Here is a 115,343-nt window from a genome sequence, read left to right as displayed (position 1 = left end):
TCGATACCCATACTCGCGAACACGGTTATACGGAAATCAACGTGCCCCAGGTGGTCAATGCCGATTCACTCAAGGGGACTGGTCAGCTGCCGAAATTCGAGGAAGATCTGTTCAAGCTGGTCTGGGGCGATGCGACCACACAGGCCGAGGCCGGCGCGGAAGGCAGCGATTATTATCTGATCCCCACATCCGAGGTCCCGGTGACCAATACCGTTCGGGATACGATTCTGGAGGCGTCCGATCTGCCGATTCGCTACACCTGCCATAGTGCCTGCTTCCGTTCCGAGGCCGGTTCCTACGGCCGGGATACACGAGGTCTGATTCGCCAGCACCAGTTCGAAAAGGTGGAAATGGTGCAGATTGTTCACCCGGACGAATCGTTTGCTGCTCTGGACCAGATGACCGGTCATGCCGAGACCATCCTGCAGAAGCTGGGTCTGCCGTATCGGGTTGTCACGCTGTGTGGTGGCGACATCGGATTTGCCGCGGCCAAGACGCATGACATCGAAGTCTGGTTGCCGGCTCAGTCAACCTATCGGGAGATTTCCTCCATCAGCAACTGCACGGATTTCCAGGCACGCCGCATGCAGGCGCGCTTCCGTGATCCGGCAACTCGCAAGACCGAATTGCTGCATACGCTGAATGGCTCGGGACTGGCTGTAGGCAGAACGCTCATCGCGGTACTGGAGAACTATCAGCAGGCTGACGGTAGTGTCGAGGTGCCGGAAGCACTGCAGGCTTACACTGGCGGTGTCACTAGGGTACTCTTGCCATGACGCTTGCCACTGACTGACCTCATGCAATCATTGCCCAGCCTGCCACACTATCTGCTTCGCAACGCTGAGCAATATGCTGATCATGTGGCCATGCGTCACAAGGATCTGGGCATCTGGCATGAGTGGAGCTGGGCTGATGTCTGCACTCAAGTGCAGACCTATGCGCTTGGCCTGCAAGAGCTGGGATTGCAGAAGGGCGACAAGGTTGCAATAATCGGCAGCAATCGACCGAAACTGTATTGGTCGTTTGCTGCCATTCAGTCCATTGGCGGAATTCCGGTGCCGATGTACGCCGATGCAGTAGCCGAGGAAATGGTCTATGTGCTCGAGCATGCCGGTGTGTGTTTTGCCGTCTGTCAGGATCAGGAGCAGGTCGACAAGGTTGTCTCTGTACAGGATCAGCTGCCACAACTCTCACAGATTCTGTATGACGAGCCGCGAGGAATGCGTGGCTACGACCAGGACAGGATCCACTCGATCGATGCGGTACAACAACTGGGCTTGAAAAGGCTGGAGCGTGACCGTCATCAGGCCGTGCAATGGCGCACGGGCATCGACGAATTGCAGGCGGATCAACTGTGCGTGATGCTCTACACCTCGGGTACCACCGGGCGGCCGAAGGGCGTGATGCTCTCGCATCGCAATCTGGTTGTCACGTCCATCAATGCAAACACCTTCGACAAGCTGGACGTCAACGAGGAAATCATTGCCTATCTGCCCCTGGCCTGGGTTGGCGATCACGTTTTCAGTTACGGGCAGTCACTCACGGCAGGCTACTGCGTGTGTTGTCCGGAAAGCCTTGACACCATCGCTGCCGATCGGCGCGAAATAGCACCCAGTTATTTCTTTGCACCACCCAGAGTGTTCGAATCCCTGCTGACCTCCATCACCGTCGCCATGGAAGATGCCAGTCGCCCCAAGCGATGGATGTTCGATCATTTCATCGCCGTGGCGCGTCGCCACGGGGAAGCGGTGCTCAATGGCGAGACCGTGCCCGTCGTGGCTCGCCTGCACTATGCCCTGGGAGACTTCCTGGTCTACGGACCCTTGAAGAATCGCCTGGGCATGTCGAAGGTACGGGTGGCCTATACGGCGGGCGAGGCGATCGGACCAGACATATTCCGCTTCTACCGGTCGCTGGGTATCAATCTCAAACAGCTGTACGGTCAGACCGAGGCCAGTGTCTACATCACGGCCCAGCCCGATGGTCAGATCGATGCCGACACCGTCGGCACACCGTCTCTGGACGTTGAAATACGCATTGCCGAGAATGGCGAAGTGCAGTACCGCTCCCCCGGCGTGTTCATGGGCTATTACCAGAACGAGGAAGCGACGGCATCGACCAAGACACCCGATGGCTGGGTATTGACCGGTGATGCCGGATTCATCGATGACAATGGGCATCTGCGCATCATCGATCGCGCCAAGGATGTCGGCAAGCTCAATGATGGCAGTCTGTTTCCACCCAAGTACATCGAAAACAAGCTCAAGTTCTTTCCAGCCGTCAAGGAGGTCGTGGCCTTTGGTGATCAACGTGACTACGTGGCAGCCTTCGTCAATATCGACCTGACTTCGGTAGCCAACTGGGCGGAAAGAAACAATATCGTCTATGCCTCCTATCAGGAGCTGGCCGGACATCCGCTTGTCTACGACATGATCGAATCGCATATCGAGGAGGTCAATCGCGATCTGCTGGCCGAGCCACGGGTTGCCGGTGCCTGCATCCGCCGTTTTCTGGTGTTGCACAAGGAGCTGGACGCTGATGATGGCGAATTGACGCGCACCCAGAAAGTCCGGCGCAAGTTCATCAACGAGCGCTACCAGCCGCTGATCGATGCACTGTATTCGGACAAGGACAGCCAGTTCGTATCGACCACCGTGGTCTTCGAGGACGGGCGCAAGGGGACTATCGAGGCAGACGTACGCCTGCATACCGTGGCTGAATCCTCGTCACTGGCCAAGGCGTCCTGAATGCCGTCCGGCAAGCAAGCAGCGATCGATGAGAGCAAGGCTCATGATCGACCCACCCAGGACTTGACAGCGAGCGAACCCGTGGACGAAACATCCGGCCGGTATACCAACGAACTGTTGAGTGTCGAGAACGTTTCACTGTCGTTTGGCGGCGTACAGGCGGTTACCGACATTTCCTTCAACATCATGCAGGGGGAGGTGCGAGCCATCATTGGTCCCAATGGTGCGGGCAAGACCTCGTTGCTGAACGTCATCAATGGCTTCTATCACCCGCAGGAAGGGCTCATCACCTTTCGGGGCAAGCCGCGTCGGCGCATGAAGCCCTATCAGGCAGCGGCCTCCGGTATTGCCAGAACGTTTCAGAACGTGGCACTGTTCAAGGGCATGAGCACTCTGGACAACATCATGTCGGGGCGATCGCTGAAAATGCATCGTGGTTTCCTGTGGCAGCTTGTCCACCTGGGCCCGGCACGCAACGAGGAAATCCGGCATCGTCGGCGTGTCGAGGAGATCATCGACTTTCTGGAAATCGCGCACATCAGGAAACAGCCGGTCGGACGCTTGCCCTATGGCCTGCAGAAGCGGGTCGAGCTGGGACGGGCCATGGCCATGGAGCCCGAACTGCTGTTGCTGGATGAACCCATGGCGGGCATGAACCTGGAAGAGAAGGAAGACATGAGCCGCTTCATCATCGATCTGAATTCGGAGTTCGGTACCACCATTGCCTTGATCGAGCACGATATGGGTGTGGTCATGGATCTGGCCGATCGTGTGGTGGTGCTCGACTACGGCAAGAAGATCGCGGATGGTACGCCGGCTGAAGTGCAGGCCAGTCAGGAAGTGATCGATGCCTACCTGGGAGTGGCCCACTGACATGGAAATCCTGCACAGCATCGTAGTGGCACCGTTTCTGGAAATGGGCGCCTATCCCGATTTTTTCCTGCAGGTCGTCTGGGAAGGCTTCGTCGCCGGCGTTCTGTATTCGCTGATCGCGCTCGGTTTCGTACTGATCTACAAGGCATCAGGGGTCTTCAATTTTGCCCAGGGCATCATGGTGGTTTTTGCAGCTCTGGCCCTGGTGAGCCTGCATGGCATGGGGGTGCCGGCATGGCTGGCCGTAATACTGGCCCTGGGGATCATGGGGGTGCTGGCCGTTGGTGTCGAGCGTCTGGTGTTGCGCAAGCTGGTCAATCAGCACGATGCCATTCTGCTGATGGCGACCATCGGACTGACCCTGGTCCTCAAGGGGGTCGGTCAGCTGCTGTTCGGTGGTGAGCCCAAACCGATGATTACCGAGGAGTTGGGGCTGCCCACCGGTTCCACCGACCTGGAAGTGTTTGGTGGCATTGTCATCTTTCAGCATATCGATATCGCGGCCACCGTGGTTGCCTTGCTGATGGTGCTGGCACTGGCGCTGTTCTTCTCGAAAACGCGGATCGGCCGAGCCCTGCGCGCTGTTGCCGATGATCATCAGGCGGCACTGTCGGTCGGCATCTCGCTGCATCAGATCTGGGCAATCGTCTGGTTCGCTGCCGGTATCGTGGCACTGGTGACCGGCATCATGTGGGGGGCACGCTCCGAGGTCTCCTTCGCGCTGGAAATCATTGCCCTGAAGGCACTGGCGGTGTTGATCCTCGGTGGTTTCACGTCCATACCCGGTGCCATCGTGGGCGGTCTGATCATCGGCATCGGCGAGAAGCTCTTCGAGGTCTACTGGGGGGCGTTGTTCGGTAGTGGGGTCGAGGCCTGGTTTGCCTATGTGCTGGCGCTGATCTTCCTGCTGTTTCGCCCGCAGGGGCTGTTTGGCGAGAGGATCATCGAACGTGTGTGACAGATTCTTGCAGGATCGTGGCGCCATGACGCCGGAACGCGGACAAGTGCAATCGATCGGAGGCAGGCATGTTCTATCGTGAGGCAGGCCAGTTCAAGACCAGCTATGCGGCAGATCAGGCCTTGTTGCCGATTCGGCAGGACCGGATCGGCCTCGGCCTGATTCTGCTCGTGGCCTTTGTCATCGTGCCCGTACTGGCGAGCGATTTCCTCATCGGCTCGATCATGATCCCGTTTCTGGTGTTTGCGCTGGCCGCTGTGGGACTGAACATCCTGACCGGCTATGCCGGCCAGTTGTCGCTGGGTACCGGCGCATTCATGGGGGTCGGGGCGTATGCCTGTTACAAGCTCACCACGTATTTCCCGGACATCAACATTCTGTTCATGGTGCTGCTCTCCGGCGTTTTCTCGGCCGGGGTCGGTGTCGTTTTCGGATTGCCGAGTCTGCGAATCAAGGGACTGTATCTGGCCATCACCACGCTGGCAGCCCAGTTCTTTCTCGAATGGTGTTTCATCCGGATCGGCTGGTTGTACAACTACAACGACTCCGGAGCCATCGAGGTGCCACAGCGCAAACTGTTCGATATCGCCATCACCGGCGCATCGGCTTCACCGACAGTGCGTTATCTGGTGATCGTGACACTGGTGTCGATCATGACTCTGGCGGCTGCCAACATCCTGCGTGGCCGCATCGGACGCAGCTGGATGATGATCCGGGACATGGACATTGCCGCCGAGCTGATGGGGGTACGGCCGCTGTACGCAAAACTGTCGGCATTTGCCTTTTCCAGCTATTACTGCGGGGTGGCTGGCGCCCTCATGGTGTTTTTCTGGATCGGTTCGGCGGAGGCCGAGGCATTCGATATCAACCATTCGCTACTGGTGTTGTTCATGGTGATCATCGGCGGCATGGGCTCTCTGCTGGGCTGCTTCCTGGGCGCTGCCTTCATCTGGGTTCTGCCCATCGTCATTCGAGCCATACCGCCGATGCTGGGGCTGGATGTGATTGCTGCCACGACCGAGCATGTCGCCAATATCATCATCGGTGTCCTGATCATCTTCTTTCTGATCGTCGAACCCCATGGGCTGGCAAGGCTGTGGCAGATCGGCAAGGAAAAGCTCAGAACATGGCCGTTTCCGTATTCCAGCAACTGAATTCGCTGCACCCTGCATCGCGGCAGTTCATGAACCCTCAGCGATTACACCAACAATCCTGATTCATCATTTACCCACAAGTTGCAAAGGTACTGCATCACCACATTGGCAGTATCAGTATCACCACCAGAGGAGAACCACATGACTACAAGAACTCTCATGACGCTGGCCGCCGGCATGCTGGCCGTCAGCAGTTGGGTGCCTGTTGCACAGGCGCAGGATTCCCTGTACATGCCATCCATGACTTACCGTACCGGACCGTTTGCCGGTGGCGGGACACCGTTTGCCGACGGTTATGCCGATTATTTCACCATGCTCAACGAGCGCGATGGGGGCATCAATGGCGTGCGTATCGAGGTCGAGGAGTGCGAGACCGCCTACAACGCACAGAAGGGCGTGGAGTGCTATGAGGCGACCAAGGACAAGGGAGCTCTGGCTTACAGCCCCCTGTCGACCGGCATCACGCTGGCGCTGGTTCCCAAGGCACCGATCGATCAGATACCGATCTTCTCCATGGGGTATGGGTTGTCCGCGGCAGCTGCCGGTGACAAGTTTCCCTGGACATTCGTCTATCCGGCTTCGTATTGGAGTCAACTGTCCTCGATCATCAAGTACATCGATGACAACGGTGGTGTCAAGGGTCAGAAAATCGGCTTCATCTACCTGGATGCCGCGTATGGCAAGGAGCCCATTCCGCTGCTGGATCAGCTGGCCGAATCGATGGGCTTCGAGGTTGCCAAGTTTCCCGTGGGTGTGAAGGAAATGCAGAACCAGTCCTCGCAATGGCTGAACGTGCGCAAGGAACGGCCTGACTGGATGATCATGTGGGGCTGGGGAGCCATGAATCCGACGGCCATCAAGGAAGCTGCCAAGATCCGTTTCCCGCTGGATCGGTTCATTGGCAACTGGTGGGCGGGTTCGAACAATGACCTGAATGCCGTCGGTGAGGCAGGCAAGGGATACCTGGCTGCCAACTTCTCGGGCATCGGGCAGGACTTTCCGGCTCTGCAGGATGTCCTGACGCATGTCGTGCAGAAGGGCATGAGCAAGGTGGCGTCGGAAAACGATGTCGGCAATGTGCTCTACAATCGCGGCCTGTTCAACGCTGTCATTCTGGCCGAAGGTATCCGCGTGGCGCAGGAGACGACCGGCAAGAAGATCATCACGGGGGCCGATATGCGCGATGGTCTCGAGAATATCGACCTGAGCGAGCAGAGACTGACCGAACTGGGTCTGCCCGGGTTTACCGGCGCGGTCCAGGGCTCCTGCGCCGATCATGAGGGCAGTGGCTCCATCTTCATCCAGCAGTGGAATGGATCGAACTGGGAAAAGATCTCGGACCTGATTCCGCCGATGAGCGATGTGGTTCGCCCCATGCTGGAAGAGGCGGCCGAGGCCTATGTCTCCGACAAGCCTGACTGGCAATCACAGGCTTGCAGTTGAGGTCGACGCCAGTGGGCTCCGGGGAATCCCGGCACATGCAGGATTCCGTATCGGAAGACAGCGAAACCATCCTGAGCGTGAACAATATCGAGGTCATCTATGACCACGTCATACTCGTGCTCAAGGGGGTTTCGCTGCATGTGCCCAAAGGTGGAATCGTGGCCTTGCTGGGTGCCAATGGTGCCGGCAAGACCACGACGCTGAAAGCCATCTCCAACCTGCTGCAGGCAGAGCGGGGCCTGGTGAGCAAGGGCAATATCGAGTTTCGCGGGGAGCAGGTGCAGAGCCTGTCTCCCAACGAACTCGTGCGACGTGGCTGCATACAGGTCATGGAGGGGCGACACTGTTTCGGTCATCTGAGCATTCACGAGAATCTGCTGACCGGTGCATTCACGCGGCGAGATGGCGCGGCGGCGATCCGTCGGGATATGGACATGGTGTATGACTATTTCCCCCGGCTGCGCGAGCGCAGGCAATCCCAGGCTGGCTATACCTCTGGTGGTGAGCAACAGATGTGTGCCATTGGTCGCGCCCTGATGTCGCGGCCTGCCATGATTCTGCTGGATGAGCCATCGATGGGGCTCGCGCCCCAGCTGGTCGAGGAGATCTTCGATATCGTGCGTCAGCTCAATCAGGATACCGGCGTATCCTTTCTGCTGGCCGAGCAGAACACCAATATTGCTCTCAAGTACGCCACCTACGGATATATCCTGGAATCCGGGCGAGTGGTGCTCGACGGTGACGGCGCGGCCTTGCGCGAGAATGCCGATGTCAAGGAGTTCTACCTCGGTACCGGCGGTGAAGGACGGCGCAGTTTCCGGGATGTCAAACACTACAAACGGCGCAAGCGATGGCTGGCTTGATTCAACAATACAACGACGGCACCATGAGCGATGTTTGATGAACTCGATACACTTTCCGCCAATGAGCGCGAGCAAAGGCTGTTCAGCGGTTTCGGTGCACGGCTCGAGGCCGCCGCAAACGCATGCCCTGGCCTGGCGCGCCATCTCGAGGGGCATTCACTGCTGGATGTGAACGACCGGGCAGCGCTGCAACAGTTGCCGGTGCTGCGCAAGCAGGCTCTGATGCAGGCGCAGCAACAGAGCCCGCCGTTCGGTGATTTCGTCGACATGAAAGCCCTGGAGGGGCAGCGGGTGTTCATGTCTCCGGGTCCGGTCTGGGAACCGCAGCTGCCGGGCGGCGACCCCTGGCAGTCCGCACGTGCATTGCATGCTGCAGGCATCCGGCGAGGCCATCGCTTGCACAATGCATTCTCCTATCATCTGACGCCCGGCGGATTCATTCTCGACGAAGGTGCCAGAGCGCTGGGTTGCATCGTGTTCCCCGCCGGTGTGGGTGGCACCGATTCACAGGTGCAGGCCATGCGTCAATTCGCGGCCCAGGCATATATCGGCACGCCCGATTATCTGCAGACATTACTGGACCATGCCGCCAGCGAGCAGCTGGAGCTGCCTTCACTCAAGCACGCCCTGGTATCGGGAGGTGCATTGTTCCCGGCAATGCGAGATCGCTATGCCGAGCAGGGTATTCAGGTACAGCAATGTTATGCCACGGCGGACCTGGGCGTCATCGCCTATGAAACAGGCAATGATGGCGTTGTGCACCCGGGCATGGTGATCAACGAAAACCTGATTGTCGACATCGTCGTCCCCGGTACCTCCACCCCGGTGGAGGATGGTGAAGTCGGCGAAGTGGTCGTTACCCGATTGTCTCCGATCTACCCCTTGCTCAGGTTTGCCACCGGTGACCTCTCAGCTCTCCTGCCCGGGGCCAGTCCCTGTGGTCGTACTGCGATGCGATTGCGAGGCTGGATGGGACGTGCAGACCAGCGCGTCAAGATTCGCGGGATGTTTGTTGATCCGCAACAGCTGCAGACATTGCCCGAGCTGCACCCGGAAGTCGCGCGCTGGCGCCTGAGCGTGATCCGTGAGCAGGATCGTGATGTCATGACTCTGGCCGTGACGCTGAAGGATCCCCTGCCGCAGACCGAAAACAGGGATAAACCGGACACGCAGTCTCTGGCTGACACACTCAAGCGCCTGACCAATCTGAGTGGAAGCGTTACCATTGTGGAATCCTTGCCCGATGATGGCCTGGTGGTGGAAGACAAGCGAGACTACGAACAGTAACAATGAGCCATTCCACAATACGAGCGGGCGTTCTGGATATCGACCGGGACAGAACACCGGCGTCATTACGTACCATTGCCATGCCGGCAGATACCAACCCGAACGGTGACATCTTCGGTGGCTGGATCCTGTCGCAGATGGATCTTGCCGGAGGGACCTACGCTCTGTATGTGGCCCAGGGCCGTGTGGCGACGGTGGCGGTGACCGGCATGAAGTTCTACAAACCGGTCAATGTGGGCGATGAGGTCAGTTGCTACTGTGCCACCCATGCCATCGGACGAACATCGGTAACGGTGAACGTCGAAACCTGGGTGCGACGGCGCCAGCTGGCCGTGGAAGAGCAGGTGACGGAAGGTCTGTTCACGTTCGTGGCCATTGATGCCAACGGGCAGCCACGGCCCATCAGAGAACCGGCGTCCGATGTCGATGCCGAACAGTAGCATTGTCGATAACCCGGCCGCGTGTTCGAGCGGGGCTCGCAGGCAGGATGGCAGGCATGAGTGAATCGGGAATGTCCTATCTGACGGCCATCGTCGACGCCTTGTCGACTCGGTCCTTGCCGCCGGTGAACAGCTGGCAGCCTGATATCACGCGTGATATCGACATGCGCATTGCACGTAACGGAGACTGGTTCTACGAAGGGTCCCGCATCGATCGTTCGCGTATGGTCAGGTTGTTTTCCAGCGTCTTGCGCATGGACGGTGATGACACCTATCTGGTCACGCCCCAGGAACGCCTTCGTATCGTGGTCGAGGATGCACCGTTCACCGCCGTTCTGGTGGAGCGCAGGCGGGAGGCGACAAGCCCGGAGCTTGTGTTCACGACCAATCTGGGTGAGCAGGTCGTGGCCGATGAGCAGCACCCGATCCAGGTGCGTTACGAGCGGCCCGACGATGAGCCTGCACCCTATGTGCTGGTTCGTGATCGGCTGCAGGCACTGATCAGTCGTGCCGTGTTTCTGGAGCTGGCCACGATGGCAGAGGAGCGCGATGGTCGCCTGGGCGTCTTGTCCTGCGGGTGTTTCATGCCGCTGGATGCCGCGGCCGATGAGTAAGCCGACGGGCGAGCCGTCGATACTGCTCAAGGCCGAGGGCATGAGTATCTGGCGTGCCGAGAATCTGCTGGTGGATGAGGTGGACGTGTGCGTGACAGCCGGAAGCATCGTGCAGATTCAGGGTAGCAACGGCAGCGGCAAGACCACCTTGCTCAGAGCCCTGATAGGCCTGGCCGAGTTCGATGAGGGTGAGATTTTCTGGCGTGGTGAACCGGTTCGTCGAGTGCGCGACGAGATGCACGCCGCTCTGATCTATCTGGGCCACAAGGCCGGCATCACAGCGGGCCTGACACCGCTGGAAAACCTGCTGTCCCTGTGTCCTGAACTTGGAGGCGACGAAGGCGGGGAGCCGGCGGCCAGACAACGGATTCGGCAGGTCCTTAATGAACTCGGCATTGGCGAGCGGATCGACCTGCCCAGTGCGGCCTTGTCTGCCGGTCAGCAACGTCGCGTAGCCCTGGCGCGCCTGCGCTTGCAGAGCGCTGACTTGTGGGTGCTGGATGAACCGCTGACGTCTCTGGATGCCAATGGGCATGAATGGGTCAAGGCGGAAATCCAGCGACATGTGGGTGAGGGGGGTGCCGTGATGTTCACGACGCATCAGTCTCTCTCCTTTGAGCCCCTTCCGGTACAGACACTACAGCTGACCGGTGACCGCCAAGCGATCGGAAACCAGTGACAGTACATCCCAGCCCTCGGACCACAGCCGGCATTGCCACGGTGTTTCTGCGCGTGTTCAAACGCGACATGAAGCTGGCCGTGCGCTCGGCAGGGCAATGGCTCAATCCGCTGTTGTTCTTCGTCATCGTGGTGACCCTGTTTCCGCTGGGGATCGGACCGGGTCCCAACATGCTGGCGACCATTGCCCCCGGTGTGCTGTGGGTCAGTGCTCTGCTGGCCATGATGTTGTCGCTGGATGCGCTGTTTGCCAATGATTTTCGGGATGGTACGCTGGAACAGATGGTTCTCAGCGGTCATCCTCTGACCATCATGGTCATGGGCAAGGTGCTGGCACATTGGGTGATCAGTGGCTTGCCACTGGTAATACTGTCTCCCTTGCTCGGTTTGATGATGCAGTTGCCGGAAGGGGCCTACCTTGTGCTGATCGGCAGTCTTCTGCTGGGCACCCTGAGTCTGAGTTTCATCGGGGCCATCGGCGCCGCGCTCATCGTCAGTCTGAACCAGGGCGGCGTCCTGTTGTCTCTTCTGGTGTTGCCGTTGACAGTGCCGGTGCTGATATTCGGCAGTGGAGCAGTGTCCGCAGCCGGCATGGGTCTTGAAGCATCAGCGCACCTGTCCCTGCTGTTGGCCATTGTCTGCCTGTCGGCGTCATTGGCGCCACTGGCCATCGCCGGTGCATTGAGAGTGGGTGTGGCGGCGGGGCGTTGAAAATCTGACGCTTCGGCACTGTCGACGAGGCTGGAGCGATCGATCTGTCATCGCGTTGACAAGGGTCAAGCCATCGTTGCCACAGCGTCGTTTGCACGGCCCGGATTGCCGCCCCGAAGCGTAATTACCGCTAAACTAGTACAGTCGGACTACAGGAAAAGAACAGATTGTTTCAGTGGATTCACCGATTTGGCTCAGCGCCATTCATGTATCGTCTTGCCGGGCGATTGAGCCCCTGGTTCGGAGGCCTCTGCCTGCTGAGTCTGGCGTTGGGTCTGTACCTGGGCCTGGTTGTTGCACCGGCTGATTACGAACAGGGCGACAGCTATCGAATCATCTACATTCATGTGCCAGCCGCCTGGATGTCGATGTTCGTGTATGTGGTCATGGCCACCTCCAGTGCCATATTCCTGATCTGGCGTCTGAAGATTGCCGATGTCGTGGCCGAGGCCTCAGCCCCCATAGGTGCTGCATTCACGGCGGTGGCCCTGTTGACCGGTTCCTTCTGGGGCAAACCCATGTGGGGTACCTGGTGGATCTGGGATGCACGGCTGACCAGCGAACTGTTGCTGCTGTTCCTGTATCTGGGTTACATGGCACTGCGTGGTGCGCTGGATACACCGCAGGGTTCTGCGCGGGCTGCAGCCATTCTGGCGGTTGTCGGGGTCGTCAACATCCCCATCATCCACTTCAGTGTGGAGTGGTGGAACACACTGCATCAACCGGCCACCATCACCAAACTGGGCAAGCCGTCCATGCACATCAGCATGTTGCGTCCGCTGTTGCTGATGGTGCTGGCCTTTCAGATGCTGTATTTCCACAATCTGATGGTGCGGCTGAGAACGCTGGTACTGTCGCGGGAGAATCGTGCCAGCTGGGTGGCGCAACTGAATCCGGAAACGGGGAACTGACATGGCCGAATTCCTGAACATGGGCGGCTATGCATTCTATGTATGGACTTCCTACTTTCTTGCCTTGATCCTGCTGGGCGGTGTGGTGCTGTGGTCAGCCCGACAATCGCGCAAGGTACGGCTCGACGCCATTCGCAAGGCTCAACAACGAAGACGTAAATCATGACTCCCAAACGCAAGCAACGCCTGATACTGGTAAGCGTGATGCTGTGTGGTGTGGCCGCGGCAGTGGCATTCGGTGTCAACGCATTCCGGGACAACATCATGCTGTTCCATTCACCATCGGATGTCGTCGCCGGTGCCGTCAATCCCGGCAAGCCGTTTCGAGTCGGTGGCATGGTGGTGGACGGTAGCGTGCAGCGCAACCAGGACAGCCTCGAGGTGCATTTCGAATTGACCGATTACGACAAGACCATCCCGGTGACCTTCTCGGGCATTCTGCCGGACCTGTTTCGCGAGGGGCAGGGCATTGTGGCCATGGGGGCCATTGATGAAAGGGGCACTTTCGAAGCGAGCGAAGTGCTCGCCAAGCACGATGAAAACTACATGCCGCCGGAAGTGGCCGAAGCGCTGGAACGCGCTGGCAAGATGCCCGGTTCAGCGGCCGTTTATGACAGCAAGACGGTGGTTCAGCCATGATTCCCGAGCTTGGGCAATTTGCCCTGATACTGGCACTGTGCACGGCCGTGGTATTGGCCGTGATTCCGCTTGTCGGCAGTTTTACCGGTCACGCCGGCTGGATGGACATGGCCAGACCGGCTGCCGCCGCACAGACGTTCTTTGCGTTTCTGGCCTATGCCTGTCTCACCTGGAGTTTCATCTCGCACGATTTCAGTGTGCTCTATGTGGCCAATACCAGCAATCTGTCGCTGCCACTGATCTATCGCATATCCGGTGTGTGGGGTGGTCACGAGGGCTCCATTCTGTTCTGGTGTTTCATCCTGGCGCTCTGGACCGGAGCGGTCGCGGTCTTCAGTCGCTCCCTGCCGCAGGTTCTGCTGGCGCGGGTTCTGTCGGTGCTCGGCATGATCAGCATCGGCTTTCTGTTGTTCGTGCTGCTGACCTCCAACCCCTTTGAACGCATCCTTCCCGTGCCGCTGGACGGGGCCTCACTGAATCCGCTGCTGCAGGATCCGGGCATGGCGATTCATCCGCCGATGCTGTACATGGGATATGTGGGCTTTGCGGTGGCTTTCGCCTTTGCCGTTGCCGCCCTGATCGACGGGCAGCTGGACGCCGCAACGCTACGCTGGATGCGGCCCTGGACCAATGTGGCCTGGCTGTTTCTGACTATCGGTATTTCGCTGGGCAGTTACTGGGCCTATTACGAACTCGGTTGGGGCGGCTGGTGGTTCTGGGATCCGGTCGAGAACGCCTCCTTCATGCCATGGCTGGTGGGTACTGCGCTGATTCATTCCCTGGCCGCATCGGAGAAGCGCGGCGTGTTCAAGGCCTGGACGGTCCTGTTGGCGGTGCTGGCGTTTTCCCTGAGCCTGCTGGGTACTTTCCTCGTTCGCTCCGGCGTACTGACCTCCGTGCACTCGTTTGCCGCCGATCCGACGCGCGGACTGTTCATCCTGCTGTTTCTCGCCATTGTGGTGGGTGGCTCATTGCTGCTGTATGCCATCCGTGCCAACAAACTGGTGTCAACCGCCAGCTACGAACTGGTGTCCCGGGAAACCGGATTGCTCATCAACAACATCCTGCTGGTCGTGGCCAGCGCCGCGGTGTTGCTCGGAACGCTCTATCCCCTGTTCATCGATGCATTGGGCCTTGGCAAGATGTCGGTAGGTGAGCAGTACTTCAACGCCGTCTTCGTACCATTGATGCTGCCCATTCTGTTATTGGTCGGGGTCGGCGCCATGCTCAACTGGAAGCGTGATCGGCTGGCCGGTCGTTCAACCATGCTGGTGGTGCTGGCCGTGGCCAGTGTCATTGTGGCAGCGCTGCTGACCACGCAGCTGCTGGACTACCGGCTCAGTGCGGTGGCCATTCTGGCGCTGGCGATCTGGGTGGCTGCGACCACTTTGTATGGCGTGTTCTACCGCGTCAGAAACAAGCGTAAACGCCTGTCCGCCGTCATGCATACTCCCGCCGCGTTCTGGGGCATGACCGTGGCACACCTTGGCCTGGCCGTGTTTACGGTCGGTGTGGCGCTGACTTCCATCTACACCGACGAACAGACGGTGCGCATGGAGATCAACGATACTCATGAGATGGGAGGCTACCGATTCACGTTCGTCTCCATGGAAGAGGTCCGCGGTCCGAATTACAGTGCTGCCGAGGCCAGCTTTCAGGTGGAGCGTGATGGTCGGGATGTTGGCGTCATCCGTTCGCAGAAGCGGGTCTACGATGTGCGGCGTGACAGCATGACCGAGGCGGGTATCGATGGCAATCTGGCGCGCGATCTGTTCATCGCCATGGGCGAGCCTCTGGACGGCACGAATACCGTCTGGAGCGTGCGGATTCAGACCAAGCCATTCATCCGCTGGATCTGGCTGGGCACGATATTCATGGCCGTTGGTGGTCTGCTTGCCGCCGTTGATCGGCGTTACCGCAGTGTCGGTGCCAGACAACGAGCGCAGGTTCGTGACAAGGCCAGCGTCAGGGCTGGACTGGCTTCCGGGCTTGCGAGTACATCCCATGCAACGTCGGCAACCGGTTCCACCGGCCAGGGAGGGGCAGATACCCGATGAGCCTTGCACTCAAATTGTTGCCTCTGGCAGCGTTCCTGGCACTGGCCGGATTTCTGGCCAAGGGGCTGACCCTGAACCCGACGGAGTTGCCTTCGCCGTTGATTGACAAAACAGCGCCGGCTTTCGTGGTGGACAAGCTTCCCGCCAGTGACGGACAGTTCGACAGCGCTGACATGGATGGCAAGGTCTGGGTGCTGAACGTCTGGGCCAGCTGGTGTGGACCCTGTGTGCAGGAACATCCGGTACTGATCGATCTGGCTGCCGAGCGACCCGTGCCGGTGGTCGGCCTCAATTACAAGGATCAGCCGCAGGATGCATTGCCCTGGCTGGCACGACTGGGCAATCCCTTCGCCGAGGTTCTGGACGATCAGCGTGGTGATGTCGGCCTCGATTTCGGCGTCTACGGCGTTCCGGAAACCTTCGTGATCGATGGCAATGGTGTGGTCCGCTACAAGCACGTCGGCCCATTGGATGGACAGTCGATGCGGGACAAGCTGCTGCCACTGATTGACGATCTGATGGCTGAGGCCGATTCATGAAAGCGTTTCGACTATCCTTGTCGCTGAGCCTGCTGCTGTATCTGGCTGCTCCATTGTCGGTACAGGCTGCCGAGGAGACAGTTACCTTCGACACCCCGGAGCAGTCAGAGCTGTACCACGCGCTGTTGCGCGAATATCGCTGCCTGAAGTGTCAGAACCAGAATCTGGCCGATTCTCACGCCTCCCTGGCATCTGATCTGCGTCGTGAGATCCGCGGGCAGATCCTTGAAGGCAATGGCAAGGCGGAAATCGATGCGTATCTGGTTGCGCGCTACGGTGAATTCGTTTTCTACCGTCCGAGATTCAGCAGCAAGACGGCCATTCTGTGGTTGGGACCGTTTGTCCTGTTGCTTGTCGGCCTGGCCGCTGTCTACGTCATGATTCGTCGACGAGCCACAGGCAGAGCCCGCCAGATTGCCGAGCTCGAGGCGTCGGCGGCTGAAGATCGTGATCAGGCAGCACGTCTGGCGCGTGCTCGTCAGTTACTTGACGATTGAGTTCAAGCTATTGAATCCAGTGATAACGAGACCAGAAATCTCGTTAAAGTTTGCTCTTAAATGTTAAATGTTGTTCAAATCGCTTTTACGACATTGGTTTGACGTGATATTGTACCTGTGTGATAAAGAAGAATGAATTTCTTTCACAAATGGAGGAAACAAGCAGATGATTACACCGGACTTCACACAGCCCGTTACACCAATGCTCGATGAGCTTTCTACCGAGGATTTTCTTCAGGTCGTCGGGCAACGAGTACGACAGCAAAGAGCTCGCAAGAGCATGTCCAGGAAACGACTGGCGGAAGTGTCGACCGTTTCCGAGCGCTACCTGGCCCAGTTGGAGTCCGGGCAGGGGAATATGTCCATTGCCCTGCTGCGCAAGGTCACCTCGGCCATTGGCATTTCGATGGGCGCATTGATGTCCGAGGAAGTCACCGAGACCTGTTTCAGAAAGGCGTCCCCGGTACAGAAGGACGAACGTCCCGAGCCTGCTTCCGCCGCCCACCAGCAGGACTGTGCCAAACAGCACGGAGGCCTGCGAGAGAATATCGACCTGAGCAATAATCGGCGAGCCGATGAGAGCGATTCACGTCACTCGTCGAACACGCTGCACAGTACTTCCTCGGCAGAAACGGCCGATATCTGATCGCAGTCAGGACTCAATGACGCTGCATGAGTGAGGGCAGGCTGAGCAGTTCGTGGCCCTGATCCAGCAGCTCGGTCCTGATCCGCTGCGCAGTGTCTACGGCATGGGCGTTGTCGCCGTGCACGCAGATGCTGTGGAACTCGGTTGACAGCACCGTGCCGTCTTCCGTGACAATACCCTGAGCTTCTATCATCGCTTTCACATGTGAGATGCAGTCTTCGGCACTCTCCAGTACAGCGCCAGGCTTTCGTCTGGATACGAGAGCGCCAGTGCTGGTGTAGGCGCGGTCGGCAAAAATCTCGAGGGCGGTCGTCAGAGAGGATTCAGTGGCAGCTGCAGCCAGTTGCGACATGACCGGTGCGAGCAATATCAAGGTATTGTCGTAATCGCTGACGGCCTGAACCACGATGTCTGCCATGTCGCGATCTTCACAGGCCATGTTGTTCAGCGCACCGTGCGGCTTGACGTGGCTCATCGTCAATCCCATGCTTCGGCTGACACCATCCAGAGCAGCCAGCTGGTATTGAATCAGCGCCCGGAGCTCATCAGCCGGCAAGGTCATCGGTCGGCGGCCAAAGCCCTGCAGATCAGCAAAACCGGGATGTGCACCAATGCTGACACCTGCTGCGAGAGCGGCCCTGATGGTTCGGCTCATGACCAGAGGGTCGCCGGCGTGAAAGCCGCAGGCCACGTTGGCTGAATCGACAAGCTGCAGCAGCCGCTGATCATCACCCATGGGCCATGGGCCGAAGGATTCACCCAGATCGGCATTCAGATTGAGCAACATGGATCGGTATCTCCTGGAATCGAGAGGCTGGCCTGACGCATGGGGTCCATCACAGAGACAGGCCGTCGGTCACCCCATCGATCAGATTGTGGGCGAGCAGAGTCGCCGTGTCGAGGCTGACGTCACGAATGGGGGCAATGCTGTCAATGGCTTTCTGCAGTGTTGCTGCCTGGCTGCGAACGGCGTCGATGGCCGCACTGACCGTGACTGCCTCGAAGTGCAAAGCACTGCCAGGTCTCTGCAATCCCAGCAGTGGCAGATCGATGGAAATCACGGTGGCGATCTTCGGATAGCCTCCAGCGGTGTGAGCGTCATTGAGCAGCACGATGGGTTGGCCGTTGCCGGGTACCTGAATCGACCCGGGAACGATGGCATCGGAAACGATATCGCGGGCAGCGGTACTGGCGTGTTCCAGTGCCGGCCCGGTAAGCCTTGCCCCCATGCGGTCGACCTCGCTGCTCAGCTGGAACTCGCTGTTCAGGAATGTCTTGATGCCGTCGGCTGAAAAGTGATCGTTCTGGGGGCCGGGAACAACCCGCAAACGTGAGCTGCGATAGTCTTCCAGCAAGGGATCCCGGCACTCGGACTCGAGGCGTGGAGTGGCCACCGACACTGTCAGCTGATCTCCGGCGGTCAGGGCATTGCCATGCAAGCCTCCGAGTCCTGCCTTGACATAGGTCGAGGCGCTTCCCAGTTGCTCGCTGGTGATCAGGCCGCTGAAGGCCATGACCACATGCCGAAAACTGCCCGTGCTGTGCAGAATGATGGTGGTTTCCGGTGCCAGTGTGTAGCTGCGACAGGGCTGGATCGTCGATTGGCTGTCACCATGCCGTTGCAGCATCTTCATGTCCGGGGCCGCCATGACGGCCATGCGGACAGCAGAGTCGCCGGTACTCAGGCGCAGGCCGCCTTCGAAACTCTCCAGGATACAATCATCCGGAGAGTTGCCGACCAGTGCATTGGCGAGCTGTTGCCAGGCAGGTACCAGAGATCCCGACCAGGGGACTCCCAGATGTCGCAGACCGAAGCGGCCACGATCCTGCAAGGTGCTGAGCAGCCCGGCTGACTCTATCGTGATGGTTGCCCCTGAGATATCGGACATTTCACTCATCAGGATGTTGACTGTCGCAGGCTGGAGCGCTGGAATTGCTGCTTGTCCATATCGTTTTTCAGGGCCTGCATCTCATCGAGATCGATGGCCTGGAAACTGACGATATCACCGGTCTTGAACAGCGCTGGTGGGTCCTGTTTGCCATCAAACAGGGGGATGGGACAATGACCCAGGATATGCCAGCCCCCGGGACTGTCCCAGGGATAGACTCCGGTGAGCTGATTGGCAATGGCCACGCTGCCGGCCGGCACACGTACGCGTGGTTCACTGCGACGCGGCAGGTGAAGTTCTTCTGGAGTGTCGCCCAGGAAGGCAAATCCGGGAAGAAAGCCCAGCATGTAAACCTTGAAGCGCGTGCTCTGGTGCAGTTCGATGACGCGTTCGGCGCTCAGGCCCGTCAACTCTGCCACGGATTCCAGGTCGGGGCCGGACTGACCACCATAGTGGACGGGGATCTGCCAGTGAGAATGTTCGCCGCCTGAGGTGTCCACTGCCGCTGTGTCCAGCGCGCGCAATTCTTCGATCAATTCATCCGGCAGCACACGCAGCGGATCGAAGACCAGTGCCAGCGAGCGAAAGGTCGGAATGGTCTCGACAATGCCGTGCAGCTTGCCGCCAGACATGGCCGCATGAATGCGAGCATCCAGCGCAACGACCTGATCGACAATCTCGCGATCAATGGATTGGCCGAATTCCAGCACCAGGGTTCGGTCTCCGGCCGACAAGGGAGTCCAGGTGTCATGCATGGCGCTGTCGATTACACTCAGAAAGTGAAATTGAAGTCTGGATCGGTTGTCAGAACCTGTTCCAGAGCACGGAAATGCTGCTCGGCATACACCGCCAGATCACGATTGAACTGACTGGCCGTACGTTCTACCACTGCGGTGGGAATCAGTTTGAGCGCTTGTCCGGTTTGCAGGGCCAGCACATGTTGGCGGCAGGCACGTTCGAGGTAATAGAGGTCATCGAATGCCATGGAGACACTTTGGCCACTGACAACAACGCCATGGTTGGCCAGAAACATGATGTCGATGGCAGGAGCCTGGGCGGCCTTGCGAGCAATGCGCTCGCCTTCCTGATTGTCGTGTGCCAGACCACCGTATTCCGGTTCCCTGGCCAGACGACCGTGAAAGCGGATCGCCGTCTGGTGTGTCATGGGCAGGATACCGGCCTCACCATCGAGCATGGTCAGTGTGGTCGCATAGGGCATGTGCGTATGCAATACCACCTTGTGCCGAGGGTTGGCGCGATGACTGGCCACATGGATGAACAGGGCGGTGTCTTCCACTGCACCTTCACCAGCCAGTACCTGGCCGTCTCCATCGATCAGCAGGAGGGAATCGGGCTGAATCCGCGACCAATGCACCCCGTAAGGGTTGATCAGATAGCGTTCTCTGTCGCCGTCCAGTCGCAGGGAGAAATGATTGCAGATACCTTCGTGGAACCCGAAACGCTCAGCCAGCCTGAACGCCAAGGCGAGATCATTGCGATCCTGTTGTTCACTGCTCGAGGCCATTTAGGCAGGTGTCCCTGTAGGTGGCAACCGGAAGGGGTAGAGGGCTCGCAATGAGCCCTCGGAACAGCGGGCTTACGCAGTCGCGGCTTCCCGTACTTCTTCTGCTTCATCGGCACCCGCTGTTGTGGTCTCGATGTCGGACAGCAGCTTGGCCTCGGCTTTTGGTGCCGGAGCTGCCTCTGCATCCCTAGCTTCGGCTTCGTCGGCCCAGGTGCGCAGTTCGCGATAGGCGGCAAGCAGTGTGGCAGCCTGTTCCTTCAGTTCGGACAGGGTTTCAAGCTCATCCTTCTGTTGCTTGTTTTCCTTCTTCAGCTTGCGATTGGCATCCTCGGCGGTCTTGCGAGCCGTGGCTTCATCGAGCTTCTGCTTCTTCAGCGCCTTGAGCTTCTTGACGATGTTCTCTGGTGTATCGGCCAGAGCGACATTGATCGCCTTGAGTTCCTTCTGCTTGTCTTCCACGGCACGCTTGGCCTTGCGCAAAGCTTCCGCGTTGTCCTTGCGACCCACGGCGAGCGCCTGTTCAGCGGCTTCCTTCTCGGCGATAGCGGCATCACGCTGGTTTTCAGCGTCGGTGCGTGACTTGATGGTTGCCTTGACTTCGGCTTGCATCTTGCCGATCTCTTCCGAGGCGCGGTTACGAGTTTCCGCCATGTCCGAATCGGCGTTCTCGGCGCGCTTGATGGCGACGTCGAGTGCGTTGCGCAGGTCGTCAGCCGTGAAATCGTCTTTCAGTTTCAGGGCTTGCGCGGCTTCGTTCATCAGCACTTGCTTGCTGATGGCCAGGTCTTTCCAAATTCTCAGTTGCTGTTCGCTGTCGGCTTGACTCACGTAATAATCTCTTGGACGAAAAGGGTAAAATTCGGGAACGTTCAGGCTCCCGCAAATCATGTGTGTGTTATGTGCGCTAAGGCTTCACGGGGCGTCTGTCTGAGGCCGCTTTGCAAAATAAAGCCTGAAAACGTATTACCATCAATTGATTGAGGTGGCTATTGGGCTAGCCTCTGTACGGCCTCTGTGGCCTGAATATCCCGAATTCATTGTGGCGAAGTGATTCTCACTCGGCACAACTACCTAGTATACCCAATTTCGACGCCGCAATCAGCACTTTGAGCTCCCACGATGGCAATGCGTGAACCGATCCTGACATTTTCACGGTTTTTGAGTGCGAACGCCCGCTGGTTGGGGGGTGGCATGCTGCTGACTTTCTTCTCGAGTGTCGGCCAGACTTTCTTCATTGCCAGCTTCGCCGGAGACATTCGCGCGGATTTCGATCTGACCCATGGTGGGTTCGGCATGATCTACATGCTGGCGACGCTGGCCAGTGCCGCAACCCTGGTTTTCATCGGCCGGGTTGCCGATGACATGGCCGTGGTGAAGGTTGCTGTTGGCCTGATCCTGTTGCTGGCCGCTTCGGCCATTGTGATGGCAACGGCCCGAAACGTCGCCCTGTTGCTGATTTCCATCTATTTCCTGCGATTGTTCGGCCAGGGAATGATGTCGCACACAGCCATGGTGGCCATGGGCAAGTGGTTCGTGAAGGAACGAGGCCGGGCGGTGTCGATAACCACCACGGGTCACCAGCTGGGTGAGGGGATACTGCCCTTGCTGCTTGTGTCCTTGCTGGCCATGACCAGTTGGCGCAATGCCTGGTTGCTGGCGGCTGCCACGCTGTTGCTGTTGGCTCTGCCCTTGAGCTACCTGTGGCTGCGTGTGCCGCGGACCCCGTCCATCGAGGATCGTGACAATCAGGAAAGCGGGCGTCAGTGGACGCGTGCGGAAGTCTTGCGAGACTCGCCGTTCTGGGTGGTCTGTACAGGTGTGCTGGCGCCGGCCTTCATCGGTACTGCCGTCTTCTTTCACCAGGTGCACCTGGGAGAGCTCAAGGCCTGGGCGCCCGGGGTGATTGCCGGGTCCTTTGCCGTCATGTCGATCACATCGGTCATCGTGGGGCTGGTGACCGGTCAGCTGATCGATCGATTCAGTGCACGCCTGTTGTTGCCGTTCTTCCTGCTGCCCCTGTCCGTTGGCTGTATCGTGCTGTCACTGGCAGTGCATCCCGTCAGCATGTCGTTCTTCATGTTTCTGCTGGGCTGCTCCTATGGCGTGTCGAATGCGGTGTTCGGAGCCATCTGGCCGGAGGTCTATGGAACGCGACATCTGGGGGCAGTACGTTCGGTCGTGTCCGCGGCCATGGTATTCGCCTCGGCATTGGGGCCGGGGCTGACAGGCTGGCTGATCGATGTGGGAATCGGCTTCGAACGGCAGTTGCTGTTCATGAGTGCCTATTGTGTGGTCACGATGCTGATGTTGTTCCCGGTCTCTCGCACGCTGCAACGCCGGCAACTGCCGTTGCAAGCCTGATGATCGCAGGGGCCGGGCACATCGCAGGTCCCGTCGACTAGATCAGGCCGGCCTTGACCAGATACAGATAGGCGGTGACGGTCACGACGGACAACAGAGTGCTGAGCACGACTGCACTCGAGGCGCGCTCCTCCCAGACACTGTATTGCTGGGCAATGACGAATACGTTGGTGGCCGATGGCAGAGCTGCCAGCAACACCGCGGCATGCAGCCAGACCGGGTCCAGACCTGGCAATCTGCTGAGCAGTAGATAGACCAGCAGCGGGTGGAGCAGCAGCTTCACGGGTATGAGATAGCCGAGCTCTACCGGGATACGCTTCAATGGCCTCAAGGCCGCCGTGACACCCATGGCAAACAGCGCGCAGGGGGCCGCAGCACTGGCAGCGTTTGCCAGTAGCTGATCGATGGCTGCCGGTGGCCTGAATTCGAACCAGGCTGCACCGATGCCTGCGATGGTTGCCAGGATGAAGGGGTGACTGATGATCTTCACGATGATGCCGATGATCAGTTTGCCAAAGGCCTGTCGTCGTGAATCTCCCAGCGCCATCAGTGTGGGTGCCAGGGTGAAATGCATGGCGTTGTCCAGACAGAACACCAGAGCCACCGGGACACCGGCCTGCGGGCCGAATGCGGCGATCGCCAGCGGAGGCCCCATGTAACCGATATTGCCATAGGCACCGGCAAAGCCCTGAACGGTGGCCGTGCGTGTATCGCTCTTGCGCAGCACTCTGCCCACCAGAAAACACAGTGCGAAGATCAGGAAGGTGCTCAGGGTTGTATTGAACAGAAAGCGACCGTTGGCAAATTCGGACACCGGAGTGGTTGCCAGTAGTCGGAAGAACAGGGCCGGCAGGGCAATGTACAGAATGAAGAAATTCAGCCAGGCAAGACCTTCCAGCGGAATCTTCTTCAGCCGTCCGGAGAGGTAACCGAGAAAGACGAGGCCGAACAAGGGCAACACCAGGCCAGCTACCTGAAACATGGAAATCGCTCCTGAGTCGGATCCGGGGTATCAGTGCAGGGTCTGAGCTTCAATCGAATATCTTGCCCGGATTGAGAATGCCGGAAGGATCAAGGGTACGCTTCAGGCTCTGCATCAGAGAGATTTCGGCGGCGCTGCGAGACAGGGGCAGATACGGTTTCTTGGACAGACCGATGCCGTGTTCTGCGGAAATCGACCCGCCCAGCGACTGCAGTGGCTGGTAGATCAGCTGGTTGCTGAATTCATGCCACCGGGCCTTTTCCTCGGCCTCCAGCTCCTGTTCCGCCGGAGGCGCGACCAGTATGTGCAGATTGCCATCGGCCAGATGTCCGTAGACGTACAGGATGACATCGGGCCAGCGTTGTTGCAATTGCGTCAGTACACTGTCCACATAGGGCTGCATGTCGGCAATGGGCAGGCTGATGTCGTAGACGAATACCGGGTCGTGCTGTAGTGCGATATCGATGTGCTCGCGAATGTGCCAGATATTCTGTCGCTCGCGTTCGGACTGTACGATGACGGCATCGACAATGAGTTCGTTTTCCAGCGCACTGCCCAGCGCCTGTTCGAACTGGTCGTCGGTTGCATCCGATTCCGAGCCACGTGATTCGACGATGGCGTACAGGGCGTAATCGCGTGGTAACGGCGACTGACTGCTGCCTTCGCGCTCGGTATCGGTATTGAGGGCATAGAAGGGCTGCCAGATCACTTCGAAGGCATCCAGGGTGCCATTGAGTGCATGGCTCAGGTGGCCCAGGGTTGCGCTCACCTGCTCGAAACGGTCGAAGGCCAGCAGCGCTGTTGCCAGCGCGGGAGTGGCGGGTCGGAGTCGCAGCACAGCGCGGGTGATGACGCCCAGGGTGCCTTCACTGCCGATGAACAGCTGCTTCAGGTCGTATCCGGCATTGTTCTTCATCATGCGGTTCAGCGATGACAGGATGGTGCCATCGGGCAGCACCACTTCCAGTCCGAGTACCTGCTCGCGTGTCATGCCGTAGCGCAATACGGCCAGTCCGCCGGCATTGGTCGATATGTTTCCCCCGATGGTGCACGAACCTCGCGCACCCAGGTCCAGTCCCAGTTGCAGCCCGGCATCGTCGGCGGCCTGCTGCACATTCTGCAGGATCGCCCCGGCGCCGACCGTCACCGTACGACCGGTGAAGTCGACCGGCTCGATGTCGTTCATGCGTTCCATCGAGAGCAGCAGATCATTGTCGGTGCTGGCATGGCCCTTGACCAGTCCGGTGGCGCCTCCCTGTGTCACCACTACCTGTCCGGCTTCATGGCACAGTTTCAGCACGGCAGCTGTCTGGGCCGTATCCGCCGGTCGCACGATGGCGGCCGCTGTCAGTGGGGAGGCATCCCAGAAGTGTGTCGCTCGAGCGCTGACGTCCGCGCCGGTCAGTACGTGCTCCGGGCCGACGATCTGTGCCAGTCGTGAATACAGGGTGTCTCTGTCCATTGTTCTTTTGGTTCTGTCGTTGTTGCCGGTCTCCGGCAATCAGGTGAACGCCTGCAGTCCAGTCTGACACCGGCCCAGGATCAGGGCATGTATATCATGTGTGCCCTCGTAGGTATTCACGGCCTCCAGGTTCATGACGTGCCGGATGACGTGGTATTCATCCGAAATACCGTTCCCGCCCAGCATGTCTCTGGCAATGCGTGCAATCTCGAGGGACTTGCCTGCATTGTTTCGTTTCATCAGGGAAATCAGTTCAGCCGATGCCTGGCCCTCATCGAGGAGCCGCCCGAGACGCAAGGAGCCCTGCAGGCCCAGCGTGATCTCGGTCTGCATGTCCGCCAGCTTCTTCTGGATCAGCTGGTTGGCGGCCAGGGGTTTGCCGAATTGCCGGCGATCCATGGTGTAGTCACGCGCCTGATGCCAGCAGGCTTCGGCGGCACCCAGCGCACCCCAACTGATGCCGTAGCGGGCACGATTCAGGCAACCGAAGGGTCCGGCCAGGCCTTCGGCATCCGGCAACAGCTTGTCGTCACCGATTTCGGCATCCTGCAGCTGGATCATGCCGGTGATCGATGCGCGCAGGGAGAACTTGCCTGCGATCCCGGGTGTCGACAGTCCGGGATTGTCCCGGTCGACCAGAAAGCCCTTGATCTTGCCGTCATGAGCATCCGACTTTGCCCAGACAACACAGACATCGGCGATCGGTGAATTGGTGATCCAGTTCTTGGCACCATTGAGCACGTAGCCACCGTCGACCTTCGTGGCGCGTGTGACCATGCTGGAAGGGTCAGAGCCATGATCCGGTTCGGTCAGGCCGAAGCAGCCAACCAGTTCGCCGCTGGCAAGCCTTGGCAGATAGTGTTGGCGCTGATCCTCGGTACCGTAGGCGAAAATGGGGTGCATGACCAGGGACGATTGCACCGACATGGCTGAGCGATATCCGGAATCGACGCGTTCGACCTCGCGAGCCACCAGGCCGTAGCTGACATAGCTGGCAGCTGCGCAGCCGTATTTCTCGGGCAGAGTCACGCCCAGCAGGCCCAGTTCGCCAAACTCGGACAGGATGTCGCGATCGAAGTGTTCATGCCGATTGGCTTCGATGACCCGGCCCAGCAGACGGCTCTGGCAATAGTCCCGAGCCGTGTCTCGAATCAGTCGCTCTTCACTGTTCAGTTGCTGATCAAGCAGCGCGATATCGTCCCAGACCGCTGCCGCCGGTTTGGCACGTGCTGACTGCGGTGTCATGTGATCGTGTGAACCGTCGGCTGATGTCATGAAGATTCTCCTGAGGTATAGCGCACCATTGTAGCGCCGCGAAGCCTGTTTGGTTTCATGGGATGCGCTGAAGGAACAGGACAGTGCAACGGGTGTGAATGCGCGTGAGTATACGGTTTTGTGGCTTGTGTCTGATTATCGGATTTTACTGCCTGCGGAATACGGTTTCCTGCCCGGTAGAAGGCGTTGGTGCCAGTGTTACGCGGCATACCCGTTGCAATGGAACTGCTCGAAGAAATCACCAGCACTGTCAGCTGACAAGCCGGGAGTCCGACCAGGGGTTGGCGCCGATGGCGGGACTGGATTCACTGATCCGGCGGTGGCGGCGGGACCGAGGCTGTTTGTGGGAAAGAGACACGACTCTACGATGAACAAGACTGACGAATATCCGACTGGAATTGGCCGAAGCGGTCATGCGTCGAACCGACGGAGCAATGCGAGCTGGAGACAGAATGTGTTGCTGGGACTGGGGACTGTCCTGAGTGTCGGTGCACTGATGGCCGGGCTGGTACCCAGCTCGCGTGCCTCACTGGAAGTGTTGTCCGATATGGATTGCGTGATCGAACCCAGTGCCACGGTCGATCTGGGATCTGCCGTGCCGGGACTGATTGCCCACAGCTATTTCGATCGCAGTGATTTCGTCAGCAAGGGAACGGTCATGGCGCAGCTGGAAAGCGATGTGGAAAGGGTGGCCCTGGCCATTGCCCGGCAAGTGGCCGGCAGCACCACGGCGCTGGATCTGCGCAAGGTGACGGCAGGCTTCGGTGAGAGAACCCGAGCGCGCAACGAACAGCTGCTGAAGACCTCCGGCGTGTCTCGCCAGGTTGTTGATCAGGTCAGTACCGAGGCTCGCCTGGCCGGTCTGCAGGTGGTGCAGGAGAGAGAGAGTCAACGCCTGGCGGAGCTGGATGTACAACGTGCCGAGGCGACCCTTGCCAGGCGACTCATCCGCAGTCCCATCGACGGAAGCGTGGTGCAGATGTACAAGCGAGCCGGGGAATACGTCGATAGCGACCCCGTCTACCAGATAGCGCAGCTGGATCCGTTGAATGTCGAAGTGATCGTGCCGGTCGAGTACCTGGGCAATCTGTCCACCGGCATGGTGGCAGCCATTACCATCGATGTGCCCGGTTTCGAGAACCAGGTATTGTCGGCGGAGGTACGACGTATCGATGCCGTGGCCGATGCAGCCAGCGCTACCTACGGCGTGCGTCTGATTCTGGAAAACCCGGACATGAAGATACCCAGTGGAGTTCGCTGCCAGATCGATTTTCTGGCCTCCTAGTCTGATTGAGACCAGATCCAGACCGGATCGACTCCGGCTGATCAGGGCGTGTCTGCACCGGGCTGTTCGCTCAACAGCTGGTCAGGCACGATCCAGGGTACAGACTCGCAACCGCTGATGACGCTGACCCCGTAGACATCGGCGAGGTTCTGCGGGCTGAGTACCTTGGCGACACTGCCGGATGCCACGATACGTCCCTGATGCATCAGATACAGTCGGTCGCAATAACGGGCTGCCAGTGACAGGTCGTGCATGACGACGATGGCGGCGCGTTTCTCGCTGGCAAAGTCGCGCAGCAGTTGCATTGTCTGCAGCTGATGTCCCAGATCCAGGTTGGAGATGGGTTCGTCGGCAAACAGCAGCGTCGGCTCTGCGGCCAGTGCTCGTGCCAGCAGGGCACGCGCTCGCTCTCCGCCTGAGAGCGTTGTCACCTGCCGATGACGCAAGGACTGGCAGTCACAGAGAGTCAGGGCATTCTCGACGGCCTGCAGATCCGTGGCAGTGGCGCGGCACCATACGGGCAGGTGCGGAATTCTGCCCAGCATGACCAGTCGTTCAACGGTGACGGGCCAGTGAATGGTGCCGGATTGCTCGACCCAGCCCATTTGCAGGGCGCGCTCCGCAGCACTGATGCCTTGCAGGGGATGCCCATCGATGGTGATGCAACCGCTGGCCTTTCTGTCGATACCGGCAAGGGCTGTCAGCAAGGTGGATTTTCCAGCGCCGTTCGGGCCGATCAGGCCAACCAGTTCCCCGGCGGCGACCTGTAAGGACACAGCGTCCACCAATGCCCGTTCCGCACGATGAACACTGACGGATTCAGCCAACAGGCGCGTCTGCATCATCTCGGATCGACTCAGGAGAGGTAGTTCCTGCGACTGCGCAGGATCAGAATCAGGAAGAAGGGGGCTCCCACCAGTGCGGTCAGGACGCCCACCTTCAGCGGTACCGGCAGTGCACCCTGCAGGGCAATGAGCCGCACACCGATATCGGCCGTGAGCAGCATCAGCGCGCCACCCAGAGCGGCCAGCGGCAGCAATCGGCCCGGTTGGTGGTTGGCCAGAGGGCGCAGCAGATGCGGCACCACCAGTCCGATGAAGCCGATCATGCCGGTCGTGGCAACAGCGGCGCCAACACACAGGGAGACGGCAATGAAAATGCGCCAGGATGTCAGATGGGTGTTGATGCCCATGCTTCGAGCCGTTCGTTCTCCCAGTGTCAGAGCATCCAGCGAGCGACCGACACCGGCGAGCAGCAACCAGCCAGCGAGGGTACAGGGCAGCATGAGCCACAGGTCGTGCAGGCTGCGGTCGGCCAGATCGCCCAGAGTCCAGAGCACGAGCTCACGAACCGCAAACGGGCTGGGTGCCAGATTGAGCAGAAGTGACAGCAGGGCAGCTGCCAGGGCATTGATGGCAACACCTGCCAGAATCAGCGTGCTGACCGAAGAGTCCCGACCTGCCAGAAGATAGACGAGGCCGGTGGCGCTCAGAGCACCCAGCATGCCCGCCAGAGGGACGCTCTGAGGGTGCCAGACACCGCTGAAGAAGTACAAGGCTGTTACCGCTCCGAGCGCTGCACCACTGGCGCTGCCGACCAGCCCGGGACTGGCCAGAGGATTCTGCAACAGCCCTTGCATGGCTGCGCCGGACAGGCCCAGAGACGTCCCGGCAATGACCGCAATCAGGGTACGAGGCAGCCGGATTTCGCGAATGATGACGGCTGTCACCGAGTCCGGCTCGGTGAAAGGCAGGGTGAATGCCTGCCAGGGACTGATCCATTGCTGACCCAGACACAGACTCACCACAGCCAGCAGCAACACTGCCAGTCCCAGCAAAAGACAATGCCAGCCATGGTTTGAGCCTGTGTTCAGGATCGGACTCCGGTCAGCTGTCTGATTGTGGAACGTCGATGAATACGACATTGATGGGAACCAGATCGGTAGCGACGCGTTCCGCTGCCAGTTCACCGGTGCTCAGATCGAGGCGGTAGAATCCCGGGTTGTCGTCATTGATACCGATCCAGAGGTGATTGTCCGGACCTTGCGCCAGTGTCGTGATATCGACACCGTCGAGCCCCGGGATGATATCGGCTGACAGTTCACCACTTGTCGGGTTGAACGTGCGCAGGGTCGTCACGGTGAATTCGGCATAGGTCAGCAGATAGCCCAGTTCTGCATTGATGATTTCCAGGTCGACGAAATAGCCTTCGTTTTCTGCATCACTACCGTCATCGAGTATCAGTGTGGTTTCGTAACTGCCGGGATCGATGGACTGTACACCGCCACTGTGAAAATCCTCGGTGATGGCTTCGTTTTCAAAGTAGTTGCCACGACCTACAACATGGATCAGGCCGGTCTCCTCATTGTACTGAAGCGCCGAGGGATTGGTGACATCCAGTTCGATACCCAGCAGGCCGTCGCTGCCCATGCCTGTGTCGATTTCGGTGTTGGTAATCGTGTTGATGACCGCCACGTAGGCGCTCTTGTCGGGAATCTGCGAGCCGGACTCCAGTCGCTGCAGACGCTCGAGCAGTACGAACAGCTTGTCATCGACGATGATCGCCTCGGTCATGTCTGGCAGATCGGTGTCGTAGGCACTCAGATCGATCTCTTCCAGTTTGAAATCCTCTTCCGTCTCGGCGGCCGGGTCCACGATCCACAGGGAGTTGCTGCTGCGACGCGTCAGATAGGCGCGGTTGGGACCGCTGAAGACCAGGTCGGTAGGGTTGGCCGTGATCGGCTCATCGCCCTTGACCGAATACTGGTAGTCGACGATGGATGTGTCTTCGGCATCGTAGCGGGTGATGGAATCAACCATGAACTTGCCGATCTGGTAGGGACTGACACCATCGGTGTCGACATCGATATTGGATCCGGCTCCCGGATAGCTGCCGACGACAACATTGCCCTGTTCCAGAGACAGGCGATCGATGCGACCGCTACCGTAATCGGCCGCCCGGGTAGCCACATAGGCGTATTGGCCGCTCAGGTCCACGTTGTCACCGCCAACAGCCGAGTCGTCGCTGTCGGAGCTGCAGGCGCTCAGACCGATCATGGCAGTTGCCAGCACCGAGACCCGCATCAGTTGCCTGAAGGGCAGGAGAACTCCGCCAGAGGGTGCCTGTGAGATTCTGATTGTCATTCGATTTTTTCCTTGTGAAGTCAGGGTGTGGGCGATGTCAGGGTGCGAGTCAGGGTCAATGACCAGGTGCGCCCGGGTTTGGGAAATCCATTGAAATCCTCGATGTTGTCATCACCGAGGTTGTGTATGCCAAGGGTGGCCTGCCATTGCGTATTCGTCCAGTCGATGCCGATCGAATGCAGTTCGCTATCGGCAGCGGGCAGAATGTTGGCCTGATCGTAGAAGCGTTTGCGCAGTACGTCCAGTTCGTACCAGAAGCTGAACTGCGAGGGCTGGTATTGCAGTTTTCCGGACCAGGCGAACTGAGCTTCGCCTGGCAGAAAGCGGTCATGGAATCCGGCCGCCGGGTCGCGGTTGCGCGCAGACTGCCAGGTGAGATTGCTGCTCAGATCCAGTTGCGGGGTAATGGCCAGATCCATTGCCAGTTCGAGGCCGATGACTCGCGCGGCTCCGGCATTGACCGGACCGCCAATGCCTCGGGAATTGTAGGTGGTGACAATGAGTTCATCCCGGTCGCTCCCGAATACGGTGGCGCTGAGTGCCGAGCGTTGACTGCGAAAGTGCAGTCCGACATCGACATTGAAGCCCTCTTCGGGTTGCAGATCGGGATTGCCGTTTACCAGTCCGCTGGATCCGAACAGTTCTCCAAAGGACGGTTCCCGGTAGTAGCTGCCGGCATTGGCAGTCAGTGAGACCTGCCCCGGCGGGCGGTAGGCCAGACCGATCTGCAGGCTCGTATCCGATGAGCGGCGACGGGAAGGCAGGTCTGCGGATGATTCGGGGCTCTTTCCGCGTAGCTCGTCCTGTTGCCAGCGGATGGCGGGGGTGAGGGACCAGGTCTCACTGTCATCGAACCAGACATAGTGAATGGAGGCCTGTGTGCGGTCTCGGTCGACATCGAAGGCCGCTGTGTCATCCCTGGCGTCGCTCGAGGCAAAACGTTCACGGCGAACATCCAGCGACAGGCCGAGGGAACCGCTGTCGGCCAGATATTCCCAGTAGGTCTTGGCGCCCAGTGTGTCCGAATCGTTTTCTGCGTCCTGCGCGCCCAGTCCGACCTGGCTGAGCAGGTCTCGATAGTGCGATGAGCTGTCATGCCAGTACAGATCGTGGCGACTGTTCCACTGACCCAGACCGTCGAGAACCTGTGACAACTGCAACTGTGTACCTCGGGTATCGTAACTGGCCACATTGTCGGGGTTGTTGCGAAATTCGGGTACGCCAAGATCGCGTGCCGACAACTGCAGAGTCAGGTCGGTACGGCTATCCCGGTTCTGCCGGTAGCCGGTGCGCAGCAAGGCTGTCGTGCGGCGGGCATCGGCATTGTGACGCTTTTCGCGGCGGTCATCATTCGGGTTCAACGGCGTTCCGTTGTCGCTGAGGAAGCCGAAGTCATTGTCACTCTGCCGATGGCTGATGGCGGCCACCATGTCCCATGCACCTCGAACGGTCTGGTGCGACAGCTGCAGCTCCCGACTGCCCAGACTGCCGACACCCAGTCGCACTCGTGTGGTGGGTTCGGCACGGCTCTGCAGTGTGTTGAGATTGACCGCACCGCCGATCGAACCATGACCCAGTTGCAGCGGTGTGCTGCCGCGGTAGATGTCGATGGATTCGAGGTTGAGTACTTCCAGAGTGGAGAGGTCCACTACCGGTGATCCGCCGCTGTTGAGCAGGATGCCATCCAGATAGACATCGGTCTGCGCGCCGGTAGCCGCCCGGATGCTGATGCTGGAAAAGCTGCCGAATCCGCCTGACTGGCGATGTTGCACCCCACTTTCCCGGGCCAGAACACCGGCCAGGGTGTTATTGCTCCGTTGCAGCGTGGCAGCACCGATCCGACTGTGGCTGGCTGTGCTCTCCTCGCTGATCACCTCACCGGTACGGTAGGGCACCTCGGCGATGGCTCGGATGGTGTCCAGTATGGCGTCAGGTGTCGTGCCCGTTGTCGCAGTGGCGTCGACGGAGTGTGTCGAGTCAGACTCGGATGACTGGGCCTGAGCCGCCGAAGCAAGCAAGGTCACACAGGGCAGAGTGCACAGCAGCCAGTAGCGCAGAGGAAAGCCGGGTGAGGCATTCGTCGGTACGTGGCGACTGGCGCCAGGCAGCACGCTTGCCCGATCAGGGCTATCGATTGAAGGCCAGGAACGCAACCCCGCGCTACCTCATGTTGTGGCCGACGGAGCATGTGGTGGCAGAAGAAGAGGGTTGGACAGCCTCTGCTTGCACACGGCCTGCAGCTGTCGCTTCTCATGTTCCACCGGACACCCCGCCAGGCTGGTTGATGACATATCGCCTGGCAGGTCTCCTGGCTGACAACGGCCTGATTCCGGCCAGGCCGGAAGGGCAGGGGTTCACTCCCTTCCCGGATGCGGAAACCATCCAGTGGGCACACAGTGAATGACGTTGCTTACAGTTGCGGGGGCAGCCGAGGTCTTGCACCTCGTTCCCTTTTCATCTTGGTCAGAACCTTGCGATGCGCAAAGCATACACCACTTGGGGGTTATGCAGAGCGTTACAGCCGAGCCTGAGGGCATGTTTCGTGATTGAAACCGGGGTGGCGACCAACGCCTGTCGAAATATCCGATGGTTGATGAACAAGAACAAGCGAGTCCTGGTTACCGGAGCAGACGGGTTCATCGGTTCGCACCTGACCGAGCTGTTGCTGAGCGAAGGCCATGAGGTCAGGGCGCTCGTGCAATATAACTCTCTGGGTTCCTGGGGATGGCTGGATGCAGCCGCGGAATCCGATGCACTGGAAGTTGTCAGTGGTGATGTACGAGATGCCCATTTCTGCCGCGCGCTGACGCAGGGGATCGACGTCATCTATCACCTGGCAGCCCTCATTGCCATACCCTATTCCTATGTCGCGCCGAGCAGTTATCTCGACACCAATGCCAATGGCACGCTCAATCTGTGCCAGGCCGCACTGGACAATCAGGTTGGTCGTTTCATCCATACATCCACCAGCGAGGTGTACGGGACCGCTCGTCATGTGCCGATCGATGAAGCTCATCCGCTGCAGGCACAATCGCCCTACAGCGCATCGAAAATCGCCGCCGACGCCATGGCCATGAGCTATCACTGTGCCTTCGAGCTGCCCTTGAGCATAGCCAGACCCTTCAATACCTATGGGCCGCGGCAGTCCGCTCGCGCCGTCATTCCGGCCATCATCTGCCAGATAGCGGCGGGCAAGCCGGAGATCCAGCTCGGTGATCTGTCACCGACACGAGATTTCAATTACGTCGATGACACTTGCCGCGGGTTTCTGGCCCTGGCGCGTTGTCCGGAGGCCATTGGAGAAGTCGTGAATATCGGCTCGAACACCGAAATCTCCATTGAAGATACCTTGCACCTGATTCGGGAGCTGATGAATAGTGACACCGTGTTCGTGACCGATGAGCAGCGGCTCCGACCTGCCGCCTCGGAAGTGACTCGACTGGTCTGTGACAACTCGAAAATGATCGAAATGACGGGCCATCGACCACAGGTCGATATTCGCGAAGGTCTGCAACGCACCATCGACTGGCTGTGCGAACCACAGAATCTGCAGCGCTATCGTGCAGAACTCTACAATGTCTGACTGTTCAGTCGATTCCCTCCAGGCAGGTTTCGAACAACTGCAGAGATATGACTCCAGCACCTGCGCAGCTTGTCGTCAGCGAACCGGCCGGGCAGATGAGCACTGAGCGCAGAATCTGTGTCATTACCGGTGGGCGCGCGGACTACGGATTACTGCGTGAACTGCTGGACGAATTGCAGATTCTTGATGGCATTGCCTTGCAGCTGCTGGTCACCGGCTCCCATCTGTCACAGGCACATGGTCTGACCATTGACGCCATTCGCACCGATGGTTATCGGGTAGACCGTGTCGTCGACATGCTGCTGGCCTCCGACTCGACCGTGGCCATCAGCAAGTCGATGGGTCTGGGACTGATCGGATTTGCCGATGCGTTGCAGTCGTTGAGCCCGCACATGGTCGTTGTACTGGGGGATCGCTATGAAATCTGGGCGGCGGCCGCGGCTTGCCTGATACAACGCATACCCCTGGCGCATATTCATGGCGGCGAGGTAACCTCGGGAGCATTCGACGAAGCCATCCGCCATTCGATCACGAAGATGGCGCACTATCATTTCACCTCGGCGGAGCGTTACCGACAGCGAGTCATTCAACTGGGCGAACAGCCCGACAGGGTGTTCAATGTCGGTAGCCTGGGCGTGGGCATCATCAGACAGATGGCGTATCTGTCTCGAGAGCAGCTGCACGCGGAGCTGGGGCTGCGGTTTGGCCGGAGAAATCTGCTGGTCACGTTTCATCCGGTAACACTGGATGAAGAAGCAGGACTCTCGCAGTGCCAGGCCTTGCTGGCGGCATTGGCCGAATGCCAGGATACGCAGATCATCTTTACCGAAGCCAATGCCGATTCCATGGGAAGTCGATTGAATCGGCTGATTGCCGACTTCGTTGGCGAACATCCGGATACCAGTGTCTCGTTCAAATACATGGGGCAATTGCGCTATCTATCGACCATGAAGCTGGTGGATGCCGTCGTCGGGAACTCGTCCAGCGGGGTCATAGAGGCACCGCTACTGGGTACTCCCACCGTCAATATCGGTGAACGGCAGGCAGGACGCATCAGAGTGGCCTCGGTGATCGACTGTGAGGCCGAGCAAGGTGCCATACATGAGGCCATTCAGTCCGCTTGTCGACGTGGGCGCAGTTCGGGAGCTGACCTGACGCAATTGCCCTTTGGTCAGGGGCAGACTGCCAGCACCATTGCCGGACTGTTGAAGGAGCTGCCGGTGGAGAATCTGCTGATGAAACAATTCCATGATATCGAGGAGGTGTCGTGAAGATCATTGCCGAAGCCGGAGTCAATCACAATGGCGACATCGATCGGGCAATTGCACTGGTGGATGCGGCCTGCGAGGCGGGTGCGCATGCGGTGAAGTTCCAGACATTCAGAGCCGAATTGCTGGCAACTTCCTCTGCCGACAAGGCCGGCTATCAGAAACTGGCAACGGCCGGTGAGGAGTCGCAGCTGGCCATGATCCGGAAACTGGAGCTGTCCCAGGAGAGCTTCTGCCAACTGGCTGAGCATTGTGCGGCGACGGGTATCGAATTCCTGTCGACCGCCTTCGAAGAGGTCAGCCTGAATTTCCTGCATGATGAAATCGGCTTGCGCACGTTCAAGATTGCATCGGGCGAATTGACCAATATGCCGCTGCTGCTGGCTCATGCCAGGCTTGCCGATCAGTTGATCGTCTCCACCGGCATGGCAACACTCGAGGAGATCGAAGCTGCTCTGGGTGTCATCGCCCATGGTATGGAGACAGCTCGCGAAGTCGGGGAGCGGCCCGGCAAGGAGCAGTTCCGGGCTGCGTTTCTGCGTGCAATGGAAACGGGGTCTCTGCAGGACAGGGTGACATTGTTGCATTGTACGACCGAATACCCGGCGCCGCTGAACCAGATCAACCTGCGTGCCATGGCCACCCTGCAGAACACCTTCCGGTTGCCAGTGGGCTATTCGGATCATACGACAGGTATCACCGTCCCGGTGGTGGCGGCTGCGCTGGGTGCCTGTGTCATCGAAAAGCACTTCACGCTGGACAAGTCCCTGCCTGGACCCGACCACTCCATGTCGCTGAACCCGGTCGAGTTGACATCGATGGTGTCGGGAATTGCAGATATTCTGCAGACCCTGGGTGATGGTGAGAAGCGCCCGGGCGAAGCCGAGAGCAGGAACATTGAACTGGTACGCAAAAGCCTGGTTGCCAGCCGTGACATACGGGCAGGCGAGGTATTTACGGAACGCAACTTGAGTATGAAGAGGCCCGGTAGTGGAGTGCCGCCGGAAGCGTACTGGTCGTATCTGGGTAGAACAAGCGACCGGGACTACCGAACCGATGACTTGATTCAAGAATGACGAGCGGAATGAAGACTGCAAAACACAGGTGTAGCGTTCCGGGAAACGACAGAGGGGATGAATGCCATGTATGACTGGCGAAAGGTGAAATTGCCGGTAACCGCCGACATGCAGGCGGCAATCGAGACACTGGATCGCGAGGCGGTCCGCATTGCGCTGGTGGTGGATGATCTCGGACGTCTTGTGGGCACCATCACCGATGGCGATATCCGCAGGGCGTTGCTGAAACGCCAGGGAGTGGAAACCTCAGTCATGGAAATCATGAACGACTCCCCCGAAACAGTGGGTACAGAGGCGAGCCGTGGTGAGATCTTCCTGAAGATGAAGCGCAAGAAACTGTTGCACATGCCGGTGATCGATCAGTCCTCGCGCATTGTCGACATGAAGATGCTGCAGGAGCAGATGTTCGAACCGAAGCACGCCAATCCGGTGTTGCTGATGGCGGGTGGATTTGGCAAACGCCTGCGCCCTCTGACGGACAACATTCCCAAGCCACTGTTGCCCATGGGCGACAAGCCGATTCTGGAAGTCATACTGGAACGCTGCATCGATGCCGGTTTCTGCAATTTCGTGGTATCGACACACTACAAGGCGGAAATGCTCAGGGAGCATTTCAGGGATGGTTCGCCCTGGGGCGTCGACATCCAGTATGCCCATGAATCCGAACCCCTGGGGACGGCGGGTGCCATCGGGCTGCTGCCGAACAATCTGCCGGATCTGCCCATCATCGTGATCAACGGTGATCTCATCACGTCAGTGGACCTGGATGCACTGTTGAATTTTCACAATGAGCAGGGAGCCCTGGCAACCGTATGCGTCAAGGAGTATGACTATCAGGTGCCGTTCGGCGTCGTCGAAGCTGACGGTACCCGTATTGCATCGATTACCGAGAAGCCGGTATTCAAGTATTTCGTCAGTGCCGGCATGTACGTTCTGGAGCCGGCGGCAATCGATGCGATTCGTGGACGCGGATACATCGACATGCCGGATTTTCTGCAGGAATGCATTGCCAGTCAACGTGGCGTCAGTATGTTCCCGATACACGAGCAATGGCGTGACATCGGCAGAATCAATGAGTATCAGGAAGCCCTGAAGATGACCGGCACCTGACAGCCGGCCAGCGGATCAGCCGGAGCAGGGCCTGGCCACTGCTCCGGCGAAGCCGCCAGTCCGATGAATGACAAGGGCGGCTCAGGCCGCCTTTGTCGTTTCAATGGTCGACTTGCGGATGGAGTCGGCAAGTCCGGTCGCCAGAGACTGGGCCTCGCGGTTTCCCGCCTTTTCGTGGATCTGCGCCAGCTGTCGGGCTGCTCGCCAGTCGTTGCTGAAATTCTCCAGGTAGATGGTCAGCAACTCGACGGAAGATTCGTAATTGCCCATCATGTTCAGCAGGTTCGCATAGGACGGTATGTAGTGGGGCGTGACCTCGCACAACATGCCCAGGGTGCTGCAGGCAGACTCACCGTCCTGTCTCTTGATGTAGATCTGCGTCAGTCGAGTCAGTGAATCCTCGATCAGGGCACCGATGGAGTCGAGGCTCTCCTGGCCACTGCCCAGTTGCTCCGCGCAGTCATCGATGACGCGTCCGTATTGACTGATTGCTTCGTCCTCGTCATCGTTCAGCTCGGCAATACTGCCGTTGATGAATGTCGATATGGTGCCATAAGGCCATTCGAGATCCTGCAGCTTTCTGCTGTAGGTCTGCAGGTCGTTGATGCAGTTCTGGTTGCGCAGATAGCGCAGTGACTGCATGGTCTTGCGCACAGTGCCGTAGTTGGACACGATTCTTGCGTCGTGTTGTTTTTCCTTTTCATGCAGTGATTGCAGAAAGCTCTCGCTGGCCTTGTGCAACAGGGCTTGTTGTTCCGCGGTAGCTGATGCCAGTAGGCGATCAAGGAACATCATGACACGGCCGGGTGTTTCCTGTTCTTCCCAGGCCTGCAGAAGGTATTCGATATCCGGCGTATCGGAGAGTTCGGCCTCGCGCAGTCTGATCAGCTTCTGGGCGTTCTCCAGCGCCTTCTGGTAGTAGCGGCTGCCCTCGTCGGTTATTTCGTAGTATTCGCGGGCCCATTTCTCCATGTCCTCTTCCAGCATGCGTGAAAAACCGCTGGGCTTGCGCAGTTTGCCGTATTCGGGACCCATGTAGTATCGGATGGCTGACAGAGCAGGAGGGGAGATCTTCATCAAGCGGTTTTCAAGCGCATCCAACCGCTTGTGGTAGGCAGGTTTCGGCGGTTTTCCGCCCTTGCCGTAGATCTGGTCGATGCAGTGCTGTGCCTTGCTGCACACGGAACCGATCTGCCGGAATTCCCGACTGAACCCAGACAGTTGTTGCCGCAGTTCACGCAGTTGTTCGAGTGTGGGTTGTGTGGTTCGACTGCAGTCCAGTACCGGTCGTGCGTCGGGAAGTTCCACGTCATGGCAATCGATATGCTTGATCGAGGAAATCGCAGTGGCATGTATGTTCAGATTGAACAGCACGTCTGCGTGCTGATTGATTCTCTTTCCGATCTTTTCCAGGGACTGAATGCCGCGATAGAAGTCGAGTGAGGTGCCAGCCCGGTTTCCGGCATAGGTGCTCACCTGTACATCGTAGTTGCCGGGCAGTTTCAGAAGCTCGGCTTCAGGCGTGCCCTGCGTATGGGAATCACCAGCGGTGTTCATGCACAGATCGACGCCACTGAGCAGTATGGTGGAAAAGCCAAGCCCGGCGGCCACGACCGTCGCGGCATGTCCGACGGTGGGGCCGGAGTTCTCGATGATTCTGTCAGAGTTGGGCAGGGATGTCCCCCAGGGGTAGCGGCTGCCGAGATGGAACCGCGGGCCCAGCCATTGCTTGGGCAGCATGTGAGCGACGTGATAACTGTGTACCAGTGGCACGCCCTGCCATTGGGTACCACGCTTGGCTGCCGCATACGTCAGGGGCGAGGGATCCATGCTGACCACGAGATCGGGCATGAGGTTCATTTCCGTGAGTTTGCCACACAGTCTGGACACCGCAAGTATGAAGAGTCGAGACCGGTTTTCGATGATCCAGTCCAGGTGCTGGTCCAGTGAAGGACCACCGCCCATGACCAGAGCCACCCGGCCCTTGCCGAACTCCTGATCCTCATGAAGGGCCACCTGATTGTCCACGCAATTGGCCATCTGCTGATCGATGAATCGCTTGACGGCATAGCTGTTGTAGATGGCGTGCTCTCTGTCGCCTCTTGCCTGACGAGTCTGGCGGTACAGTGGGTAGTAGATGTTGAGGTAGTCGCTGATCGCACATCGGGATTGGACCAGCTCGACCTTGCCGGCCAGAAACCAGGCCGTATCCTCATTGTTGAATACGCTGGTATCCAGGTCGGCAGCATCGATCAGGCTGACCGCCGATGAATGATGTCTGCAGTCTTGCCCGGCGAGCCATTCCCGGCATTCCTGGTCGATGGCCTCGAAGACCTCGCCGGGTTCGAGCAGAACGATCCTGGAACCATCGGGAACGGATTTGCCCAGCAGGTATTTGAACAGCAGGCCGGAGTCGCTGCCGATGACGATGGTGAGTGTGTTCTCGGCGCAAGGATCGAAGTCAAGCTCCTTGTCGTAGAACTGCGAGGCGCTTTGCTGGGCGAGACTGGTGCGGTTGAGCTCGGGAATGAATCGGTCTCCCCAATCATTCTTTTCAAAGCAATAATTCAAGTGTGGGTTCCTCCAATCTGGTAAGCGTCTTGCTTTGCTGTCAGGCACAACGTCGGCTTGCTTACCGTCGCAACCGGACTCGGTTTCGTAGTTGGCTAGGTGCTACAGTAATCTTGCCAATGGCAGGCTGTCGGCGTCGGCAAGTGTTAACCGGGAGCAGAAGAGAGCTTCGTTATGATGCCATCGTCAACATGATCAGCAATCACGCAGTACTGGCAGTGATTCCGGCCAGAGCCAACAGCAAGGGCCTGCCGGGCAAGAATGTTGCAGAGCTGGCAGGCAGACCGCTGATCGCCTGGAGCATCGATGCCGCTCGCCAGTCGGATCATGTGGACAGAGTGATTGTCAGTACCGACAGTCGGGAGATTGCCGATACGGCGGAACTCTGGGGCGCTGATGTCCCATTCCTGAGACCGGCGGCGCTGGCCATGGATGATACTCCCGGCATTGCACCTCTGCTGCATGCCTGCCAGATGGTGCCAGACTATGATTACGTGGCACTGCTGCAACCCACCAGTCCCTTGCGTACGGCTGCCGATCTGGACAGTGCCATCAGCCTGATGGTCGGACGCGGCGCGGATTTCTGTATCAGTGTGACGCGGGCCAAGCAGCACCCGAACTGGCTGTTTCGACAATCGGACGAGGGCTACCTGCAGCGCTATGAGGAGGCTCGAATGGAGACGGATCGGCAATCATTGAGCCCGGTCTACGCACCCAATGGAGCCATCTACGTGGCGAGGATCGACGCATTGCTGGAACAGGGAACGTTGAGTGGTCCGGGCACGCTGGCCTATGAAATGAGTGCAGAGAGATCCACCGATATCGATACGGCTCTGGATCTGAAGATCTGCGAATGGCTGTTGGCGGAGCCGACCCTCCTGGCGGCCTGATACCGGCGCCGCCGCGGGGTTCACTCCGGGCTTACGATTGTCTGATGATTCGCGCAGGGCTGCCGACTGCCACGCAATGATTGGGTAGGTCGTGGATGACGGTGGAGCCGGCCCCGATGACCGACTGTTCCCCGACCTGCAGGCTCTGGATGATTACCGCCGCGGCACCGATCCAGCTCAGATTGCCTACCATGACCTTGCCTGACAGCACGGCGCCGGGACTGATGTGAACCGCATGGCCGAGTTGGCAATCATGCTCGACAATGGCACCGGAGTTGATGATGGAAGCACTGCCGATACGACAGCCCGGGTTGATGATGGCACCGGCCAGCACGGCACTGCCTGCGCCCAGCTGACTGCGTGCACTGATCATGGCAGAAGGGTGTATCACGGTTGCCATCGGCCAGTGAGCCTCTTGCAGTTGCGACTGCAAGCTGTGGCGTCGCTGATTGTCACCGCTGGCGATGATGAGCTGATGCGTGGTAGCGGGAGTCTGCTGAAGCAGACAATCGAGTGTGCCGACAATCGGCCAGCCACCACTGTCGATCTCCTCCGGGTAGGTGTCGTCGTAGAGCTGGATGCGATGCCAGTGGCCAGAGGCCTCGGCAGCGTCGGCAACCACGCGTGCATGGCCCCCGGCGCCGATGATCGACAAAGTGACATCACGTTCCGCGTGCAAATCCGACGGCTCCCTGGTGAGCATGCAGCAGCTCACGGATTGATACCGGAGCCGGCCTTGATCAGAGACTGCTGCAAGTATCAGTCCCGATGAGGGCGGCTCTGCCATTCAGGCCGGGCATGGCGCCCGATCGCATGGTTCCGGCTGTCAGGCCTGTGCCTCGAGCGCTGCCTGTCTCAGGATGTCAGCCGTGTCGTCAGGTGCTCCATGCGCTCGATCGTGACATTGGCAAAGGCTATTCTCAGATACTGGTCCTGACCCTGGCCGAAGAAGGCTCCGGGCAATGCAACCATGCCGAGCTCCCGGGCCAGACGTTCAGCGACATCGACGGATGATGCCTCTGGCCAGGGGTGTCGCACATAGGCGAAGTAGGCACCAATGGCATCGATACGCCATGCCGGCAATGATGCAAGGGATTGCCGCAAGGCATTGGCGCGTCGGTTGATTTCGTCACGATTCCCGGCGCGCCAGTCATCGAGTGTCGGCAGGCAGTGGGCCAGAGCCACCTGTGGAGCACGAGGCGCGCAGATCTGCAGATTGTCCATGATCTTGCCCATCTGCTCGATGACCGGCAGATCGGCCACCACGGCGCCGAGTCGGTGTCCCGGGACACAGAAGGATTTTGAAAAGCTGGACAATCCGATCAGGAATTCGGCAGGACCGTCATCGAACAGGTCGTGTGCCGGACCGTGTGCTGTGGGAAGAAAATCCTGATAGGTCTCATCGAGAATCAGCCAGATACCGCGTGACGCGCACAGCTCGTACAGCGCACGAATCAGCGTGGCTGGGTAAACGGCCCCCGTGGGATTGTTCGGGGTGACGATGGCCAGCGCGCGCACCTCGGGACTGATGGCTGCCGCCACCTTGTCGGGATCAGGCAGGAAGCCGGTACTGGCATCGACGGTGACGTGTGCCGTGTCGATGCCGAACATGGCCAGCGTCGATTGATGGTTGAAATACCATGGATTGATCATCAGCACTGACTCCCCGGGCGCTGCCACCGTCAGGGCGGCCGTCACGAAAGCCTGATTGCAGCCTGAAGTGATCAGGATGTTGTCAGAGGACACCGTGCCGCCATGCGTGCGCACCAGGTCGGCTGCATATGCCGCTCGGAAGCCTGCCTCACCTTCGATGGGGCCGTAGCCCAGACAGGCAGGATCGCTGGCGGCCTGACCGAGAGCCTGCAGCAGAGAATCGGGAGGCGGATAACCGGGTACTGCCTGTGACAGATCGATGAGATCCTCCCGCGGGCCGGCAAAGTCACGCGCGGCTCTCTGAATGCGGGGAATGGGAGGAACGCCCAGTGCATGGACGTTCGGATTGAAGCGTTGTCTGTTCATGATGCAGCGGATTCTAGCGCGCCACGGCAGATTCTGTCGCGCAGGACTCCGGCCACCGACTCCCGGGTGTCAGTCAGAGTTCAATGGTGTCACTCATTTGAACCCGGGCATCAGCTGTTGTGGCAGCCACAACACGATTTCCGGAAACAGGATGATCAGCAACAGAATCAGCAGCATCGGCGTGAGAATGATGGCGACATCACGCAGTACTGTGACGACATTGACTCGGGCGATGGAAGCCGATATCAGCAGGCACAGACCATAAGGGGGAGTGACCAGTCCGAACGAGAGAGACACGATGCCGATGATGGCAAAGACCACGGGGTGGATGTCTGCGGCCGATGCCACCGGGTAGAGCACTGTACCGAGAATGATGATGGCCGGAATGGCATCGATGAACAGGCCGAACAGCAGAAAGAAACCGGCGATGACCAGTGATGTGCCGAACTGCCCCATCTCCAGTCCGGTCATGACGCCGACCATCAGGCGCGGTACATTGTAGAAGGCCAGCATCCAGCCGAAGACCGATGCGGTGCCGATGGCAAACAGGGAAATCGAGGCGAATCGGCCGGTTTCGTACAGGATGCCGATGGCGTCCCGGAAATTGATGGTGCGGTACACCACAGTGCCGAGAAACAGGGAATAGAATGCTGCAATGATGGCGCTCTCGGTGGGCGTGACGATGCCGCCGACGATGCCGCCGATGACGAATATCGGTGTCAGCAGAGCCAGTCCTGCTCCCTTGAAGGCTTTCCAGAATTCGGCCAGCGACGGTTTGCCAACGGTGGGGTAACCGTAGACGACGGCGTATCCGTACACGGTGGCCATCAGCGCCAGGGCGATCAGCAGTCCGGGTATGGCACCTGCCAGAAACAGCGAGCCGACTGAAATCGACATGACGCCTCCCCAGACGATCATCAGGATGCTGGGAGGGATGATGACGCCCATGACCGATGAGCAGGCCGTGATGGCGACCGAAAAACGCGGGTCATAGCCTTCTCGAGTCATGGCCGGGATCAGGATCTTGCCGCAACCCGCCGCATCGGCAGTGGATGAACCGGAGATGCCGGCAAACAGCATGGATACGGCTACATTGACATGCCCCAGTCCACCGGGGAGCCAGCCTGTCAGGACGGTTGCCAGACCAATCAGGCGATCGGTGATCTTGCCGCTGTTCATCAGATTGGCAGCCAGCAGGAAGAAGGGCACGGCCAGCAGGATGAATGAGGTATAGGAGTTGAGCATCCGGTCCATGATGAGGAACGGGGTCAAGCGTATGTCCAGAGCCACCAGAGGAATGGTGGCGATACCCAGTGCAAAGGCAACGGGCACGCGAGCGATGACCAGGACAATGAAGCCGGTCAGCAGTGTCAGACAGGCGACGCCGGTGGAGATGATCATTGTGCAAGTGTGTCCTTGGCGTGTCGGTATTCCTGCACGATCTGCCAGAAGCGGAACAGGGAGAAGGTAGCCCAGCAGAAGCCGGTCAGTGGCACCGTGATGTAGATGACCAGCATGTTGACCTGCATCATGACCGAGGTCTGTATGGCGCCGAACTTCGCATACCCGATGCCATACCAGGCGAACAGGAGGGCGAAGATGCTCATGACCAGCAGAACAAAGCCTTTTTGCAGCAATCTTCCCAGTCTTGAGCGCGCGTCGGGGATGACGTGTACATCGAAGTGGGTGCCTTCCCAGACGGCGATGATGGAGCCGAGCATGACCATCCAGACAAACAGGAACGTGGCCAGCTCCTCCGTCCACAGGTAAACGGGAATGAGTCCGGTATATCGCGCCAGCACTTGCATGGTGACGGGTACAACCAGTGCGGCCACCAGACAACCGACGGCAACCCGCAGCAGCTGGCAGAATCCTTCCAGTAATCGTTCAATCATTCAGCAGGACTCCGCGACGGGGTGGGGCAATCGGCTTCGGCAGACGTGCCCGCGGGGTGGGTCGGTGTGTACGCCGATACCCTCATGCTGCAGCAGCGAGCAAGAGGGTATCGGCCAGGGTGTTCAGCGCAGGGGCGCTGATCACATTGCGCGAATGGCTTCCAGCAATTCTTGCGCACCGAGTTCCTCGGCATAGGCATCCTGTACCGGGGTCACCAGCTCGAGCAGCTTGTCGCGGTCAGCGAATTCATGCACCTCGATCTGGCCGGCCGATTTCATCTCTTCCAGTTTCAGTGCATCTTCACTGGATTCAAGCTCGCGACCGTAAGCGCCTGCTTCCTTGCCGGCCTGCAGAACGATCTGTTGCAGCTCTTCGGGCAATTTGCGGAAGGATTTGCCGCTCATGACAATGGGTCGAACGGTAATCGAATGCTGTGTCAGGGTGACATGCGGGGCGACCTCGAAGAATTTGTACTGCAGCAGACTGGCGGACTCGTTCTCCAGGCCGTCCACCACGCCGGTCTGGATGGCGTTGTACACTTCCGAATAGGCGATGGCCGAAGGGGCTGCCTTGATGGCCTGGAAGACACGGGCCTGAATCGGAGCACCCATGACCCGCATCTTGTGCCCGGTCAGTTCATCGATATTGGAGATCGCATTGGCGGAGATCAGATTGCGGGTACCGCCGCCGGCATAACCGATGATCATCAGATCGGCCTTGTCCAGCAGTTCTTCTTCCAGGGGTTTCAGCACGTCACTGGACAGCACGGCATTCCAGTGCGCCAGATCACGAAACACGAATGGCATGTCCATCAGTGGCAGGGATGGGGCGAATCGGGCGAGATTGGACGGAGCGATGATGGCGTAATCGATGGCAACACCCTTCGTCAGAAAGTTGACGTAATCGGGCTCGATTCCCAGCTCGCTGTTGCCGCGCAGATCGAAGGCAATATCCGTATCACTCGCCTCATTGACCAGTTCTCCGAACTTGATCAGGGTCTTGCTGTAGGCATGTTCATTGTCGAACAGGCTCGCTCCGCGCAAGGTCATGTCAGCTGCATTGACACCACTACCCAGTAGCGTCGCGCAGCTGGCAATGGCAGCGCAGATCAGTTTTTTCTTGATGGCTTTGAACACGTGGCTTTTTCTCCGTTATCTCCAGGGGCCTGCTCTTGAGTGCCAGGCTGAATGAATACCGCCGATCGGATTCGAGTCAGGTGTCGGCACGATGGTCGGGAAACCGCCGCCGTGAAGGCCTCTCTGTTTTCGAGTCGAGCAAGTATGGGAGTAACGGTATACTAGTATGGTAGATGTCGTCAAATACTATTCTTGCTGTTGAATTCGCATCACCGGCAGCCTCAGCCGGGTATGACGTAACCTTTTGCAGAGTGTGCTGTACCTCTCGATTCCACTTTTCAGGCCGTTAACTGCTCCAGAGTTCCTGAAAGGCGTTTTCTGAATGAATCAGCCCGGCAAGCAGTACATCGAGTTCAATGCAGGTGGTCAGCAACAGGTCGCGGTACAACCGCGTGGCGAACTGCTGCTCAGTGGTATTGCATTCGACGATGTGGCTGTCGACATCATCGATACGGATGTCATTCTGACCGATCCGGAGAACGGTGATCGTATCGTCCTGATGGGGCTGGCCCTCTTCCTGTTCGACGACGAAGAGGTGCCACTCATGTCATTCGACGGAGAGCCGGTTTCACCGAATCTGCTGTTGTCCAAGGTTGGCGAGATCCAGAACCTCACCATGCAGGAATTCGTGGCCGTCACCAGCCTGCTGGAAGACAGTTTCAAGACGTCCGAAGAAGAGCAGGAAGAATCGGAAGATCAGGAAGAGTCCGAACAGACACCACCGGATGTGCTCGCAGCGATCATGCAGGCCATCGTGTCGATGAACGAGGCGCAGCAGGCGGCATCGCCGAATGTGGAAGTGGCCAGTGACGAGGGCAAGTACGATCGCAAGGCCGTGGATGAGGAAGGCGATACGTTTCTGGAGAACAGCAAAACGGCCAGTGCGGATTCATCGGCGGCAGCCTCCTCATCCAGCGAGGCGCCCGATGTGCCGGAAGCGGAGATCCTGTTCGATCTGGCGTTGTTGCAGCCAGGACGTGTCGAAGCCGTGGAGGTTGTTGACGGTGTCGACACCCGCAAGGTGCTCGGTGGCGGTGGTTCGGAGGAGTCGGTCTTCAATCCGGCCAACGAAGCCCAGTTTTCTACCGAAGTGCTCAACTATGGCACCGTGGCGGATGACCTGATCATTCATACCGACAATCCGGATTACTTCGACGCGAATACCATGACGCGTGTGATCGAGATGAATCCGACGTTTCCGGCAGGTTTCAAGGTCACCGAAGTGAGTCTCAAGGGTTTTCCTGACGGATTCGTGATCGAGCATGCCGACAAGGTCGGCGATGCCTGGATCATCAATGATCCGCAGCTCAACGAGCAGGGGCTACTGAGTTTCAATCTGATCTACAGCGTACCCTCGGATGAGGGATTCCGCGTCGACTTTTCGGTGACCTCCGAGTTTCAGGTCGGATCGCTGGATTCCGAAGGATTGGAACTGGCCGTACCGTCCGAAACCCTGTTGACGTCCGAGGACAGCCGTGAATTCGAAGTCAAGGATGTGCTCAGTGCGACCGAGCTCAATTACACCAACAGCGCAGGCGAGGAAGTGTGGGTGCTGGCCAACAACCCGAATCCGAATCGGGTTTTCTCGGGTTTTGGTGATGATCACATCACCGGTTCGGTAGGCACCGATTTCATCCAGGGCGGCGGTGGTGATGACATCATCGACGGTGGTCTCGGCAACGATACCCTGGATGGTGAAGCGGGTGATGATCACCTGATGCATGGCAAAGGTCTGGATCAGATCATCGGCGGCTCGGGTGTCGACACCATGGATTACAGCGCTCTGGATACGGCCGTGCATGCCGATCTTTCCGTGCTGGTTGATGGTTTCTCCAACGTCACGGTAGACCCGGAAGGGCCGGATCTGGAAGTGGACCAGATCAAGGGTGTCGAGAACATCATCGCCGGGTCAGGTGATGACCTGCTCACGGGCGATCGGCAAGACAACCGTCTGGAAGGTGGCGCCGGTGATGACGTGCTGGTTGGCGGCGGTGGCAATGATGCCCTGGTCGGTGGAGAAGGCATCGACACGGCAGACTACAGCCTGACTACCGGTCCCATCACGATGGATCTGTCCCTGGACGAAGACAATGTCATCGTGGACGAGTCGAACATCGACACCCTGAGCGGTATCGAGAAGGTGATCGGTACGGATTTCGACGATGTGATGCGTGGCGGTGATGCCGATGACATTCTCGAGGCTGGCGATGGCAATGACCGACTCTCCGGTGGTGATGGCAGTGATACGCTGGATGGCGGTGACGGTGAACGGGATGTCGCGGATTTCAGTGATATCGACGAAGGGGTCAGGGTTGATCTGGGCGCTGCGAGCGATGCCGATGGCTATGTGTCGGCCATCCATGGAAGCAATGCGGATCGCCTGCGAAACGTGGAGGATCTGCATGGGTCCGCTCATGCTGACCAGCTGAGCGGTAACGAGCTTGACCAGTTCATCTGGGGCGATGCAGGTGACGATGTCATCGATGGGGCAGCGGGAGCTGATGTGCTCGATGGTGGCGCTGGCCAGGATGATGTCTCAGGTGGGAGTGGCACGGATACCTTCCTGCACAGTGATGGCAACGATCGACTCGATGGTGGAGCCGACACAGACACGCTGGATTTCAGTCAGACCGAATACGTCAGTCAGGTTGATGCCGTACTGAACGGTGAACAGGATTCACTGGTGAGCGTGACCGGCGGCGATGACCTGACGATCCGCAATATCGAGAACATCATCGGTACAGCAGGTGATGATCGTCTGCAGGGCGATGCCAGCGACAATGTGCTTGACGGTGGGGCGGGAGACGACGATCTGATCGGTGCTGCCGGTAATGATGTTCTGATCGGTGGTGAAGGTCGGGACAGTGCCGATTATTCGGTGGCAACGGTTGGCGTCAATATCGATCTGTCAGCCGGTGAAGTCAGCAATGATGGCTTCGGCGGACGTGACTCCATCGATGGCATCGAGGATCTCACTGGCAGTCGCTTCTCGGACACACTGTCCGGTGATGCGCAGGACAACGTCATTCGCGGTGGCGAGGGCGATGACACCCTGATCGGTCGTTCAGGCGATGACATGCTTGTCGGTGGAGAAGGGCAGGATACGGCCAGCTACGAGTTTTCCCGGTCAGCGGTAACCGTGGATCTCGCTGCCGCTGAACCGACAGAGGATGGCGAAGGGGGGCAGGATACCTTCGACAGTATCGAATCGGCAACGGGGTCTGCGTTCAATGACACCTTGCAGGGCGATGCGGGCGCCAACACGCTGTCCGGTCTGGCTGGTGATGATGTACTGGATGGTCGCGATGGTGACGATACACTTCTGGCAGGGGCCGGTGATGATACCTTGCTGGCTGGCCATGGCAGTGACAGTCATGACGGCGGTATCGGCATCGATGTTCTGGATTATTCTGCCCTGACGGAGGCCGACAGCATCGAGCTGACCTTGTCCGGAAGTCTCTATGCCCAGGTGACGGTCAATGGCGCTGACGATGATCAGGTCAGAAATGTCGAAACCATCCTTGCCACGTCGGGTGATGATCGCTTGGGCGGGGACGATCTGTCCAATTCCCTCTACGGTCTGGCCGGGGACGATGTCATCAGCGGCGGCGAAGGATCGGATCAGCTGTTCGGTGGAGAGGGCAACGATCAGTTGCGCTTCGATGATCTGACGGCCGACGGTATAACGCTGAGTCTGGTGACCAGCACGGCCTCCTACGGCATCGATGGCAGTACCGATCGATTCAGTGGCTTCGAATCCTATGCGGCAACGAATCAGGATGACACCATCCTGACATCCGATGGCATCGACCAGGTAGAAGGCCTGGGCGGTGATGATCATTTCCACAGCAGTCAGGGCAGCGACGTACTGGTGGGGGGCAGTGGGCAGGACATCGTCGATTATTCGCTGCAGTCGGAAATCGACCATATCGAGGCGACACTGGACGAAGGCAGAACCATTACCGTGACAGTGGTGGGGGGAGACGATGATCAGATAACCACCGTGGAAGGCATTGTCGGGTCGGCGGGCAACGACATTCTCACCGGCGATTCGCTGGATAACGAACTGGCTGGCTCGGCAGGTAATGATCTGCTTGATGGCGGCGCCGGCGATGATATTCTGCTGGGTGATTCCGGCAAGGATCGGTTTCTGGGCGGTGAGGGCGATGACAGTTATATCGGAGGTTCCGGTACCGATGTCATCGACTACAGTCAGGCCCGGGGTGGTATTTCGGTCGATCTGTCGGAGAACACCGCCATCAATGATGGTTTCGGTGGCCAGGACAGTATTTCAGGCGTCGAGGACATCGTGGGGACTGACGACAGAGACGTCATCAGCGGCGATGCTCGTGCCAATACGCTGACCGGCTCGGCAGGTGATGATGTCATTCGCGGAGGCAGCGGCTCGGACATCCTGGACGGTGGTGAAGGTCTGCTGGATGAAGTGCATTTCGATGACCTTCTGAACCATGGTGTCACACTGGACCTGGAGGCCGGATCCGCCTTCTTCGCCGGTGATGTCAGCACGGATGTCCTGACGGGGTTTGAGTTGTATTACATGACCAGTCAGGATGATCTGATCCGCGGATCCGCTGCTGCCGATACGGTATTCGGCGCGGCTGGCGAGGACAGCTTCCTGGCCAGTGCCGGTGCAGATGTACTGGACGGGGGAGGTGACAGCGACAGTATCGATTACTCGTCTCTGACCGAGGCCAGTTCCATCAGTGTCACGCTGGATGGTTCACGTACCGTGAACGTGGATGTCGGTGGCATCGGCATGCAGAGCATCACCCGCATCGAGAATGTGACCGGAACCCGAGGGGACGATCTGCTCGGTGGTGACGCACTGTCCAACCACCTGATCGGTGGTGCAGGCGATGACACGGTTTTCGGTGGTGCCGGCAGTGATCTGCTGGAAGGCGGTGATGGCCATGACGAGTTGCGCTTCGACGAACTGGGGTCGGTGGGTATCACCCTGACGCTGGGGACCGGCCTCGGAACCGCTGTCTACGCGGCGGATAACAGTACCGACACCTTTACCGGATTCGAACGCTATCTGACCACGCGGCAGGACGATATCGTGCAGACCTCCGAGGATGTCGATAGCGTGTACACACTCGCTGGAGATGATCGAATCGCTGCCAGTCATGGTGCGGATACCCTCGATGGCGGTCTGGGCGACGACTCCATTGACTACTCCGGTCTGAGTGGTGCCACGGGCATTCAGGTCGATCTTGATGGTGCCACAGCAGTTCAGGTGTTGGTGGATGGTGCGGACGATGACACCATCAGCAATATCGAGAACGTGACAGGCACCAGCGGCGCGGACAGGATCAGCGGCGATGAGCAGATGAATCGACTGCAGGGACTGGCTGGCTCCGACGTACTGGACGGGGGCGCGGGTGATGATCAATTGTCCGGCGGTGAAGGTGATGATCTGCTCACCGGTGGAGAAGGCAATGATCAGCTGTTCGGGGATCAGGGGGAGGATACCGTCAGTTATGCCGATGCCAGTGGTGGCGTCTCGGTCGATCTTTCAACCGGTACCACGGCCAATGACGGCTTTGGCGGCGAAGATGAACTGCGCAGCATCGAGAATGTCGAGGGCAGCGTCCATGCCGATGTATTGCAAGGCAATGGCAGCGACAACGAAATCAGTGGCAACAGTGGCGACGATACTGTCTACGGCGGTCTGGGCTCCGATGTACTGTCAGGCGGCGCGCATGTCATCGGTGACGTGTTGCGGTTTGATGACCTGATCGGCGGCAGCCTCGAACTGGATCTCGGCTTGCAGAGAGCCGTGTTCACCGGCGATCTGTCGGTCGATACGTTCAGCGGATTCGAGAGATACATCGGTACACAGCAGGCAGATACGCTGGAAGGGAGTGTACAGGAGGACATCGTGAGCCTTGAGGGCGGTGATGATCATCTGAATGCCTCTGCCGGTAGCGACACACTCGACGGTGGCGATGGCGCAGATACGCTGGATTACTCCGGGCTGAGTGGCATCAACGGCATCAGCATCCTGCTCAACGGTGACAGTGAGTCCGTGGTCAGTGTCGATGGTGGCGATGACGATACGATATCGAACATCGAACACCTGACTGGCAGCGCGGGTGATGACACACTCGGCGGTGATCAGTCCGACAACCGTCTGCAGGGGCTCGCGGGTGATGATCGGTTCATCGCCAGTGCCGGTACCGATGACATGCAGGGCGGTGCGGGATCCGACACGGTGGATTACAGCACACTGTCCACGGCCGATGCCATATCGGTGGAACTGCAAGGGGCGGCTGTGACCACCGTGACGGTCGATGGTGGTGATAACGACACGATCTCCGGGATCGAGAATGTGGTGGGTACCGCCGGCAACGATACATTGACAGGTGACGATGCTCGGAATCGTCTGGAAGGTCGAGCCGGTGATGACACCCTTGATGGTGGTGCTGATGCGGATACCCTGCTCGGTGGCGATGGGAATGATCTGCTGCTTGCCAGTGAAGGTGCGGATGTGGCAGACGGTGGTGCCGGACTGGATACGGTGGATTACTCGAGCCTGGCCGCAGGAGAGTCCATCGATGTGACGCTGGCAGGTTCTGTCGATGCCACTGTGTTCATTGCCAATGCAGACGATCAGACCATTCGCAATATCGAGAATGTGATTGCCACCGATGAGTCCGACCGGATCGTCGGTGATGCGCAGCAGAACCGGATACAGGCAGGCGCCGGTGATGATCTGCTCGGTGCATCGGCCAATAGCGACACACTCGATGGTGGCACAGGGTCGGATACGGTGGATTACTCGACCCTTGCCGATATCCAGCGGATCAGTGTGACACTGGATGGTGAGAACGAGAGCACGGTGCAGGTCAGTGGTGGTGCCGATGATCGCATCGTGCGAATCGAGAACGTGATCGGCACGGCCGGTAACGATTTGCTCGCCGGCGATAGTGCCGACAATCACCTGGAAGGTCTGGCCGGTAACGACACACTGGTGGGGGCGGCCGGAAACGATACGCTGGACGGAGGTGTCGGAGGGTCCGACACGGTGACCTATATCGACGCAGGTCAGGGTGTCATCGTGGATCTGTCCGCTGGTGTGGCCAGTGAAGATGGATACGGCAGTGTGGATACACTGATCGATATCGAACAACTGGAAGGCTCGGACTTCGCCGATGATCTGACTTCGGGTAGTGGTACCGACAGTATCGAGGCCGCAGCGGGAGACGACCGTATCACTGTGGGGCTGGGAGCGATCAGTGTCGATGGAGGCGCTGGGTCGGACACGGTGGACTACTCGACGCTGACGAGTGCGAATGCGGTCAGTGTGGAACTCGATGGGCAGAATTCGGTCACGCTCAGCGTGAACGCTGGTGATGACCAGACATTGAGAGCGGTCGAGAATGTCATCGGCAGTCAGGGCGATGATGTACTGACGGGTGACAACAATGCGAATCTGCTCGATGGCGGGCTCGGCAACGATACGCTGCAGGGGCTGGGTGGCAACGATGTGCTGATCGGCGGTGACGGTGAAGACCGCGCGGACTACTCGCAGGCCGGGGGTGCGGTGAATGTCGATCTGTCGGCGAACCGGGCAATCGATGACGGCGATGGTGGTACCGATAGCCTGTCCGGCATCGAGAATCTGTCGGGTTCGAATTTCGATGATGTGCTGATCGGTGACGCCAGTGACAACACCCTGCAGGGAAATGGTGGCGCAGACACACTGAGTGGCGGTGCCGGACTTGATGTCATGGATGGCGGTTCGGGAAATGATGTGGTGGACTACTCCACGGCCGCTGGAGACGTTGCCGTGGACCTGTCGGTGAATGCAGCCAGCAATGATGGCGATGGATCCAGCGATACCCTGCTGCGAATCGAAAACGTGGTGGGATCCTCGCAGGATGATCATCTGTATGGCGACAGCAATGCCAACCGGCTCAGTGGTGGCGTCGGCAATGATGTCTTGCGCGGATCCGGTGGCTTCGACAGGCTCGAAGGTGGTGACGGCTCGGATACGGCTGATTATTCCGCAGCCGTCAGCCAGGTCGTCGTCAACCTGGCCACGCAGACTGCCAGCAACGACGGCGATGGCAGTTTCGATACCTTGTCGGACATCGAGAACGTTCAGGGTTCCGTGCACAATGATGAACTGACGGGCAATGCAGAGAGCAATCAGCTGTCCGGTGGCGCCGGTAACGACGTGCTGATCGGGGCGGGTGGCAACGATGTCCTGGACGGTGGAGCAGGTGGTTCCGATACGGCCAACTACAGCGCCGCGACAAATGGCATCGATGTGAATCTGCAGTCGGGTCAGGCATTGTCCGATGGCTATCTGGCCACTGATACGCTGATCGACATCGAGAACGTGGTGGGCTCGGATCAGAACGATACGGTCGTTGGCAACGACAGTGCCAATCGTCTGGAAACCCGGGGTGGCGATGATGCGATCACGGCATCCAGCGGTAGCGATATCGTCGATGGTGGTGTGGGTTCGGATACGCTGGATTATTCGGGATTGAACGGTGTCAACGGCATCAGTGCCACACTCAATGGCGCCAGCGCCACTGTGGTGAATGTCGATGGCGGTGATAACGACACGATCTCCAATATCGAGCATCTGGTAGGCAGCACCGGAGACGATACGCTCGGTGGAGACGTCTCGGTCAATCGACTCGAAGGCCTGGAGGGTGATGACCGTTTCATTGCCAGTGCCGGAGCCGATGAGCTGATCGGTGGTGCCGGTTCGGACACTCTGGATTACAGCAGCCTGTCCGCAGCCAGCTCGGTATCAGTGGCATTGCAAGGGTCGAACGTGACGAGCGTGACGGTCAATGGCAGTGACAACGATACGATCTCGCAGATCGAAAACGTGGTAGGTACGTCGGGCAACGATACACTGAGTGGTGATGCCGAGCAGAACCGCCTGGAAGGCCGGGCCGGCAACGATACGCTGGACGGTGGCGCAGGGGCGGATACGCTGCTCGGCGGTGACGGTAGCGATCTGCTGCTCGCCAGTGAGGGGGCCGATGTGGCGGATGGTGGTAGCGGTGTGGATACCATGGATTACTCGGGCCTGGCCGCCGGACAGTCGATCGATGTGACCCTGGCGGGTTCTGCCGATGCCACGGTGATTGTCGCCAATGGGGATGATCAGACGATTCGCAATATCGAGAACGTGATTGCCACCGATGAAGCCGATCGAATCGTCGGCGACGATCAGGAGAACCGGATCGAGGCCGGGGCTGGTGATGATCTCCTTGGCGCGTCGGCCGGCAGCGATACCATCGATGGGGGTGATGGTTCGGATACTCTGGATTATTCCGGGTTGGCAGCTGCTCAGCGCATCAATGTGACCCTCGACGGTGAAGTGCAGAGTACCGTGCAAGTCAGCGGTGCTGCGGATGATCGTATCGTGCGGGTCGAGAACATCATCGCTACCGCAGGTAACGATACCCTGATCGGGGACAGTGAGGACAATCGACTGGAGGGCCTGGCAGGGGACGATCTGCTGATCGGTGCCGGTGGCAACGATACGCTGGACGGTGGTGCGGGCGGTTCGGATACGGTTGATTACAGCGCGGCGGCCAATGGCATCGATGTGGATCTGGCGGCAGGTCTGGCGTTGTCGGATGGCTATCTGGCTTCCGATACCCTGATCGATATCGAGAACGTGGTGGGCTCTGATCAGAATGATGTCATGGTCGGCAGTGACAGCGGTAATATCCTCGATGCGCGGGATGGGGATGATGCCATTACGGCATCGGCCGGCAGCGATACGATCGATGGTGGCGTTGGATCGGATACGCTGGATTATTCGGCGTTGACAGGTATCAATGGCATCAGTGCCACGCTCAACGGTGCCAGCAACACCGTGGTGAGTGTTGATGGCGGTAGTGATGACAACATTTCGAATATCGAACATCTGGTCGGCAGTACCGGTGACGATACGCTCGGAGGTGATGTATCCGTCAATCGCCTGGAAGGCCTGGATGGAGATGATCGCTTCATTGCCAGTGCCGGGGCTGATGAACTGATCGGTGGTGCGGGTTCGGATACGCTGGATTACAGCAGTCTGTCCGGAGCCGGCTCGGTATCGGTGGCCCTGCAGGGAGCCAATGTCACCACGGTGACAGTGTCAGGCGGAGACGATGACCGGATCACGCAGATCGAAAACGTGGTGGGAACCGCCGGCAATGATGTCCTGACCGGTGATGCCGAGCAGAACCGGCTGGAAGGTCGGGCCGGCAATGACACCCTGGACGGCGGTGCGGGGGCCGATACGCTGCTTGGTGGTGATGGCACGGATCTGCTGCTTGCCAGTGAAGGGGCTGATGTGGCAGATGGTGGTGCCGGCGTGGATACCATGGACTATTCGGGTCTGGCCTCGGGGCAGTCGATCGATGTCGCCCTGGCGGGTTCTGCCGATGCCACGGTAATCGTCAGCAATGGAGATGACCAGACGATTCGCAACATCGAGAATGTCATCGGCACGAGCGAATCGGATCGTATCGTCGGAGACAATCAGGAGAATCTGATCGAAGCCGGTGCCGGTGACGACACCCTGGGGGCGTCGGCCAACAGCGACATCCTGGATGGTGGCGCTGGTTCGGATACGCTGGATTACTCGACGATCGGCGGTATTCAGCGAATCAACGTGACTCTCGATGGGGAGATTCAGAGTACGGTTCAGGTCAGTGGTGGTGCCGATGATCGCATCGTGCGAATCGAGAATGTCATCGCCACGGCAGGCAACGATACACTGACCGGCGACAGCGCAGACAATCGCCTTGAAGGTCGGGGCGGCAACGATACGCTGATTGGTGCGGCAGGAAACGATATCCTGGATGGTGGCATCGGTGGGTCCGACAGGGTGACCTACAGGGATGCGTCTCAGGGTGTGGTAGTGGACTTGTCCACCGGCATCGCCAGTCAGGACGGGTTTGGCAGTGTGGATACCCTGATCGATATCGAGCGACTGGAAGGCTCGGATTTTGCCGATGAACTGACCTCTGGCAGTGGCACCGAGCGCATCGAGGCCGCCGACGGTGATGACCAGATCACGCTGGATCTGGGCGCCGTCAATGTGGATGGTGGAGCGGGTTCCGATACGGTGGACTATTCGGCATTGCAGAGCGTGAATGCCGTGAGCGTGGAGCTGGACGGCCAGAACAGCGTCACCCTGAGTATCGCCGGATCGGATGATCAGACGCTGACGGCGATCGAGAACGTGATCGGCAGTCAGGGTGATGATGTCATCACCGGGGACAACAGCACGAACAGACTGGAAGGCGGTCTGGGTGACGATACATTGCAAGGCCGGGGTGGTGACGATACGCTGATTGGCGGTGAGGGGGCCGACCGTGCGGATTACTCGCAGGCAGGTGGTTCAGTGAATGTGGATCTGTCCGCGAATCGCGCTGCTGATGACGGCGATGGAGGCACGGATACCCTGACGGGGATCGAGAATCTGTCAGGCTCGAACTTCGACGACGTCCTGGTTGGTGATGCCAGTGACAATGAACTACTGGGCAACAGTGGGGCAGACACACTGATCGGTGGGGCCGGAGTTGATGTTCTGCATGGTGGTCTGGGCGATGACGTGGCAGATTATTCGACGGTCTCCGCCAGTGTATCGGTGGATTTGTCGGCCAATACGGCAAGTGCCGATGGATCCGGAGCAAGCGATACGCTGCTCAGTATCGAGAATGTGGTCGGCTCCTCGCAGGACGATACCCTGTTCGGGGATGGTGAGGCGAACGAACTCAGTGGCGGCGTGGGAGATGATGTGCTGCGAGGCAGCGGTGGCTTCGATCGCCTCAATGGTGGGGATGGCTCGGATACGGCCGACTACTCTACCGCGGCCAGCAGGGTGGTGGTCAATCTGGATATCCAGAGCGCCAGCAATGACGGCGATGGCAGTTTTGACACCTTGTCGGCCATCGAGAATGTACAGGGTTCGGCACACGATGATGAGCTGACCGGCAATGCAGACAGTAACCGACTGTCCGGTGGCGCCGGTTCGGACACCCTGGTGGGTGCCGGCGGCAATGATACGCTGGACGGTGGTGCCGGAGGCTCGGACACGGCTGACTACAGCGCGGCGGCATTTGCCATCGATGTGGATCTGCAGTCGGGTGAAGCCTTGTCCGATGGATACCAGGCAACCGATACGCTGATCGACATCGAGAATGTGGTGGGGTCGGCTCAGGACGATGCCATAGTCGGCAACGGCAGTGCCAATCGTATCGAAGGGCGAGCGGGAGACGATGCCATTACCGCATCGGCAGGCCGGGACACGATTGATGGCGGCGATGGGGCCGATGTACTCGACTATTCGGGCCTGAACAATGTCAATGGTATCAGTGCCATCCTCAACGGTGCCAGTGCCACTGTCGTGAGTGTCGATGGAGGCGATGATGATACGATTGCCAACATCGAGCATCTGGTGGGTAGCCTCGGCGACGATACACTGGGTGGTGATATCTCGGCCAATCGCCTTGAGGCTCTGGATGGAGATGACCGCTTCATAGCCAGTGGTGGAGCCGACGAACTCTCGGGTGGCGAGGGTTCGGATACCCTGGATTACAGCACGTTCTCGTCAGCCACCTCGGTGTCGGTCGTGTTGCAGGGCGATACCGTCACGACGGTCACGGTGGCCGGCAGTGAGAATGATCGCATATCCGGCATCGAAAACGTGGTCGGCACGGCCGGTAATGATTCACTGACCGGCGACGATGGGGAGAACCGTCTGGAAGGTCGTGCCGGCAATGACACGCTCGACGGGGGCGAGGGTGCGGATACGCTGCTGGGCGGTGATGGAGAGGATTCACTGATCGCCAGCGCCGGGGCGGATGTCTCCGATGGCGGCGCTGGTCTGGATACGGTGGACTACTCCGGACTGGCCTCCGGGCAATCGATCGATGTGACGCTGGCAGGGTCTGCCGATTCGACGGTGGTCATCGCCAATGGTGACAATCAGACCATTCGCAATATCGAGAACGTGATTGCCACCGATGAGTCGGACCGGATTGTCGGTGATGGCAGACAGAACCGGATCGAGGCCGGGGCCGGCGATGATTCACTGGGCGCTTCTGCAAACAGCGATACGCTGGATGGTGGCGCAGGCTCGGATACGCTGGACTATTCCTCGCTGGCAGGGGTGCAGCGCATCAGTGTGGTACTGGATGGTGAGAACCAGAGTACGGTACAAGTCAGCGGTGGTGCAGACGATCGCATTGTGCGAATCGAAAACGTGATCGGAACAGCGGGCAATGATTCACTCATCGGAGATGGTGAGGGCAATCATCTTCAGGGACTGGCTGGCGACGACATGCTGGTGGGTGCTGCCGGTAACGATATTCTGGATGGCGGTACCGGTGATACCGACACGGTGACCTATATCGATGCGGGACAGGGCGTGACGGTCGATCTGTCTACCGGTATTGCCAGTGAAGATGGATTCGGCACGGTTGATACCTTGATCGATATCGAGCAACTGGAGGGTTCGGATTTTGCCGATGTGTTGATATCGGGAACCGGTACTGAACGCATCGAAGCCGCGGACGGGGATGATCGGATCACCCTGGGCCTGGGTGAAATCAGCGTGGATGGCGGTGATGGATCCGATACGGTGGATTATTCGGCGCTGGTGGATGCCAATGCGGTGAGCGTGGAACTGGATGGTCAGAACAGTGTGACTGTCAGCGTCACGGGCTCCGATGATCAGCTTCTGACAGCAGTCGAGAACGTGATCGGCAGTCAGGGTGATGATGTGATCACGGGCGACAGCAATGCCAACACTCTGGATGGTGGTCTGGGCAATGACATCCTGCAGGGACTGGCTGGCGACGACACGCTGATCGGAGGCGACGGGGTGGATCGTGCAGACTATTCACAGGCCAGTGGTTCAGTGAATGTGGATCTGTCCGCCAATCTGGCGAGTGATGATGGCAATGGCGGGGTGGACACCCTGTCGGGTATCGAGAATCTGTCGGGTTCGAATTTCGATGATGTACTGGCAGGTGATGCCAGTGACAATACGCTGCTGGGCAATGGTGGATCCGACAGACTGACCGGTGGTGCCGGAATTGATGTACTCGACGGCGGCGGTGGTAATGATGTTGCGGACTATTCGACCGCCGCCGGCGAGGTGTCGGTAGATCTGGCAGCCAATGCGGCAACAATTGATGGAGACGGTTCCAGCGACAGCCTGTTGCGCATCGAGAATGTTCTGGGATCCTCACAGAACGATACGCTGTACGGCAATCATGTCGCCAACGAACTCAGTGGTGGTGACGGCGATGATGTACTGCGTGGTGCCGGAGGCAGAGATGTCATCGACGGTGGAGATGGTGTGGACGATGTCGACTACTCGCAGGCTGCATCCAGAGTGGTGGTGGATCTGGCAAGCCAGAGTGCCAGTAATGATGGAGATGGCAGTTCCGATACGCTGATCGCCATCGAGAATGTACAAGGCTCGGACCATGATGATCGCTTGTCCGGCGATGGCCAGAGCAACAGGCTGTCCGGTGGCGTTGGGGCGGATACGCTGATCGGTGCTGGCGGAAACGACACTCTCGATGGCGGTGCGGGTAATTCGGATACGGTGGATTACAGCGCTGCGAGCAATGCCATTGATGTCGATCTGGCCCTGGGTCAGGCGCTGGCCGATGGTTACCTGGCCACCGATACATTGGTCGATATCGAGAACGTGGTGGGCTCCGATCAGGATGATCTGATTGCGGGCGATGATGGCGCCAATACACTGCAGGGAGGCAGTGGCAGTGATGAGCTGATCGGGCGTGCAGGTGCCGATACCCTGGATGGTGGGCTGGGTATCGATACGGCAGATTATGGTGACGCAGCGGCGGCAGTCACGGTCGATCTGAGCGACGGCAGCGCATCTGACGATGGTGATGGCAGTACGGATACGCTGATCGATATCGAGAATCTCACTGGATCGGACTACAACGATGATCTGCGAGGCGACTTCGGCAATAACCGGCTCGATGGCGGTGACGGTGACGATGTGCTCAGTGGGGCTGCCGGCCAGGATGTGCTGATCGGCGGGGGTGGTATCAACACGGCCGATTACAGTGGTGCCAGCTCGGGCATCAATGTGAACCTGAGCTCCGGGCAGGCAACTCTCGATGGCGATGGGGGTTCGGATACTCTGCAGGAGATCCAGAACGTCACGGGTACGGTCTTCGATGACACGATGGTCGGTGATGCCGAGGACAACATCCTGCTCGGAGGCAATCGCAATGACACTCTGGAAGGGCGCGGGGGAGCCGACACACTGAACGGTGGAGCCGGCATGGATACCATCGACTACGGTCAGGCGGTCGGTGCTGTGACCGTCGATCTGGCTGCCAATACCACCACGGATGATGGCGACGGTTCTTCCGATACACTGGTACAGATCGAGAATGTGAGCGGTTCGGCGGGCGCTGATTCGATAACCGGTGATTCAGCCAACAATGTGTTGTCCGGTGATGATGGCGACGACATTCTCATCGGCGCGGGCGGCAACGATACACTCGATGGCGGTGCTGATATCGATACGGTGGACTACTCGGCTGCCGCTTCAGGTGTTCGGGCCAGCATCGAAAGCGGCGTCACGACCAATGACGGTGATGGCGGCAATGACATACTGCTCGAGATCGAGAATCTGACGGGCTCGAATTTCGATGATGTTCTGGAAGGTGATGCCGGTTCGAACAGTCTGTCGGGCGGCACTGGTGATGATCGTCTGTCCGGCTTTGCCGGCAATGACTCGCTGGATGGTGGTGCCGGGGACAATACGGCAGACTATGAGGAGGCGGATGCCGGTATCACCGTTGACCTGTCCGTGCAGCAAGCCAGTGATGATGGTTTCGGGTTCGTGGACACGCTGCAGAATATCCAGAACATCAGCGGATCTGCTCATGACGATGACATTGCCGGAGACGCTGCCGGCAACGAGTTGATCGGCAATGATGGTGATGACACCTTCAAGGCAAGTGCAGGCACGGATACCCTTGACGGGTCGGACGGTGTCGATACCGTGGACTACTCCGCCCTGGCCGGTGGTGTGAGTGCCGCCTTGCAGGGATCTGCCGATTCCACCGTGGTAGTGCAAGGCGGGGACAACGATACTCTACGCAACATCGAGAACCTGACGGGCAGTGCCGGAGATGATGTGCTGGCCGGTGACAACCTGGTCAATGAGATACAAGGTGGTGACGGCGATGATATCGTCTACGGCGGCACCGGCAGTGATGTACTGGATGGTGGTGCGCACACCAGCGGTGATCAACTGCGATTCGATGACCTCAATGGCGTCGGTATCGCGCTAGATCTTGACAACGGTACTGCAAGCTATTCAGCCGATGGCAGCACGGACTCCTTCAGTGGCTTCGAATCCTATGCCCTGTCGCAACAGGCCGACAGTATTGCCGGATCCACCGGAGCCGATATCGTCGAATCTCTCGGTGGCGATGATGTATTCAGTGCCAGCCAGGGGCAGGACAATCTGGACGGTGGTGTCGGCTCCGATACCATCGACTACTCCGGGTTGCCGGGCATCAGTCGTATCGAGGTGAATCTGTCGGGTTCGACACCCAGTGTGGTACAGGTCACCGACGGCGACAATGACAGCATTGCTTCCATCGAGAATGTCATTGCCACCATGGGCAATGATGTGCTCAATGGTGATGCCGAAAACAACACGCTGCAGGCGATGGCCGGCGATGATGTGCTCGATGGTGGAGACGGTAACGATACGCTGTCCGGGGGCGAGGGCAACGATACCCTGATTGCCAGTCATGGTGAAAACACCTATGACGGGGGGGATGGCAACGATACCGTGGACTATTCGACCCTGGCCGACATCACCAATGTGCAGGCAGTACTGGGCGGAAGCTCGACGACGACCATCACGGTAAACGGCGCTGCAGGTACCAATGATCTGGCCAGAAATGTCGAGAACCTGATCGGTACGGCCGGCAACGACAGCTTGACCGGTGACAACCTGGTCAATCGTCTCGAGGGGAGCGATGGTGACGATACGCTGGAAGGGCGAGGTGGTGCCGACACGCTGATTGGCGGTGATGGCATCGATACCATTGTCTACTCGAGCTACGGTGTCGGGGAAGGCATCAGTGTCGAGCTCGATGGCAGCAATGCGGTGGATGTGCTGGTCAATGGCAACGACACCGATCGAGTCAGCGAAGTCGAGAATGTCGTTGGCTCCGAAGGAGATGATCTGCTGATCGGTGATGACCTGGCCAATGTGCTGGACGGCGCCGGAGGAGATGACATTCTCACCGGGGGGAGCGGCTACGATGTACTGAAGGGTGGCGATGGTTCGGATACGGTCGACTATTCGCGCGAGAGGGGAATCAATTTCATCAGTGTGCAGCTCAATGGCGGCAACCCGGTAACGGTGACTGTCGATGGCGCTGCCGACAATGATGAATTGCAGGCCATCGAGAATGTGATCGGAACGGAAGGCAATGACATCATCTACGGCGGTGGCAGTGTCAATACCATCGAGGGGCGGGGTGGCGATGACGTGATCAGAGGTGGTACGTCGAACGACCGGCTTGACGGCGGTAGCGGCACCAACACACTGAGTTTCGCCGATTCGAGTGCCGGCATCACCGCGGACATGGCGAACACGGTGGGTGGCTTCTTCGATGTGGTTCACGGCACCGGTGAAGTGGACAGTGCCGCGAATTTTGCCCACGTCATCGGATCCGGTGGTGCGGATGACATTGCCGGTGATGAGTCGGACAATTACCTGGAAGGCGCTGTCGGCATGGATCGCCTGTTCGGTGCCGGTGGCAACGACACCTTGTCCGGTGGGTCGAACGTAGACGTGCTTGATGGTGGTGAAGGCGATGACACCCTCATCGGCGGCGGTGATGATGATGTGCTGACCGGTGGTGACGGTGATGATCTGCTCGACGGTGGCGATGGCGATGATACCTTCAATGCGGGCAACGGCGCTGACGATTTCGATGGCGGGGCCGGGAATGATCTGCTGGATTACAGTGTGCACTCGGCAGCCAGTTCCATCAGTCTGACACTGACAGGCAGTACTGCTGCCACGGTTACCGTTGCAGGTTCGGTGGATGACACGGTAAGAAACGTCGAACATGTTCGAGGTACGGATGGTGCCGACACACTGATCGGAGACAGTAATGACAATGATTTCCAGGCCGGCGATGGAGACGACATCCTGTCCGGAGGCGTGGGCGGTACCAACACCATCGACGGAGAAGCGGGCGACGATACCTTTCTGGGAAGCACCGGTCAGAGCTTCTACTACGGTGGGGCGGGCAGTGATACAGCCGATTATTCCGCAACGGCCGATACCTCTTCCATATCGGTAAAGCTCGACGGTGACTCTCTGGCCATCGTGTCGCAGGTAGGCACCATCAATGATCAGTTGAAGAATGTCGAGAACATCATAGCCACCAGTGGCAACGACACCCTGTCGGGAGATGACAGAGCCAATCACCTGCAGGGGCTTGTTGGGGATGACGTGATTGCCGGAGGGGCAGGCATCGATCTGCTCGATGGCGGAGATGGCAACGATACCGTCGACTACGAGGAAGCGGCTGCCGGAATCGTCGTGGATCTGTCAAACAATGAGGCCAGCGATGATGGTGACGGTGGAAGCGATACCTTTGTCAGCCTCGAGAACGTACAGGGGTCCCGATTCGACGATTTCATCACCGGTGATGACAACGCCAACAGTCTGAGAGGACTTCTGGGTGATGACACCTTTGTCGGCGGTGCCGGCATCGACAGCATCAATGGTGATGACGGGGTCGACACGGTGGATTATTCTGCCGAGGTCGGCGTGACGGCGGTGACGATCACCCTGGCAGGCAGCGCGACGGTCCAGGCCGTACTGAGCGGTTCGGATAATGACGAAGTCCGCAATGTCGAGAATGTGATCGGCAGCAGCGGTGACGATGAACTGCACGGTGACAGCCTTGACAATCATCTGCAGGGTGGTGATGGCGATGATCTGATGTCCGGGGGTTCCGGCAACGATATTCTCGATGGTGGGGCCGGCAGCAATGAGGTGACCTATGACAATTCGCTGCGGGCCATCAACGCTGACATGAGCACGGGCGTCGATGGTGTCTATAACGTGAATGTCGGCGACGCCGATGCGGACACCGGCCTGTATGATGAAGTGGATCAACTGATCAATGTCGTCAATCTGTCGGGCAGTCTGGGCAATGACCGCATTACCGGTGATGAAGGCGAGAACGTATTGCACGGCAATGGCGGTGACGATTACCTCAGAGGCGGCGATGGTGTGGACACGCTGTATGGAGATGCGGGCAATGACAATCTGGATGGTGGTGCCGGAGACGATTTCCTGTATGGCGGCAGCGGTGGCTACGACCGTTTCTATGATTCGGAGGGTGCCGATTACTACGACGGTGGCACGGGTGGCTATGACCTGTTGTACTACCATCTGTCACCGGGAGTGGACAGCATACGCGTCGAGCTGGATGGGGGAAATGCAACAACGGTAACCGTCAATGGAGGTGATGATGATACCGTGATCAATATCGAGCGCGTGGGGGGCACTGCCGGTGATGACTACTTTGCCGGAGACAGTTTCATCAACTACTTCTACGGTTATGGTGGTGATGACCTGTTCATCGGTTCCGGTGGCAATGACTACATAAACGGCTACGGCGGCGTCAACACGATGGACTACAGCGCCTTCACCACGGTCATCTCCAGTTCCATCGATACGGGTAGTCAGTACCTGGTCAACAAGGGCGGAAGTGGAACGGATACACTCAACTCCATCACTCGACTGATCACCGGGTCGGGCAACGACAATATCACCACGGGTCAGAGCAGTGCCTTCATTCAGACCAATGCCGGTGATGACAGCGTACTGATCGCCTATGATGGCGTCAGTGTGGAAACCGGCAGCGGTCAGGATGATGTCGAGATCGATGCGGGTACCATCAGCCTGGATACGGGCGAGGGCGACGATATTGTTCAGATCAATGATAGCGGGGCCACGCTGGTTCTGGGTGATGGTGATGACACGGTATCCGTCACTGACTTGTATACCTTCACCGCCGAAGGGGGTGATGGCAACGATCTGTTTCATGTTCGCGGCGGTGGTCTGATCATCGATGGGGGTGATCAGATTGATGAGGTGGACTACTTCAGTGCCAATGGTGGTGTCACGGTTGTGTTGACGGATTCCGGTGACAGCACTGCAACGGTCGAGGGACTGGCAACTGATATCCTGCGCGATGTCGAGTCGGTGCGAGGTACCGATCTGGATGACAGTATCGTCGGCAACAGTGCCGACAACGAGCTGCACGGGCGTGGTGGTGACGACAGTTTCATTGCGTCCACCGGTGCCGACAGCATCGCCGGTGGGTCTGGTGAGGATTCGGTGGACTACAGCAGCTTTGGTGCAGGCAACAGCATCAGCGTCACTCTGGATGAATCCAGTGAGGTCACGGTCAGCGTCAGCGGTTCTATCGATCAGACGCTCAGTGGTATCGAGAACCTGGTGGGTACGGCAGGCGATGATTACATTGCCGGAGATGCCGAAGACAACATTCTGGAAGGTGGTAGCGGTAACGATCACATCATGGGTAGCGCCGGCGATGATGTTCTGACCGGGGGGGCCGGTATTGCGGATATTCTGGACTACAGCGGATTCACCACAGCGCTGGAAATCGATTTCGATGCTGGCACCGCCGAAGATGGCAATGGTGACAGAGACCGTTTCAGCGGTTTCGAACAGTATGTGCTGACTGCACAGACCGATACGATATTCGGTTCCACCGGCGATGATATTCTCGGCGGCGCGGCGGGCGACGACTACTTTCATGCCAGCGCCGGTGAAGATGTGCTGGATGGTGGTCTGGATGTGGATACTCTGGATTACTCCACGTTGGCCATCAGCAGTCTCAGCGTGGTTCTGAACGGCAGTGCTGCCGTGACGGTCAACGTCAATGGCGGAGACAATGACAGCATCGCCGGGTTCGAGAATGTTGTTGGCAGTACGGGAGCAGACACCATCACCGGTGATGCGCTGGACAATACCATCAGTGGTTTCATCGGCGACGATACACTCGATGGCGGTGCCGGGGACGACATCGTCAATGGCGATGCGGGCAATGATCGGCTGATTGCCAGCGTCGGCGCTGACCGCTTCGACGGTGGCGCGGGTATCGATACGCTGGACTACTCCTCGTTGAGCGGTACGGCTGGAGTTACCTTGAATCTGGATTCGGCCACTCTGGTGGATGCTACCGTTGCCTCCGGGAGTGTGGATTCGGTGGTGAATGTCGAAAACGTGATCGGCACCGATGCCGATGATGTCATTGTCGGTGATCTCAACGACAATGACTTGCAGGGTGGCGACGGAGCGGATGATCTGCGGGGTGACTCGGGCGATGACACACTGAGTGGTGAGGCAGGCAATGACACGCTGGATGGCGGTGCAGGCGCGGATGTTCTGGCTGGCGGTGCAGGGGACGACACGCTGTCGGGAGGCGATGGCAGCGATACGCTGGACGGCGGTAGCGATAATGATTTGCTGGCGGGTGGCAACGATGACGATCAGCTCAGTGGTGGTGCGGGCGATGATGTCCTCGATGGCGATACCGGTAATGATACGCTGCAGGGTGAGGAAGGTGATGATGATCTGGACGGTGGGGACGGGGTTGATGTACTGTCGGGTGGCATCGGTAACGATACTCTGCAGGGGGGAACCGGCAACGATGAACTGAGCGGTGATGCCGGTGATGACATCGTGCAAGGCGGGGACGGTGACGATCAGCTGCTTGCCGGACTGGGTGCCGATCAGTTCGACGGTGGTACCGGCTCTGACACGCTGGATTACAGTACACACGCCAACGCAGCTTCGATAGCCGTGACACTGGCCGGTGCGGGTGCAGGAACGGTTGTCGTCAGCGGTGATGTCAATGATGCGATCACGAATGTCGAGAACGTGATCGGTACCGGTGGCTCGGATGTCATGGTGGGCGATGATCAAGCCAACAGGCTTGACGGGGGGCAGGGTAATGATCAGATCGATGGCGGTGCTGGTGCCGATACGCTGATCGGTGGCGAAGGCAATGACACGCTGGATGGCGGTGCGAACGACGATACCCTGGTCGGTGGAGAGGGCAATGACCTGCTGATTGCCGGTGAAGGTGCGGATACGATGGACGGCGGCGCCGGCAACGATGTCGTTGACTATTCCGCCCTGGTCACCGCAACCGGCGTGACGCTGGCACTCGACGGGTCAACCACGACGACGGCCACCGTGGCTGATGGCAGCAACGATACCATCGTCAATATCGAGAGCATCATTGGTACGGGCAGTGACGATAACCTGAGCGGTGATGCAGGCAGCAATACGCTCATCGGCGGTGACGGAGATGACAACCTGGCGGGTGGTGCTGGCATCGACATTCTCCAGGGTGGGTCAGGTGCTGACCAGATCGATGGCGGTGCCGGCAATGATTCGATCGATGGCGGCGATGACGATGACCTGGTGCTGGCCAGTGATGGCGTCGACACGATCGATGGTGGCAGCGGCACGGATACCCTGGATTACAGTTCGCTGGGAAGCGTTACAGCGGTAGCGCTCACCCTGAACGGCTCGGTGGCAGCTACGGCTGCGGTCAGCGGGTCCGGTAATGACATCGTCAGCAATGTCGAGAACATTGTCGGCAGTTCGGGGGATGACACCCTGACCGGCGATGGTGCGGACAATACCCTGAGTGGTGGTGCCGGCAATGATCAGCTCACGGGCAATGCCGGTAGAGACCAACTCGAAGGCGGTGACGGAGATGATCAGCTGGATGCTGGCGATGGTGCAGACTGGGTTGACGGCGGAGCGGGCAATGACGTCATCGTGGCTGGCGGAGGTTCCGATCAGATCGATGGTGGTGATGGAATCGATGTCGTCGACTATTCGGGCATGAGCGGAGCAGGCAGCGTGACGGTTGCACTGGATGGTGCGACCACCGTGACGGCAGTTGTTACCGGTGACGTCGATGACTCACTGACCCGGATCGAGAATATCGTCGGTTCGATCGGCAATGACGATCTGACGGGGGACAGTGCGGCCAATGAACTGTCCGGTCATCTCGGTGATGATGTCATCGACGGCGGTGATGGAGACGATACGCTCTCCGGCGGTGCCGGGGATGACACGCTTGAAGGTGGCGATGGCAACGACATCGTGTCCGGTGGTGCCGGTGCAGACCAGCTCCTTGCCGGCGAGGGGGCGGACGTATTCGATGGTGGTGATGATGTCGACACGCTCGACTACAGTCTCCACGGTAGCGCCACATCCCTGGAGGTTGTCCTGAACGGCAGTGTGAGCGCCAGTGTTGCCGTCGAGAACGCTGCAGATGATCTGGTTCGCAACGTGGAGAACATCATTGGCACGTCGGGTGCTGACTCGATGACAGGTGATTTCCGTGACAACATTCTGTCTGGCGGTGATGGCGATGACCAGATCAACGGTCGTGACGGCGACGATCAGCTTCAGGGGGGCGCCGGAGCTGACACCCTGCACGGCAGTTCGGGTGACGATGACCTGGTCGGCGGATCCGGTGATGACACTCTGACAGGAGGCAGCGGCGAGGATACGCTCGACGGGGGCGACGGTACGGACACCCTGGATGGCGGAACAGGTAGTGATTCGCTGGATGGTGGTGCTGGGGATGACACTCTGCTGGCCAGCACGGGTAGCGATCTCATTGACGGTGGTAGCGGACGGGACCGGGTCGACTACTCGGGTCTGACAGGTGTCAGTGGAGTCTCTCTGACACTGGCAGGTGCTGTCCCGTCGACTGCCAGCCTCTCCGGAGGGAGTGTCGATGATGACACCGTGGTCAATATCGAGGATGTCACCGGCTCGACAGGCGATGATGTTCTTGTCGGCGATGCCGCTTCCAATGACCTGCTTGGTAACGATGGCGATGACACGATCAGCGGTGGTGGTGGTGCCGATACCCTCTCCGGCGATGCCGGTGATGACATTCTGTCAGGCGGTTCTGGTGGAGATGTCCTGACAGGTGGAGCTGGAAACGACATTCTGGATGGTGGCGCCGGCGACGATACCCTGAATGGCGGCGATGGACGCGACACACTGACGGGGGGCAGTGGCAACGATATCGTATCGGGTGACGCCGGAGATGATCAGATCATCGCTGGCGAGGGCGCGGACACCATCGACGGTGGTAGTGGATCGGATACGCTGGATTACAGTAGTCACGGTACCGCATCGTTCGTCGACATTTCACTCAATGGTAGTGTCGCAACGAGCGCCGTTCTCGATGGTGCCGACAACGACATCGTCCGGAATGTCGAGAATGTCGTGGGTACTGATGGTGATGATACCCTGACGGGCGATCTGGCTGACAATACCCTGGTTGGCGGTGCCGGCAATGACCAGCTCAGTGGAATGGGGGGGCAGGACATGCTGCAGGGAGGCACGGGCAGTGATGTACTGGACGGTGGAGTCGGTGATGACACGCTCGACGGTGGAGCCGGCAATGATCGCTTGATCGGTGGTGACGGTGATGACATTCTCACCGGAGGTACCGGCGTGGATACGGCAGATTACAGTACCTCGGCCACTGCCGTGACAGGCGGTACAGTGCGTGCTTCATCGGCAACGGTCGAGCAGGGCGCTGATACCGATACCCTGTCATCCGTCGAGCAGTTCGAACTGACAGCCGAGGATGACCTGCTGACATTCGACATGAGCGCACTGAGTTCGGCAACCCTGGACGCCGGTGCCGGCAGCGATACCGTGGCCATCGTGGACGCCCTGTCGGGTGACAATCTGTCGGATGCCGGTATCGAAGGTCTGGACCTGGCGTCGGTGTTCAATAACGTGGAGACCATCGACTTCACCGGAACCGATCTGCTGGACGGTGATACCTTCGATATCGGCAATGAGGATATCAGTGGTATGGTCGGCAGTGGCGATACGCTGAATATCAACGTGGATGGTACACGTATCACCCTGGCTGATATCAATGTGCTGCAGCAGGGAAGCGGGAATATTGTCGATGACAGCATCTCGGGTAACACACGCACAGTGGAATGGGATAACGGAATACACCTTGTCGTCAACGGTTGACAGGTAATACAACGGTTTCTTGGTACGAAGTCTGCGCGCGGAAAGGTTTCCGTGTTACCTGAATCGCTTGCAATGCTCAAGCTTGTCACTGATAAGCAACCTGTTGAAGACCCGCTGATGTCATGCATCGCCACGGTGCTGGAATTTCACCAGCGCCGGACCGATCTGAGTAGTCTGGCATTGCAGTTGCCCAGTGCGGGGGATCGCTGGACCATCGCGACGCTGCCTGCGATCGCCGAGCATCTCGAGTTCGAACTTCGTATCGACAAGTGCACCGTGGAAGAACTGCACAACACGCGTGCGCCCGTGATTCTGCCCATGCGGGCCAATCGGTTCGTCGTGGTACTGCCCAACCCGGATGGTGAATCCTGTGCAGTGGAACCGGGGGGGCAGCCACAGGCCCTGAGCAAGGAACTGCTGTGCAACTGGTGTACGGGACGAGCGATCGTGCTGCTGCCAAAGCAGGCAAGAACTGCTGCCGCGACCGAGCACATGCATCAGAAGAGGGCAATCGACTGGTTCTGGCAACCGATATTGCGTTTCACGCCGAACTTTGCCGAGGTCGTGCTCTGCACCTTGTTCATCAATTTTCTGGTGATCGCCTTGCCGCTGTTCACGCTCAACGTCTATGACGCGGTTGTGCCGAATCTGGCGATGTCGACGCTGACGGTACTGGCGATGGGCGTCTGCACGGCCATCCTGTTCGATGTTCTGCTCAAGACTGCTCGCACCTCGACGCTGGAGCGGATTGCCGCCAGAACCGGTGCCCGGTTCGATAGTGTGCTGATGCAGCGAATGCTGAGCCTGCATGAGGAGCAGATGCGGCTGTCGGTTGGGGAGCGCAGCAATCTGTTTCGTGAATTGCAGGGTCTGCGCGATTTCTACGCGACTCGCCTGATTCCGGCGCTGGTGGATTTTCCGTTCTTCCTGCTGTTTCTTCTGGTGATCTATCTGGTTTCACCGATCGTGACGCTGGTACCTGTGGGAATTGCCATCGCCATTCTGGTATTGAATGCGCTGGTGCAGATACCGGTCAAGCGATCCACGCGTGGTCTCTTCTCCTCCATGCAGGAGAAATCGTCCATGATGGTTGAATTGCTGTCCGGCAGCACCGCACTGAAACAATTGAATGCGGTTGGCATGAGTCTGAATCGCTGGAACATCACGACCGAACAATCGGCCGAGGCGGCGCGCAGAAACCAGCGCTGGGTGTCTCTTGGGCAACATGGTTCATTGGGCTTGATGCAACTCAATCATGTGCTGATCGTGGTGGTTGGCGTACATCAGATTCAGGCAGGTAATCTGACGGTCGGTGGTCTGGTGGCCAGCACGATTCTGGCAAGTCGCACCATTGCGCCCATCATGAACCTGCATGGCGTGGTGGCCCGCTGGACGCAATCCCGGGATTGCCTGCGTACCATCGACGATCTGTTCAGGCAATCGGCAGAGCTTGCAAGCAGCCGTGTCCTGCCAGCGAGCGAGCTCAAGGGCGCAATCCACGTCAGTGGCTTCAGCTATGTCTACCCTGATCAGACTCGGCCAGCGGTGAATGGCATCAACCTGTCTGTCCGTGCCGGCGAACATCTGTGTCTCATCGGACCATCAGGGGCGGGCAAGAGTACGGTTGCACGCGCCATGGCAGGCGCCCTGTTGGCCAGACAGGGGCAGATCAGCATCGATGGCTATGACTATCAAGCGCTGGCGCCTGCGCGTTTGCGCAGCAGTATCGCCCTGATTCCGCAACATCCGTTCTTCATCGCGGGAACTGTCCGCGACAATCTGTTACTGGGCTTGCCGCATTGCACGCCAGAGCAGATATCCAGGGCGACTGCTCTGGCTGGTATGGATCTTGTGTTCCCGGGAGGAGGTCAAGGTCTGGATCGGGTCGTTGGAGAAAACGGGGAGCAGCTGTCAGGTGGTCAGAAGCAGGCAATTTCCATTGCCCGTGCGTTCCTGCGTGAGCCCTGTGTTCTGGTCTTCGATGAGCCGACCAGTGGTCTGGACTCGGCCTTGCAACGTCAGTTCATGCAGAGCATGAAGACATTCAGTCGAGGTCGTACCCTGATCATGGTAACGCACAGCATGTCCCTTCTGGAGCTGGTGGATCGCGTTGTCGTGATGGATCGTGGATCCATCGTCGCGGATGGGGAGCGAGAAACCGTCATGCAGAAATTCGCGGCCTGATCATGAGCGGATTCGACGAACTCTACACGGCAAGACTGGACGAATCGGCAACCGGCACCCCGGTGAACAGTCTGCGTCGGCATGTCACCATCCTGCTGGTCGTGCTGATGTTGCTGTCCTTTCTGGCCTGGGCTGGTCTGTCGCGGATAGATCAGCACGTCCGGGCAACCGGGCGGGTGGTCCCGGCTGGCAATGCAAGAACGGTTCAGCATCTGGAAGGGGGGATCGTGATGGAGATACTGGTGGCCGAAGGTGACGAAGTCAGCGCCGGCGACCCCTTGTTCCAGATCGCCAACACCCGTGTCAGAACCACCTTGCATGAGGGGACCTTGCAGCAGTTGTCGCAGATGGTACGCCGCGAGAGATTGCTGGCCGAGGTGAACGGTCAGAGTGAAGTCGTGTTCCCCACCGAGTTGATCGATGCTCAGCCGGATTTCGTTGATGCCGAACAGGAACTCTTTTCATTGCGTCGCCAGGAACATCTGCAGAAGCTCGAGGGTCTGCAGAAGCGCAGAGACCAGAAGCGGCTGGAGATCGATGCCCTGAAGTCACGTGTCAGCAACATGGCCGATGAGGTCGGTGTGCTAGCGCGGCAGGCGCAGATCAAGAGCGGACTCTTCGAGTCCGGCATTGTCTCCGAAGCCAGTTATCTGCAGGTGAAGGCAGAGCTGGTCAGGCTGCGGGCCGAGCGCAAGAACGCCCAGATGCAGATTCCGATCGTGGCGGCCGAGATGGAGGAGGCAAGCAGCGAGATTGCCGCAGCGGCTCAGCAATATGCCTCGAGTGCCAAGAGCGAACTGAATGACGTCGAGGTCAGTATCAGCAGTCTCACGGAAAGGCTGGCAGCGCTGGCAGATGAGGTTGAACGTTCGGAAATCGTATCGCCGATAGATGGTCGCGTGAATCAGTTGTTTGTCAATACCGTCGGTGGTGTATCTCAGCCAGGGGCGCCGCTGGTCGAGATCACGCCAGCCAGAGAAGCGCTCGTTGTGGAGGGCAACATGTCGACGGCGGATAGAGGCAAGGTCTGGCCCGAACTTCGAACCATGACACACATCAGTGCCTACGATCATGCCTTGTACGGCGGATTGGAGGGGCGCCTGTCCTACATCAGTCCCGATACCTTCACCCATGGTGATTCACGCGAATACTACAAGATTCGTGTCGCCCTGGATTCCGATCGTTTCGACAGTGAACACGTGGTCAGGGCAGGAATGACGGCCGAGATCAATATCCTCACTGGCCGCATATCGATTCTCGGGGCCCTGCTGAAGCCACTGACGCGCTTGCGCAGTACGGCACTGAGAGAGGGGTGAGGCCATGAAGGACCCCTCACTGCAGAATGATGGCAAGGAATCTGACACTGGTGCTGCCAGGGCTGGCCCGATCGACCGTCTGATTGCCTGGATGCATCTAAAGGATGAACATCCACTTCTACCACTGTCTCTGGCTCGTTACGTGCCGATATCGGTGGTGCTGAATTTCCTCGGCGTGGCGCTGCTGGTCATCCTGGGCTTTGATACGCTGCTGGCTGCCTTTCTGACCAATGTTCCGCTCAATGGGCTGATCATAGCGATCATGCTGATCGGGGTCGGCATGTCGGTCACTGCCAATCTCAAGCTGTGGATGACGGGTCTGTACCTCAACCGGTTGGGCAACATTGCCATGCAGTTCAGGATTCGTGATGAGGAAATTGCAAGCCTGCAGAAAGAGCTGACTCGCAAAGCGTCGATTCTCGATTGCAAGAACATGCAGAACCTGCTGGACAATCTGCGCAACATGGGCGCGCTCAATGTCAATGACAATGACGCGCGAATGATCAAGTCCAAGCTGGGGGCGAGAATCAATCGTGGGCGTGGCAAGGTGTCCTTTCTCGGCGGATTGCTGGTCATGCTGGGGCTTCTGGGTACCTTCCTCGGGTTGCTGGGTACCATCGATGCGGTCGGTGAGGCAATGGCCGGCATGGCGTCCATCGGTTCGGATTCCGGTGATGGCGGGGGGATGTCCGGTTTCATCTCGAGTCTGGCCGCGCCGCTCCAGGGGATGGGACTTGCATTCAGTTCGTCGCTGTTCGGTCTGTCGGGTTCCTTGCTGGTAGGAACCTTTCAGTTCTTCTCCAATGGTGCCCAGGACCATTTCATCGAGGCGGTCAGTCGCTGGCTTGATGAGCAGATTCCGGGAATGGCTCAGGCCAACAAATCGGCCGGCCGGCCATCCGACGGTCCACCGGTCGCCGATGCCGAGCTCAAGGCCTGGATTGTCGGATTCATCCAGTCTTCCCGGAATACGCAACGCGAGCTGGCCGACGTGGTGGATGCGATTCTGATCTCCGCCGATGCCTCACATCGTGCCATCGAGAACAACGAACATCTGGTGCATCAGCACAAGGTCTTGTCAGAGAGTCTTGCCAGTCTCAATCAGGGCATTCAGACCATGGTTGAGCAGCAGGCACGGGTCGAGTCCGTATTGAGTGCCGACTTTGCCCGATCCCTGCTCGATGGCCAGTCGGTGATCGGTGATCGCCTGGGCACGCTTGACAAGCAGTTCGATGTGATCATGACATCCCAGCAGCAGGCTGCTGCCAGCATGAATGATCTGTCTCGTACGCTCAGTGAGCAGATCCCGCGTCATGTCCTGCAGACAACGGATCGTTTGGGCAAGGCGCTCGACCGTGTCAACGGCAAGCTGGCGCGTCTGTCGACTCAGGATCAGGCGCAGGTCAGTGAACTGGCTTCTCAGATCAGACGATTGGAGAAGATGGTCATCATCTCCGAACGACGTTCGGTGCAACGGGATCAGAAGGTCCAGAACAACCTCCAGCACCAGTTCCGTCGTGAATCGGACCGATTGAAGAAAACCATAGGCGACAATATAGCGTCTTCGGTAAACAAGGATGTCATTCCATTCATTGCCAGAGAGCAGCGCGAGCTGCAGAAGCTGGCAAGGATCATCGACAGGCAGTATGGGCGTCGCAAGGATGATCGGGAAGACCCTGATGCCGGAGTGGCATGAGCATCGTGTGCAGGACAGCAAGCTGGCCAGTGTCGCTCAAGAGGATTGAGCCGTGAGCGCTGATGGCGGTTCCGATCTGGCCGCGAACTCCTGGCCGGGCTTCGTCGACATCCTGTCGGCGGTAGTCATCATGTTCGTGTTCTTCGTACTGATCACGGCTGCTGTTCTGTATTTCTACACGATTACCTACAAGGCCAGAATCGAAGGCCAGCCCGAACCTGTCACCGAGATCGAGGACACGGCGAGCAGTACCGCCAGGATGGAAGAACTGGAACGGGAAAACGAGGAGCTGCGGAAACAGATGGAATCCGAGCAAGCAGCTTCGAGTCAGGGCGGTGGAGGTGCTCAGGCAGAAATCAGCGAAGATACACAGGCCGTGGCGCAGGCTTTTTCTGCGCAGGCATCGGAACAGCAGTTGATGGCGTCGAAGGAGGACCTGTCGCTGGTGCTGTTCCATGACCCGGGTGCCATTACCGTCGATACAAGCAGTGAAGCCAGAATCACCGAGTTCATCGAGGAGATGGTTGACCAGTATGGTGCAGAGAATCTGGAAATCGAACTGAACTCGCCCAGAGTTGCCAATGCCGCGACTCAGAGCCGTGCAAAGCGTCTGGCCGTTGCCAGGATGCTCAATGTGCGAAATACATTACTCGATACAACGGCCGATCGAGCAAACATACAGCTGAAGGTTGTGGAGAATGAAGCGATTGAAGACTCCGACAACTGGACGCGTTTGAAGATCAATATCCGCCAATGATTTCACTCGTCGTTGAACACACCATTCGGAGAGGACATCTTTCTGCCATTCTCGCTATTGCCTTGCTGCAGGGCCTGTGTTTGTCGCCAGCGATGGCACAGTCGGATGCCGAAGACAGACTGGCGGCACCCACCGTGGACAGTGCGGAGGACCCTGAATCGATCTCGTTTCAGACATTGCTGCACAAGGCGATGGCCAACAATCCTGCCATCGACGTTGCAGAAGCCAGAATCGATCAGGCCATCGAACTGTCACGACAGAACGGCAGCTATCGTTTTCCCCAAGTGGAAATCAGCAGTACGCTGGGGCCGGAATACAATGATCCAGCGCCGAATACCGAGTCCGGACGGGCGAGTACCACGGGACGCAACCTGAAGCTCAGCGTCACTCAGCTACTGTTCGATGGGGGCAGTTCCCGGGCAGAGCATGAGCGCAGTCAGCGGCTGGAAGGGGCAGCGCATGCCGAGGCGAGGATCGAAGTCGAGGACCTGTTCCTGGATGTGGTGACTCACTACATCGACTACTGGCGATACCAGTACGAATTGATGCAGGCCGAGCAGTTCGTGACAACCATGGATGAACTGGTCGCCGACCTGGGGGCGATGTATCGTGGTGGTGCAGCGAGCAAGCTGGAAGTGGATTTTGCAAGGGCCAGGCTTGCGTCGGCTCAGGGTGTGCAGAGCTCGGCGACTGCCTCACTGAACAATTCACTGAGCGAACTGGAATATCTGGTTCCGGGTCTGCGCAAGTTCAGGGCCGTGTCACCGGAAGAATTTGCCGACATCCGGCTCAAACCACTGGCAGACTATATCGAGCAGGGAGCGGTGTCGAACAGTGGGTTTCTGACCAACCGATTCAGCCGGGAGGCAACTCGCCTGCGCGTCAGTGCACAGAAGGGGCGATACCTGCCTTCTGTGGATTTCGAGCTCAGCGGTTCGATGATCGATGACGAAGGAGGGCCTTCGGTACAGCGTGACAAGTTTGCCGCGAAATTGCTGATCAACTACACCTTGTACAGCGGTGGCGAGCGCAAGGGGGGAGTCAGACGCGCCGAAGCCCAGTTACGCGAACTGGAAGCGGAACGAGCTCAACTGGAACGGGATGTGTTCAGGGCCATTGACCAATCCTACAACAGTATCACCTCCGCTCGCCTGACTCTGGATGCCGTGCTGTCGGAGATTTCTGCCAACGAGGATCTGCAGAAACTGAACCGCAGAAATCTGGAACTGGGATCGATCAACATCATCGAGCTCATTGATGTCGAAGAGCGTCTGTTCAATGCTCGCAGTCGCAAGGGGGATGTGGTGGCCACCATGTATCAGGAGTATCTTGATCTGATGATCTCTGCCGGTCTCTCCGATGAACTGCTGCAGCAGTATTCGCTGCAATTGCCTGAAACGGACTGAGTCCTTGCCCTGTTGTCGGTTTCGGCAGCGATGGCTACCAGCCAGGTTTCGGTCCTGCGCACGCCGGCCAGCCAGCTCCCGCGCTCGCGACTGCCCGTTACCACGAATCTGGCAGCTTGGACGGTAGCACAAGCGAGCGGGCAGACTGTCGAGCCCTCGCTTCGGGCTTGATACAGCGGCTGTCCGTTTCCTGCGAATTGTCGAACAACTCGCAGTGAGGCAAGGTTCGCTCAGGCTTCCCTGTTACATGCCGACAACTGGAGTGTGTGCTTGCGCCAAGCTTGACGTCGAGTGGAATCTTCCCGGTGAGGACTCCGTTGCGCCATGGTTTGGTGTCGATCCGGCTGTTCGCCTGATCGGCGGTGGCGAAGGCATGCGTGGGACGGCACGTCGAGCTGCGAGCTGTGTTCAAGTGATCAATCCGCTCTCGCCAGCTTTGTGTTCCGGTGCAGACAGAAAGGACAATATCGACATGAGTCAACAACGCGAACTGACAGTACTGATCAACAGAAAGATCGACAGCGGAGAAGTCGAGTTGCCGGTCTTCGATGACATCGCGCTGCGAATCAACCGCGAAGTCAACGAGAACAGGCTGGACGCCGAGCACATCTGCAAGATAATCGAAGAAGATCAGGTACTGGTTGCCGACCTGCTGCGCATGGCAAACTCCTCGTTCTTCTCCGGGCTTTCGTCTGTCAGCAGTCTGCGGGAAGCCGCAGTGCGCCTGGGTATACGCCAGATCGCATCCATCGTGTTCTCGGTCAGCCAGAAGCGTCTGTACAGTGCATCGCGCGGCATGTTCAAGGCGCGCCTGACACAGCTCTGGCAGCACACCTCTGCGGTTTCAATCGGAGCTCGCTGGCTTGCAGCCAATTCCGGCTATCGGAACCTGGCTGACGAGAGTTTCGTTGCCGGGCTTCTGCATGATATCGGCAAGCTGTCGTTGCTGTGCGCCCTGGAAGACATCATCAGCAGCGAAGGTCTGGAGCTGTCGGATGAAGTTGTCAACAACATCTTGCAGGACATGCACAGCGAGCACGGTGCGCAGTTGCTGACCCTGTGGAACCTGCCCGAATCCTACAAGACGATCGTATTGCACCTGGATGACGAGGCGTGCGATCCGCACAATGTCGTGCTGTGCATGATCCGCCTGGTCGACAAGGCTTGCGTCCTTGAAGATATCAACGACATGCCAACCGACGAAGTCGTGATTCTCGAGAACATGCCCGAAGTGGCGGCACTGTCGTTGTCCGACAGGGATCTGGCTGAACTGCGCCTGGTACTCCAGGAAGTGAAGGGCGAGCGCCAGGCAGCAGCCGCCTGAGGCAGATTCGAGACCGGCTGTCCGCGGGCCCCTGCGCTCAAGCTCGGCTGGAAGACGGCTTCATGACGACCTGCCGGTTGTTCCCGGTCGGTCCGGTCACTCGTTCCCGAGCAACCATTCTCCGGGTATCAGAGCCAGGCAATGGACGGCGACCTTGACATCCTCTGCCATCCATTGGAAAGTTGTGCGTGCAATTCGGCCATGAGCGCCGGACAACGTCGATTCAACCATTCAACTTCAATGAGGGCAGGCAAGCGTGGATAATCTGGTGGCAAATCTCAAGGTTCTGCTTGCAGAAGCTGGCGACAACGTCATGGTGGCGGGTAGCTGGCTGTTTCTGATCATTGCCTTTTTCTTCGCCATGGCTGAGCCCACGGCTGCCCTGTTGCCTCTGGCGCTGGGAGTCGGATGCTTCCTGCTCGCCAGAAAGAACGATACAGAGGCCTGACCGAAGGTCCGGGCGCGATGCGCCCGGTGGTTGCTGCCGGCTGCGGATGAGGATGTCCGGAAAGTGGATCCGGGTTCAGTCCGGTGTTGCTTTCCGGGCAGCTTTGCCCGGTTTGGTGGCCCGGCCCGTCGGTGATGAGACCACCGACAGGGCAGCGCAAGCGACATCTGATATATCAGCTTGTGATCACCTGCAAGAAAACACCATCGGCACGTCATTCAGCCGAGGCGTGAACGTCAAGAACCGGCCCACACAGCCGCTGTTTCAATCAAAGGGAGGCATATTGCCAGAACCCTGACAGTGGCCAATGTTCTTGAGGGCAATCAAAAGGATAGAATTGTTTCGACATTGCCTGATGATGGCTGTGTGGGCATTGATGTGCCTGATTCCCGGAAACGATGCACAGGCACAGGTTGCGCGCGAGATTGCCGCGCTTGATCCACCGGTCAGAATCCTTGAAGACCCGACGGGGGAGTTGGGCATCGAGGATATCCTGCGGTCGCAGGATCGATTCTCTGCCAGTGTGGACTCGTCGGTCAATTTCGGCTTCACGAGTTCGGCCTACTGGTTTGCCACGCAGCTCGAGCGGCCCGCCATTGGCGACTCACTGATGCTCAAGGTGTCATATCCCTTGCTGGATCGTATCGATCTGTACGTCTTGTCGGCCAGTGGCAGGTCCGAGCTTTTCCGGGCAGGCGATACCCTGGATTTCAGGGAACGACAGATCAATCATCGAGCCTTCGTGTTCCCGGTCGTTTTCGCTCCGAAAGAGGAGTCGCTGCAGATTTACATGCGTGTGAGAACAACGAGCGCTATGCAGGTTCCTCTCAGTATCTGGCAGCCGGAAGCCTTCCATGCCGAGAGCTATGATGAACAACTTTTACTCGGCTTGTATTATGGCCTGCTTCTGGCCATCATGGTGTCCAACGCGATGATGGCCCTGTCGGTCAGGGAACCGGCCTATGCCTACTACGCCTTGTACATTCTGTTCTACGGCGGATTCCAGATGTGCGTGAATGGTCTGGCCTTCGAATATATCTGGCCTTCATCCACCTATCTTGCAGAGAAGGGGACCGTCATCTTCATGGCACTCGGAGCTACGCTGGCCACCGCATTTTCGGCAGAGTTGCTCGAGATCTGGCAGCGACGAGATCACTTGAGAAGACTGTTCATTCTCTTCGGGGTATGCAATCTGGTGACGCTGCCGATGTGCCTGCTCGTTCCCTATGCCTTTTCCATTCAGCTGCAGACCTTGCTGGTGACGCTGGGTACCGGGCTGTTCTTCTGGGCGGGCATCATTCAGCTGCGTCGGGGCGTCGAAGTCGCCCGATATTTCCTGCTCGCCTGGACGATGTTCCTGTTGGGCATCTTCATCTATGGTCTGAAGACGTACGCACTGCTACCCGAGAACGTGTTCACCGAGTATGCCATTCAGGTCGGCTCGGCTCTGGAAACCATTCTGCTGTCGTTTGCCATCGCTCATCGATTCAAGATTCTGAGAGAGGACAAGCTTCGCCTGCAGCGAGAATCTACCGAGCTGCTGGAGACCCGAGTGGCTCAACGAACACTGGATCTGGAGAAGACACTGGACGAGCTGTCTGCGGTGAATACGCGCCTGGAAAGACTCAGCATCATCGATTCGCTGAGCGGCGTCTTCAATCGAGCCTATTTCAATGTCAACTTTGACAGATTGTGGGAGCTTGCACGGGTTGAACAGAAGCCATTGGCCATTCTGATGATCGATATCGACCATTTCAAAAGGGTCAATGACAATCACGGGCATCTGATCGGCGACAATATCATCAGTATCGTCAGCAAGCTCGTGTCGGAAATCGTTTCACGCGAAGAGGATTTCGTGGCTCGTTATGGTGGTGAGGAGTTTGCGGTCGTATTGCCCGATACCGGACAAGCGGCAGCCATGATGCTGGCAGAACAGATTCGCGTTGCTGTCAATTCCTTCGACAGTGATGTGGAAGCCCTTGCCAGAGTGGGACGCATCAGTGTGAGTATCGGCGTGGCGTCAAGGATTCCCCAGGCTGATGATGCCGATCCCCGTAGCGAACTCCTGTTGTCACTGGCAGATGATGCGCTGTATCGCGCAAAGAACAGTGGCAGAAATCGCGTTTGTCAGGCCATCCGGAATCAGGATATTCCGGACTTGGGTTCGGATCTGGGTCTGGGAGTCATGGGGCTGGGGTGATAGGGTGGAAAGTCCGGGGCGATACCGGTTCTGGAGCCAGTCATCAGAACCTGGTGGATGAACCTTTCAAGCGACAGCTGAAGTACCATTGGGACTCTTTTTCTCACGCTTACCATGGTTCTATCCAATGTCTCAGGATGCTTCTTCGTGCAATGAACTGATTCTCAAGGCCGCCTGCAAAGCCGAGAGTGGCATTGTTGCCGCCGTCAGTACCTTTCTGGCTGATCGAGGTGCCTATATCAGTGATATGTCGCAATTCGATGACCCGGCGACGGGGCGCTTTTCACTGCGGGCTCGTTTTCACATAGCCTCTGGTGATGCCACGCTGGAGCAGCTGCAGGAAGAATTTCAGGCTGTTGCCGCACAGTTCGGGATGGAGTGGAATCTGTTGTCTGCAGAAGCTCCCACACGGACCCTGATCATGGTCAGTAAATTCGATCACTGTCTGGATGATCTGCTGTACCGGCTCAAGAAAGGCGAGTTGAACATGGAGATCACGGCAGTCGTGTCCAACCATCTGGACCTGCGGCCCATGGCTGAGCGCGAAGGAATACGTTTTGTCTATCTGCCGATCACACCGGACAACAAGCCTCAACAGGAAAAGGCTCTGATGGAGCTGATTGATGAAACCGGGACGGAACTGGTGGTACTCGCCCGCTACATGCAGGTATTGTCCGACACCATGTGCAAGCAGCTCAGTGGCCGGGCCATCAACATCCATCATTCCTTTCTGCCGGGCTTCAAGGGGGCGCGACCCTATCACCAGGCCTACGATCGCGGGGTCAAGCTGATCGGGGCGACCGCACATTACGTGACATCAGATCTGGACGAAGGGCCCATCATCGAACAGAGCGTGCAACCGGTCGATCACACCTACACGCCGGAGCAACTCGTGGCGGTGGGACGTGATACCGAAACCGTGGCCCTGGCCAGGGCGGTCAGACTGCATGTCGAGCACCGCGTCTTCCTGCACGGTAACAAGACAGTGATCTTTCGCTAGCGGCGGCCAGCAGCGGTTCGACGCCCGTGCAGGCGTCGAACCGATTGTGTGAACGATACCCGGCCGTTGTATCAGGCTCGCACGACAGACAATGCCTCAGTTGGCCGTTCGCAGCGTGGGATAGGCTTCGGTATAGAGCCAGTCCTTGTCCTTTGCCGGTGTATGGCAACCCAGGCAATCGGCCTTGTAATCGGTCGCCGCATTCGTGGCAGGGTCATCCAGCGTGAACAGGGCCCATCCCCAGCCGTCACCCCAGACAGGATTAGCGGCGAAACGGTTGCTCGAATCCTTGACCATGACAAACCATTGTTTCAGGTCCGTGGCATAGCCGACGCCTGCGCCGGTAGTGTAGGAGCCGCTCACATGGGCGCGTAATTCCTTGACCAGTGTTGCACCATCGGGGAACATGCCCGTTTCGCGATAGGCCTCGGCAGACGCCTTCTCGGTGTAGACATCATGAAACCCGCTGGCTCCCCCTTCAGGGACGAACCAGGAGCCCAGATGCACCATGTTGATTCGGAAATCCTCCGGCAAGCTGATGCTACCATCGGCATCCACATGGGGTGAGAACGATTCCTGAGCAACGACCGACGTCATCTGTATGCCTGACAATGCCGCTGCAGCAGCGACACTCAACAGGATTCCGTGCATCTTCTTCATTTTTCAAGCTCCGTAAGCTGTATGGACATTTGCCAATCCGCTCCCTGTCATCGGAAAGCCGTCTGTTTCCCCGTTGCCAGGATGCTTCATGGTTGTGCATTCATGGTAGTCCGACAGCCTGAGCCGGCAGGTAACCCAGAGGATCAGATAAGTGCCCGAGAATGTCAGTGAAACAGGAGGCTTCGATGTTCTTGCCGATGTTCTGGATACCATGCGTCTGCGAGGCACGATTTTCTTCCGTTCCGAGCTCGCAGCACCCTGGGGGATGAGCCTCGAGCCGTCAGGTCTGCCCCGATTTCACATCGCTCTGTCCGGCAACTGCTTCGTGGGCGCAGCTTCAGGAGAGCAGCTCAGTGTCGGCGAGATGGATATCGTCATGCTGCCCGATGGCAGGGAACACTGGATTGCCGATCGACCCGGGCGCGAGCTGGTGCAGAGCAGGCAGGCTGGTGAAGCCTGCGAACTGGGAGTGCCGATGTTTCAGAGTGGTGATATCACCAACCGGCTGATGTGTGGGCTGGTACATTTCGATACCGAAATGACCCATCCGATTCTCGATACGATTCCGGATGTGCTGCACTTGAAGAACATCGAACCATCGGATGCCATCTGGTTGATCGTCATGGCAATCGACGCCGAAATGGCTCGTCCGAAAGGACGAGGAGGGCGGATCATCGACAAGTTGACCGAGATCCTGATATTGCAGTTGTTGAGTCGATATCAGGCGGAGAGCGGAGAGTCGGGCGGGTTTCTGGCCGCGCTCGGCGACCGTCGTTTGCTGCATGCCCTGGCACTGATTCATCGAGAGCCGGCGCATGACTGGACGCTCACGTCCCTGGGCGCGCAATGCGGCATGTCACGTGCCACGCTGCTTCGTCATTTCGAAGCATCGGTTGGGCTGTCCCCAATCGCCTACCTGATGAACTGGAGGCTCGTCAAGGGCTGCAATATGGTCAAGTATTCCTCGGCCTCTCTGGAACAGATCGCACAATCCGTGGGCTTCAGCTCGGCAAGAACGTTCAATCGGGCTTTTCAGCGCCGCTACGGACGAACGCCGACCTGTTTGCGACAGGACCGCCAGGCGGATCTGCCTCCCTGACCAGTCTTGCTTGTCGATCAGGTGCAAGGCAGCCAGCTGACGGTGCGATCTGCTCCTCGTCGCCATCCTGTTGACGTCGATCAAGCACAAGTCGAAGCACTGGCAATCATCCGGTCCGCGACGTCGCTGCCGGCCTTGTCGAGGGTCAGACCGGGTTACAATCGGGTCTGTCTCTCAGCCCTCTCTGCCCATTGGAAGAACCTGCATGAAGCCCTTTCTGATACTGCAACTGCGACCTGAAACGGCAGCCTCGGACGATGAATTCAACGCGATACTGGACAAGGGTGGGCTGTCAGTCGAGCAGGCTCGTCGCATTCGACTGGATCAGGAATACTTGCCGCAGGATCTGTCACTGGATGACTACAGTGGCGTCATCGTGGGCGGTGGTCCGGGTTGTGTCAGTGATGCAGAACACGGCAAGTCGGCAATGGACAAGCAGATAGAATCGGCGGTGCTGGGTCTGATGCCGCAGATTACCGAGACAGATTTCCCGTTTCTGGGGTGTTGCTACGGCATCGGTATTCTGGCGCATCATCTTGGCGCCACTGTCAGCAAGGAACAGTATGGCGAGGCAGTGGGTGCCGTGGAGTGCGAGCTGACACAGGCAGGCAGGCAGGATCCGATTCTCGACGGCGTCGACGAGCGATTTCGAGCCTTTGTCGGCCACAAGGAAGCTGTCCAGCATCTGCCAGAAGGGTGTGAGCATCTGGCGCAATCGGAGCCCTGTCCGTACCAGATGATTCGCTACCGCGACAATGTCTATGCCACGCAGTTTCACCCGGAGGCCGATGGCAATTCCTTCGAAGTGCGCATTCAGGTCTATCGCAATGCCGGTTACTTCCCGCCGGAAGAAGCGCAGAAACTGGTAGACATGTGCCGCGCCGAGGACATACGGATGCCGGAGCGCATTCTGACAAACTTTGTCAGGCGTTATAAACGAATCTGACGTTCTGCAAGCTTCGCTCCGGTTTCTGCTGAATGAGACTGGCATCCCGATATACTGTCTGCTCGTTCATTCCGAGTGACTGATCGGATGCATTTCTGTCTGAAATTACCGTGGGTGCTGTTGACCAGCTTGCTGATCTGCAGCGCCTGCCTGCAGGTCAAGCCTGCGGCCGGAGAACCCGAACCTCTCGTCGGTCAGCTGCGCAGCGAGCTGCCCGATTCCGCAGTGGCCGGTATCGATTTTCTTGACGATGTGAAGCCGATACTCGACACGCGGTGCATTGCCTGTCATGCCTGTTATGACGCACCCTGTCAACTCAAGACCAGTGCCGCCGAAGGGCTGTCGCGGGGGGCAAGCAAGGCCAGGGTCTATCATTCGACACGTCTGCTGCCGGCGGACCCGACGCGCCTGTTCGTCGATGAGCAGACCACGGAGGGCTGGCGAGACAAGGGCTTCTTCAGTGTGTTCGGTGAGCCGCATGATGGCAAGCTCGAAGCTGGACTGATGAGACGTTTTCTCGAACTCAAGCAGCAGGCGCCACCCTTGCAACCGGGCATACTGCCGGATACCTACACAGTGGGGCTGAACCGTGAAAACGAATGCCCCACCGTGGACGAATTCGATGCCTACGCCAGGCGTCATCCGGAAGCCGGCATGCCGTATGCCTTGCCGCCATTGAGCGATGCAGAGCAGAGCGTGCTGTTGCGTTGGCTGGACGCCGGTGCGCCGTACCAGACCGATGTGGCTGTGTCTCCGCAATTCAGCGATGCTCTGGCAAGCTGGGAGTCCTTTTTCAATCGACAGACGGACAAGGGGAGACTGGTTTCACGTTATCTGTACGAGCACCTGTATCTGGGTCATCTGTACTTCCCTGATATCTCCCCCGATACCTTCTTCAGACTGGTGCGTTCGGCCAGTCCGCCCGGGGAACCGGTGGAATTCATTGCCACCAGACGGCCGTTCGATGATCCTGGGGTGGATACCGTCCATTATCGCCTGGTGCCCGAGCGCGAGACCATCGTCGCCAAGACGCATAATCCCTATCGCCTGGATGCGGACAGACTGGCGCGATTCGAATTGCTCTTCTTCAATGATGACTACACGGTGGATTCCCTGCCTGGCTACCAGGCGGACAGCAACGCCAATCCGTTTGTCACCTTTGCCGCGCTGCCCATGAACAGCCGGTATCGCTTCATGCTGGAGGAGGCTCGCTTCACGATAGCCAACTACATTCGTGGCAGTGTCTGTCGCGGGCAGATTGCGGTCAGCGTCATTCGCGATCGCTTCTGGGTGTTTTTCGTGAATCCGGAGTCACCCGTCAACGAAGCCCTGGCGAGCTTCCTGCCCACGGTCAGCAAGGAACTGGCGCTGGCCAACAGCAATGACTCCAGCATCGGACTGACGCCTCTGTTGCATTGGGGGCATTATGCAAGGCTGGAGCATGAACATCACATGGCTCGTGATCAGGCGCTGGCTGACTGGTTCTCGACAAACGAGGTTTCTCTCGACATGATCTGGAAAGGTGGCGAGGAGAACAACCCCAATGCGGCGTTGACTGTCCTGCGTCATGGCGACTATGCAGCGGTGGAGCAGGGGCTGCTGGGACAGGCTCCACCGGATACCGCCTGGGTCATCGACTATCCGTTACTGGAGCGCATTCACTATCTGCTGGTAGCCGGATACGATGTTTACGGTACGCTTGGCCATCAGCTGACCTCGAGGCTGCACATGGATTTCCTGCGCATGCAGGGAGAAAAGAACCTGCTGGCTTTCGTGCCACCGGATGCTCGCCGAACGGCACGTGATCGATGGTACCGGGATGCTCCCGAGGATGCTCTGGATTACATGAGCAACCGGGCCTTCGACCAGGTGCCGTTCAGGGGGATCGATTACCGTACTGACGACCCCCTGACCGAATTGTACGGGTTGCTGGCAAGTCACCTGAAGGCTGTTCAACCCGACGATGCGCACGCCGGGCAGACGCTCGCTGCGCTGGAGACCTTCAAGGGAGAAAAAACCGCCCTGTTGCCACAGGTGACCTTGCTCAGAGTCGATGGTGATGGTCCACGCTATGTGTCGATTCTGCGCAATGATGCGCATCTGAACATGAGCTCGGTCTTCCAGGAGGAGAAGCAGCTGATTCCCGCGGAGAATACCGTGACGGTGCTACCGGGCATTCGCGGTTTCTATCCGAACGCGCTGATGCAGGTAGATCAGGCTGATCTTCAGGAATTCGTGCAAGCGGTACTGTCACTGGATGATGCAGACAGCTATTCGCGCCTGCTGGATGACTACGGTGTTCGGCGAAGCGATCCGCGCTTCTGGGCCTTGAGTGATGAGCTGCATGAGCAATGGCAAGCGGCGGATCCCACGGGTTTCGGCTATCTGGATTTCAGTCGCCTGGAAAATCGCTGAGCGTCGATCCCTTTGTCGTCAATCTCCGTCATCGGCATTGAAGTTGACCCCCATGCCCAGCGGTGTGAGAACCTGGTGGTTGACGGTGTGGCGGATGTCGTTGAGCACGGCTGACAGGCTGGCAAAGACGGTATCGACCTCCGGGCTCAGTTGTCCATCGGGCCCGGCAAAGGCGAAGGTGTATTGCAGTTTTCCCAGCAAGTGGTCGACGTAGTCGAAGTCTGTTGTCAATTCGTCTTCCATAGCCAGCTGTTGCAGCAGGCCGGCGTCGAACAGCAGGGAGCGGATGCCTGCGACGTTGCCGGTGAGCATGGCAACCGTACGACGACTGCGCCACAGGGGCGCTGTGCGGATGATCCGGGGATCGCCTGACAGCAGAGTCTGCAGTTTGCGATCGACCAGGCTGTCCAGTCCGGTCACGATCTCCGTGATGACGCTGCGCAGCGCTTCATTGGCGTTGCGAAAATGGGGGGATGATGGCTCGGGGTGCAGAAAGGCCTGAACGTATTCCGAGTCGGATTGCCAGGCGCGGTCGAGTTCGTCGGCCATCGATGCGATGTTCTGAATGAGAGTTTGCACGACGTGGCACAGAGGCGTTTCCTCCACCGTGTAGTGTCCGTCGCTGAACAACAGACGTTCCAGAGCCGGAAAGCCCTGTACAGCCACACTTTTCCTCGCCAGTTGCCTGACGCTCAGGCTGGCAATGTCGGTATCTGCCAGCAAGCTGCGCAACTGCCGTTCACCCACTCGACGTTTGTCCGGCCAGTAGAACAATCGGTTCTGCAGGTGGTTGTCGAGCATGGGGCCCGAGCGGAAGATCTCCACCCTTGCATAATCTTGCAGCAATCGGGTGAAATCGGTCTGCAAGGCATGGATTCTCGAAGCAGGCCCGCTCTCGCAGAGGTCTTTCGTCGTGGATGTCCAGGCGTCGGCAGCATTGGCGAATCGCCGAAAGGCCGGTTGATAGACGTCCTGCACCCAGTTTGCCGATAATTGTGGCGTCGCCTGAAATTCTGCAGCCCGCAGTCGGGTGGCGGGCAACATCAGCAGGGCAGCCGCCAGAAGAGCTGACAGTGCGTTGCGAGCAAGGCCGGCTCGGCGACGCGAGCCGGCAGGGTCAAACGCCATGTCGAGCAGTAGCCAGTGATGGAATCTGCCTGATGCTGTCATGCGGGTCGTGAGCACTCCAGTGTGTTCGAACAGGGTACATCGGGTGGATCGTGCAGGTCCATCGGTCAGAAACCTCGCGGCCGTATGGTGGTGCGTGCTAATCTGGAATCAGCCGTCATGCGGCCTCAGGCCGGAATACTGCGAGACGGCTCAAGGAGAGGAACATGAAGCGATTGATCAACCTGCACTTGACGCCTGCGATCAGTACCGGGTTCGCTGGCATCCTTCTTTTGTCACTGGCAAGCTGCAGCAGCTCCAGTTCGGAGCCGCCCGAGGTAGTGGCGGAGGACAATTGTCCCGGCATCGACAATCCGGATCAGCTGGATACGGACGGTGACGGTGAGGGTAACGCCTGCGATTCCGACGATGACAACGACGGCTTCCAGGATGTTGACGACCCAGCACCGCTGGATAACACGCGACCAGGCGATTTTTCCACGCCTGAGGCCATTCTCGATGACACCATCGTGCAGGACGCTATCGAGCAGGCGCAGCAGGCCGGAGTCGAGGTACGAACAGACACCGCCTTGACGCCTCCAGTGCTGTCCGGGTACTACAATCGACCAGATAGTGCCGGCCGGTTTACCGCAACTGACAACGGCACCGATATCGGACGTGCTCTGGTCGGTGCCGAAAGGCGTGTCGAGCAAGGCGCAGGCAATTCGATCTCATCTGCCGGCGTGAGCTATACCCTGGGCTCTCCGATTGCCTACGGCATTGCCGAAGGCTCTCTGATCAGAGGGGAAGGCAATCGGTTCACGGTCTACTCGCGCAACAGAAACACTTGCACTGAAGCCGGGTCGGATTATGAGATGTTCAGTGTCGGGATCACATCAGGCGAGTGGGATCCACTCAGCGGCAACATCCTGGATTCACGCACCCTGTCCGTGACGATCGACGTTGCCGGCGAGCTGACGACAGCCTGTGCGAACAGGATTTCCGGCGCAGCAGAGCTGGTTGGTGGCTGGAGCGTGTACGAGTATGCCCTTGATGAGTTCGTCGAGCCGTCCACACTGCTGTACATGTGCGTCGATGACGATGCGGCCTATGCGCCGACAGAGGAATGGACCGGCAGTGATGGCTTGGCCTGTTCCTGCGGCGAGGACTATCAGATCAGTTGTCAGTAGTCTCGGTAGTTGCAGTCGCCCATGAAAAAAGCGGCCCTTTGGGGGCCGCTTTGATCGTGCATTTGGTGGAGCTGGGGGCCACCCTAATTGGAGGCTGAAAGCCTTATTCTATAAGGGAATCAGCTAGTTGCGTTTCTACTTATACCGTCACTCTACCGACAATCAACGTAGATTGTTATGGAAGAAACAGGAATGAATAACGAATCGGGTTCATAGTTGGAAGCTACAATATTTCCATTTTGTAATGTTCCAACGGGCGAAATTGCCTCTCTATCTTCATCCAGCTGCATTGGTGAGGGTATCTCGATGACAGTGTATTCAGTCACATTTGTATCACTATTTTCTCTTCCGATATCGCGATTTGGGTGTCGAGATGCTCGCCGGTAGGGTAACGATGTGGTTTACCGGATACCTAGAACTGGCATGACTGCTCAGCGGATTCCGTCCAGGGTCAACAACTTCGACTAACAGTGAAAGCGTCACCGTTCGACCGTTGATTACGCGCTCGCCCAGCACTGCTCTGGCTCGCGGGTCGCCTTCTTTGACAGCCTGAAACAGTTCGGGAATCCTGCGTCCTGCGTCTTCTAACCATCGCCGTTGCTTCGGGTTCATAGCCATTGCCTAGTATGCTGTAAATACATACAGCATTACACAAGTCTGATGATAAAGGTGTATCAAACGATGCGCGTGCGTTCTTTGTCATCTCCACGTGCATCTCAATGAAGGCATCAAAAGCTGGAAGTTTGCAGATACTCTGCGAACCCTACGAACTCAACGCTGCCGCCGATCCTGTCTACGAAATCGGGTTCCAGACTTTGCGGAATGGGTGGCGAGTCTACGTAAGGGTGGAAATGGCAGAGGCCAGATATTGAGGCATGTGACAAGGAGCAACGACCATTGGTCAGTGTGACGATATGCTCGGCATTATGCGGAAATCGAAATCTGAGTGGCTGGAGGCGTTCCGGTCGATAGCAGGCGAGCGGGGCGGTAAGTGTCTCAGCAGTGAGTACGTCAATCAGCGAACCAAGCTGACATTTCAGTGTGCTGACGGTCATACTTGGGAGGCGCTTCCAATGAATGTGCTCCATAGGGGGAGCTGGTGCCCACACTGCAGCGGCAACGCCAAGCTGTCTCTGCGCGACGTTCAGGAAGCGGCAAAGGCATTGGGGGGCAAGTGTCTATCGACGACGTACGAGAGCGTGCACAAGCCGTTAGAGTTCGTGTGTGGCATGGGCCATCGGTTTTCTGCTTCGGCAACGTCCGTGCGCACAATGGGGGCGTTCTGCATGGAGTGTCAGAAACTCACTCTGGACGAATTCCAGCGGCTTTGCGACTCGATTCATTACAGGTTGTTGTCTGATACCTACGTGAACAATTACACCCACATTCATGTCCTGTGTGATCGAGGGCATTCATGGCGTGTTCAGCCGAAGCACCTGAAGGAGGGCAAGCGGTGTCCTGAGTGCAGAAGGGTTGAGAGGTGGTGATTAATATCTATTAGCGGGCCGCTCAAGCGCGAAACGGTATGTTTTCTAACTGTACTGAATTGCGCAATTGTTCTGAGGCCCCTCGCTCCTCCAATAGCAATTCCAGCGCCAGAACGTTGTCTCTTTGGTGTGCGCTTGGTCCAACGACAATTCTTTGCAGATCTGGCATTTTGACTTTGTAGTAAGGAACTAGTCCTCGTGAGTTGGAACGAAAATTCAGTTTCGGTTTGAACTGACCAATTCCCGCAAGCTTTGACTTGGATTTCTTACGCGGTGCTACGATAAGTCTCCATTCCTGCTCTTGTTTATATGCTGGGTGTTTGATCCTTAACAGTTGTATTGCGATATTGCTAAATCTCCGAGGATAAAGAGCGTTCCTGACGAAGCCGTGCACTTCCTTGTCGGTAGAAATATTCGCAGGCAGCTCAGCGAATTCAGTTTCTATCGCTTGTGAAACAGCTTCAATCTGCTTGTCTTCATCATAAATGCATTGAAGGAAATGCACGTTCTCGTATCGCTCGTCCATTGATTTCAGGTCAGCTTGTTTATAACCCAGAGCGAAGCCTAAGCCTTGGTCGGCATAGCCTCTCCATTGGTCAACAAGTCCAAGCGCACTTGAAAAGCAAGTGACGTAGTGACCAGCCAGTGGCATGCCATCTTTCTTTTTCTCGAAGGTTTGAATCAGGTATTCAAGAAATTCGCGGTCAATATTTAGTTTATCTGAGTGAGATTCCAGGACCTCGTTTAATACTGCAAGGCCCGTTAAAAATTCGCTTTCATCATTGAGAAACCGCATGTGGGTTGCATAGAGAGTAGATTTTCCTCCACCGTCTTTAATTAGGATATGCGGCAGCGAGCCTGCCCCAGTGTAGTGGTAAAGGTACTCTTCGGGATAGCTTATTTGCATGTGGTGGTGAAAATCCGATGGTCTTCTAAGTAACCTGAGAATCGACAGAATAACGGAGGTCGCTCTTGACCAGTTTGGCAGAAAGTTGCACTATTTGTGTGCCAATTAAAACTGGTGACGACTCGGGAAGTTGTTCCTTGGTCAGATTCGAAAAGGAGTTTGCGATGAAGATGATTGTACTGGCAACAGTGGTTGCTATTGCAGGTTGTGCGACGACTTCGACACCGTTCACTGGTCCTCCACCAATGAAAATAGTCGAGTCTAATGCGGAAGCAGCAGAACTTTTCCACGGCTCCAGGCAATGGATTGCTGAAAATTTCAAATCAGCCAACGCTGTAATTCAATATCAAGACGAAGCAACTAATACTGTGATCGGACGTGGCACCTTGCCGAATGCAGTATGTCGGAATTTAGTTGGGGGTTATGTCGCTGTGAAGACGGCGAAGGCCGGGGAGTGCATAGAGAACCTGCCGCTTGAATTCGTGATGAAGGTTGAGGCAAAGGATAATCGACTGAGAGTGTCAATGCCGAGCGCGAGATACATCCAGCCAGCCACAGGTTACATTGCGGCGAGTGAGGGTCTGGCTACGCAAGAGATTATGGATGCGTACAAGGATGAGATTCTTGGGTACGGCGACAAGATAGCAGCTTATGTTGTCGATGGTGCTGCTGATGATGATTGGTAGATCTCTTCTTTAAGAGCTTCTCTGTCGATTTGGTTGAAATGATTGAGACCCGGCCAGTGTTCCGGCCGGGCTGGTTAGGCAAGGGTAAGGTGCTAACTGTTTGCAAACCGATTTGCGCTGGCTGCCATCAGTTCTTCAGTCTCTACGGTGTCAAATCCGTCCAGTCGCTTGACGGCATCTCCACAAGCGGAGCCGACTCCGGCAATGAACTGGATTAGGTCGCTGTAGTGCTCTTCCACGAACTCGGTATCGTCGCTGTCCTTGCAATCACGGTGAATTTCTTCCTGTACAGACAGACGGTATATCAGCTCGCAGCACTTCCCCTGTATGCGTAGCAGACGGGTTGCACTCTGATCTACCTCGGCACGGGTTGTCGCTGTGTCGGCCTCCTGCATCAATCGGTGCAGGCTACTAACGCATGGGTCGCCGCCGCCATCAACAGCCGGTACTGACAGGTCCATGTAATCGGGTATGGTTTTCATTGCATTGCCTCCGGTGTTTTCACTTTGGACAGAACGGTGTTGATCATGTCGAGCTGGCTGGATACATCCCATAACAGGGTGTGTATGGTCGTCGATTCAAGAGCGGCCAGCGCTGAAAGATTGAGCACGTCAATGCAGGCCAGAGCACGGGCTGTCATGGTGTTCAGAAGGTCATACGGCATACCCTCGAACTCAGATAGCGGCTGCAACAGATACTGTTCCGGTTGATCGCTGGCGGTGAAGTACTTGCACTGCTGCCATGATTTCAAAGCGGCATCATCAATGGCGACGATGGAACCGCGCAGTCTCTGTAAATCGGCTCTGATTGATTCCGATCTGCGGCCTTTCTCATTCTCAACATAAGACATCAATGCTTGCACTTGGCTGCTTGCTATGGCGTTTAGGCTGATAATCTCTTGCACTTCGCCTGATGCTGCTGTGTCATCTGTGTCTGGCTTGGTATCGAGTAGCTTGCAGAGTGCTTCAGAATCACTCAGAAGCCCATAAAGCACGGTCATCAAGTCCTTGTGGTTCAACTCCAGCAGGTCGCCGCCATCGCTGCATGTCAGCAGTAGAACTGTGGCTTTGATCCGCTGGGCAAGGTCGATAGATACATCAGTGACTTCATGGTGAGTTAGCGGCCTGATTGGTTGCAAGTACTCACCAACGGAGCCGATATGGTCTGGTCTCATTTTCGTGCCCTTCCGTGCGCCGTCCTCGTTGCAAGCGTCATTGATTGTCGGAAAGCGGGTGGGCTGTTGTAAGTGTGGTCTGCTGCTAGGTGGGGGCGTATGGAGAGGGTTGTGTGCTGTCTCTGCTGATACAATTGCATCTGTCATGACTTGTGTCCTATAAGCTGGTTCAAGTTGTGGCATCGGTTGTCGGGGATTGCAGTCCTCGGCAACCATCCTTGCTGGTGAATAGTCATCATGTGACGGTAATTAGTGTATGCCCATTAATTAACTTCTGTCAACTGCTGATGATTATTTAATGAGCATACACAATATGGTAATATGCGCACATGCAGAAGAAGAAGCGCGGCAGGCCGCCAACAGCAAACCCGGCAACGGAAAAGCTCCCGAATGTCAGGGTTACGCCAGATCAGTTGCAATCTTATGTTGCTGCGTCAAAGGTGCGCGGTGAATCCTTGTCTGCGTGGGTCAAACGGAATCTTGATCGTGTCGCAAAGCGTGACCTTAATCAGTGACGGGAAAGCTGCCAATCTTTGCCCCGAGTGATACCGGCACGTCATGGTTTCTCACGGCTTCCTTGAGTGCTGGTGATGCTTTGGTGTCGATGGCTTCAGCCTGCTTGCCTGCGCGCTTGACAGTCTTTTCGGAAGTTCCGTGATCGCTGGCAATAGTCTTGGCTGTATTTGCCAAAGGGTCATTTTGACCTTTTGCCACATACTGATTTCCACGGTCGCCGCCAACAGAGTTCTTCCTCGCGTTGTACAGCCTGCCCACGAATAGCCGGAAGTCATCAGGCGATAGATTACGGGGACTGAATCCGAGCAACCCCGTTTCCCATGTACGTTATCGAGTACTGGTATAGGATGTCTTCAGCGTCGTTGTCTGAAACCGGCACATAGTCAATAAGCATTGCTTGCCGGTCGTCTTCAGGGACATATCCGGTGAATGTCAGAGTGTTATCGGATACCGTGTAACGCGTGTCATCACGGGTATATTCCCAATCGCCGGTCGTTGGGTTTGGTAGCCAGGTGTCAATCTTGAAGTCAGGGTCTCTCAGCTCAATTGATGACTGATAACTCAATCGGGTACGGCGTTGGTCTCCGTATCGTGTCGCACCTACTGGGTATCGGGAAATTGATGTCGTGTACACGGCATTCGACGGCCAGTGCCTGAAACTCCTTTGCCCGACAGATGAGATTGTCAGCTTGTATCCTAGAGGGTTTTTGCCGTGCTCTCGCGCCATAACTTCAATTGTGCGCAAATGCTCTAACAGCAGGCTTGGGTAGTCGTGGCTGACAAGTGTGGCGCTTTGCAGCCTGCCGCATATGCGATACATCGCAGAGTACACTGCTGTATCATCCTCACTATCAAGTGTCACGTCGAGAGATGGAACTGTCATTTATCGTCGTCCTGTCTGGAGTTATGGCTTGACCGATATCATTCATCATGTACAGTCCGTACCGTTGAAAATCGGCCTTTGTATTTATAAGAGTTTACTGTAAGGAAAAACAGTTGCACTGTGGTGGATCATGGGAGGCGAAATTGGGGTAGAGAGCGGGGCTCGAAACAATCCCGAGCCAAAAATTAGGGCAGAAGGACCCAAAATGATAATCATTCTCATTTACCTGAATGAGAGTCATTCTCATTTGCGGATTCGTCAATATTCCGTCACCTGTTCTCGGTAATCCATTGAGGGTGGCGTCCTGTTGTAGCCCGGACGCTGGCTTGTCTGCCTCTCTATGCCAACCATCAGCCACGTGGTCGGAGAACCAGTGCTTACCACTGCTGATTGTCGGGGTTTTGTTTACAGCGGCACTCACCGACTAACCCGCTTGCATCTCGTTGATGCTAGTGAACCGATCCCGCCGCAACGTCATCCGCTCGGGTATCGTCGGCTACCATCTCAGGCATACAGCCATTCAGTGCGGCAATCTCAAGAAGTAGGGCGCTCAGCATTTGGTCTGCGGTGTATCCGCTATCTTCAATGAGTTGTGCCAGTTTCGGCCAGTTGACGGCTCGCAGTGCTGCCATTTCGGCAGGGGTGAATAATGAGTTCAACATGGTCCGTTACCTGATCAGTGCTTCAGCGCGAATCTCGGCACTCTCTGCGAGTGCTGCTTGCCATCCAGCTTCAATACTCTCTTGCTGGCGTTGTTCGCTGCCTGCATGATGATTGCCTGCGACCACTTCACTCATGAGACCGATAGAGTCCACCAGACCCGCTGTAAGGGCCTGTGTGCCTACGAATATGCCGCCTTGTCCGTAGTGCTTTTTGACGTGATCGGCGCTGACACCGCGTCCCCGTGCCACGTCAGCGATGAATACCTCATTCAATGCGGTTGCAACGGCTTGCCAGTCATCGGCGTTGAGGTCTTTGCGGGGTGAAGTACTCGCCAAGATACTGCGGGGATCTTTGCCGCTGTAAATCGTGCGGACACCGATGGAGCCTACTATCGCGGTAGCGCTGGCTGTGATGCTGTCACACTGGCTTGCTAGCCAATAGGCAGCACTTGCGCAGTTCCCTGACACAAAGGCATCTACCGTAGTGCTCATTGATTTGATGGTTTGCGCCAGTTCATGCACACCAGAGACTTGACCGCCTGGGGAATCAAACGCCAGAACAATGCGGCTAACATCCTCATTGGCCTCCAGTGCGGCAAGATGTCCGGTGATTTCGGTATAGCTCGGCCAGCCCAGAGCCTCCGACAAAACGCTGTGACGTGATAACAGCGGTCCGTGAATCTGGACAACGGCTGTCGCGTCCTGCTTGCTGACGGTTTCCCGTGGCGTGTTGGCTCCCGTGGTGCCCAGTGCCAGAGCATCTATAACGGCGCTGTAGGCATCGCTTGATATCAACCATTGGTCATTACGTGCCTGTGTTGCGAGTGCTTGCAGATTCATGCTGCGGCCTCCAGTTGCGGTTCATCCAGTAAGATCAGAAGCAGTACGTTTACGATATCGGCTCGACGCTCGACAAAGACGCCGCTGGCTTCCATCTCTCGAACAATGGACTCTTCCTGTTGTTCCAGTTTGAATAATTGGCCTTCAAGTTTTACCTTGATCTTCGGGCGGTCCTTCATGGGAGTCCCGTAACTAGCCTGCTCATCCATTGCTGCCGTTATCCTTGCTTTGATCGCTTCAGGGACCAATGCGCAGAATGCAGGACTTGCGTCGATTGACTTGGTGAACTCATCGAATCCCAGTTCATTAACATGAGATTGGAACCCTCGGAAATCAGTGGTATGTCGAGACTCTGCAAACTCGTATGCGCTTCGGTCGAATATCTCGGCCTTGCTTGCAATGAATCTGTCGATGTTGTTTAACGCTTCCTCGCGACTGAGCTTTTCACGCTTCAGATCTTCGAGTTTTTGAGTGGTCTCGTAAATATCAGCACGAACCTTTTCAAGCAGGCTGGCGCTTTTGCTCAACAGTTTCATGCGAAGTCTCCCAGGATATCCAAACGGACTCCATGTTTTACGAGTTGGGTGTTCATGTTTGTCAGCAGTGTGCGGCCAACAGCCGATGCTTCAGAGGCTCTTTGACGCTTTGCAATAAGGTCATCCATTGATCGAGAAGCAAGTTCAACTTGCCTTACCGCTGTCGCCAATGCTTTCTGCACTTCCGCAGGTTCCTCGCGTTCACGGCTTTGGAAATAGTGAGCGTTTTCCTTGGCCACTCTCAATTGGGTTTCAGCACGACGTTTGTCGTCGCGTGCCTGTTGAACGTCACCACTCAATGAGCGGCTAATTGACTCGTGTGCTCTTTGCTGGCTGACCATCGTTAGCAGTCGGTCAATATCCAGATTGTTCTCGGTAACTTGCATGTGTGTGGTTTTCCTCGGTCGTGGTGCCTATGCGGCTGCCTGTATTGGTGTGTAATGGAATCGCTTCGTCTGCTCTCTAATCGCCTCTGACAGCTCGAAGTTGCTCAGAGCGATTACGGCAGATAGGTCGCCGTCGAGTGCTTGCTGCTTCAGGCGCATTGAGATTTCTCGTCGTTGCGCTTTGGTGAGTGACGCTGATTCGCCACGTGGTTTGCGATTTCGCAAGTTCATGTGTCGTCTCCAGACGGTACTTGTACTAAATGCATCGTATCAGAATACTGATCAAATGTACAGTACTTTCTCGCATAATGGGTTATATCGAGTTCGATCAGTCGGGCAGTGCATGAGTTAAGAAACGGTCCCATCATCTGCCACGTACGCTAGCGGTCGTCCGTATTCATCAGACAGCTTCCACTTTCCATCCTTGTATTCCGATTGATCGGCAGAAACGACTACCGGCGTGACTCGGTGTCGTGTGTGCATGTGACCTACGAAGCGAGCGACGGCATCCTCGAAGGTCTTCGGCAGGCTATTGGTGCTCACTTAACTGCATCCTTCATGATCCAGTCATCGCAGTAGTTGCGATTGTCTGTATCCCAGAATCCACCTGGCGCTTTAGGCTGAGCTTCGATTCGACAAAGGCCCAAATGGGGATGGTTATTCCGAACGAAGTGCTTGCAGTCACCGCACGTTTTCACCAGTGTTTTCCGGTGTATGGCCTTTAAGAGGTTGGGGGTGTCACTGGTGAGGACCTCTACCGCTAGCCTGGCTTCAGTCGGCCTGTGCCTACATTTGATCGATTGCGCGACTGTCAGTGCATGTGCCGCAAGCTTGTCGTCAGGCTCTTCAAGCAAATCGGCGATGTCTTCGTGAGTGAACTGCGCTGCTACCTCGCAGCGGGTCACCCCGTGCGCGATGGCCATGCTGACAAATGATAGCCATCGGGTATCGGCAGCAATGCCCGTTTTTTGGTTTGCCGCTTCTTTCCTTAGTTCGGATAGAACATCATTGCGGTGCAAAACGATCCAGTGGCGCTGTTCATTAGTCAGCGATTCGATTGGTGTGATTCCGATATGATCTGGCGGCACCAATCGAACCTTGAAGCCTGATTCCCTAATCTTGGCGACCGCACTCATAGAAGGCCCTCAGTTTTGCTCGTGGTAGTGAACTCGCCGGTTGTTGGCAGTATTTTTGTTATCAGGTGGGGTGTGTTCTCGTCGTTCGATCCTCTTAAGCGAAGTCCCTTCATGAAAGTGAAAGCGCTTCTTGTTTTGACCGTCTGAATGTCGTAGGCGTGCAGAATATCGACGAGATTTCGACTGAATGCGGTTATGGATATTGGGTGTCGGCCCCCGCCGGTCACGTACGCACAATAGTTGCTGTAAAGTCCCTCGTTTGGTTGTTTGTTCGCGTCGCCTATCCGTGTTTCTTGGCTGGAGCATGAAACGAGGCACTCGTCAGCCCAGGCTAGTAGCGGATTAGTTTCCAGTTCAATGACAAGTCTTTGCGCCTTCATTGCCTTGTCAGGATTCGCAACCAGCTCAGCGGCAGCGTTCGCATCCATTGCAAGTAGCTTGTTGAGCAATCCTGGTAGCTCAGCTTTTAAGGCTCCTTCGAATCCATCAGGGTAGGTTGTTGTATCTTGATATGGCTTCTTCTCTTCGTCACTAACGACATAGTTGATGGTCAATGATCGTCGGCGTCGTTGCAGACCGCTCGTGTAATCAGATGATTCAAGCGGTTGGTTGGCGGCTATTGTGACCAAGCCACGGTATACAAACGGCTTCTGCTGTTGCTGATTTTTTCGTTCCAATCGAATACGGTCTCCCCCGGTGATAGATTTCAACACTGGCACCTCTCCGCGAAATCTCGCAGAGTCACTGACTATCGTTAGGCGTTTGCCGTACAGCACAGCGGTTTCGAATTTGTTTGTTTCAAGGGCGTTGAGATCGGTGGTGACCGTGTTTTCGTCACCAACGACTGCCGACAATAGATTTAGAAATGTGGATTTTCCTGTGCCACCGCTGCCGACCAATTCGAGAAATGCTTGAACATTGGACAGTCCAAGTAGGACGACAAGCAGCCATGCATACAGGAATTCGACCAATTCGGAATTACCGCCTACCATGCGCAGAATAGTCTTGTCGATCAGTGGGCAAGTAGCGTCGATGTCGAAGGGGTAAGGCAATTGCCAGTTGAATCTGTCCTCGGCCCTGTATTTCCTCAGCATGCGTGTATTTAGATCGAGAACGCCATTCGAAACCGGAATCTCGTGACGGGTGTTATCCCATTGCGTGGCAGCAAGCTCGGCCTTCATGAAGGTTTCCACGCCATTGACGAAACTGGCCGAGTATTTGGGCATCAATCGTGATACCTCGCTGTTGATCGTCTGCCAAACCGTGATTGAAGATTGTTCGCGAAACGGCAATTCAACATTGGATCGTCTAAACCATTGACCACTTATCGCATCCCACACCAGCGAATCACGCAATACGTCAGCAATAATGTCACTCACTTGGTTCTGTCCAAGTGTCTCAGGTGCCGCAGGCTTATCAGTTTTGTCCGTAGACTTCCGTAAGGTTTTCGTAGGGTTTGAAGTGCTGGAACCCCCATCAGCGTTGAGTTCGAAGGGTTCGTAGGGTTTTAATATTTCTGATTCAGGGTGTTTCAGTTTGGCACTCATCGGGACTTCTCCCGACTGTTGCACTGAATGACATCGTTGAAGTCACTACACTGCCTACTGCATCCTTCGCAGAACGTCGGAAACGCCACTTTGCTGTTGACACTCGACGCTGCTGCAATTGCTTTCTGACGTCCTGTGTTGACCTCTGCGCGTCGATCATCGTCACCACATACGATGATCTCGATATCCGGGTAAGCAACCTTTATTGCCTCACATACCGGTTGAAGGTTTCCAGCGTTGAGAGCGCATGCAGTTACATGGTTAGTTTCCTCTGCCAGGCTGGCACCGGTCGCGCCACCCTCACACACAAGTATCAGGCGAGTGCTTTCGTCCAGTTTCCCGATAAGGAACATGCAACCAGATATGCGGCCCCCTTTGGCAAACAGCTTTTTACCTGACGGACGGTTGTATATTCGTTGATAGCTCCAAAGCTTGCCGTGTACATCTGTGATTGGTGCTATCCAACAGTCAAGCCCCTCATGCCACCGTATGCCGTGCGTGCTTTTAAGTCCCTTGTCGAGCATGTAACCGAAAGGAGCGCGATTCACTGACTCGGTGAATATCGTTTCTGCACTCGCTGCCGTCGCTTTTTCGCGCCTGATTCGCTTCGCTTGTTCGGCAAACTGCTTAGCAGCAAGTTTCGAACGGTCCGCGCTCTTCGCGTTTCCGAGTGTCTGGTGCTGGTCCTGAAATAGATACAGTGCATCGGAAGTGAAATCTTTGGCCAGGATGCAGTTATCTTTGAGCAAGACACCGAGCGATTTATTCTTGTAAGACTTCTGTGGTGCATTGGTGCGAACCCATTCATAGGGAATCAGGACTGGCGCAACGACACCGTTATCATCTGCCCACTGAATGAACCTGTCATGCTTGGTTGTGGTAAAATTATCGTGTGAATAGCGGTTCTGGAACGCGTCCTGTGCCGGGACGCGGCTCCCCCGGCTCAAAGTGACACCTCTGCGAGCCACTCCAGAATTTCACTTTCACTCCACCGACGTGCGCCGCCTTTCCCGCTTGAGTATTTCGCTCCTTTGGGGAACTCGCCTTTCGCCATCTTGGCGTAAACGGTCGATACAGCGAGTCCAGTTATTTCGCAGACTCGGCGTACTCTGATCATGCGGTCGGGCAGGGGTGGGGCTTCGAACTTCATCGCTTTGGACATATTGATCTCTCAACATTGTTGATTGTCCGCGAGCGACCAGCCACAATAGCCGGGCACCTTTGGACGTCTCATTGTTTTTGGGTGTGATTCCTGGCCAGTCTCGGCGACCAAACTTTGGCTGGTCAGGAGTCTCTATTGCTTTCTAATTGGTTCCGTTTGCTTTCCTGTTTCTTCCATTACTGTCTGCGGAGAGCATCTTACACCGCAAAGTACCTGTCGCATGTCCCCCGCTTGTCCTCGCAGATCAGTGAAAAAATGAACTCTTCTCTGCGGACCCTTTTCATGTACAGCGCCAATAGTCTGTATCCCTGAGCTGCTGCGCTTTCGTCCGTATGCTGTTGTACATAGCAGTGTGTTTGCTTCCGTTCAGGTTAATTCTCGCCCGTATCTTGTTTTCACTGGTTCTGGAAGCTATTCCGTCCAAGACCATGAGGTATCGAGTGCTTAAGTCCGTTTGGAAGGTTGGTCTGTTTTTCACTTTGAGCCCTCGTGATCGGAGTTCGCTCTGTATTTGTTCGAGTACCTCTTTTGCTTCGAGGAGTTGCGGACCGATTTTCATGCTCAGGTCGAAACCAAGTATTTCGAATTGATCCCCAAGCTGTCTTGATCTCATTGAGATCGCGTCTTGTAGTGGTGCCCCTAAGTCATTGTCGTATTCGATGTGATCGGTGAGCCTCCAGGGGGCAGGGGCATCCTCACTAAAGGCGGCTGTTATGATGGGAAAGTCATCGGAGAATTCATCGCGCCAATCGATTGGTTCAGGGTGAATTTTGAACGTCTCTTCAATGTAGGTTCTGAAGTTAACGAAGCGCCCCTTGTGTCCAACCCGTGCAATATATTCATCTGCTGTTTCCCCGTAGTGTGGTTCGGGATCAGCGAAATAGCCATGATCGATAAAGAACCTTCCGGTAGGCGTTGCATGTCCTTTCCACGCGCCATCAATTTCTTCAGGTAATTGGGCTAAGGTGTCCCAGAGCCTTTGGTAGGTTGCGTTTCTTCGTAAAAATTCCCAAGCCCATCGGCGCATATCTTTGCCGTGATCTGGGTAGATGTCTGCTGCAAAGTCGAGAATCGGTTTCGGGTAATCGCTTGTATTGGGGAAGTTTTCGAGTTCCATCCTTGCATCCTCATGCAAATACCTATTTAGACACTCGGATCAGGCTGGTAGGTGGCCAGCTTTTCGGTAGCGAGCCTAGATCCGAGCGAACCTGTCAGCGCAGTTGTTTCAGCGAGTCGAGATAGTCTGAATAGTCCTGCATCATCGACCGTCTGAGTTCGACGTACTGTGCTTGGTTGTATGCACGTCTGACCCCGTTTCCGTCCACATGAGAAAGCTGGGCTTCGATGAGATCCGGATCGAAGTCACGTCGTTCATTCAGTAGCGTGGAGGCCGTGTGCCTGAACCCGTGTATACAGACCTCTCCAGAGGCGTAGCCAAGCCTTCGCAGTGCGGCGTTCAGCGTCATATCCGATATGGGGCGGGTGTCCTCTCTCATCCCCGGAAAGACCAGCGTTCCTGCGCCTGTAAAGTGGTGCAATGACTTTAGTATCGCAAGCGACTGATTGGAAAGCGGCACCTTATGTTCAAGCTTCCGCTTCATGCGGCGGGCGGGAATCGTCCAGAGTGCCTCCTCGAAGTTGATTTCGCTCCACAAGGCTCCTCTTAGTTCGCCAGGTCGCACGAATACGTGCGGCGCGAGCTGTAGCGCGTGCAGCACGATAGGGTTGCCGGTGTAGCTGTCAATTGCTCGTAATAGCTCACCTACGGCGGCAGGATCGGTAATGCTGGGGAGTTGTACCTCTGTGTGCTTTGCCAATGCTCCCTGAAGGTCACGCGTCGGGTCGCTGGCTATTCTGGTAGTTGCAACTCCAAACCTGAAAACCTGGCTCGCAAGTGTCTTTATGCGATGGGCAGATTCGATAGCCCCACGCGCCTCCACTCGGCGCAAAACGGCCAGGACCTCAGCGGGTTCGATAGATTGGAGGGGGCGATTGCCAATGTATGGGAGCAGGTCATTATCGAGACGTTGCCTAACCGTTCGGCGATGTCCGTCTGACCATTCAGCACGCTTTTGCAGCCACTCTTCGGCGACGTCTTTGAATGTGTCTCCGCCAGATCCTGCCAGCTTGGCTACCTGCTTGTGATAGCTGGGGTCGATGCCCTCGCTGAGCTTGTTTCGAGCGTCTTGGAGGCGTTTCCGCGCTGTTGCCAAGCTGACTTCAGGAAACACGCCGATAGAGAATGTTTTTCTCTTGCCGCCATAGCGGTAGTCGTATCGCCAGTACTTGCCGTGCTTGGTGATGTACAGGTAAAGACCTTTGCCATCGGTCAGCTTGTGGGGCTTCCCTGAATACTTGGCATCGCTTACAGCCATTGCTGTTAGTTTTTCTGAAGCCATGACGGTATAAGAACTCGGGCGTTAAAATCTGCCGTCGTTTATACCGTCAATACCGTCAGTCTGCAATGTATGGGGCTGGAAGAGGTTGGAGAGTATAAGCTCGATTTCATGCGGTTTCCGGCGAGAATCAGACCTCGCCGGAATCCTAAATGGTGGAGCTGGGGGGAGTCGAACCCCCGTCCGAAAGCACTCTGCCGTTGGTACTACATGCTTAGTTCCGTCATTGGCTTTAGCCACTCAGTGCAGGACGGGCACCACAAGGAGCAGCGAGCCCATTATTGGTTTAGCGATCCAGTGTAAGGGCGACCCTTCACGCGATCCTGTGTCTGTTGCCCCCGCCCAAACCCACAGGCAGATCCGGAACGGGGCAGTACGTACAACTAAACCCGAGGGTTCAGTTATGCGGCCATTGCGTAGTTGTCGTCGTTGGCAACTATAGGTTTTTCAGCTGGATTTACGAGGTGATCTGAATCCTCGGCATGCACCTCAGGGTTTGCCACTTCCGTCGAAACCATGTCAGCCCCGGTGGTCGTAACTTCCTGCCCGTGGAGTATGCGGATGTTTGCGCTGCAATTCAATGGGCATCGAGGAATTCGTGTTGATTGATAACTCTGTGTCGTGAATGTTGCTAAATTGTGAACCGGATGGCACAAATGTTAAAGAAAGTGTCCGGTGATTTTTTGCCACTTTTGCGTTCCATACTTGCCACAGGTTCTTCGAAAAAACGGATAGAAAACAACACCAATGACTCACTATTCCCTGAAAAAGACAATCGCCAGTATCCTCGTTGCAGGCTCACTGGGCGCATCGACAATGGTTGCAGCACAGGATGCTGACGCTGTTGAGGAGTCCGGATTCGGCAGCGCTTTCCAGGGCTGGCGCGGTACGGCGTCTCTTGGCGCCACCAGCTCGACCGGTAACTCGGAAGCCAGCAACATCAATGGTTCCGTGCGTCTGAGCAAGACCGTCAATCGTTGGGAGCACCTGGTTTTCGGTTCCGTATTCAAGGGCACGTCCTCCATCGTGGTTGTCGAGCGCGACCAGGAAGGCAATCCGATCCTTGGAGACGACGGCCGTCCGCAACGCACCATTGTCAAGGGCGACAACTCTGATCGCATCGCACTGGGCTACCAGCCCAAGTTCTACTACAACCCGAAAACCTACTTCTTCGGCATCCTCGACTGGGAGCAGGACGAGCCCGGTAATATCGATAACGCCACACGTCAGATCGTGGGTGTCGGTCACCGCTTCTTCTCCAACGAAAGTGGTTTCCTGACCGCTGAGTTGGGTTTTGGCAACAAGAATACGTCGCTGGTTGTCGGTGACGATGTCAACGGCGGCATTGGCTACATCGGTCTGAACTACCTCAACCACATCACGGATGAAGTGACGTTCAACGCTGATCTGCGCAGCGACTTCGGTAGCGACAACACCTTTGTCGAATTGGGTCTGGGAATCGCCTTCAAGGTGTCCGAAAAGCTGGCATTCAAGGTTGCTCACTTCTCACGCAGCAACAGCGACCTGTCTTCAGGCGACAGCCCGCTGGATTCCAACAGCGACAGCGTCACGACGCTGAACCTCGTCGTCGACATCTGATCGATCGCAGTTGCGATTACCGTCACGACACCCGTGACGCGCCCGATATCGGCCACCGGTCGGTAAAAGAGGAGCTGCGGCAATCTGCCGTAGCTCCCTACATCCAGTATCATTGCCCCGTCCGGGCCGAATCTCCGGCAAACCAGGCAATGATCAGTGATGTTCAGTCAATGAACGCACGTTGCCGCAGCCTGAGATTTCGGCCAGCCCTCAGGTTACCGTGCGAGAACCCACATGCTCTGTCTATCCGGCGCCAACGCCCTGTCGACTTTCCGACAGGAGCAATTGCTCAAGCAGTTGCGCTCTGTGGATACACACTTCCAGGCCATCGAGGCCCGGTATGTCTATTTCGTTCAGCTGGATTCGGCGGATGACCCGTCGGTAGAGGCTGATCCGGCTGTATTGCAGCGCCTTTGCCGCCTGCTGCAGGCCGATGAGCAATATCATGAACCGGATTCCGGTTGGCAGGTCAGCGTGGTTCCACGTCTGGGCACACGCTCTGCCTGGTCGTCCAAGGCCACGGATATCGCGCGCCGTTGCGGGATGACAGAAGTCGTACGGATCGAGCGTGGTATTCAGTATCTGTTCGGTGAGCCGGGTTCACAGGGCCTGGCGGATGCGAGCAAACGACAGGCTGAAGCGCTGCTGCACGATCGCATGACGGAATCCGTCATCGATCTCTCCAGCGACCTGCACAGACTGTTCGCGATTGCCGAACCAGCGCCTCTGGTCACCATTCCTGTACTCGAAGAAGGCAGACTGGCACTGGAAGAACACAATCGACAGATGGGGCTGGCGCTATCGTCCGACGAACTGGACTACCTCGAGCAGAGTTTTGCCCGTCTGAAGAGAGATCCGAGTGATGCCGAGCTCATGATGTTCGCGCAAGCCAATTCGGAGCACTGCCGGCACAAGATCTTCAATGCCTCCTGGTCACTCGATGGTGAAGCTCAGACACAATCGCTGTTCGGCATGATTCGCAATACCCACAAGCTCTCCCCGGAAGGCGTGCTGTCGGCTTATCACGACAACGCCGCAGTCATCGAAGGCAGTACCGCGCAGCGCTGGTTGGCGGGGCCTGATGGTCACTATCAGGCGACCGAGGAAGCGGTGCACATTCAGATCAAGGTCGAGACGCACAATCACCCGACGGCCATTTCGCCGTTTCCGGGGGCGGCTACCGGTTCGGGGGGAGAGATTCGTGATGAAGGCGCGGTGGGCAATGGCTCCAAGCCCAAGGCCGGGCTGTGCGGGTTCACGGTGTCCAACCTGAACATTCCCGACTGGCATCAGCCATGGGAAGTCGAGAACACGAAGCCGGATCGTTTGGCCAGCGCCCTGGAAATCATGCAGGAAGGACCCATTGGTGCAGCGGCCTTCAACAATGAATTCGGCCGGCCCAATCTGACAGGTTACTTCCGTACCTACTGCCAGTCGGTGCCGGCAAGCACGGAAAATCCCGCTGAACCATCTTCCGAAGTGCGCGGTTTTCACAAGCCGATCATGATTGCCGGCGGCATGGGCAATATCCGTGAAGGCAATATCGAGAAGCAGGACGTGCCTGCCGGTTCGGCCATCGTGGTGCTGGGTGGACCTTCCATGCTGATCGGCCTGGGCGGTGGAGCTGCATCCTCGGTTGCCAGTGGTGCCGGTGACAGCGAGCTGGATTTCGCCTCGGTGCAGCGTGGCAATCCGGAGATGCAGCGCCGCTGCCAGGAAGTGATCGATCGCTGTATTGCGCTGGGCAAGGACAGTCCGATCCTGTCGATTCATGATGTCGGTGCCGGCGGCCTGTCCAATGCCTTGCCGGAACTGGTCAATGATGCGGGACGAGGTGGGGACTTCGAACTGCGTTCGGTGCTCAATGATGAGCCCGGCATGTCGCCGATGGCCATCTGGAGCAACGAGTCGCAGGAACGCTATGTCGTCGCCATCATCAGCGATCGTCTGCCTCTGTTCGAGTCGCTGTGCCAACGGGAACGCTGTCTGTATGCGGTGGTCGGCCAGGCCACCGAGGAGCGCATACTGCACGTTTCCGACTCGCATTTCGATAACAATCCGGTCGACATGCCGCTGGATGTGTTGCTGGGCAAGCCGCCCAGGCTGGAGATCACGGCCAGTCATCGTGCCGTTGCCGGAGATGAACTGCTCACCTCCGCCATGGAACTCGATGACGTGGTGCAGCGCATTCTGCAACTGCCGGCGGTGGCCTCCAAGAATTTTCTGATCACCATTGGCGATCGCAGCATTACCGGGCAGGTGGTCCGGGATCAGCTGGTCGGACCCTGGCAGATGCCGGTGGCCGATGTGGCTGTCACGGCATCCGACTATCAGGGCTATACCGGTGAAGCCATGGCCATGGGCGAACGATCTCCCGTCGCCATACTCGACGCGGCCGCCTCGGCACGAATGGCGCTGGCCGAATCGCTGACCAATATCGTTGCTGCTGACATCGGAGATGTCGGTCAGGTCAGATTGTCGGCCAACTGGATGGCCGCCAGCGGTCATCCCGGTGAGGATGCAGCCTTGTTCGATGCTGTCGAAGCCGTGGGCCTGGGCCTGGCGCCGGCGCTGGGCATCGCCATTCCCGTGGGCAAGGATTCCCTGTCCATGAAAACGGTTTGGCAGGATGAGCAGGGTGATCACAGCGTGACCGCACCGTTGTCGCTGATCGTGACGGCCTTTGCAGCCGTCAGGGATGTGCGCAAGACGCAGACGCCCGAGATCCGCCTGGATTGTGGTGACAGTGACTTGCTGCTGATCGATCTGGGTGCCGGGCAGAATCGTCTCGGTGGCTCTGCTCTGGCGCAGGTGTATGGCAAGGTTGGCACCGCAGTGCCGGATGTGGATGAGCCGCTGTTGCTCAAGGGCATGTTCAATGCCCTGCAACAATTGATTCACGACGAACAGATTCTCGCCTGGCATGACCGTTCCGACGGTGGATTGTTCGTGACACTGGCGGAGATGGCCTTTGCCGGTCACTGCGGTCTCAGGGTCAACATCAACAGTCTGCCGGGTGATGCCATTGCAAGCCTGTTCAATGAAGAGCTCGGCGGCGTATTGCAGATACGCAGCAGCCAGTATGCACAGGTCATGGCTGTGTTCGAGGCCCATGGTCTGGGCGATGTGGTGCATATGCTGGGCAAGCCCACCGAGGAAGCCGAGCTGGAGTTGTGGCAGGGCGAGTCCTTGCTGCTCAGGGAAAGTGTGACCCGTCTGCGTACACAGTGGTGGCAGACGAGCTACCGCATGCAGGCACTGCGTGACAATCCCGAGTCAGCCGAGGAGGAACTGGCGCATATCAGTCGTGATGACGACCCGGGTCTGAGCCCGCGCTTGAGCTTCGATCCGTCGAGTTCCCTGGTCAGTGGTGCGCCCGAATTGCTGAAGACTCGGCCGGCGATGGCCATCCTGCGTGAGCAGGGCGTCAATGGGCACTTCGAGATGGCCGCTGCCTTTGATCGTGCCGGGTTCGATACCGTCGATGTGCACATGAGTGATCTGTTCGAAGGTCGGCATGATCTTGCCAGCTTCAAGGGCCTGGTGGCCTGTGGTGGTTTCTCCTTCGGGGATGTGCTGGGGGCCGGTGGTGGCTGGGCCAATTCGGTTCTCTACAGCGAGCAACTGTCCACCATGTTCAGACAGTTCTTCGAGCGTGATGACACCTTTTCCCTGGGTGTCTGCAATGGCTGTCAGATGCTGTCAAGGCTGCAGACGCTGATTCCCGGCACCGACAACTGGCCTCGTTTCGAGCGCAATCTGTCCGAGCAGTTCGAGGCTCGGGTAGCGACTGTTGAAATCTACGAAACACCGTCCCTGTTCTTTACCGACATGGTCGGCTCTCGACTGCCGGTTGCCTTGGCCCACGGAGAGGGTCGTGCAGTCTTCGAACAGGAAGCACAGGCACAATCGGCACCGGTGTGCATGGGCTTTGTCGACAATCATGGGGCCATGACGGAAAGCTATCCGCTGAATCCCAATGGCTCGCCTTTCGGGATTACCGGTCTGTGCAACGCCGACGGCCGCGTCACCATCATGATGCCGCACCCCGAGCGTGTCTTTCGTACCGTTACCAATTCCTGGGCGCCACCGGAGTGGGGTGAGAACGGACCCTGGCTGCGAATGTTCGAGAATGCGCGTATCTGGATTGCCTAGTGTCCGTTTCGGGCATGCGACCTGTCCTCACGGAAACCCACCGTGGATTGTTGGCCAAACGGGACGCCGGTGCACTGGTGACGGTGGGTCAAACTGTGCGTCGGGCTTGCCGCCGGAAACCAACTCGGGCATGGTGTTGGCCGAACGTTTCATGAATAATCAATAATTGATCAATACACTGGTCCGACTCGGCATCCGCATCGAGTCGGCATCGGGAAACCGGGGCAGGGCAGGATGCGCTGCCGAATGTCAACTACCACACACATTCAGGAAATCCACCGACAATGAAATATTCCATCATCGCGGCCGCCACGGCCCTTGCGGTCTCATTGAGTCTGCCCGCCTCGGCGGAATTCAAGCTCGACTCTCGCTACAAGGACACTGATGGCGATCTGGTTGCCGATATCGCTGACGCTGCCGATCAGCTCGACCCGGGCACTCTGATCTTTGCCTATACGCCCGTGGAAGATCCTGCGGTGTATGCCGAAGCCTGGTCCGACTTTCTCGAGCACATGAGTGAAGTGACTGGCAAGAAAGTGCAATTCTTTCCGGTACAGTCCAATGCGGCGCAGATCGAGGCCATGCGTGCCGGTCGTTTGCATATTGCTGGCTTCAATACCGGATCCAACCCTCTGGCAGTCGCCTGTGCCGGTTACCGGCCTTTCACGATGATGGCCAGTGGTGACGGATCCTTCGGCTACGAGATGGAAATCATCACCTATCCCGATTCCGGTATCGAGAAAGTCGAAGACATCAAGGGCGGCAAGCTGGCATTCACTTCCGAGACGTCCAATTCCGGCTTCAAGGCGCCATCAGCCATTCTGAAGGCCGATTACGGCATGGTCGCCGGTACGGATTTCGAACCGGTCTTTTCCGGCAAGCATGACAACTCCATTCTGGGAGTGGCCAACAAGGATTATCCGGCAGCCGCCGTGGCCAATTCGGTCATGAATCGCATGGTCAGTCGTGACGTTGTCACTCAGGATCAGATCGTCTCCCTGTACAAGTCGCAGACCTTCCCGACCACCAGCTATGGTGTGGCCAATACACTGAATGCCGAGCTGCAGGACAAGATCAAGGAAGCCTTTGCAAGCTTCGAATGGTCCGGCAGTTCCCTCGAAGCTGAATTCTCCAAGTCCGGTGAAGCGCAGTTCGTACCCATTACCTTCAAGAAGGAGTGGGAAGTCATTCGCAAGATCGACGATGCCAACGGTGTGGAATACACCTGCCAGTAATCTTTCGCATCCTGCCAATTCGGACCGGATACCTTCGGGTTTCCGGTCCGTGCCTATCGGAGTACAGATACCTTGCTCGACGTAAGCCACCTTTCCAAAACCTATGCGGCGGGCGACAAGGCGCTGGATGATGTCAGTTTCACCATTCCTGCCGGTCAGGTGGTAGGGCTGATCGGACCTTCCGGGGCCGGCAAGTCCACGCTGATCCGCTGTATCAATCGACTGGTGGAACCCAGCAGTGGCACGATCAGCCTCTCGGGCACCAATATTACCGGCATGTCCACCAGCGAGCTGCGTTCGGTGCGCCGCCGCATCGGCATGATTTTCCAGGAATATGCGCTTGTGGAGCGCTTGAGTGTCATGGAAAACGTGTTGTCCGGCAGGCTGGGCTATGTGTCCTTCTGGCGCAGTTTCACCCGTCATTACCCCAAGGCAGATGTACAGAAGGCCTTTGCTCTGCTGGATCGAGTCGGTCTGATCGATCACGCCAGCAAGCGGGCTGATGCGCTCTCCGGTGGTCAGCGCCAGCGAGTGGGTATTGCGAGAGCTCTGGAGCAGGATCCCGAACTGTTGCTGATCGATGAGCCGACGGCCTCACTGGATCCGAAGACATCGCGTCAGATCATGCGTCTGCTGCTGGAGATCTGCAACGAACAGCATTTGCCGGCGATCATCAACATCCATGATGTGGTGCTGGCCAGGCAATTCACCGAGCGTCTAATCGGTCTGCAGGCCGGGCGAATCGTGTTTGATGGCTCACCGGCCGAATTGACGGAATCCGTTCTGACTCGCATCTATGGCGAAGAAGACTGGACCACGCTCGACCAAGAAACGGAAGCTGCCTGAGTCGTGACAGAAGCTGATCAAGGCGGCTCATCGCCAGCCGCCACTGCGGATTACAGTCGCTACCCCAGCCGATTCCGACCACCGCCGGTTCTGATCCAGCGGGCCTGGTTGCGTCGCACGCTGTGGCTGGCAGCGCTGGTCTGGTTCTGTCTGGCCATCAGCACCATTGATGTCAATTGGGTGCGTGTCGCAGAAGGCATGGAGCGAGGCTGGCGCTTCATCAAGGGGTTTCTGACACCGGACTTCACCTCGCGCTGGAAGGACATATCCAGTGGCCTGGTCGAGAGTCTGACGATGACGATGACCTCTACCGTTGCGGGTGTGCTGTTGTCGATTCCCATCGGCATCGGTGCGGCGCGCAATGTCGCTCCCGGAGTCGTCTACTACGTGTGTCGCGCGATCATCGCGGTTTCACGTTCCCTGCAGGAAATCATCATCGCCATTCTGTTCGTGACCATGTTCGGTTTCGGACCATTTGCCGGTTTTCTGACTCTGACCTTCGCCACCATCGGCTTCATGGCCAAGCTGCTGGCCGAGGATATCGAAGACATCGACGAGAGTCAGACCGAAGCCGTCAGAGCGACGGGCGCTTCCTGGTTGCAATTGATCAATTACGCGGTGCAGCCACAGGTCATGCCACGACTCATCGGGCTCTCGCTGTATCGTCTCGACATCAATTTTCGCGAGTCTGCCGTCATCGGTATCGTCGGTGCGGGAGGGATCGGTGCAACCCTGAACACGGCCATCGATCGCTACGAATTCGATTCGGCCGGTGCCATTCTGCTGATCATCATCCTGATCGTCATGCTGGCTGAATATTCCTCGGGCTTTGTCAGGAAGTGGGTGCAATGAACACGATGAAGACCCCGACACCGGTCTGGCAGCATCGTACGACCGGCAAGCGTCTGCTGATCTGGATTGGTTGGCTGCTGCTGGTTGCCCTGTGTGTCTACAGCTGGCAGCTCATGACCAGAGACACCATCTGGGCATTCGTTGCCGATGCGCCAAGACAGGCAGCGGATCTGGGTTCTCGCATGTTCCCACCGCGCTGGAGCTATATCGAGAAATTGTGGGTGCCTCTGTGGGATACGCTCAATATCGCCACGCTGGGCACGCTGCTGGGCATCATCATCGCCATCCCCGTGGCCTTTCTGGCAGCGAGCAATACCACGCCCAGCAAACTGTTCGTCCGGCCGGTGGCATTGTTCATCATCGTCGCTTCGCGATCCATCAATTCGCTGATCTGGGCTTTGCTGCTGGTGTCGATCATCGGGCCCGGCTTGCTGGCGGGTATCGTGGCAATCGGTTTGCGCTCCATCGGTTTCGTGGCCAAGCTGCTGTACGAGGCCATCGAAGAGACGGACAAATTGCAGATCGAAGCGGTAACGGCTACCGGTGCGTCGGGTGCGCAGATATTGAATTACGGTATCGTGCCGCAGGTCATGCCGGCGTTCTACGGCATTTCGGTATTTCGCTGGGATATCAATATCCGGGAATCGACCATCCTGGGACTGGTCGGGGCGGGCGGCATCGGTGTGCAGTTGCAGGCTTCACTCAATACACTGGCCTGGCCACAGGTCACCATGATATTCGTGGTCATTCTCGGTACGGTGGTGATCAGTGAATGGGTGTCTGCCAGAGTTCGCCACGCTATCATCTGAGGCGGCACGATTTCACGGCGATACGGCGATACGGCGATACGGCGATACGGCGATACGGCGATACGGCGATACGGCGATACGGCGATACGGCGAT

80 protein-coding genes, 1 other RNA gene and 1 riboswitch (1 of these 82 running past the window's edge) are annotated in these 115,343 nt (G+C 57.5%); of the genes, 47 read left to right on the top strand and 34 right to left on the bottom strand.

Translation table 11 applies throughout. The annotated features are described in order from the left end of the window. From serS to ACUNV4_RS10595, 19 genes are all read left to right on the top strand, one after another. Window positions 1–776, top strand: partial view of a serine--tRNA ligase gene (serS, locus tag ACUNV4_RS10685; RefSeq protein WP_430878531.1) — the 3' portion only. 541 nt of this gene lie to the left of the window's left edge; only the last 776 of its 1,317 coding nucleotides appear in the window; its start codon lies off the left edge, out of view; its stop codon occupies window positions 774–776. Between the two features lie 21 nt (window positions 777–797). After that, window positions 798–2,747, top strand: a complete 1,950-nt coding sequence (locus ACUNV4_RS10680) for an AMP-dependent synthetase/ligase (RefSeq protein WP_430878530.1) — start codon at window positions 798–800, stop codon at window positions 2,745–2,747. Between the two features lie 81 nt (window positions 2,748–2,828). Beyond that, a complete protein-coding gene (locus ACUNV4_RS10675) occupies window positions 2,829–3,620 on the top strand; it encodes an ABC transporter ATP-binding protein (RefSeq protein ID WP_430878529.1) in 792 nt (263 codons plus the stop codon). Beyond that, window positions 3,595–4,578, top strand: coding sequence for a branched-chain amino acid ABC transporter permease (locus tag ACUNV4_RS10670; protein ID WP_430878528.1), 984 nt, complete (start codon window positions 3,595–3,597; stop codon window positions 4,576–4,578). Before ACUNV4_RS10675 ends, ACUNV4_RS10670 begins: the two co-directional genes overlap by 26 nt. Before the next feature lie 68 nt (window positions 4,579–4,646). Continuing rightward, the gene (locus ACUNV4_RS10665; protein ID WP_430878527.1) at window positions 4,647–5,732 is read left to right on the top strand and encodes a branched-chain amino acid ABC transporter permease; all 1,086 of its coding nucleotides are present in this window, start codon (window positions 4,647–4,649) and stop codon (window positions 5,730–5,732) included. A 141-nt stretch (window positions 5,733–5,873) separates the two neighbouring features. After that, complete coding sequence (locus ACUNV4_RS10660; protein ID WP_430878526.1) at window positions 5,874–7,175, top strand: ABC transporter substrate-binding protein; 1,302 nt, start codon at window positions 5,874–5,876, stop codon at window positions 7,173–7,175. 35 nt (window positions 7,176–7,210) lie between these two features. Continuing rightward, on the top strand, window positions 7,211–8,038 hold the full coding sequence (locus ACUNV4_RS10655; RefSeq protein ID WP_430878525.1) for an ABC transporter ATP-binding protein: 828 nt from the start codon (window positions 7,211–7,213) through the stop codon (window positions 8,036–8,038). 30 nt (window positions 8,039–8,068) lie between these two features. Beyond that, entirely contained in the window at window positions 8,069–9,325 is a 1,257-nt protein-coding gene (locus tag ACUNV4_RS10650) for a phenylacetate--CoA ligase family protein (RefSeq protein WP_430878524.1), read from the top strand. Window positions 9,326–9,327: 2 nt separating this feature from the next. Continuing rightward, window positions 9,328–9,765 carry an acyl-CoA thioesterase gene (locus ACUNV4_RS10645; RefSeq protein ID WP_430878523.1) on the top strand — a complete coding sequence of 146 codons (438 nt, stop codon included), beginning with the start codon at window positions 9,328–9,330 and terminating at the stop codon, window positions 9,763–9,765. Between the two features lie 56 nt (window positions 9,766–9,821). Further along, window positions 9,822–10,379, top strand: coding sequence for a DUF1285 domain-containing protein (locus tag ACUNV4_RS10640; protein ID WP_430878522.1), 558 nt, complete (start codon window positions 9,822–9,824; stop codon window positions 10,377–10,379). Further along, a complete protein-coding gene (gene ccmA / locus ACUNV4_RS10635) occupies window positions 10,372–11,058 on the top strand; it encodes a cytochrome c biogenesis heme-transporting ATPase CcmA (RefSeq protein ID WP_430878521.1) in 687 nt (228 codons plus the stop codon). Before ACUNV4_RS10640 ends, ccmA begins: the two co-directional genes overlap by 8 nt. Then, entirely contained in the window at window positions 11,055–11,768 is a 714-nt protein-coding gene (gene ccmB / locus ACUNV4_RS10630; protein WP_430878520.1) for a heme exporter protein CcmB, read from the top strand. The genes ccmA and ccmB overlap by 4 nt, the downstream gene beginning before the upstream one ends. 206 nt (window positions 11,769–11,974) lie before the next feature. Continuing rightward, window positions 11,975–12,679, top strand: a complete 705-nt coding sequence (locus tag ACUNV4_RS10625; protein ID WP_430878519.1) for a heme ABC transporter permease — start codon at window positions 11,975–11,977, stop codon at window positions 12,677–12,679. Between the two features lies 1 nt (window position 12,680). Beyond that, complete coding sequence (gene ccmD / locus ACUNV4_RS10620; RefSeq protein ID WP_430878518.1) at window positions 12,681–12,845, top strand: heme exporter protein CcmD; 165 nt, start codon at window positions 12,681–12,683, stop codon at window positions 12,843–12,845. Further along, the gene (gene ccmE, locus ACUNV4_RS10615; RefSeq protein WP_430878517.1) at window positions 12,842–13,318 is read left to right on the top strand and encodes a cytochrome c maturation protein CcmE; all 477 of its coding nucleotides are present in this window, start codon (window positions 12,842–12,844) and stop codon (window positions 13,316–13,318) included. The genes ccmD and ccmE overlap by 4 nt, the downstream gene beginning before the upstream one ends. Further along, a complete protein-coding gene (locus tag ACUNV4_RS10610) occupies window positions 13,315–15,375 on the top strand; it encodes a heme lyase CcmF/NrfE family subunit (RefSeq protein WP_430878516.1) in 2,061 nt (686 codons plus the stop codon). Before ccmE ends, ACUNV4_RS10610 begins: the two co-directional genes overlap by 4 nt. Further along, complete coding sequence (locus ACUNV4_RS10605; protein WP_430878515.1) at window positions 15,372–15,914, top strand: DsbE family thiol:disulfide interchange protein; 543 nt, start codon at window positions 15,372–15,374, stop codon at window positions 15,912–15,914. Before ACUNV4_RS10610 ends, ACUNV4_RS10605 begins: the two co-directional genes overlap by 4 nt. After that, window positions 15,911–16,411, top strand: coding sequence for a cytochrome c-type biogenesis protein (locus ACUNV4_RS10600; RefSeq protein ID WP_430878514.1), 501 nt, complete (start codon window positions 15,911–15,913; stop codon window positions 16,409–16,411). The genes ACUNV4_RS10605 and ACUNV4_RS10600 overlap by 4 nt, the downstream gene beginning before the upstream one ends. A 166-nt stretch (window positions 16,412–16,577) precedes the next feature. Beyond that, window positions 16,578–17,057 (top strand): helix-turn-helix domain-containing protein, encoded by a 480-nt coding sequence (locus ACUNV4_RS10595; protein ID WP_430878513.1) that lies wholly within the window; start codon window positions 16,578–16,580, stop codon window positions 17,055–17,057. 13 nt (window positions 17,058–17,070) lie between these two features. On the opposite strand, the gene ACUNV4_RS10590 is transcribed toward ACUNV4_RS10595, so the two are convergent. The 5 genes from ACUNV4_RS10590 to ACUNV4_RS10570 all read right to left on the bottom strand — a co-directional run bounded on the left by ACUNV4_RS10590 (window position 17,071) and on the right by ACUNV4_RS10570 (window position 21,299). Beyond that, the gene (locus ACUNV4_RS10590) at window positions 17,071–17,844 is read right to left on the bottom strand and encodes a LamB/YcsF family protein (RefSeq protein ID WP_430878512.1); all 774 of its coding nucleotides are present in this window, start codon (window positions 17,842–17,844) and stop codon (window positions 17,071–17,073) included. Window positions 17,845–17,893: 49 nt separating this feature from the next. After that, window positions 17,894–18,955, bottom strand: a complete 1,062-nt coding sequence (locus ACUNV4_RS10585) for a 5-oxoprolinase subunit C family protein (RefSeq protein ID WP_430878511.1) — start codon at window positions 18,953–18,955, stop codon at window positions 17,894–17,896. After that, a complete protein-coding gene (gene pxpB, locus ACUNV4_RS10580; RefSeq protein WP_430878510.1) occupies window positions 18,955–19,701 on the bottom strand; it encodes a 5-oxoprolinase subunit PxpB in 747 nt (248 codons plus the stop codon). The genes ACUNV4_RS10585 and pxpB overlap by 1 nt, the downstream gene beginning before the upstream one ends. Before the next feature lie 17 nt (window positions 19,702–19,718). Continuing rightward, entirely contained in the window at window positions 19,719–20,471 is a 753-nt protein-coding gene (locus ACUNV4_RS10575) for an aldolase (protein ID WP_430878509.1), read from the bottom strand. Window positions 20,472–20,543: 72 nt separating this feature from the next. Further along, window positions 20,544–21,299, bottom strand: coding sequence for a hypothetical protein (locus ACUNV4_RS10570; RefSeq protein WP_430878508.1), 756 nt, complete (start codon window positions 21,297–21,299; stop codon window positions 20,544–20,546). Window positions 21,300–21,590: 291 nt separating this feature from the next. Between ACUNV4_RS10570 and ACUNV4_RS10565 the strand changes: the two genes are divergently transcribed. Beyond that, window positions 21,591–22,832 carry an MFS transporter gene (locus tag ACUNV4_RS10565; protein ID WP_430878507.1) on the top strand — a complete coding sequence of 414 codons (1,242 nt, stop codon included), beginning with the start codon at window positions 21,591–21,593 and terminating at the stop codon, window positions 22,830–22,832. A gap of 37 nt (window positions 22,833–22,869) precedes the next feature. On the opposite strand, the gene ACUNV4_RS10560 is transcribed toward ACUNV4_RS10565, so the two are convergent. Genes ACUNV4_RS10560 through ACUNV4_RS10550 form a run of 3 tightly spaced genes read right to left on the bottom strand, consistent with a single transcriptional unit; the run spans window position 22,870 to window position 26,551 of the window. Further along, entirely contained in the window at window positions 22,870–23,814 is a 945-nt protein-coding gene (locus ACUNV4_RS10560) for an AEC family transporter (protein ID WP_430878506.1), read from the bottom strand. A gap of 49 nt (window positions 23,815–23,863) precedes the next feature. Further along, window positions 23,864–25,276, bottom strand: coding sequence for an FAD-binding oxidoreductase (locus ACUNV4_RS10555; protein WP_430878505.1), 1,413 nt, complete (start codon window positions 25,274–25,276; stop codon window positions 23,864–23,866). Window positions 25,277–25,315: 39 nt separating this feature from the next. Beyond that, window positions 25,316–26,551 (bottom strand): acyl-CoA dehydrogenase, encoded by a 1,236-nt coding sequence (locus ACUNV4_RS10550; RefSeq protein WP_430878504.1) that lies wholly within the window; start codon window positions 26,549–26,551, stop codon window positions 25,316–25,318. Between the two features lie 367 nt (window positions 26,552–26,918). Here ACUNV4_RS10550 and ACUNV4_RS10545 point away from each other — a divergent pair, with 367 nt between their 5' ends. Then, window positions 26,919–27,836, top strand: coding sequence for an efflux RND transporter periplasmic adaptor subunit (locus ACUNV4_RS10545; RefSeq protein ID WP_430878503.1), 918 nt, complete (start codon window positions 26,919–26,921; stop codon window positions 27,834–27,836). Window positions 27,837–27,877: 41 nt separating this feature from the next. On the opposite strand, the gene ACUNV4_RS10540 is transcribed toward ACUNV4_RS10545, so the two are convergent. From ACUNV4_RS10540 to ACUNV4_RS10525, 4 genes are read right to left on the bottom strand one after another with little or no spacing between them, the layout of a single operon-like run. Beyond that, window positions 27,878–28,681: an ABC transporter ATP-binding protein gene (locus ACUNV4_RS10540; protein ID WP_430878502.1), complete on the bottom strand. Its 804-nt coding sequence runs from the start codon at window positions 28,679–28,681 to the stop codon at window positions 27,878–27,880. 11 nt (window positions 28,682–28,692) lie between these two features. Further along, complete coding sequence (locus ACUNV4_RS10535) at window positions 28,693–29,673, bottom strand: FecCD family ABC transporter permease (RefSeq protein WP_430878501.1); 981 nt, start codon at window positions 29,671–29,673, stop codon at window positions 28,693–28,695. A gap of 49 nt (window positions 29,674–29,722) precedes the next feature. After that, a complete protein-coding gene (locus tag ACUNV4_RS10530; RefSeq protein WP_430878500.1) occupies window positions 29,723–30,979 on the bottom strand; it encodes a hypothetical protein in 1,257 nt (418 codons plus the stop codon). 20 nt (window positions 30,980–30,999) lie between these two features. Beyond that, on the bottom strand, window positions 31,000–33,132 hold the full coding sequence (locus ACUNV4_RS10525) for a TonB-dependent receptor (RefSeq protein WP_430878499.1): 2,133 nt from the start codon (window positions 33,130–33,132) through the stop codon (window positions 31,000–31,002). A gap of 128 nt (window positions 33,133–33,260) precedes the next feature. Then, window positions 33,261–33,468: riboswitch (cobalamin riboswitch) on the bottom strand. A gap of 104 nt (window positions 33,469–33,572) precedes the next feature. On the opposite strand from ACUNV4_RS10525, the gene ACUNV4_RS10520 reads away from it, so the two are divergent. From ACUNV4_RS10520 to ACUNV4_RS10505, 4 genes are all read left to right on the top strand, one after another. Beyond that, window positions 33,573–34,562: an NAD-dependent 4,6-dehydratase LegB gene (locus ACUNV4_RS10520; protein WP_430878498.1), complete on the top strand. Its 990-nt coding sequence runs from the start codon at window positions 33,573–33,575 to the stop codon at window positions 34,560–34,562. A gap of 47 nt (window positions 34,563–34,609) precedes the next feature. Continuing rightward, a complete protein-coding gene (neuC, locus tag ACUNV4_RS10515) occupies window positions 34,610–35,833 on the top strand; it encodes a UDP-N-acetylglucosamine 2-epimerase (protein WP_430878497.1) in 1,224 nt (407 codons plus the stop codon). Beyond that, window positions 35,830–36,906: an N-acetylneuraminate synthase gene (gene neuB / locus ACUNV4_RS10510; protein ID WP_430878496.1), complete on the top strand. Its 1,077-nt coding sequence runs from the start codon at window positions 35,830–35,832 to the stop codon at window positions 36,904–36,906. Before neuC ends, neuB begins: the two co-directional genes overlap by 4 nt. A 66-nt stretch (window positions 36,907–36,972) precedes the next feature. After that, complete coding sequence (locus tag ACUNV4_RS10505; protein ID WP_430878495.1) at window positions 36,973–38,016, top strand: nucleotidyltransferase family protein; 1,044 nt, start codon at window positions 36,973–36,975, stop codon at window positions 38,014–38,016. A gap of 81 nt (window positions 38,017–38,097) precedes the next feature. On the opposite strand, the gene ACUNV4_RS10500 is transcribed toward ACUNV4_RS10505, so the two are convergent. Then, on the bottom strand, window positions 38,098–40,587 hold the full coding sequence (locus ACUNV4_RS10500; protein WP_430878494.1) for a 6-hydroxymethylpterin diphosphokinase MptE-like protein: 2,490 nt from the start codon (window positions 40,585–40,587) through the stop codon (window positions 38,098–38,100). Window positions 40,588–40,778: 191 nt separating this feature from the next. Between ACUNV4_RS10500 and ACUNV4_RS10495 the strand changes: the two genes are divergently transcribed. Next, window positions 40,779–41,477: an acylneuraminate cytidylyltransferase family protein gene (locus tag ACUNV4_RS10495; protein WP_430878493.1), complete on the top strand. Its 699-nt coding sequence runs from the start codon at window positions 40,779–40,781 to the stop codon at window positions 41,475–41,477. A gap of 31 nt (window positions 41,478–41,508) precedes the next feature. Here ACUNV4_RS10495 and ACUNV4_RS10490 read toward each other — a convergent pair whose 3' ends face one another. The 5 genes from ACUNV4_RS10490 to ACUNV4_RS10470 form a co-directional block, all read right to left on the bottom strand. Continuing rightward, complete coding sequence (locus ACUNV4_RS10490; protein WP_430878492.1) at window positions 41,509–42,180, bottom strand: acetyltransferase; 672 nt, start codon at window positions 42,178–42,180, stop codon at window positions 41,509–41,511. A 152-nt stretch (window positions 42,181–42,332) separates the two neighbouring features. Beyond that, on the bottom strand, window positions 42,333–43,496 hold the full coding sequence (locus ACUNV4_RS10485; protein WP_430878491.1) for an aminotransferase: 1,164 nt from the start codon (window positions 43,494–43,496) through the stop codon (window positions 42,333–42,335). A gap of 93 nt (window positions 43,497–43,589) precedes the next feature. Beyond that, window positions 43,590–44,897 carry a TRAP transporter large permease gene (locus ACUNV4_RS10480; RefSeq protein WP_430878490.1) on the bottom strand — a complete coding sequence of 436 codons (1,308 nt, stop codon included), beginning with the start codon at window positions 44,895–44,897 and terminating at the stop codon, window positions 43,590–43,592. Continuing rightward, window positions 44,894–45,391 (bottom strand): TRAP transporter small permease, encoded by a 498-nt coding sequence (locus tag ACUNV4_RS10475; protein WP_430878489.1) that lies wholly within the window; start codon window positions 45,389–45,391, stop codon window positions 44,894–44,896. The genes ACUNV4_RS10480 and ACUNV4_RS10475 overlap by 4 nt, the downstream gene beginning before the upstream one ends. A 141-nt stretch (window positions 45,392–45,532) precedes the next feature. After that, window positions 45,533–46,528 carry a TRAP transporter substrate-binding protein gene (locus ACUNV4_RS10470; protein ID WP_430878488.1) on the bottom strand — a complete coding sequence of 332 codons (996 nt, stop codon included), beginning with the start codon at window positions 46,526–46,528 and terminating at the stop codon, window positions 45,533–45,535. A 322-nt stretch (window positions 46,529–46,850) separates the two neighbouring features. Between ACUNV4_RS10470 and ACUNV4_RS10465 the strand changes: the two genes are divergently transcribed. The 10 genes from ACUNV4_RS10465 to purU all read left to right on the top strand — a co-directional run bounded on the left by ACUNV4_RS10465 (window position 46,851) and on the right by purU (window position 84,018). Then, a complete protein-coding gene (locus ACUNV4_RS10465; RefSeq protein ID WP_430878487.1) occupies window positions 46,851–71,687 on the top strand; it encodes a hypothetical protein in 24,837 nt (8,278 codons plus the stop codon). A 72-nt stretch (window positions 71,688–71,759) separates the two neighbouring features. Beyond that, window positions 71,760–73,871 (top strand): ATP-binding cassette domain-containing protein, encoded by a 2,112-nt coding sequence (locus ACUNV4_RS10460; protein ID WP_430878486.1) that lies wholly within the window; start codon window positions 71,760–71,762, stop codon window positions 73,869–73,871. A gap of 2 nt (window positions 73,872–73,873) precedes the next feature. Continuing rightward, complete coding sequence (locus tag ACUNV4_RS10455; RefSeq protein WP_430878485.1) at window positions 73,874–75,187, top strand: HlyD family type I secretion periplasmic adaptor subunit; 1,314 nt, start codon at window positions 73,874–73,876, stop codon at window positions 75,185–75,187. A gap of 4 nt (window positions 75,188–75,191) precedes the next feature. Next, complete coding sequence (locus tag ACUNV4_RS10450; RefSeq protein WP_430878484.1) at window positions 75,192–76,883, top strand: hypothetical protein; 1,692 nt, start codon at window positions 75,192–75,194, stop codon at window positions 76,881–76,883. 52 nt (window positions 76,884–76,935) lie between these two features. After that, the gene (locus ACUNV4_RS10445; protein WP_430878483.1) at window positions 76,936–77,640 is read left to right on the top strand and encodes a hypothetical protein; all 705 of its coding nucleotides are present in this window, start codon (window positions 76,936–76,938) and stop codon (window positions 77,638–77,640) included. Next, window positions 77,637–79,046 (top strand): TolC family protein, encoded by a 1,410-nt coding sequence (locus tag ACUNV4_RS10440; protein ID WP_430878482.1) that lies wholly within the window; start codon window positions 77,637–77,639, stop codon window positions 79,044–79,046. The genes ACUNV4_RS10445 and ACUNV4_RS10440 overlap by 4 nt, the downstream gene beginning before the upstream one ends. A gap of 247 nt (window positions 79,047–79,293) precedes the next feature. Then, window positions 79,294–80,370 (top strand): HDOD domain-containing protein, encoded by a 1,077-nt coding sequence (locus ACUNV4_RS10435; RefSeq protein WP_430878481.1) that lies wholly within the window; start codon window positions 79,294–79,296, stop codon window positions 80,368–80,370. A gap of 268 nt (window positions 80,371–80,638) precedes the next feature. Continuing rightward, complete coding sequence (locus ACUNV4_RS10430; protein WP_430878480.1) at window positions 80,639–80,818, top strand: hypothetical protein; 180 nt, start codon at window positions 80,639–80,641, stop codon at window positions 80,816–80,818. A gap of 355 nt (window positions 80,819–81,173) precedes the next feature. Next, window positions 81,174–83,018, top strand: coding sequence for a sensor domain-containing diguanylate cyclase (locus ACUNV4_RS10425; RefSeq protein ID WP_430878479.1), 1,845 nt, complete (start codon window positions 81,174–81,176; stop codon window positions 83,016–83,018). Between the two features lie 127 nt (window positions 83,019–83,145). Continuing rightward, the gene (purU, locus tag ACUNV4_RS10420) at window positions 83,146–84,018 is read left to right on the top strand and encodes a formyltetrahydrofolate deformylase (RefSeq protein WP_430878478.1); all 873 of its coding nucleotides are present in this window, start codon (window positions 83,146–83,148) and stop codon (window positions 84,016–84,018) included. Window positions 84,019–84,114: 96 nt separating this feature from the next. On the opposite strand, the gene ACUNV4_RS10415 is transcribed toward purU, so the two are convergent. Further along, the gene (locus ACUNV4_RS10415) at window positions 84,115–84,678 is read right to left on the bottom strand and encodes a cytochrome P460 family protein (RefSeq protein ID WP_430878477.1); all 564 of its coding nucleotides are present in this window, start codon (window positions 84,676–84,678) and stop codon (window positions 84,115–84,117) included. A 151-nt stretch (window positions 84,679–84,829) separates the two neighbouring features. Between ACUNV4_RS10415 and ACUNV4_RS10410 the strand changes: the two genes are divergently transcribed. The 3 genes from ACUNV4_RS10410 to ACUNV4_RS10400 all read left to right on the top strand — a co-directional run bounded on the left by ACUNV4_RS10410 (window position 84,830) and on the right by ACUNV4_RS10400 (window position 89,138). Further along, the gene (locus ACUNV4_RS10410) at window positions 84,830–85,777 is read left to right on the top strand and encodes a cupin domain-containing protein (protein WP_430878476.1); all 948 of its coding nucleotides are present in this window, start codon (window positions 84,830–84,832) and stop codon (window positions 85,775–85,777) included. Between the two features lie 205 nt (window positions 85,778–85,982). Beyond that, entirely contained in the window at window positions 85,983–86,723 is a 741-nt protein-coding gene (locus ACUNV4_RS10405) for a glutamine amidotransferase (RefSeq protein WP_430878475.1), read from the top strand. 114 nt (window positions 86,724–86,837) lie between these two features. Next, window positions 86,838–89,138 (top strand): fatty acid cis/trans isomerase, encoded by a 2,301-nt coding sequence (locus ACUNV4_RS10400; protein ID WP_430878474.1) that lies wholly within the window; start codon window positions 86,838–86,840, stop codon window positions 89,136–89,138. A gap of 18 nt (window positions 89,139–89,156) precedes the next feature. Here ACUNV4_RS10400 and ACUNV4_RS10395 read toward each other — a convergent pair whose 3' ends face one another. Continuing rightward, on the bottom strand, window positions 89,157–90,308 hold the full coding sequence (locus tag ACUNV4_RS10395; RefSeq protein WP_430878473.1) for an imelysin family protein: 1,152 nt from the start codon (window positions 90,306–90,308) through the stop codon (window positions 89,157–89,159). Window positions 90,309–90,472: 164 nt separating this feature from the next. On the opposite strand from ACUNV4_RS10395, the gene ACUNV4_RS10390 reads away from it, so the two are divergent. Then, entirely contained in the window at window positions 90,473–91,435 is a 963-nt protein-coding gene (locus ACUNV4_RS10390; RefSeq protein WP_430878472.1) for a thrombospondin type 3 repeat-containing protein, read from the top strand. A gap of 1,509 nt (window positions 91,436–92,944) precedes the next feature. Here the strand turns inward: ACUNV4_RS10390 and ACUNV4_RS10385 are convergent. Next, window positions 92,945–93,829, bottom strand: a complete 885-nt coding sequence (locus ACUNV4_RS10385; protein WP_430878471.1) for a DUF2971 domain-containing protein — start codon at window positions 93,827–93,829, stop codon at window positions 92,945–92,947. A gap of 164 nt (window positions 93,830–93,993) precedes the next feature. On the opposite strand from ACUNV4_RS10385, the gene ACUNV4_RS10380 reads away from it, so the two are divergent. After that, window positions 93,994–94,515 (top strand): DUF4468 domain-containing protein, encoded by a 522-nt coding sequence (locus tag ACUNV4_RS10380; RefSeq protein ID WP_430878470.1) that lies wholly within the window; start codon window positions 93,994–93,996, stop codon window positions 94,513–94,515. A 92-nt stretch (window positions 94,516–94,607) separates the two neighbouring features. On the opposite strand, the gene ACUNV4_RS10375 is transcribed toward ACUNV4_RS10380, so the two are convergent. The 13 genes from ACUNV4_RS10375 to ssrA form a co-directional block, all read right to left on the bottom strand. Further along, complete coding sequence (locus ACUNV4_RS10375) at window positions 94,608–94,997, bottom strand: hypothetical protein (RefSeq protein WP_430878469.1); 390 nt, start codon at window positions 94,995–94,997, stop codon at window positions 94,608–94,610. Next, window positions 94,994–95,689 carry a hypothetical protein gene (locus tag ACUNV4_RS10370; protein ID WP_430878468.1) on the bottom strand — a complete coding sequence of 232 codons (696 nt, stop codon included), beginning with the start codon at window positions 95,687–95,689 and terminating at the stop codon, window positions 94,994–94,996. The genes ACUNV4_RS10375 and ACUNV4_RS10370 overlap by 4 nt, the downstream gene beginning before the upstream one ends. Before the next feature lie 504 nt (window positions 95,690–96,193). After that, on the bottom strand, window positions 96,194–96,463 hold the full coding sequence (locus tag ACUNV4_RS10365; protein ID WP_430878467.1) for a hypothetical protein: 270 nt from the start codon (window positions 96,461–96,463) through the stop codon (window positions 96,194–96,196). Window positions 96,464–97,756: 1,293 nt separating this feature from the next. Beyond that, window positions 97,757–98,590 carry a S49 family peptidase gene (locus ACUNV4_RS10360; protein WP_430878466.1) on the bottom strand — a complete coding sequence of 278 codons (834 nt, stop codon included), beginning with the start codon at window positions 98,588–98,590 and terminating at the stop codon, window positions 97,757–97,759. Further along, a complete protein-coding gene (locus ACUNV4_RS10355) occupies window positions 98,587–99,126 on the bottom strand; it encodes a hypothetical protein (protein WP_430878465.1) in 540 nt (179 codons plus the stop codon). The genes ACUNV4_RS10360 and ACUNV4_RS10355 overlap by 4 nt, the downstream gene beginning before the upstream one ends. After that, window positions 99,123–99,512, bottom strand: a complete 390-nt coding sequence (locus tag ACUNV4_RS10350) for a hypothetical protein (protein WP_430878464.1) — start codon at window positions 99,510–99,512, stop codon at window positions 99,123–99,125. The genes ACUNV4_RS10355 and ACUNV4_RS10350 overlap by 4 nt, the downstream gene beginning before the upstream one ends. 539 nt (window positions 99,513–100,051) lie before the next feature. Further along, a complete protein-coding gene (locus ACUNV4_RS10345) occupies window positions 100,052–100,648 on the bottom strand; it encodes a hypothetical protein (RefSeq protein ID WP_430878463.1) in 597 nt (198 codons plus the stop codon). Next, on the bottom strand, window positions 100,645–102,195 hold the full coding sequence (locus ACUNV4_RS10340) for a DNA primase family protein (protein ID WP_430878462.1): 1,551 nt from the start codon (window positions 102,193–102,195) through the stop codon (window positions 100,645–100,647). The genes ACUNV4_RS10345 and ACUNV4_RS10340 overlap by 4 nt, the downstream gene beginning before the upstream one ends. Further along, window positions 102,192–103,163 carry a toprim domain-containing protein gene (locus ACUNV4_RS10335; RefSeq protein ID WP_430878461.1) on the bottom strand — a complete coding sequence of 324 codons (972 nt, stop codon included), beginning with the start codon at window positions 103,161–103,163 and terminating at the stop codon, window positions 102,192–102,194. Before ACUNV4_RS10335 ends, ACUNV4_RS10340 begins: the two co-directional genes overlap by 4 nt. After that, window positions 103,139–103,312, bottom strand: coding sequence for a helix-turn-helix transcriptional regulator (locus ACUNV4_RS10330; protein WP_430878777.1), 174 nt, complete (start codon window positions 103,310–103,312; stop codon window positions 103,139–103,141). The genes ACUNV4_RS10335 and ACUNV4_RS10330 overlap by 25 nt, the downstream gene beginning before the upstream one ends. Window positions 103,313–103,637: 325 nt before the next feature. Further along, window positions 103,638–104,474, bottom strand: a complete 837-nt coding sequence (locus ACUNV4_RS10325) for a transcriptional regulator domain-containing protein (RefSeq protein WP_430878460.1) — start codon at window positions 104,472–104,474, stop codon at window positions 103,638–103,640. A gap of 94 nt (window positions 104,475–104,568) precedes the next feature. Then, window positions 104,569–105,756 carry a tyrosine-type recombinase/integrase gene (locus ACUNV4_RS10320; RefSeq protein WP_430878459.1) on the bottom strand — a complete coding sequence of 396 codons (1,188 nt, stop codon included), beginning with the start codon at window positions 105,754–105,756 and terminating at the stop codon, window positions 104,569–104,571. A gap of 150 nt (window positions 105,757–105,906) precedes the next feature. Continuing rightward, window positions 105,907–106,280, bottom strand: a transfer-messenger RNA (tmRNA) gene (gene ssrA / locus ACUNV4_RS10315). A gap of 220 nt (window positions 106,281–106,500) precedes the next feature. Here ssrA and ACUNV4_RS10310 point away from each other — a divergent pair. The 6 genes from ACUNV4_RS10310 (at window position 106,501) to phnE (ACUNV4_RS10285) (ending at window position 115,249) form a co-directional block, all read left to right on the top strand. Then, entirely contained in the window at window positions 106,501–107,352 is an 852-nt protein-coding gene (locus tag ACUNV4_RS10310) for a DUF481 domain-containing protein (protein ID WP_430878458.1), read from the top strand. 234 nt (window positions 107,353–107,586) lie between these two features. Continuing rightward, window positions 107,587–111,507 carry a phosphoribosylformylglycinamidine synthase gene (gene purL / locus ACUNV4_RS10305; protein ID WP_430878457.1) on the top strand — a complete coding sequence of 1,307 codons (3,921 nt, stop codon included), beginning with the start codon at window positions 107,587–107,589 and terminating at the stop codon, window positions 111,505–111,507. A 284-nt stretch (window positions 111,508–111,791) separates the two neighbouring features. After that, window positions 111,792–112,742, top strand: a complete 951-nt coding sequence (gene phnD, locus ACUNV4_RS10300; RefSeq protein WP_430878456.1) for a phosphate/phosphite/phosphonate ABC transporter substrate-binding protein — start codon at window positions 111,792–111,794, stop codon at window positions 112,740–112,742. 72 nt (window positions 112,743–112,814) lie between these two features. Continuing rightward, window positions 112,815–113,588, top strand: a complete 774-nt coding sequence (gene phnC / locus ACUNV4_RS10295) for a phosphonate ABC transporter ATP-binding protein (protein WP_430878455.1) — start codon at window positions 112,815–112,817, stop codon at window positions 113,586–113,588. A 3-nt stretch (window positions 113,589–113,591) separates the two neighbouring features. Then, window positions 113,592–114,440, top strand: coding sequence for a phosphonate ABC transporter, permease protein PhnE (gene phnE, locus ACUNV4_RS10290; protein WP_430878454.1), 849 nt, complete (start codon window positions 113,592–113,594; stop codon window positions 114,438–114,440). Further along, window positions 114,437–115,249 (top strand): phosphonate ABC transporter, permease protein PhnE, encoded by an 813-nt coding sequence (phnE, locus tag ACUNV4_RS10285; RefSeq protein ID WP_430878453.1) that lies wholly within the window; start codon window positions 114,437–114,439, stop codon window positions 115,247–115,249. The genes phnE (ACUNV4_RS10290) and phnE (ACUNV4_RS10285) overlap by 4 nt, the downstream gene beginning before the upstream one ends. Window positions 115,250–115,343: the final 94 nt, after the last annotated feature.

This window comes from Granulosicoccus sp. 3-233 (genome assembly GCF_052681095.1).
The sequence above is the reverse complement of the archived record's forward strand: the minus strand, read 5'-3'. Positions and strand labels throughout refer to the sequence as shown.

Bases quoted from the DNA above. Each gene is read 5' to 3' on its own strand.
- ACUNV4_RS10655 (WP_430878525.1), top strand. From the start codon at position 7,211: ATGCAGGATTCCGTATCGGAAGACAGCGAAACCATCCTGAGCGTGAAC.
- ccmA (WP_430878521.1), top strand. From the start codon at position 10,372: ATGAGTAAGCCGACGGGCGAGCCGTCGATACTGCTCAAGGCCGAGGGC.
- ACUNV4_RS10480 (WP_430878490.1), bottom strand. From the start codon at position 44,897: ATGATCATCTCCACCGGCGTCGCCTGTCTGACACTGCTGACCGGCTTC.
- ACUNV4_RS10610 (WP_430878516.1), top strand. From the start codon at position 13,315: ATGATTCCCGAGCTTGGGCAATTTGCCCTGATACTGGCACTGTGCACG.
- ACUNV4_RS10660 (WP_430878526.1), top strand. From the start codon at position 5,874: ATGACTACAAGAACTCTCATGACGCTGGCCGCCGGCATGCTGGCCGTC.
- ACUNV4_RS10645 (WP_430878523.1), top strand. From the start codon at position 9,328: ATGAGCCATTCCACAATACGAGCGGGCGTTCTGGATATCGACCGGGAC.
- ACUNV4_RS10475 (WP_430878489.1), bottom strand. From the start codon at position 45,391: ATGATTGAACGATTACTGGAAGGATTCTGCCAGCTGCTGCGGGTTGCC.
- ccmE (WP_430878517.1), top strand. From the start codon at position 12,842: ATGACTCCCAAACGCAAGCAACGCCTGATACTGGTAAGCGTGATGCTG.
- ACUNV4_RS10490 (WP_430878492.1), bottom strand. From the start codon at position 42,180: ATGCTCACCAGGGAGCCGTCGGATTTGCACGCGGAACGTGATGTCACT.
- ACUNV4_RS10375 (WP_430878469.1), bottom strand. From the start codon at position 94,997: ATGAAAACCATACCCGATTACATGGACCTGTCAGTACCGGCTGTTGAT.
- ACUNV4_RS10505 (WP_430878495.1), top strand. From the start codon at position 36,973: ATGTATGACTGGCGAAAGGTGAAATTGCCGGTAACCGCCGACATGCAG.
- ACUNV4_RS10670 (WP_430878528.1), top strand. From the start codon at position 3,595: ATGCCTACCTGGGAGTGGCCCACTGACATGGAAATCCTGCACAGCATC.
- ACUNV4_RS10665 (WP_430878527.1), top strand. From the start codon at position 4,647: ATGTTCTATCGTGAGGCAGGCCAGTTCAAGACCAGCTATGCGGCAGAT.
- ACUNV4_RS10310 (WP_430878458.1), top strand. From the start codon at position 106,501: ATGACTCACTATTCCCTGAAAAAGACAATCGCCAGTATCCTCGTTGCA.
- ACUNV4_RS10460 (WP_430878486.1), top strand. From the start codon at position 71,760: ATGCTCAAGCTTGTCACTGATAAGCAACCTGTTGAAGACCCGCTGATG.
- ACUNV4_RS10360 (WP_430878466.1), bottom strand. From the start codon at position 98,590: ATGAATCTGCAAGCACTCGCAACACAGGCACGTAATGACCAATGGTTG.
- ACUNV4_RS10485 (WP_430878491.1), bottom strand. From the start codon at position 43,496: ATGAACAGACAACGCTTCAATCCGAACGTCCATGCACTGGGCGTTCCT.
- purU (WP_430878478.1), top strand. From the start codon at position 83,146: ATGTCTCAGGATGCTTCTTCGTGCAATGAACTGATTCTCAAGGCCGCC.
- ACUNV4_RS10405 (WP_430878475.1), top strand. From the start codon at position 85,983: ATGAAGCCCTTTCTGATACTGCAACTGCGACCTGAAACGGCAGCCTCG.
- ACUNV4_RS10625 (WP_430878519.1), top strand. From the start codon at position 11,975: ATGTATCGTCTTGCCGGGCGATTGAGCCCCTGGTTCGGAGGCCTCTGC.
- purL (WP_430878457.1), top strand. From the start codon at position 107,587: ATGCTCTGTCTATCCGGCGCCAACGCCCTGTCGACTTTCCGACAGGAG.
- ACUNV4_RS10545 (WP_430878503.1), top strand. From the start codon at position 26,919: ATGAACAAGACTGACGAATATCCGACTGGAATTGGCCGAAGCGGTCAT.
- ACUNV4_RS10330 (WP_430878777.1), bottom strand. From the start codon at position 103,312: ATGATCAGAGTACGCCGAGTCTGCGAAATAACTGGACTCGCTGTATCG.
- ACUNV4_RS10425 (WP_430878479.1), top strand. From the start codon at position 81,174: ATGATGGCTGTGTGGGCATTGATGTGCCTGATTCCCGGAAACGATGCA.
- ACUNV4_RS10585 (WP_430878511.1), bottom strand. From the start codon at position 18,955: ATGAGTGAAATGTCCGATATCTCAGGGGCAACCATCACGATAGAGTCA.
- ACUNV4_RS10640 (WP_430878522.1), top strand. From the start codon at position 9,822: ATGAGTGAATCGGGAATGTCCTATCTGACGGCCATCGTCGACGCCTTG.
- neuC (WP_430878497.1), top strand. From the start codon at position 34,610: ATGACTCCAGCACCTGCGCAGCTTGTCGTCAGCGAACCGGCCGGGCAG.
- ACUNV4_RS10600 (WP_430878514.1), top strand. From the start codon at position 15,911: ATGAAAGCGTTTCGACTATCCTTGTCGCTGAGCCTGCTGCTGTATCTG.
- ACUNV4_RS10575 (WP_430878509.1), bottom strand. From the start codon at position 20,471: ATGGCCTCGAGCAGTGAACAACAGGATCGCAATGATCTCGCCTTGGCG.
- ACUNV4_RS10550 (WP_430878504.1), bottom strand. From the start codon at position 26,551: ATGACATCAGCCGACGGTTCACACGATCACATGACACCGCAGTCAGCA.
- ACUNV4_RS10465 (WP_430878487.1), top strand. From the start codon at position 46,851: ATGAATCAGCCCGGCAAGCAGTACATCGAGTTCAATGCAGGTGGTCAG.
- ACUNV4_RS10440 (WP_430878482.1), top strand. From the start codon at position 77,637: ATGATTTCACTCGTCGTTGAACACACCATTCGGAGAGGACATCTTTCT.
- ACUNV4_RS10650 (WP_430878524.1), top strand. From the start codon at position 8,069: ATGTTTGATGAACTCGATACACTTTCCGCCAATGAGCGCGAGCAAAGG.
- ACUNV4_RS10345 (WP_430878463.1), bottom strand. From the start codon at position 100,648: ATGAGTGCGGTCGCCAAGATTAGGGAATCAGGCTTCAAGGTTCGATTG.
- ACUNV4_RS10520 (WP_430878498.1), top strand. From the start codon at position 33,573: ATGAACAAGAACAAGCGAGTCCTGGTTACCGGAGCAGACGGGTTCATC.
- ACUNV4_RS10540 (WP_430878502.1), bottom strand. From the start codon at position 28,681: ATGATGCAGACGCGCCTGTTGGCTGAATCCGTCAGTGTTCATCGTGCG.
- ACUNV4_RS10415 (WP_430878477.1), bottom strand. From the start codon at position 84,678: ATGAAGAAGATGCACGGAATCCTGTTGAGTGTCGCTGCTGCAGCGGCA.
- phnD (WP_430878456.1), top strand. From the start codon at position 111,792: ATGAAATATTCCATCATCGCGGCCGCCACGGCCCTTGCGGTCTCATTG.
- ACUNV4_RS10380 (WP_430878470.1), top strand. From the start codon at position 93,994: ATGAAGATGATTGTACTGGCAACAGTGGTTGCTATTGCAGGTTGTGCG.
- ACUNV4_RS10680 (WP_430878530.1), top strand. From the start codon at position 798: ATGCAATCATTGCCCAGCCTGCCACACTATCTGCTTCGCAACGCTGAG.
- ACUNV4_RS10605 (WP_430878515.1), top strand. From the start codon at position 15,372: ATGAGCCTTGCACTCAAATTGTTGCCTCTGGCAGCGTTCCTGGCACTG.
- ccmD (WP_430878518.1), top strand. From the start codon at position 12,681: ATGGCCGAATTCCTGAACATGGGCGGCTATGCATTCTATGTATGGACT.
- ACUNV4_RS10385 (WP_430878471.1), bottom strand. From the start codon at position 93,829: ATGCAAATAAGCTATCCCGAAGAGTACCTTTACCACTACACTGGGGCA.
- ACUNV4_RS10560 (WP_430878506.1), bottom strand. From the start codon at position 23,814: ATGTTTCAGGTAGCTGGCCTGGTGTTGCCCTTGTTCGGCCTCGTCTTT.
- phnE (WP_430878453.1), top strand. From the start codon at position 114,437: ATGAACACGATGAAGACCCCGACACCGGTCTGGCAGCATCGTACGACC.
- ACUNV4_RS10450 (WP_430878484.1), top strand. From the start codon at position 75,192: ATGAAGGACCCCTCACTGCAGAATGATGGCAAGGAATCTGACACTGGT.
- ACUNV4_RS10370 (WP_430878468.1), bottom strand. From the start codon at position 95,689: ATGAGACCAGACCATATCGGCTCCGTTGGTGAGTACTTGCAACCAATC.
- ACUNV4_RS10565 (WP_430878507.1), top strand. From the start codon at position 21,591: ATGGCAATGCGTGAACCGATCCTGACATTTTCACGGTTTTTGAGTGCG.
- ACUNV4_RS10590 (WP_430878512.1), bottom strand. From the start codon at position 17,844: ATGTTGCTCAATCTGAATGCCGATCTGGGTGAATCCTTCGGCCCATGG.
- ACUNV4_RS10355 (WP_430878465.1), bottom strand. From the start codon at position 99,126: ATGAAACTGTTGAGCAAAAGCGCCAGCCTGCTTGAAAAGGTTCGTGCT.
- ACUNV4_RS10395 (WP_430878473.1), bottom strand. From the start codon at position 90,308: ATGACAGCATCAGGCAGATTCCATCACTGGCTACTGCTCGACATGGCG.
- ACUNV4_RS10555 (WP_430878505.1), bottom strand. From the start codon at position 25,276: ATGGACAGAGACACCCTGTATTCACGACTGGCACAGATCGTCGGCCCG.
- ACUNV4_RS10390 (WP_430878472.1), top strand. From the start codon at position 90,473: ATGAAGCGATTGATCAACCTGCACTTGACGCCTGCGATCAGTACCGGG.
- pxpB (WP_430878510.1), bottom strand. From the start codon at position 19,701: ATGCATGACACCTGGACTCCCTTGTCGGCCGGAGACCGAACCCTGGTG.
- ACUNV4_RS10340 (WP_430878462.1), bottom strand. From the start codon at position 102,195: ATGAGTGCCAAACTGAAACACCCTGAATCAGAAATATTAAAACCCTAC.
- ACUNV4_RS10435 (WP_430878481.1), top strand. From the start codon at position 79,294: ATGCCGACAACTGGAGTGTGTGCTTGCGCCAAGCTTGACGTCGAGTGG.
- ACUNV4_RS10495 (WP_430878493.1), top strand. From the start codon at position 40,779: ATGATCAGCAATCACGCAGTACTGGCAGTGATTCCGGCCAGAGCCAAC.
- ACUNV4_RS10325 (WP_430878460.1), bottom strand. From the start codon at position 104,474: ATGGAACTCGAAAACTTCCCCAATACAAGCGATTACCCGAAACCGATT.
- ACUNV4_RS10320 (WP_430878459.1), bottom strand. From the start codon at position 105,756: ATGGCTTCAGAAAAACTAACAGCAATGGCTGTAAGCGATGCCAAGTAT.
- ACUNV4_RS10595 (WP_430878513.1), top strand. From the start codon at position 16,578: ATGATTACACCGGACTTCACACAGCCCGTTACACCAATGCTCGATGAG.
- ACUNV4_RS10530 (WP_430878500.1), bottom strand. From the start codon at position 30,979: ATGACAATCAGAATCTCACAGGCACCCTCTGGCGGAGTTCTCCTGCCC.
- ACUNV4_RS10455 (WP_430878485.1), top strand. From the start codon at position 73,874: ATGAGCGGATTCGACGAACTCTACACGGCAAGACTGGACGAATCGGCA.
- ACUNV4_RS10350 (WP_430878464.1), bottom strand. From the start codon at position 99,512: ATGCAAGTTACCGAGAACAATCTGGATATTGACCGACTGCTAACGATG.